The 115,343-nt window shown below is 43.8% G+C and carries 117 protein-coding genes, 1 pseudogene and 1 riboswitch (1 of these 119 running past the window's edge); of the genes and pseudogenes, 42 read left to right on the forward strand and 76 right to left on the reverse strand.

Annotated elements, in window-relative coordinates:
- Positions 1 to 91: 91 nt before the first annotated feature.
- The 7 genes from NIE88_RS08375 to mutY all read right to left on the reverse strand — a co-directional run bounded on the left by NIE88_RS08375 (position 92) and on the right by mutY (position 7,301).
- Positions 92 to 1,693 carry an ABC transporter substrate-binding protein gene (locus tag NIE88_RS08375; RefSeq protein WP_253061109.1) on the reverse strand — a complete coding sequence of 534 codons (1,602 nt, stop codon included), beginning with the start codon at positions 1,691 to 1,693 and terminating at the stop codon, positions 92 to 94.
- 125 nt (positions 1,694 to 1,818) lie between these two features.
- Positions 1,819 to 2,718, reverse strand: a complete 900-nt coding sequence (locus NIE88_RS08380) for an ABC transporter permease (RefSeq protein ID WP_253061111.1) — start codon at positions 2,716 to 2,718, stop codon at positions 1,819 to 1,821.
- 86 nt (positions 2,719 to 2,804) lie between these two features.
- Positions 2,805 to 3,809, reverse strand: a complete 1,005-nt coding sequence (locus NIE88_RS08385) for an ABC transporter permease (protein ID WP_253061113.1) — start codon at positions 3,807 to 3,809, stop codon at positions 2,805 to 2,807.
- An 81-nt stretch (positions 3,810 to 3,890) separates the two neighbouring features.
- Positions 3,891 to 4,859: an ABC transporter ATP-binding protein gene (locus NIE88_RS08390; protein WP_253061115.1), complete on the reverse strand. Its 969-nt coding sequence runs from the start codon at positions 4,857 to 4,859 to the stop codon at positions 3,891 to 3,893.
- Positions 4,856 to 5,845, reverse strand: coding sequence for an ABC transporter ATP-binding protein (locus NIE88_RS08395; protein WP_253061117.1), 990 nt, complete (start codon positions 5,843 to 5,845; stop codon positions 4,856 to 4,858). Before NIE88_RS08395 ends, NIE88_RS08390 begins: the two co-directional genes overlap by 4 nt.
- Positions 5,846 to 6,020: 175 nt before the next feature.
- Positions 6,021 to 6,176, reverse strand: coding sequence for a gamma-type small acid-soluble spore protein (locus NIE88_RS08400; protein WP_253061119.1), 156 nt, complete (start codon positions 6,174 to 6,176; stop codon positions 6,021 to 6,023).
- Between the two features lie 45 nt (positions 6,177 to 6,221).
- Complete coding sequence (gene mutY, locus NIE88_RS08405; protein ID WP_253061120.1) at positions 6,222 to 7,301, reverse strand: A/G-specific adenine glycosylase; 1,080 nt, start codon at positions 7,299 to 7,301, stop codon at positions 6,222 to 6,224.
- Positions 7,302 to 7,456: 155 nt separating this feature from the next.
- Here mutY and NIE88_RS08410 point away from each other — a divergent pair, with 155 nt between their 5' ends.
- Complete coding sequence (locus NIE88_RS08410) at positions 7,457 to 8,446, forward strand: metal-dependent hydrolase (RefSeq protein ID WP_253061122.1); 990 nt, start codon at positions 7,457 to 7,459, stop codon at positions 8,444 to 8,446.
- A 251-nt stretch (positions 8,447 to 8,697) separates the two neighbouring features.
- On the opposite strand, the gene NIE88_RS08415 is transcribed toward NIE88_RS08410, so the two are convergent.
- The 10 genes from NIE88_RS08415 to NIE88_RS08460 all read right to left on the reverse strand — a co-directional run bounded on the left by NIE88_RS08415 (position 8,698) and on the right by NIE88_RS08460 (position 17,773).
- Positions 8,698 to 9,519, reverse strand: coding sequence for a RecX family transcriptional regulator (locus NIE88_RS08415; RefSeq protein WP_253061124.1), 822 nt, complete (start codon positions 9,517 to 9,519; stop codon positions 8,698 to 8,700).
- A 163-nt stretch (positions 9,520 to 9,682) separates the two neighbouring features.
- Complete coding sequence (locus NIE88_RS08420; RefSeq protein WP_253061126.1) at positions 9,683 to 10,753, reverse strand: ABC transporter substrate-binding protein; 1,071 nt, start codon at positions 10,751 to 10,753, stop codon at positions 9,683 to 9,685.
- Entirely contained in the window at positions 10,750 to 11,559 is an 810-nt protein-coding gene (locus NIE88_RS08425) for an ABC transporter permease (RefSeq protein WP_253061128.1), read from the reverse strand. The genes NIE88_RS08420 and NIE88_RS08425 overlap by 4 nt, the downstream gene beginning before the upstream one ends.
- Positions 11,553 to 12,356: an ABC transporter permease gene (locus NIE88_RS08430; RefSeq protein ID WP_253061130.1), complete on the reverse strand. Its 804-nt coding sequence runs from the start codon at positions 12,354 to 12,356 to the stop codon at positions 11,553 to 11,555. The genes NIE88_RS08425 and NIE88_RS08430 overlap by 7 nt, the downstream gene beginning before the upstream one ends.
- Positions 12,349 to 13,449, reverse strand: a complete 1,101-nt coding sequence (locus NIE88_RS08435; RefSeq protein ID WP_253061132.1) for an ABC transporter ATP-binding protein — start codon at positions 13,447 to 13,449, stop codon at positions 12,349 to 12,351. Before NIE88_RS08435 ends, NIE88_RS08430 begins: the two co-directional genes overlap by 8 nt.
- Positions 13,450 to 13,613: 164 nt before the next feature.
- A complete protein-coding gene (locus tag NIE88_RS08440; protein WP_253061134.1) occupies positions 13,614 to 14,156 on the reverse strand; it encodes a helix-turn-helix domain-containing protein in 543 nt (180 codons plus the stop codon).
- A gap of 434 nt (positions 14,157 to 14,590) precedes the next feature.
- A complete protein-coding gene (pdaA, locus tag NIE88_RS08445) occupies positions 14,591 to 15,370 on the reverse strand; it encodes a delta-lactam-biosynthetic de-N-acetylase (protein ID WP_373689420.1) in 780 nt (259 codons plus the stop codon).
- A 52-nt stretch (positions 15,371 to 15,422) separates the two neighbouring features.
- The gene (locus NIE88_RS08450; protein WP_253061368.1) at positions 15,423 to 15,635 is read right to left on the reverse strand and encodes an SE1561 family protein; all 213 of its coding nucleotides are present in this window, start codon (positions 15,633 to 15,635) and stop codon (positions 15,423 to 15,425) included.
- A gap of 61 nt (positions 15,636 to 15,696) precedes the next feature.
- Complete coding sequence (locus NIE88_RS08455) at positions 15,697 to 16,476, reverse strand: YfkD family protein (protein ID WP_253061136.1); 780 nt, start codon at positions 16,474 to 16,476, stop codon at positions 15,697 to 15,699.
- 121 nt (positions 16,477 to 16,597) lie between these two features.
- The gene (locus tag NIE88_RS08460; RefSeq protein ID WP_253061138.1) at positions 16,598 to 17,773 is read right to left on the reverse strand and encodes a pyridoxal phosphate-dependent aminotransferase; all 1,176 of its coding nucleotides are present in this window, start codon (positions 17,771 to 17,773) and stop codon (positions 16,598 to 16,600) included.
- 313 nt (positions 17,774 to 18,086) lie between these two features.
- On the opposite strand from NIE88_RS08460, the gene NIE88_RS08465 reads away from it, so the two are divergent.
- Positions 18,087 to 19,304 (forward strand): MFS transporter, encoded by a 1,218-nt coding sequence (locus NIE88_RS08465; protein ID WP_253061140.1) that lies wholly within the window; start codon positions 18,087 to 18,089, stop codon positions 19,302 to 19,304.
- A 125-nt stretch (positions 19,305 to 19,429) separates the two neighbouring features.
- Positions 19,430 to 19,867 carry a TlpA family protein disulfide reductase gene (locus tag NIE88_RS08470; RefSeq protein ID WP_253061142.1) on the forward strand — a complete coding sequence of 146 codons (438 nt, stop codon included), beginning with the start codon at positions 19,430 to 19,432 and terminating at the stop codon, positions 19,865 to 19,867.
- A gap of 58 nt (positions 19,868 to 19,925) precedes the next feature.
- Here NIE88_RS08470 and NIE88_RS08475 read toward each other — a convergent pair whose 3' ends face one another.
- Entirely contained in the window at positions 19,926 to 20,375 is a 450-nt protein-coding gene (locus NIE88_RS08475; RefSeq protein ID WP_253061144.1) for a VanZ family protein, read from the reverse strand.
- Between the two features lie 347 nt (positions 20,376 to 20,722).
- On the opposite strand from NIE88_RS08475, the gene NIE88_RS08480 reads away from it, so the two are divergent.
- Positions 20,723 to 22,648 carry a heavy metal translocating P-type ATPase gene (locus tag NIE88_RS08480; protein WP_253061146.1) on the forward strand — a complete coding sequence of 642 codons (1,926 nt, stop codon included), beginning with the start codon at positions 20,723 to 20,725 and terminating at the stop codon, positions 22,646 to 22,648.
- Between the two features lie 50 nt (positions 22,649 to 22,698).
- On the opposite strand, the gene NIE88_RS08485 is transcribed toward NIE88_RS08480, so the two are convergent.
- The 3 genes from NIE88_RS08485 to NIE88_RS08495 form a co-directional block, all read right to left on the reverse strand.
- On the reverse strand, positions 22,699 to 23,550 hold the full coding sequence (locus NIE88_RS08485; RefSeq protein WP_253061148.1) for a YihY/virulence factor BrkB family protein: 852 nt from the start codon (positions 23,548 to 23,550) through the stop codon (positions 22,699 to 22,701).
- A 43-nt stretch (positions 23,551 to 23,593) separates the two neighbouring features.
- Positions 23,594 to 24,139, reverse strand: coding sequence for a hypothetical protein (locus NIE88_RS08490; RefSeq protein ID WP_253061150.1), 546 nt, complete (start codon positions 24,137 to 24,139; stop codon positions 23,594 to 23,596).
- A 115-nt stretch (positions 24,140 to 24,254) separates the two neighbouring features.
- Complete coding sequence (locus NIE88_RS08495; RefSeq protein WP_253061152.1) at positions 24,255 to 24,719, reverse strand: low molecular weight protein-tyrosine-phosphatase; 465 nt, start codon at positions 24,717 to 24,719, stop codon at positions 24,255 to 24,257.
- Positions 24,720 to 24,837: 118 nt separating this feature from the next.
- Between NIE88_RS08495 and NIE88_RS08500 the strand changes: the two genes are divergently transcribed.
- From NIE88_RS08500 to NIE88_RS08515, 4 genes are all read left to right on the forward strand, one after another.
- On the forward strand, positions 24,838 to 26,613 hold the full coding sequence (locus NIE88_RS08500) for a M3 family oligoendopeptidase (RefSeq protein ID WP_253061154.1): 1,776 nt from the start codon (positions 24,838 to 24,840) through the stop codon (positions 26,611 to 26,613).
- Between the two features lie 224 nt (positions 26,614 to 26,837).
- Positions 26,838 to 28,529: an adenine deaminase gene (gene ade, locus NIE88_RS08505; protein ID WP_309247027.1), complete on the forward strand. Its 1,692-nt coding sequence runs from the start codon at positions 26,838 to 26,840 to the stop codon at positions 28,527 to 28,529.
- A 75-nt stretch (positions 28,530 to 28,604) separates the two neighbouring features.
- The gene (locus tag NIE88_RS08510) at positions 28,605 to 29,984 is read left to right on the forward strand and encodes an RsmF rRNA methyltransferase first C-terminal domain-containing protein (protein ID WP_253061370.1); all 1,380 of its coding nucleotides are present in this window, start codon (positions 28,605 to 28,607) and stop codon (positions 29,982 to 29,984) included.
- Positions 29,985 to 30,009: 25 nt separating this feature from the next.
- Positions 30,010 to 30,882: a S66 family peptidase gene (locus NIE88_RS08515; protein WP_253061156.1), complete on the forward strand. Its 873-nt coding sequence runs from the start codon at positions 30,010 to 30,012 to the stop codon at positions 30,880 to 30,882.
- A 495-nt stretch (positions 30,883 to 31,377) separates the two neighbouring features.
- On the opposite strand, the gene NIE88_RS08520 is transcribed toward NIE88_RS08515, so the two are convergent.
- On the reverse strand, positions 31,378 to 31,917 hold the full coding sequence (locus NIE88_RS08520; protein WP_253061158.1) for an isochorismatase family protein: 540 nt from the start codon (positions 31,915 to 31,917) through the stop codon (positions 31,378 to 31,380).
- Positions 31,918 to 32,059: 142 nt separating this feature from the next.
- Between NIE88_RS08520 and NIE88_RS08525 the strand changes: the two genes are divergently transcribed.
- The gene (locus NIE88_RS08525) at positions 32,060 to 32,857 is read left to right on the forward strand and encodes an arginase family protein (RefSeq protein WP_253061160.1); all 798 of its coding nucleotides are present in this window, start codon (positions 32,060 to 32,062) and stop codon (positions 32,855 to 32,857) included.
- A 157-nt stretch (positions 32,858 to 33,014) separates the two neighbouring features.
- On the opposite strand, the gene NIE88_RS08530 is transcribed toward NIE88_RS08525, so the two are convergent.
- The 5 genes from NIE88_RS08530 to NIE88_RS08550 all read right to left on the reverse strand — a co-directional run bounded on the left by NIE88_RS08530 (position 33,015) and on the right by NIE88_RS08550 (position 37,269).
- Positions 33,015 to 33,356, reverse strand: coding sequence for a hypothetical protein (locus NIE88_RS08530; RefSeq protein ID WP_253061162.1), 342 nt, complete (start codon positions 33,354 to 33,356; stop codon positions 33,015 to 33,017).
- 218 nt (positions 33,357 to 33,574) lie between these two features.
- A complete protein-coding gene (locus tag NIE88_RS08535) occupies positions 33,575 to 34,246 on the reverse strand; it encodes a cell surface protein (RefSeq protein ID WP_253061164.1) in 672 nt (223 codons plus the stop codon).
- A gap of 619 nt (positions 34,247 to 34,865) precedes the next feature.
- A complete protein-coding gene (locus NIE88_RS08540) occupies positions 34,866 to 35,375 on the reverse strand; it encodes a type 1 glutamine amidotransferase domain-containing protein (RefSeq protein WP_253061166.1) in 510 nt (169 codons plus the stop codon).
- A gap of 128 nt (positions 35,376 to 35,503) precedes the next feature.
- On the reverse strand, positions 35,504 to 36,352 hold the full coding sequence (locus NIE88_RS08545; RefSeq protein ID WP_253061168.1) for a TIGR03943 family putative permease subunit: 849 nt from the start codon (positions 36,350 to 36,352) through the stop codon (positions 35,504 to 35,506).
- An 11-nt stretch (positions 36,353 to 36,363) separates the two neighbouring features.
- A complete protein-coding gene (locus tag NIE88_RS08550; RefSeq protein ID WP_253061170.1) occupies positions 36,364 to 37,269 on the reverse strand; it encodes a permease in 906 nt (301 codons plus the stop codon).
- A gap of 390 nt (positions 37,270 to 37,659) precedes the next feature.
- On the opposite strand from NIE88_RS08550, the gene NIE88_RS08555 reads away from it, so the two are divergent.
- The gene (locus NIE88_RS08555; RefSeq protein WP_253061172.1) at positions 37,660 to 38,430 is read left to right on the forward strand and encodes a MerR family transcriptional regulator; all 771 of its coding nucleotides are present in this window, start codon (positions 37,660 to 37,662) and stop codon (positions 38,428 to 38,430) included.
- 71 nt (positions 38,431 to 38,501) lie between these two features.
- On the opposite strand, the gene NIE88_RS08560 is transcribed toward NIE88_RS08555, so the two are convergent.
- On the reverse strand, positions 38,502 to 39,317 hold the full coding sequence (locus NIE88_RS08560) for a CAP domain-containing protein (protein ID WP_253061174.1): 816 nt from the start codon (positions 39,315 to 39,317) through the stop codon (positions 38,502 to 38,504).
- Positions 39,318 to 39,355: 38 nt separating this feature from the next.
- Positions 39,356 to 39,442, reverse strand: a riboswitch (cyclic di-GMP riboswitch).
- A 295-nt stretch (positions 39,443 to 39,737) separates the two neighbouring features.
- Here NIE88_RS08560 and NIE88_RS08565 point away from each other — a divergent pair.
- The gene (locus NIE88_RS08565) at positions 39,738 to 40,376 is read left to right on the forward strand and encodes a cupin domain-containing protein (RefSeq protein ID WP_253061176.1); all 639 of its coding nucleotides are present in this window, start codon (positions 39,738 to 39,740) and stop codon (positions 40,374 to 40,376) included.
- Between the two features lie 5 nt (positions 40,377 to 40,381).
- Here NIE88_RS08565 and NIE88_RS08570 read toward each other — a convergent pair whose 3' ends face one another.
- The 8 genes from NIE88_RS08570 to NIE88_RS08605 form a co-directional block, all read right to left on the reverse strand.
- Complete coding sequence (locus tag NIE88_RS08570) at positions 40,382 to 40,759, reverse strand: DnaJ family domain-containing protein (protein WP_253061178.1); 378 nt, start codon at positions 40,757 to 40,759, stop codon at positions 40,382 to 40,384.
- 17 nt (positions 40,760 to 40,776) lie between these two features.
- Positions 40,777 to 42,339: an FAD-dependent oxidoreductase gene (locus tag NIE88_RS08575; RefSeq protein WP_253061180.1), complete on the reverse strand. Its 1,563-nt coding sequence runs from the start codon at positions 42,337 to 42,339 to the stop codon at positions 40,777 to 40,779.
- Between the two features lie 152 nt (positions 42,340 to 42,491).
- A complete protein-coding gene (locus NIE88_RS08580) occupies positions 42,492 to 43,436 on the reverse strand; it encodes a DUF4097 family beta strand repeat-containing protein (protein WP_253061182.1) in 945 nt (314 codons plus the stop codon).
- The gene (locus NIE88_RS08585) at positions 43,433 to 43,990 is read right to left on the reverse strand and encodes a DUF1700 domain-containing protein (RefSeq protein WP_253061184.1); all 558 of its coding nucleotides are present in this window, start codon (positions 43,988 to 43,990) and stop codon (positions 43,433 to 43,435) included. The genes NIE88_RS08580 and NIE88_RS08585 overlap by 4 nt, the downstream gene beginning before the upstream one ends.
- Positions 43,977 to 44,306, reverse strand: a complete 330-nt coding sequence (locus NIE88_RS08590) for a PadR family transcriptional regulator (protein WP_253061186.1) — start codon at positions 44,304 to 44,306, stop codon at positions 43,977 to 43,979. The genes NIE88_RS08585 and NIE88_RS08590 overlap by 14 nt, the downstream gene beginning before the upstream one ends.
- 206 nt (positions 44,307 to 44,512) lie before the next feature.
- A complete protein-coding gene (locus NIE88_RS08595) occupies positions 44,513 to 44,977 on the reverse strand; it encodes a DUF4097 family beta strand repeat-containing protein (RefSeq protein WP_253061188.1) in 465 nt (154 codons plus the stop codon).
- Between the two features lie 52 nt (positions 44,978 to 45,029).
- Positions 45,030 to 45,374, reverse strand: a complete 345-nt coding sequence (locus NIE88_RS08600; RefSeq protein WP_253061190.1) for a DUF4097 family beta strand repeat-containing protein — start codon at positions 45,372 to 45,374, stop codon at positions 45,030 to 45,032.
- A 112-nt stretch (positions 45,375 to 45,486) separates the two neighbouring features.
- Positions 45,487 to 46,482, reverse strand: coding sequence for a Gfo/Idh/MocA family protein (locus tag NIE88_RS08605; protein WP_253061192.1), 996 nt, complete (start codon positions 46,480 to 46,482; stop codon positions 45,487 to 45,489).
- A 183-nt stretch (positions 46,483 to 46,665) separates the two neighbouring features.
- Here NIE88_RS08605 and NIE88_RS08610 point away from each other — a divergent pair, with 183 nt between their 5' ends.
- From NIE88_RS08610 to NIE88_RS08620, 3 genes are all read left to right on the forward strand, one after another.
- Complete coding sequence (locus NIE88_RS08610) at positions 46,666 to 47,955, forward strand: O-antigen ligase family protein (RefSeq protein ID WP_253061194.1); 1,290 nt, start codon at positions 46,666 to 46,668, stop codon at positions 47,953 to 47,955.
- A gap of 87 nt (positions 47,956 to 48,042) precedes the next feature.
- A complete protein-coding gene (proC, locus tag NIE88_RS08615; protein ID WP_253061196.1) occupies positions 48,043 to 48,864 on the forward strand; it encodes a pyrroline-5-carboxylate reductase in 822 nt (273 codons plus the stop codon).
- A gap of 549 nt (positions 48,865 to 49,413) precedes the next feature.
- Entirely contained in the window at positions 49,414 to 53,061 is a 3,648-nt protein-coding gene (locus tag NIE88_RS08620) for a GH92 family glycosyl hydrolase (RefSeq protein ID WP_253061198.1), read from the forward strand.
- Between the two features lie 652 nt (positions 53,062 to 53,713).
- Here NIE88_RS08620 and murB read toward each other — a convergent pair.
- The 6 genes from murB to NIE88_RS08650 all read right to left on the reverse strand — a co-directional run bounded on the left by murB (position 53,714) and on the right by NIE88_RS08650 (position 57,776).
- Positions 53,714 to 54,637, reverse strand: a complete 924-nt coding sequence (gene murB / locus NIE88_RS08625) for a UDP-N-acetylmuramate dehydrogenase (protein ID WP_253061200.1) — start codon at positions 54,635 to 54,637, stop codon at positions 53,714 to 53,716.
- Between the two features lie 194 nt (positions 54,638 to 54,831).
- Entirely contained in the window at positions 54,832 to 55,770 is a 939-nt protein-coding gene (locus NIE88_RS08630; protein ID WP_290446383.1) for a sensor domain-containing diguanylate cyclase, read from the reverse strand.
- 6 nt (positions 55,771 to 55,776) lie between these two features.
- A complete protein-coding gene (locus tag NIE88_RS08635) occupies positions 55,777 to 56,406 on the reverse strand; it encodes a chemotaxis protein CheC (RefSeq protein ID WP_253061204.1) in 630 nt (209 codons plus the stop codon).
- Positions 56,396 to 56,773: a response regulator transcription factor gene (locus NIE88_RS08640; protein WP_253061206.1), complete on the reverse strand. Its 378-nt coding sequence runs from the start codon at positions 56,771 to 56,773 to the stop codon at positions 56,396 to 56,398. The genes NIE88_RS08635 and NIE88_RS08640 overlap by 11 nt, the downstream gene beginning before the upstream one ends.
- A gap of 289 nt (positions 56,774 to 57,062) precedes the next feature.
- Positions 57,063 to 57,353: an MmcQ/YjbR family DNA-binding protein gene (locus tag NIE88_RS08645; protein WP_253061208.1), complete on the reverse strand. Its 291-nt coding sequence runs from the start codon at positions 57,351 to 57,353 to the stop codon at positions 57,063 to 57,065.
- A gap of 219 nt (positions 57,354 to 57,572) precedes the next feature.
- On the reverse strand, positions 57,573 to 57,776 hold the full coding sequence (locus NIE88_RS08650; protein WP_253061210.1) for a hypothetical protein: 204 nt from the start codon (positions 57,774 to 57,776) through the stop codon (positions 57,573 to 57,575).
- Between the two features lie 267 nt (positions 57,777 to 58,043).
- Between NIE88_RS08650 and NIE88_RS08655 the strand changes: the two genes are divergently transcribed.
- The 4 genes from NIE88_RS08655 to NIE88_RS08670 all read left to right on the forward strand — a co-directional run bounded on the left by NIE88_RS08655 (position 58,044) and on the right by NIE88_RS08670 (position 61,872).
- Entirely contained in the window at positions 58,044 to 58,214 is a 171-nt protein-coding gene (locus tag NIE88_RS08655; RefSeq protein ID WP_253061212.1) for a hypothetical protein, read from the forward strand.
- A 53-nt stretch (positions 58,215 to 58,267) separates the two neighbouring features.
- Positions 58,268 to 59,185, forward strand: a complete 918-nt coding sequence (locus NIE88_RS08660; RefSeq protein WP_253061214.1) for a polyprenyl synthetase family protein — start codon at positions 58,268 to 58,270, stop codon at positions 59,183 to 59,185.
- A gap of 742 nt (positions 59,186 to 59,927) precedes the next feature.
- Positions 59,928 to 61,298: a sensor histidine kinase gene (locus NIE88_RS08665; protein WP_253061216.1), complete on the forward strand. Its 1,371-nt coding sequence runs from the start codon at positions 59,928 to 59,930 to the stop codon at positions 61,296 to 61,298.
- A complete protein-coding gene (locus tag NIE88_RS08670) occupies positions 61,270 to 61,872 on the forward strand; it encodes a response regulator transcription factor (RefSeq protein WP_253061218.1) in 603 nt (200 codons plus the stop codon). Before NIE88_RS08665 ends, NIE88_RS08670 begins: the two co-directional genes overlap by 29 nt.
- Before the next feature lie 25 nt (positions 61,873 to 61,897).
- On the opposite strand, the gene NIE88_RS08675 is transcribed toward NIE88_RS08670, so the two are convergent.
- The 3 genes from NIE88_RS08675 to NIE88_RS08685 are packed head-to-tail and all read right to left on the reverse strand — an operon-like array spanning position 61,898 to position 64,597.
- Entirely contained in the window at positions 61,898 to 62,632 is a 735-nt protein-coding gene (locus NIE88_RS08675; protein WP_253061220.1) for an AAA family ATPase, read from the reverse strand.
- Positions 62,633 to 62,669: 37 nt separating this feature from the next.
- Complete coding sequence (aguB, locus tag NIE88_RS08680; RefSeq protein WP_253061222.1) at positions 62,670 to 63,545, reverse strand: N-carbamoylputrescine amidase; 876 nt, start codon at positions 63,543 to 63,545, stop codon at positions 62,670 to 62,672.
- Complete coding sequence (locus tag NIE88_RS08685) at positions 63,542 to 64,597, reverse strand: agmatine deiminase family protein (RefSeq protein ID WP_253061224.1); 1,056 nt, start codon at positions 64,595 to 64,597, stop codon at positions 63,542 to 63,544. The genes aguB and NIE88_RS08685 overlap by 4 nt, the downstream gene beginning before the upstream one ends.
- Before the next feature lie 198 nt (positions 64,598 to 64,795).
- Here NIE88_RS08685 and NIE88_RS08690 point away from each other — a divergent pair, with 198 nt between their 5' ends.
- Complete coding sequence (locus NIE88_RS08690) at positions 64,796 to 65,398, forward strand: DedA family protein (protein ID WP_253061226.1); 603 nt, start codon at positions 64,796 to 64,798, stop codon at positions 65,396 to 65,398.
- Here NIE88_RS08690 and NIE88_RS08695 read toward each other — a convergent pair.
- The 3 genes from NIE88_RS08695 to NIE88_RS08705 form a co-directional block, all read right to left on the reverse strand.
- Complete coding sequence (locus NIE88_RS08695; protein ID WP_253061228.1) at positions 65,393 to 65,893, reverse strand: hypothetical protein; 501 nt, start codon at positions 65,891 to 65,893, stop codon at positions 65,393 to 65,395. The genes NIE88_RS08690 and NIE88_RS08695 overlap by 6 nt on opposite strands.
- Positions 65,894 to 65,974: 81 nt before the next feature.
- Entirely contained in the window at positions 65,975 to 67,159 is a 1,185-nt protein-coding gene (locus NIE88_RS08700) for a GGDEF domain-containing protein (RefSeq protein ID WP_253061230.1), read from the reverse strand.
- Between the two features lie 320 nt (positions 67,160 to 67,479).
- Entirely contained in the window at positions 67,480 to 69,771 is a 2,292-nt protein-coding gene (locus NIE88_RS08705) for a tetratricopeptide repeat protein (RefSeq protein WP_253061232.1), read from the reverse strand.
- A gap of 483 nt (positions 69,772 to 70,254) precedes the next feature.
- Here NIE88_RS08705 and NIE88_RS08710 point away from each other — a divergent pair, with 483 nt between their 5' ends.
- On the forward strand, positions 70,255 to 71,184 hold the full coding sequence (locus NIE88_RS08710) for a VanW family protein (RefSeq protein ID WP_253061234.1): 930 nt from the start codon (positions 70,255 to 70,257) through the stop codon (positions 71,182 to 71,184).
- Positions 71,185 to 71,229: 45 nt separating this feature from the next.
- Here NIE88_RS08710 and NIE88_RS08715 read toward each other — a convergent pair whose 3' ends face one another.
- From NIE88_RS08715 to NIE88_RS08725, 3 genes are all read right to left on the reverse strand, one after another.
- Complete coding sequence (locus NIE88_RS08715; RefSeq protein WP_253061236.1) at positions 71,230 to 72,054, reverse strand: hypothetical protein; 825 nt, start codon at positions 72,052 to 72,054, stop codon at positions 71,230 to 71,232.
- A complete protein-coding gene (locus NIE88_RS08720; protein WP_253061238.1) occupies positions 72,054 to 72,524 on the reverse strand; it encodes a MarR family winged helix-turn-helix transcriptional regulator in 471 nt (156 codons plus the stop codon). The genes NIE88_RS08715 and NIE88_RS08720 overlap by 1 nt, the downstream gene beginning before the upstream one ends.
- A gap of 63 nt (positions 72,525 to 72,587) precedes the next feature.
- Complete coding sequence (locus NIE88_RS08725; protein WP_309247029.1) at positions 72,588 to 72,905, reverse strand: DEAD/DEAH box helicase family protein; 318 nt, start codon at positions 72,903 to 72,905, stop codon at positions 72,588 to 72,590.
- Between the two features lie 789 nt (positions 72,906 to 73,694).
- Here NIE88_RS08725 and NIE88_RS08730 point away from each other — a divergent pair.
- The 7 genes from NIE88_RS08730 (at position 73,695) to NIE88_RS08760 (ending at position 82,671) form a co-directional block, all read left to right on the forward strand.
- On the forward strand, positions 73,695 to 75,170 hold the full coding sequence (locus tag NIE88_RS08730; RefSeq protein WP_253061242.1) for an MFS transporter: 1,476 nt from the start codon (positions 73,695 to 73,697) through the stop codon (positions 75,168 to 75,170).
- Entirely contained in the window at positions 75,167 to 76,333 is a 1,167-nt protein-coding gene (gene aroC, locus NIE88_RS08735) for a chorismate synthase (protein WP_253061244.1), read from the forward strand. Before NIE88_RS08730 ends, aroC begins: the two co-directional genes overlap by 4 nt.
- 13 nt (positions 76,334 to 76,346) lie before the next feature.
- Complete coding sequence (locus tag NIE88_RS08740) at positions 76,347 to 76,895, forward strand: hypothetical protein (protein ID WP_253061246.1); 549 nt, start codon at positions 76,347 to 76,349, stop codon at positions 76,893 to 76,895.
- Positions 76,896 to 76,899: 4 nt separating this feature from the next.
- Positions 76,900 to 78,210, forward strand: coding sequence for a 3-phosphoshikimate 1-carboxyvinyltransferase (gene aroA, locus NIE88_RS08745; RefSeq protein WP_253061248.1), 1,311 nt, complete (start codon positions 76,900 to 76,902; stop codon positions 78,208 to 78,210).
- Complete coding sequence (locus tag NIE88_RS08750) at positions 78,207 to 79,319, forward strand: prephenate dehydrogenase (protein ID WP_253061250.1); 1,113 nt, start codon at positions 78,207 to 78,209, stop codon at positions 79,317 to 79,319. Before aroA ends, NIE88_RS08750 begins: the two co-directional genes overlap by 4 nt.
- Positions 79,320 to 79,835 carry a shikimate kinase gene (locus NIE88_RS08755; RefSeq protein ID WP_253061252.1) on the forward strand — a complete coding sequence of 172 codons (516 nt, stop codon included), beginning with the start codon at positions 79,320 to 79,322 and terminating at the stop codon, positions 79,833 to 79,835.
- Between the two features lie 1,078 nt (positions 79,836 to 80,913).
- Positions 80,914 to 82,671, forward strand: a complete 1,758-nt coding sequence (locus NIE88_RS08760; protein WP_253061254.1) for a GGDEF domain-containing protein — start codon at positions 80,914 to 80,916, stop codon at positions 82,669 to 82,671.
- A gap of 341 nt (positions 82,672 to 83,012) precedes the next feature.
- Here the strand turns inward: NIE88_RS08760 and NIE88_RS08765 are convergent, their stop codons facing one another.
- Complete coding sequence (locus tag NIE88_RS08765; RefSeq protein WP_253061256.1) at positions 83,013 to 83,360, reverse strand: PadR family transcriptional regulator; 348 nt, start codon at positions 83,358 to 83,360, stop codon at positions 83,013 to 83,015.
- Positions 83,361 to 83,531: 171 nt separating this feature from the next.
- Here NIE88_RS08765 and NIE88_RS08770 point away from each other — a divergent pair, with 171 nt between their 5' ends.
- On the forward strand, positions 83,532 to 84,467 hold the full coding sequence (locus tag NIE88_RS08770; RefSeq protein WP_373689421.1) for an aldo/keto reductase: 936 nt from the start codon (positions 83,532 to 83,534) through the stop codon (positions 84,465 to 84,467).
- A gap of 481 nt (positions 84,468 to 84,948) precedes the next feature.
- Here the strand turns inward: NIE88_RS08770 and NIE88_RS08775 are convergent, their stop codons facing one another.
- From NIE88_RS08775 to pplA, 7 genes are all read right to left on the reverse strand, one after another.
- Positions 84,949 to 86,244, reverse strand: a complete 1,296-nt coding sequence (locus NIE88_RS08775; protein WP_253061258.1) for a DedA family protein — start codon at positions 86,242 to 86,244, stop codon at positions 84,949 to 84,951.
- Between the two features lie 126 nt (positions 86,245 to 86,370).
- On the reverse strand, positions 86,371 to 87,171 hold the full coding sequence (locus NIE88_RS08780) for an energy-coupling factor transporter transmembrane component T family protein (RefSeq protein ID WP_253061260.1): 801 nt from the start codon (positions 87,169 to 87,171) through the stop codon (positions 86,371 to 86,373).
- Complete coding sequence (locus NIE88_RS08785; RefSeq protein WP_253061374.1) at positions 87,168 to 88,025, reverse strand: energy-coupling factor transporter ATPase; 858 nt, start codon at positions 88,023 to 88,025, stop codon at positions 87,168 to 87,170. The genes NIE88_RS08780 and NIE88_RS08785 overlap by 4 nt, the downstream gene beginning before the upstream one ends.
- Positions 88,016 to 88,828, reverse strand: coding sequence for an energy-coupling factor transporter ATPase (locus tag NIE88_RS08790; RefSeq protein ID WP_253061262.1), 813 nt, complete (start codon positions 88,826 to 88,828; stop codon positions 88,016 to 88,018). The genes NIE88_RS08785 and NIE88_RS08790 overlap by 10 nt, the downstream gene beginning before the upstream one ends.
- 15 nt (positions 88,829 to 88,843) lie before the next feature.
- Positions 88,844 to 89,782, reverse strand: a complete 939-nt coding sequence (gene menA, locus NIE88_RS08795) for a 1,4-dihydroxy-2-naphthoate polyprenyltransferase (RefSeq protein WP_253061376.1) — start codon at positions 89,780 to 89,782, stop codon at positions 88,844 to 88,846.
- A gap of 56 nt (positions 89,783 to 89,838) precedes the next feature.
- Positions 89,839 to 90,891, reverse strand: a complete 1,053-nt coding sequence (locus NIE88_RS08800; RefSeq protein WP_253061264.1) for an FAD:protein FMN transferase — start codon at positions 90,889 to 90,891, stop codon at positions 89,839 to 89,841.
- Between the two features lie 97 nt (positions 90,892 to 90,988).
- Positions 90,989 to 91,894 (reverse strand): extracellular electron transfer flavoprotein PplA, encoded by a 906-nt coding sequence (gene pplA / locus NIE88_RS08805; RefSeq protein ID WP_253061266.1) that lies wholly within the window; start codon positions 91,892 to 91,894, stop codon positions 90,989 to 90,991.
- A 260-nt stretch (positions 91,895 to 92,154) separates the two neighbouring features.
- Between pplA and NIE88_RS08810 the strand changes: the two genes are divergently transcribed.
- From NIE88_RS08810 to NIE88_RS08840, 7 genes are all read left to right on the forward strand, one after another.
- The gene (locus NIE88_RS08810) at positions 92,155 to 94,095 is read left to right on the forward strand and encodes an NAD(P)/FAD-dependent oxidoreductase (RefSeq protein WP_253061268.1); all 1,941 of its coding nucleotides are present in this window, start codon (positions 92,155 to 92,157) and stop codon (positions 94,093 to 94,095) included.
- A gap of 23 nt (positions 94,096 to 94,118) precedes the next feature.
- Complete coding sequence (locus NIE88_RS08815) at positions 94,119 to 94,538, forward strand: NusG domain II-containing protein (RefSeq protein ID WP_253061270.1); 420 nt, start codon at positions 94,119 to 94,121, stop codon at positions 94,536 to 94,538.
- Positions 94,539 to 94,561: 23 nt separating this feature from the next.
- The gene (locus tag NIE88_RS08820) at positions 94,562 to 95,095 is read left to right on the forward strand and encodes a Gx transporter family protein (protein ID WP_253061272.1); all 534 of its coding nucleotides are present in this window, start codon (positions 94,562 to 94,564) and stop codon (positions 95,093 to 95,095) included.
- Between the two features lie 24 nt (positions 95,096 to 95,119).
- Positions 95,120 to 96,100: a polyprenyl synthetase family protein gene (locus tag NIE88_RS08825; protein WP_253061274.1), complete on the forward strand. Its 981-nt coding sequence runs from the start codon at positions 95,120 to 95,122 to the stop codon at positions 96,098 to 96,100.
- Between the two features lie 83 nt (positions 96,101 to 96,183).
- On the forward strand, positions 96,184 to 96,702 hold the full coding sequence (locus NIE88_RS08830; RefSeq protein WP_253061276.1) for an O-acetyl-ADP-ribose deacetylase: 519 nt from the start codon (positions 96,184 to 96,186) through the stop codon (positions 96,700 to 96,702).
- Between the two features lie 259 nt (positions 96,703 to 96,961).
- Positions 96,962 to 97,588, forward strand: a complete 627-nt coding sequence (locus NIE88_RS08835; RefSeq protein ID WP_253061278.1) for a TetR/AcrR family transcriptional regulator — start codon at positions 96,962 to 96,964, stop codon at positions 97,586 to 97,588.
- 6 nt (positions 97,589 to 97,594) lie between these two features.
- Entirely contained in the window at positions 97,595 to 98,578 is a 984-nt protein-coding gene (locus NIE88_RS08840; RefSeq protein WP_253061280.1) for a ketopantoate reductase family protein, read from the forward strand.
- A gap of 5 nt (positions 98,579 to 98,583) precedes the next feature.
- Here the strand turns inward: NIE88_RS08840 and NIE88_RS08845 are convergent, their stop codons facing one another.
- Together NIE88_RS08845 and NIE88_RS08850 are read right to left on the reverse strand one after the other, a co-directional pair.
- Complete coding sequence (locus tag NIE88_RS08845) at positions 98,584 to 99,060, reverse strand: GNAT family N-acetyltransferase (RefSeq protein WP_253061282.1); 477 nt, start codon at positions 99,058 to 99,060, stop codon at positions 98,584 to 98,586.
- Between the two features lie 21 nt (positions 99,061 to 99,081).
- Entirely contained in the window at positions 99,082 to 99,609 is a 528-nt protein-coding gene (locus NIE88_RS08850) for an HAD-IIIA family hydrolase (RefSeq protein WP_253061284.1), read from the reverse strand.
- A gap of 118 nt (positions 99,610 to 99,727) precedes the next feature.
- On the opposite strand from NIE88_RS08850, the gene NIE88_RS08855 reads away from it, so the two are divergent.
- Positions 99,728 to 100,147 carry a hypothetical protein gene (locus tag NIE88_RS08855; RefSeq protein ID WP_253061286.1) on the forward strand — a complete coding sequence of 140 codons (420 nt, stop codon included), beginning with the start codon at positions 99,728 to 99,730 and terminating at the stop codon, positions 100,145 to 100,147.
- A gap of 79 nt (positions 100,148 to 100,226) precedes the next feature.
- Here the strand turns inward: NIE88_RS08855 and NIE88_RS08860 are convergent, their stop codons facing one another.
- Positions 100,227 to 101,444: an MFS transporter gene (locus NIE88_RS08860; protein WP_253061288.1), complete on the reverse strand. Its 1,218-nt coding sequence runs from the start codon at positions 101,442 to 101,444 to the stop codon at positions 100,227 to 100,229.
- Positions 101,445 to 101,578: 134 nt separating this feature from the next.
- Between NIE88_RS08860 and NIE88_RS08865 the strand changes: the two genes are divergently transcribed.
- Positions 101,579 to 102,460, forward strand: coding sequence for an AraC family transcriptional regulator (locus tag NIE88_RS08865; RefSeq protein WP_253061290.1), 882 nt, complete (start codon positions 101,579 to 101,581; stop codon positions 102,458 to 102,460).
- Positions 102,461 to 102,467: 7 nt separating this feature from the next.
- Here NIE88_RS08865 and NIE88_RS08870 read toward each other — a convergent pair whose 3' ends face one another.
- The 7 genes and pseudogenes from NIE88_RS08870 to NIE88_RS08900 form a co-directional block, all read right to left on the reverse strand.
- Positions 102,468 to 102,971 carry a YbhB/YbcL family Raf kinase inhibitor-like protein gene (locus NIE88_RS08870; protein WP_253061292.1) on the reverse strand — a complete coding sequence of 168 codons (504 nt, stop codon included), beginning with the start codon at positions 102,969 to 102,971 and terminating at the stop codon, positions 102,468 to 102,470.
- Positions 102,972 to 103,087: 116 nt separating this feature from the next.
- The gene (locus NIE88_RS08875; RefSeq protein WP_253061294.1) at positions 103,088 to 103,450 is read right to left on the reverse strand and encodes a winged helix-turn-helix transcriptional regulator; all 363 of its coding nucleotides are present in this window, start codon (positions 103,448 to 103,450) and stop codon (positions 103,088 to 103,090) included.
- A gap of 19 nt (positions 103,451 to 103,469) precedes the next feature.
- The gene (locus NIE88_RS08880) at positions 103,470 to 104,018 is read right to left on the reverse strand and encodes a metallophosphoesterase family protein (RefSeq protein ID WP_253061296.1); all 549 of its coding nucleotides are present in this window, start codon (positions 104,016 to 104,018) and stop codon (positions 103,470 to 103,472) included.
- Positions 103,981 to 104,268 (reverse strand): hypothetical protein, encoded by a 288-nt coding sequence (locus NIE88_RS08885; RefSeq protein ID WP_253061298.1) that lies wholly within the window; start codon positions 104,266 to 104,268, stop codon positions 103,981 to 103,983. The genes NIE88_RS08880 and NIE88_RS08885 overlap by 38 nt, the downstream gene beginning before the upstream one ends.
- 30 nt (positions 104,269 to 104,298) lie before the next feature.
- Positions 104,299 to 104,670: pseudogene (locus NIE88_RS08890) on the reverse strand (HAD family hydrolase); the annotation flags it as partial.
- Positions 104,671 to 104,715: 45 nt separating this feature from the next.
- Positions 104,716 to 105,159 carry a GNAT family N-acetyltransferase gene (locus NIE88_RS08895; protein WP_253061302.1) on the reverse strand — a complete coding sequence of 148 codons (444 nt, stop codon included), beginning with the start codon at positions 105,157 to 105,159 and terminating at the stop codon, positions 104,716 to 104,718.
- Between the two features lie 67 nt (positions 105,160 to 105,226).
- Positions 105,227 to 106,492: an APC family permease gene (locus NIE88_RS08900; RefSeq protein WP_253061304.1), complete on the reverse strand. Its 1,266-nt coding sequence runs from the start codon at positions 106,490 to 106,492 to the stop codon at positions 105,227 to 105,229.
- Between the two features lie 145 nt (positions 106,493 to 106,637).
- Here NIE88_RS08900 and NIE88_RS08905 point away from each other — a divergent pair, with 145 nt between their 5' ends.
- Complete coding sequence (locus NIE88_RS08905; protein WP_253061306.1) at positions 106,638 to 107,078, forward strand: Lrp/AsnC family transcriptional regulator; 441 nt, start codon at positions 106,638 to 106,640, stop codon at positions 107,076 to 107,078.
- A 39-nt stretch (positions 107,079 to 107,117) separates the two neighbouring features.
- On the opposite strand, the gene NIE88_RS08910 is transcribed toward NIE88_RS08905, so the two are convergent.
- The 4 genes from NIE88_RS08910 to NIE88_RS08925 all read right to left on the reverse strand — a co-directional run bounded on the left by NIE88_RS08910 (position 107,118) and on the right by NIE88_RS08925 (position 110,012).
- Positions 107,118 to 108,029, reverse strand: a complete 912-nt coding sequence (locus tag NIE88_RS08910; protein WP_253061308.1) for an aminoglycoside phosphotransferase family protein — start codon at positions 108,027 to 108,029, stop codon at positions 107,118 to 107,120.
- Complete coding sequence (locus tag NIE88_RS08915; RefSeq protein WP_253061310.1) at positions 108,029 to 108,559, reverse strand: GNAT family N-acetyltransferase; 531 nt, start codon at positions 108,557 to 108,559, stop codon at positions 108,029 to 108,031. The genes NIE88_RS08910 and NIE88_RS08915 overlap by 1 nt, the downstream gene beginning before the upstream one ends.
- 242 nt (positions 108,560 to 108,801) lie before the next feature.
- Complete coding sequence (locus NIE88_RS08920) at positions 108,802 to 109,170, reverse strand: RNA-guided endonuclease InsQ/TnpB family protein (protein ID WP_253061312.1); 369 nt, start codon at positions 109,168 to 109,170, stop codon at positions 108,802 to 108,804.
- A 68-nt stretch (positions 109,171 to 109,238) separates the two neighbouring features.
- Positions 109,239 to 110,012, reverse strand: a complete 774-nt coding sequence (locus tag NIE88_RS08925; protein ID WP_253061380.1) for a hypothetical protein — start codon at positions 110,010 to 110,012, stop codon at positions 109,239 to 109,241.
- Positions 110,013 to 110,624: 612 nt separating this feature from the next.
- On the opposite strand from NIE88_RS08925, the gene NIE88_RS22600 reads away from it, so the two are divergent.
- The 4 genes from NIE88_RS22600 (at position 110,625) to NIE88_RS08945 (ending at position 112,589) form a co-directional block, all read left to right on the forward strand.
- Positions 110,625 to 111,152, forward strand: coding sequence for a T7SS effector LXG polymorphic toxin (locus NIE88_RS22600; protein ID WP_253061314.1), 528 nt, complete (start codon positions 110,625 to 110,627; stop codon positions 111,150 to 111,152).
- Positions 111,044 to 111,748 carry a T7SS effector LXG polymorphic toxin gene (locus tag NIE88_RS08935; protein WP_253061378.1) on the forward strand — a complete coding sequence of 235 codons (705 nt, stop codon included), beginning with the start codon at positions 111,044 to 111,046 and terminating at the stop codon, positions 111,746 to 111,748. The genes NIE88_RS22600 and NIE88_RS08935 overlap by 109 nt, the downstream gene beginning before the upstream one ends.
- A gap of 66 nt (positions 111,749 to 111,814) precedes the next feature.
- The gene (locus tag NIE88_RS08940; RefSeq protein ID WP_253061316.1) at positions 111,815 to 112,366 is read left to right on the forward strand and encodes a hypothetical protein; all 552 of its coding nucleotides are present in this window, start codon (positions 111,815 to 111,817) and stop codon (positions 112,364 to 112,366) included.
- A gap of 34 nt (positions 112,367 to 112,400) precedes the next feature.
- Entirely contained in the window at positions 112,401 to 112,589 is a 189-nt protein-coding gene (locus NIE88_RS08945; RefSeq protein WP_253061318.1) for a hypothetical protein, read from the forward strand.
- A gap of 609 nt (positions 112,590 to 113,198) precedes the next feature.
- On the opposite strand, the gene NIE88_RS08950 is transcribed toward NIE88_RS08945, so the two are convergent.
- From NIE88_RS08950 to NIE88_RS08960, 3 genes are all read right to left on the reverse strand, one after another.
- Entirely contained in the window at positions 113,199 to 114,233 is a 1,035-nt protein-coding gene (locus NIE88_RS08950) for a threonine aldolase family protein (protein WP_253061320.1), read from the reverse strand.
- A gap of 85 nt (positions 114,234 to 114,318) precedes the next feature.
- Positions 114,319 to 114,795, reverse strand: a complete 477-nt coding sequence (locus NIE88_RS08955; RefSeq protein ID WP_253061322.1) for a flavin reductase family protein — start codon at positions 114,793 to 114,795, stop codon at positions 114,319 to 114,321.
- 270 nt (positions 114,796 to 115,065) lie between these two features.
- Positions 115,066 to 115,343 carry the 3' portion of a DUF2812 domain-containing protein gene (locus NIE88_RS08960; protein WP_253061324.1) on the reverse strand. It continues 208 nt past the right edge of the window, so 278 of the gene's 486 nt are visible here — the last part of the coding sequence; the start codon falls outside the window, past its right edge; the stop codon is at positions 115,066 to 115,068.

Here is a 115,343-nt window from a genome sequence, read left to right on the forward strand (position 1 = left end):
GTCATCTTCTCAAAGTAGCATAAGTCTTTTTTTATTGTCCTTGACAAAGGGTACAGTTCAAAAAAAGGTATCAGGGGGCATTTTTTCCTTCTTATTTAATTGTTACGTCTTCCATTGGTTCACTGCCGGTCGGGCTTGGCGCATAACCGGAAATCGTGCTCTTGCCTACAAGTGCTGCTTTTGCATATTCAAGCGGAACCCAAGGAGCATCTTCGTGAATGATCTGCTGTGCTTTTTCATAAAGAGCCGCACGTTTTGTCGTGTCTGTTTCTGTCTGTGCCTCAATAAAAATCTTGTGAAGCTTATCATTCTTGTAGAAGGACAGGTTGTTGGAACCTATGCTGTCTTTATCAAGAAGTGTGTAAAGGAAGTTGTCCGGGTCGCCGTTATCGCCGATCCAGCCCATCAGGTACATTGGCGCGCCGCCTTTTTGCAGCTTCTCAATGTATGAGGACCACTCAACATTTTCAATTTTTACCTTCACACCGATCTTTCCAAAGCTTGCTTGAATTGCTTCGGCAGTCTTTGCCGGTTGCGGCATATAGTCACGCGGATTGGACATTGTGTAAAGTGTTGTTGTGAAGCCGTTAGGATAGCCTGCTTCAGCAAGGAGCTTCTTCGCTGCCTTCAGATCATAAGGATAATCTTTGAGATCCTTGGCAAATCCAAGCAGTACCGGCGGCATCGGGTTCTTGGCCGGCTGAGCTTGTCCATTGTAGAATGCCTTGTTCAATGCTTCTTTATCAACAGCCATGTTCAATGCTTGGCGAACCTTCTTGTTATTAAAAGGTTTCATCGTGACATTAAATCCGAGGTAAGCAACGTTCATCGGCGGACGATAGTAAACATGAAAATCCTTGTTGTTTTGGATGCCGCTGATATCACTTGGATTCAAGCCATCCATCAGATCAATTTCGCCGTTCTTCAGTGCGTTTAAACGTGAACTGTTATCGGGAATAACTTTAAAGACAATGGAATCCAGCTTAGGAAGACCTTTTTTCCAATAATGTTTATTTTTTTCCAATGTAATTGTGTTATTCTTTTTCCAGTTCTTAAATACATAGGCCCCGGTGCCGACCGCAGCTGACGAACCGAACTTGCTGCCGTATTTTTTAATAGCAGCCGGACTGGCAATGGCAAATGGTGACATGGCCAAGTTCTGAAGGAATGGTGCGGAAGATCTTTTCAGTGTAAATACAACGGTGCTTTCATCCGATGCGGTAACACTTTTAATAACTAATCCGTCATCGCCCTTGTATCCGCCGAACATCGACGGGAAGTAAGCAAATTTACCGGATTTCTTGCCGTTCATCCAACGATCAAAGTTGTAGACAACAGCATCTGCATTAAAAGCAGTTCCGTCGGAGAATTTAACACCCTTGCGTAGCTTGAAGGTGTACGTTTTGCCGTCTTTGCTGATGTCCCAACTCGTTGCAAGACTTGGCTTTACTTCAGTTGATTGATTTTTGTAATCATAGGCAACCAAAGTATCGTAAATGTTTTGTGTAACACGGAACGATTCCCCGTCTGTTACAACAGCCGGATCAAGAGACGTCGTATCGGCACCGCGGCCAAAGACGAGCGTCTTGTTACTGCCTGATGATTGACTTGACGAACTATTGCCGCAACCCGTGAGTGCCATAGCGAGAGCCAGCACGAGAGCAACCGTCAAGCCGAAATACTTCTTCTTCATAATTATCCCCCTTAAAATCTATCTATTATCTAAATCTTTCACATTGTACCTCTATTCTTTCATTGACACAACAAAAGATTAAGAAGTTGTTAAGATGGTGTTAGAAGTTTTAGAATACTTGATTTTCAATTTTTCATGCGTGGATCAAGTGCGTCGCGCAATCCGTCGCCAATTAAGTTAAACCCTACGACAACAAGTACAATGGCAAGTCCGGGAAAGAGAACCGTCCAAGGTGCAGTCTGGATATATTCACGCGAATCCGACAGCATCTTTCCCCATTCCGGCAACGGTGCCTGAGCTCCCATTCCGAGAAAGCCTAATCCCGCCGCATCAAGAATCGCTGTCGCAATATTTAATGTTCCCTGAACAATGATCGGCGCAACACTATTTGGGAGAACATGCTGGAAAATGATACGCGCATCGCCCATACCGATCGAGCGTGCGGCCATTACGTACTCCTCTTCCTTTACCGTAAGTACCCGCGACCTTACCAACCGTCCGAATACCGGAACATTGACGATTGCGATAGCAACAAGCGCATTATTCAGTGACGGTCCCAGAATGGCGACAATCGCAATAGACAATAGAATACTTGGAAAAGCAAGTAAAATATCGAAAATACGTGAAATAACGACATCCAGAATCTTGCCGAAATAACCGGCAACGGTTCCGAGCAGTGTTCCGACAATGATTGAGCCGATGACGGACAAAAATCCGACACGCAGCGACAATCTGGCGCCGAATAAAATTCGGCTGAAAATATCCCGGCCGAAATCATCGGTGCCGAACCAATGAGCGGCCGAGGGCGGCAGAAGCTTATGCCCGATGTTTTGATCATTGATTCCTTGCGGTGCAATGAAATCCGCAAAAACAGCCAACAGAATAAAGAACAGAACGATGACTGTTCCCACAATCGCCGGCTTGTTTTTCCGATAGGATTTCCAAAACTCGCCAATCGCAATCGCCAAAGGACTTTTTACGTTTCGCACGGGCTGTTCGGGCTGCACCTGTAAACCTTGTGGCATCCTTTATCCCTTCTTTCTTAATTATGATGCGCAGGATGCACCGATTAAGGCTGCCTGCTCATTTCCTGCTGCCTGAGTAGCTCCTGTCAACGATATTTAATCCGCGGATCAAACAATCCATAAAGGAGATCAACAATAAAGTTGACCATGACAAAAATGAAGGCAATGACAAGAATACCGGACTGAATGACAGGATAATCACGATATTGAATCGCGTTGTAAATATACAGCCCGACTCCTGGCCATCCGAAAATCGTTTCGGTAAGAATTGCGCCGCCAAGGAGCAGCCCCGTTTGCAGTCCGATTACGGTTAAAATCGGTATGAATGCATTCTTTAATGCATATTTGTACACGATCCAAATCATCCGCTGCCCCTTCGCTTTCGCCGTGCGAATATAATCAGACTTTAAAACCTCAAGCATACTTGAGCGAGTCATTCGGGCGATGATTGCTGTTGGTATCGTTGCAAGTGCGATTGCAGGAAGAATCAGATGCCGAAGAACCATCCAAAACTGATCCAATCGTCCGCGCAGCAAAGTGTCAATTAAATAGAGGTTGGTTATGGGATCTACGCTGTTTCGAATATCATCGCGGCCGATTGACGGCAGCCACTGCAATTTAATTGAAAAGCCCCATTGTTCGAGCAAACCAAGCCAGAACACCGGCATCGATACGCCGATCAGTGCAAGAATCATCGCTGTATAATCCAGAAATGAATTTTGTTTCCATGCACTGATAATTCCGGCATTGATTCCAACAAAAACCGCAAAAATCATTGCGACAAACGAGAGTTCAATTGTTGCGGCCAGATGAGGCCAGATTTCACTTGCAATCGGTGAATTCGTCTGAATGGACGTACCCAAATTGCCGGTCAGAATCCCTTTTAAATAGGAAAAATATTGAACATACCACGGATTATCCAATCCAAGGGAACGATTCAGGCTGTGAATCGCTTCAGGCGTCGCCTTTGTTCCAAGAATAGTCAGCGCCGGGTTGCCTGGAATGGCATGAATGATTGCAAAAACGATTAACGTCATTCCGAGAAGAACAGGTATGAGCATAAGCAATCGTTTTATCGTGTAATGGAACACGAGATTTCACCTCTCTTGTGACACACATATAGACGGTGTGCATAGTACTGCTCTTATACGTAAAATTGAATTTTGTGTTAATTAATCATATAAGTGGCAGGAGATCATTCTTCCATCATCTAAGACCTTGAAATTCGGTCTTTCCTTTGAGCAGATATCCATTGCAACCGGACAGCGGTCATGGAATGTACACCCTGCCGGTGGATGAGCAGGGCTCGGAACATCGCCTTCAAGAATGATGCGGTTTGTTTTTATATCCGGATCAGGAACGGGAACGGCTGATAGCAATGCCTTCGTGTACGGATGTTTGGGATCAGTGTATAAAATCTCACTCTCCGAGAGCTCGACAAGCTTCCCAAGATACATCACTCCGACACGGTCACTGATATGGCGGACAACACTCAGATCATGTGCGATAAAAATATACGTCAGGTTAAACTTCTTTTGCAGATCCTTGAGAAGATTCAAGACCTGTGATTGAACGGAAACATCCAGCGCGGATACCGGTTCATCAGCAATGATGACTTTGGGCTGAACGGCGAGTGCGCGGGCAATACCAATTCTTTGACGCTGTCCGCCGCTGAATTGATGTGGGTACCGCTTTGCATGATACGCACTCAAGCCGACAAGTTCCAAAAGTTCTTCCACTCGTGCCTCACGCTGTTTTCGATTGCCCATTTTATGGACAATCATTGGTTCCTCAATGATGTGACCGACCGTATGACGAGGATTGAGCGAAGCAAACGGATCTTGGAAAATCATCTGGATATCTTTCCGCGCTTTCCGCATGTCGTGCTTTGACAGTTCCATAATGTTGCGATTCTGAAAAATGATTTTTCCTTCCGTCGGTTCAATCAATCGCATGATCATTCGGCCGGTTGTGGATTTTCCGCATCCCGATTCTCCGACAATGCCTAACGTCTCGCCTTCTCGAACAGAGAAGCTCACACCGTCCACGGCACGAACAATTTCAGATACTTTTCCGAATTTTCCACCCTTGATCGGATAGTATTTTTTTAGATTTTCAACTTGTAAAAGTGCTTCGCTCATTTGCGGACTTCCTTTCTACCCTGCCCCTGATGGAGAAAGCAGCGTGATTTGTGACCGTCGCCTAATAATTCAGGCCTATTAACTTGGCATTTGTCCATAACGAATTCACATCGAGGTGCAAACAGACAGCCCTTAGTAATAGATCCCGGCTTAGGTACGCTGCCTTTAATCGTATAGAGACTGTCTTTCTTTCCATAAAGATCAGGGATGGATTTAATCAGCCCTTCCGTGTACGGATGCTCCGGATGGTTGAAAATATCCTTTACCGTTCCCTCTTCAACGATTTTACCCGCATACATAACAGCCACACGATTGCACATCTGGGCGACAACACCTAAATCATGCGTGATCATGATAATCGCCGTATGTGTTTCTTTATTCAGCTTAACCATAAGATCAAGAATTTGCGCCTGAATCGTCACATCAAGTGCAGTGGTGGGTTCATCGGCAATCAGAACTTTTGGGTTGCAGGACATGGCCATGGCAATCATGACACGCTGTCTCATTCCCCCGGACAATTCATGCGGATATTCATCTAATAGCTCTGCTGCTCTTGGAAGTCCAACTAATTTTAATAACTCTACTGAACGCTCAATCAGCTCTTTTTTGGAAAGATGATTATGTAGTCTGATCGCTTCCATTAATTGTTCACCAATTGTGAATACCGGATTAAGCGAGGTCATAGGCTCTTGAAAAATCATGGCAATATCATTCCCACGAAGTTTTCTCATTCTGGACTCTTTCGCATGACTGATGTCTTCACCCTTATAATAAATATGGCCGCCCACAATCTTTCCCGGAGGCGCGGGGAGCAGACCCATTATTGAAAGGGATGTTACGCTTTTTCCACAGCCAGATTCACCGACAATTCCAAGAATTTCTCCTTCGTTAACCGAGAAATCGATTCCATCAACTGCGGGTACTTCTCCGTCATCCGTGAAAAAAGAAGTTTTTAATCCTTCTACTTTCAAAATCGCTTCACTCATTTGATCACCTCCTTGCACTTGGTTATTATACCATCTATTAAATTAATTGTAGTTTTTTTTCATGATAATGTGAGCATTTTTTACAAATAAAGTGTACTGTACGTTGTATGTGTCTAAACATAAGCAAAACGCCCTGTCCATGATTTGGACAAGGCGTTTTCCGTACTTAAGGTGATTACTGCTTATTTTGCTGCGACTTCTGGTTTTGCTGGCGAACTTCCTGCGCATTGGTTTCACTGCCGTATTCGCCGCTGAACTGTCCGTTTTGAGATTGGGCATTTTGTTTCTTTACTTGTTCCACATCTGTGCCCGCATTCGTCTTCTTAGCCATTGAGTATCACCTCCACCACACTACTGTAACCAAAAAGGTTAACTATTATGTATGATTATGTCGATTATTTTTTATCCACTCAGTCACTTTCTGATGAGAAACCGGAAACGGGTAATTTTCGAGTTCGCTCAAAGCTGACCAACGCTGCCGCTCCTTCAACTTTTTACGTACGGGGCCCTGTCCTTCACGAATCGTCAATTTCCAGATTAGATGCGAGAAACGATGGGTGTATGAAAAAGACTGCTCGACTGGCGATACCATGCAGCCATATCGATCCTGAACATAGCTTTCCTGCCGCGGCCCGGTTTCATATTCGTCAATCGCCATCATCGGGAATTGCCATAAACCGGCCAGCAATCCTTTATCAGGGCGGCGTTCAATCAGATAACGTCCCTGCTCATCCTGAATCAGCAGAACCGCATAATGCAGCAATCTTGGCTTAGATTTCCCGCTTTTCACCGGATATTCGAGCTGCGCGCCTTCATCATAGGCAAGACAATAGCGTTGAATCGGGCATTCGGAACAATCGGTATTTTTGGGTCGGCAGATCGTTGCGCCGATATCCATAAGTGCCTGATTAAATGCCGCAGGCTCCGTTTCAATAATTAAATCACTTGCCAGTTTTTCGAACTTCTTTCTTGTCTTTTGTTTCGCAATGTCATCGTCAATCAGAAAAACACGTGAAAGAACGCGCATCAAATTTCCGTCGATTGCCGGTTCAGGTTCATTGTACGCAATGCTCAGCAGAGCCGCGGCTGTGTAGGGACCGATACCGGTAATTGACAATAGTTCATCTTTTTGTTTCGGAAGCCTGCCGTCATATTTTTCCACCACCTCGCGAACACCATGCTGAAGATTGCGCGCACGCGAATAATAGCCCAGCCCTTCCCAGCACTTCAGTACCTCTTGTTCCGGTGCCTCAGCAAGCGCATCCGGTGTCGGAAAACGACTGATAAATTGGTTATAATAAGGAATGACCGTATTCACTTGTGTTTGTTGAAGCATTACTTCGGAAATCCAAATATAATAAGGATTGGTTGTTTCCCGCCAAGGCAATCTGCGGCCGCGAGTGTGAAACCAATCCAGCAAGTCATGATTGAATTGCCTGATTTGTTGTGCATTCATTATTGTTCAACCTTTCATAGATCATTTTTCATCTAAATTGACATAAATATCCCTTTCATTATCCTTGATTTTGTGTGACAATGAAAGAAGATTAACTTGATCTAAGTTGCCATTGAAAAAAGAAGCTTTGTTCAAAAGGGAGGACAATCTTTTTCATGGATACAGCGACACATATTGTTATGGGATTCGGGTTAGCAGGATTGGCAACACTCGATCCGATCGTCGCGCAAAATCCGCTGACTTACCAGGCGGTAGTGATCGGCGCTGTTGCGGGTTCAGTAATTCCTGACATTGACACGGTTTTGAAGTTAAAGAACAATGCTGCGTATATTCGCAATCATCGCGGCATGACACACTCACTTCCGGCAACATTGCTTTGGCCGTTTCTTTTGACCGCAATTATCCTTGCACTTGTTCCCGGTTCAAACGTGAGTCATCTGCTGATGTGGACACTTGCAGCCGTTTCCATTCACGTCTTTGTCGACATTTTCAATGCGTATGGAACTCAGGCCGCACGTCCATTTACAGAAAAGTGGGTTGCATTAGGGACCATCAATATTTTTGATCCGTTCATTTTTATGATGCATCTTATCGGTTTCGCCATTTGGCTGACTCTTGGGCATGCGGGGATTACGTTCATTATGGTTTATGCAACGATTTCCATTTATTATGTCCTGCGCGGCTTCTACCACAGACACATTATTAAGTATGTAAAGACCCAATTGCCCGGACTGTCTAAGGTTTATTTGTCGCCAACCATGCGCTGGTCTCATTACCATTTGGCGGCGGAAAGCGAAAATTACTTTTATGTCGGCAAAGTGAACGGCAAAAAACTGCATTTGATTGATCGCTTTGAACGAACACCGATTGACTTTAACAATCAAATGATTAAGGCAGCGGCTGAAGACAAAAATGTGCGTGCCTTCCTCTCTTTCTCACCAATTTATCATTGGTCAATCGCACAGAGAAACGGCAGATACGTCATTCAATTTACTGATCTGAGATATTACTCAAAAGGTACTTATCCGTTTACCGCAACGGTTTGGCTCGATAAAAACTTATTTGTGCAAAGTTCCTATACAGGCTGGGTATTCAGCGAACAAAAATTGCGTAAGAAACTCGTGTTAGCGCGTATGAATTCATAATCTGAATACCTGCTGCAGAATGAAATAACAAGGGCACCTCAATAACAGGTGCCCTTGTTTGACAGAAAACAAGTATAAAGATTAGCAAGAGCAGCATCAGTGATCCGGCGAATAAAGGAGCTTTCGTTAATTGTAAAAGGAAGCTTCTTTCTGCACTTTACCGGACACGCCAAGCTATCTATGAACGTCGTGACAGCGACTTTGGCTTCGCATTATGTAAAGGCGGAGCCAAATTTTCTAAAAATTGAAGCTCATTCCTCATTAATGCCATGAATTCGTTCGCTTAAGAACGAATCAATGGCATCAAGTGGAAATCCTTTATGATAGAGATAATTCTTTACTTTCTGCGCAAATGCTCTTCCGGAGAATTTCTTGTATTTCCGCATTGCTTTTTCTGCCTGATGAGCCAGAGCATTCTTTTCATTTTCCTCAAGAAATTCTGTGATTTCACTGAGAACCTCTTCGCTGATCTCTCGAGCATAGCCTCTTTGCATGAGCAGTCTGGCAAGCACCAGACGTGCTTCTGCTTTCGACTTCTTATTTTTAACCGAGGATGTCTGTTTTGCCAAGTATTTTCGCGCATGCTCAATCTGATCTTCAAGTGGAAAAAGATTTTCGGCATGTGAGGCGATCTCTTGCGGAACTCCTGACTGCAGCAGTTCACGATAAATGAGCTGCGGTCCTTTTGTCGAAGTCTGAATGCGTGTGCGCACAAATGAGGCAGCAAAAACCTCATCGTCAAGCAGCTTCTCTTTTTTCAAGCGCTGAATTGCATAGGAAATCTGCTGCGCACCAAATTGCTTTTTCTCCAAATATTGCTTCATCTCGGACACACTGTGCATGCGATAAGAAAGATAGCGCAGCGCTGCATGATAGGCAAGAACACCTGATGCCTCGCGTTGAAGACGTCCAAGCTGCTCCGGCGTTAATTCCAGCCCCTTGCGCAGCTCTTCGCGTACGAGTATATCTTCATGAATGGTAAAACTTTTCTCGACTCCGTCTGTTTCCGCAATTTCCACAGAAAAAAAGCCGCGGTCTTGTTCGTTCGTCCGTATCCTGGTGATAATCGCCATCGATCAATCCTCCAGCACTTTTATCAATATAATAGCATAAACAAATGCCTGCGCATTAAAAAATATGATCCTTCATTAAAAAAATCGCAGATTATTTCGATTATAAGATAAGCTGGACAAAGGAGCCTCGCATTGTGCATCGCTCGGTAAAGCCAGATTTTTGCTAATGATTCATCTTAAATTCAAGAAATAATTCGTTGAAACGCGCGTTGACCGGCTTGCTAAAGTTATCATACACTTCAAGTCGATCCGTCAGCTTCTTATCAGGGTAGAACCGTTTGTCATTCTTTATTTTTTTAGGAAGATAACGTATGGCTTCTCGATTTGGTGTCGCATAGCCGACATATTCCGCATTTTTAGCAGCGTTTTTCGGATCGAGCATGAAGTTAATAAACTGCTCGGCCCCCTTCTTGTTCGTTGCACCTTTCGGAATGGCCATGTTGTCGAACCATACATTAGACCCTTCCTTCGGAATCACATAAGTTAATTCAGGATTTTCATCCATAATCTCCACGGCATCACCGGACCAAAGAACACCGATGGCTGCTTCACGTCTCGGCAAAAGTAATTTATTCTCATCGCCGACTATTGCTTTAATATTCGGTGTTAGCTTTTTCAGCTTTTGCAGTGTCTGTTTCAAATGCTTTTTATTGGTATCATTCACAGAATAGTGCAAGCTGTTCAGGCCCATTCCGACAATTTCACGCGCGCTGTCAACGAGCAGAATTTGATTTCTATACTTCTTATTCCACAGATCGTTCCAGCTAGTGATCTTGCTGCCGCCAAGCATTTTCGGATTGTAAACAATGCCCACCGTACCCCAAAAATAAGGAACCGAATAGTGATTGGCCGGATCAAAGGACAGATTTAAAAAACGCGAATCAATATTTTTTAAATTTGGCACCTTTTTGGAATTAATCGGCAAGAGCAGATGCTCATCACGCATTTTGCTGATCATGTAATCCGACGGAACGACGAGATCAAAGGAAGTACCGCCTTGTTGAATTTTCGTCAGCATTGCTTCATTAGAATCAAAGGTCTGGTAGACCACGCGATAGCCGTACTGTTTTTCAAATTTTGCAATCAGCGCCGGATCAATATAATCGCCCCAGTTATAGATCGTCAGGGTCTTGGCACCTGCTTTCGTTGTCGACCCGGTCAATTTAGCAGAAACAAGCGACAGAGCAAGGACAATGACGAGAACAGCGATCAGCATAATCATCAGCTTTTTCATGCATCCTCACCTCCGGAAAGCTGCTTCACTTTTCCCATCCCGCGGGTTGAGAAATAATAAACCAGCACAATAGCAAGTGTAATCAAAAAAATGAGTGTCGAGAGCGCATTGACCGACATCGAAATACCTTGTCGCGCCCGTGAATAGATTTCAACGGATAACGTTGAAAATCCGTTGCCGGTGACAAAAAAGGTGACCGCAAAATCATCGAGAGAATAGGTGAGTGCCATAAAAAATCCGGCAAAAATTCCCGGTGTAATGAACGGAATTACAACCTTCAACAGCACATCTAATCTTTTCGCGCCGAGATCCCGCGCAGCATCAATCAGTGTCGGGCTCATTTCTTGGAGCTTAGGAAGAACCATCAGCACAACGATGGGAACACTGAAGGCAATATGCGCGAGCAGCACCGAAATGAATCCGAGCTTAATCCCGAGCAAGGTGAACAGAATGAGAAAAGAGGCACCGATGATAACGTCTGGACTCACCATCAGAATATTGTTTAATGAGAGCAGCATGTTCTTGTAGTGGCGTCCTTTAGTCAAATAGATCGCCAGGGCGCCAAAGACACCAAGCACTGTCGACAGTAGCGACGACAGCAGCGCCACGATCACTGTATCAACGACAATCGCAATTAAACGCTTATCGGAGAACACTTCTTTATACCAATCAAAAGTGAATCCTGTAAAATGCGTCATGTTCCCGGCTTTGTTAAACGAGTAGAACATGAGATAGAAAATAGGCAGATAAAGCACGACGAAAACACAAAGCAGGAAAAGAGTCGATCCTATTCTCTTTTTTACCATCGCTTCAGCCACCCCTTTCCCATCAGCGCCATAACGACGACCATGGCCAGAATCAAGAAGACAGCAATTGTCGAGCCCATTCCCCAGTCCTGCGTGACAAGAAAATGTTCTTCAATCGCCGTTCCGAGTGTGATTACCCGATTTCCAGCGATCAGGCGTGTCAGCATAAACAAAGACAGCGCGGGGATAAATACGGCCTGACAGCCGGATTTGACGCCTTCAAGTGTAAGCGGAAAAATCACACGCCGAAAGGTCGCCCAAGCAGATGCGCCTAGATCATAAGCGGCCTCGACAAAACTGCTGTTCAGCTTTTCAAGGCTATTGTAGATGGGCAGAATCATAAAAGGAATAAATAAATAGACCGAGACAAAAACGAAACTTGAGCCTGTAAACAGAATCTGCCGACGTCCGGCACCCGACATGGCAAGCAGCGTATCCACAGGACCATAGGTACCGAGCAATCCAATAAAGGCATAGGCTTTCAAAAGTATATTGATCCAGGTAGGCAGGATGATGAGCATAAGCCACAGCCTGCGATTTTTCATTCTTGTTAACAAATAAGCAGTCGGATAGGCAACAAGCAAAGTAAAGAAAGTAATGAAAAATGCATAACCAATTGAACTGATTGCCATCTTTAAATAAATCGGCGTAAAGAACCGCAGATAATTTTCAAAAGAAAAATGTCCCTGTATGTCAAAAAAGGAATAGTATAAGACCATCGCTAAAGGCGCGACAACAAAAAGGCCGATCCACAGAACATAAGGAATAAGATAGGTGTTCGTCCATTTCTTAGTCATGGCCCGCGCCCTCATAACTTTCCAAACGCCGATCAAAGGCTTCTTCGGTTTCGCCGTGACGCATGACATGAATCGCTTCAGGCTCAAAAAACAGACCGATCTCCTCACCGATCCGAGCGCTCTTCGTCGAGTGAATCATCCACGAATTTCCATCCTCGTCCTTGCCAATCATTTCATAATGTACGCCTCGGAACAATTGGGACTCTATGCGTACCTGCAGCAGTCCTTCTCCGTGCGGCTTGATCTCCAGGTCTTCAGGACGGATAACAATTTCTACAGCTTCCCTTTCATCAAAGCCTTGATCGACGCAATCAAAGGTTTTACCGGCAAAGGAAACGACACGATCCTTCAGCATCGTACCGGGAATGATGTTGGATTCACCGATAAAATCGGCGACAAAACGGTTAATCGGCTCATCATAAATCGAGCGTGGCGAACCGCTCTGCTCAATTTTTCCTTGATTTAGAACAAAGATCTCATCTGACATAGCAAGTGCTTCCTCTTGATCATGTGTTACGAAAATAAACGTAATGCCGAGCCGGCGCTGCAGCTGACGGAGTTCAACCTGCATCGCGGTCCGCAGCTTAAGATCCAAAGCAGACAGCGGTTCGTCAAGCAGGAGCACCTGCGGTTGGTTGACAATCGCACGCGCGATCGCAACCCGTTGTTTCTGTCCGCCGGACAGTTCGGCAATCTCGCGATTCTGGTAACCGTCCAGGTTGACAAAGTGCAGTGCCTGTTTCACCCTCGGTTCAATTTCTTTATTTGTCAATTTATTAATTCGCAAGCCAAACGCCACATTTTCAAAAACATTCAAATGCGGAAACAGTGCATAGTCCTGAAACACAGTGTTGACTTGCCGCTTATTCGGTGGAATTTTATTGACCATGCGCCCGTCAAAGGTTATCGTTCCTTCGCTTGGCTCCAAGAATCCGGCAATCAAACGCAAAATGGTTGTTTTTCCGCATCCCGACGGACCAAGAAGTGTATAGAATTTGCCGCGTTCAATTGCAAAACTGATGTCTTTTAAAATAATTTCTCCATCAAACCGTTTGGCAACATGGTCAAATTGAATGATTGTCTTTTTTGTCATTGAAATTCCGGCATTGTACCGACTGGCGACACTCCGCCCTGCCACATCCTTTCATTGTCTACTGGTGATGTTAAGCCTCAGCAGCGTTCATTGGCTTTTTTGCTACCGGCTGGACAAACGTCCCAAATTGTCATAATCAACATGACCCTCAAACATGACTTTTCTTATAAATAGGATTCGGTCGCGACCAAAAGTACTTTCGCAGGCACATCGCTTTCATTGATCAGCTGATGCTCCTCAGCAGCATGATAATAAACCGAATCGCCTGATTTGGCGTGGTAACGTTTCTTTCCAAGACGGACGGTAATCGACCCGGACAGTACATAGAGAAAGGTCTCCGAGGAAGACGGCTCAAAGGTTTTGAATGCCCCGTGACGTTTCAAGCTCAAAAAGATCGGCTCCATCTCCTTCTCATTCGATTCAGGAACAAGCCAGCGAAGCTGATAGCCCAGTTGATCATCGGAAAATTTGGTTTGATCCTGCTGCCAATAAATGACTTTTTGCACAAAAGTCTGATCATCGAAAAAGGATTTCGGATCACAGCCCAGCACCTCCAGAAGGACAAAAAAGGTTTCAATGGAAGGTGAGCTTATGTCATTTTCAATTTGCGATATGTAGCCCTTCGTCAGATCTGTCCGCTCCGCAAGTTCTTCCTGCGTCAAACCACTCTTAAGGCGCAGGTTTTTGATTTTCCTGCCGATCAGCACCCACAGCTCCCCACTTTCATATGTTTACTATTTTTATACATTCGGTTTACTAAAACAAATTAATTATAAAGGTTTCTTAAAAAAAAACAATATTTTTCTTAATGATCGTAATTTGTCGCAGTGAGGGCAATTTAAGTTTTATTTTTCAGACTTTATGAGAACGCAGGATGTGAAAATGTCAATAACTTTGTGGATATGTGGATAACCTCTGTTTTTTCTTTATTAACGCCAAGTAAAAATGTGCATGATTTTGTTAATATTTATCCTCTTTTTTGTGGATTATGTGGACAGATGTACTTAACCGCTTATTTTTATTGTTTTTTCATTGTCAAGTCTGTGGATAAATCTGTGGATACTGTTCCTAACTTTTTTTCAAGTTTTTTCTCAAAAAAAATACCTCAGATTCCCTAATAGGATTGAGGTACGTCTTAAGATCACCAAAATTTGGACGGCAGGACGCGTTCGGCCATTAGATCATCCAAGCTGCGGAATTGATAACCTTGCTTCTTTAAATCATGAATTACACGTGGCAGCGCTTGAGCGTTATCCTTGGATACCGTATGAAGCAGAATTACCGCACCAGGGTGAACACGTTTCATAATGTGATCGTAGGCATAATCGGCACCGTGCTGATCATCGCGAAGCCAATCACGATAAGCTGCCGACCAGAATACATTGATGTATCCCGAGTCATGTCCCAGCTTTAACGATCGTTCGCTGAATGTTCCTCTCGGCGGCCGCAGATAGGTCATTTGCTTATCACCGGTTATTTTCGTATATCTTCCCTTAAGCTTAGCCAGTTCTTTTTTATACTTTGCATCACTTATTTTCGATAGATCCGGATGACTCCACGAATGATTTCCGACAATGTGGCCTTCTTTAACCATCCTTTTAACGAGTTTCGGCTGATCCGAAATATAGTGGCCGGTGATGAAAAATGTTGCGGGAACCTTTTCCTTTTTTAATGTATCAAGGATTCCCGAAGTATATCCTGCCTCATATCCGTTATCAAAGGTCAAATACAATTCTTTTCTTGACGTATTTCCGATAAAAATACCGTCATATTTCTTAAGCAATGCTTCATATTCAGGTTCTGTCGTCGCCGGTCGGTTATTCTTTGCGGGTTTAAAGTACCAATCCTTTCCGTATGAAGAAAAGGGGTGGACAAAAGTTCCGCACATGGCGATTAAAAGCACCAACACTATTTTTTTCACACGATCACCCTCCGGTTTTAGGGTTGACCGTTTCTGTTCGATTTATGTTTCCTTATTTTTCTACAAGCCCTTCTGCCCAGTCATCGCGAAATCTGCGGATTTTCACCTCAAGATTCTCCATCATAGCCAGGATGTTCTCCAGATCTTCATGTTCTGCAGTCTCTTCGTTAAGTGCGCCAACAACCTGAGCGAGCAGTTTAAATCGATTCTTCAAATAAATAACTTGATCTTCTTTCGAATTCGTCGCTCTTCCCATTTCCAGCACCTCCAATACAGCTTCTCCTTCCACTTTAGCACAGATATACGCGAAAGGCGGAGCAATGGAATTACTGGGCAATGTAACGAAGCGAGAGGTGATCAGTAATCGGCATCCATGCACCGATACCCTGCTGCATCACATTTTTAACATCTAAATGTGCTTTACCGCCTCTTAGAACGAGAAATACTTCACCGTAGGTAATTTTCCCACGTTCATTAACCGCTGGTACATAGCCATATAAATGACCGACTTGTTTAGAAGGTACTTGATACGGCCGGTCAATTTTTGTACCTGCGCCGACAATTGTTGAAAAGGATATTGGTAGATGCGTTTTTTCCATTGTTTTTGCCAAAATTAACTGACTTGCTTCTTCTTTCTTTGGAACCTCGGAGGTCAATCCTCCTTTGACCGTCACTTGAATCTTCTGTAGGTAGCCGATTTCCTGCCCGCTCTTGCTGCCACGGGCATCGGCCGCATTATCATTAATTCGTTTATATTCCCAGTTTACAGATGTCTCTTTCGATTTGTAATTAAGCGGCCATTCACCCAGATAAATGCGCGCCGAGTAGCCAATCGACCATTTTGACGGATGAATGGACGACTCATTAAGCAATTTGATTAATACCGGATTTTCCACCGGAACGTTTGCTGTCTTAAGCAACGCCTTGGTGTGGGCGCTCGGCACGAGTTCAGAGGCATCATGTGTCGGATTCGGATACGTATTTTCTTTAGAGATGTCAATTACTGATTTTGGCAGTGCATTGGGCACCGCGTTTTTTGCCCCCACCTCAGAGGATAGGCAGAAAAGAAATGCAGCACATAAGATTAAAGATATGATTTTTTTCAAGGCAGAAAACTCCTTTTTTCCTTATCTTCTGCCGGGCACTGCAAAATTATCCAAAATGAAGCATAGAAAAACCAGATGCGGCATAACGCACCGCATCCGGCTTCCCTCAATAATTAGGTTGTTAATCAAATAAGTGAAGTTTCCCGATGCGTTCTACCGCTTCGGTCAAACGTTCCGGTTCGGTCAGGAGGCCGATGCGCACATACTTTTCACCACCGGTTCCGAATCCAATTCCCGGTGCGAGCACAACATGTGCTTTATCCAAAACATAGTCAAAGAATGATTCGGAGGTATAACCATCAGGAACCGGGAGCCAGCCGAAAAAAGATCCTTTGGAAGGTGTTGCATTCCAGCCGATTCGTCGTGCCGCATTAAAAAAAGCGTTACGCCGTGTTTCGTAGCGCCGCACAAGATCGCGGACACAGTCTTGCGGGCCGAGCAGTGCTTTCGCGCTTGCTTCCTGAATCCCGCCAAAAAGACTGACAAAATAGTGATCCTGAAATAATTCGATGGCTTCAATAACACTCCTGTTCCCCAGCGCGAAGCCGACGCGCCAACCCGCCATATTGTAGGTTTTTGATAACGTATAGGTTTCGATGCCGACTTCTTTTGCCCCGGGCGTCTGCAGGAAACTGCGCGGTTTCTCACTATCGAAACCAAGCGCGCCGTAGGCAAAGTCGTGCAGAACACAAATATTATGTTTTCCCGCAACCCTCACCGTCTCCTCGAAGAAATCCGCAGATGCAGTTGCGGATGTCGGGTTGTTCGGGTAATTTAAAAACATCAATTTTGCCTGATCAAGAAGACCATCCGGCAGTGCTGCATAATCAGGGAGAAAGGCATTCTCTTCAAGGAGAGGCATCGTTTCCATCTTTAGATTGGCAAGCGCAAAACCGGACAAATAATCCGGATAACCGGGATCCGGCATAAGCACCGTATCGCCGCTGTTCAGCAGGCATTCACCGATCTCAACCAGTCCGGTCTTCGATCCGAACAAAATAGCAACTTCAGTCTTCGGATCAAGATCGACATCATATTCACGTTTGTAAAAAGTCGCGATCGCTTCCTTAAGAAAATCATAGCCTCTGAACGGCGAATACTTATGGTAAAGCGGGTTGGCCGCTGCTTCCTGCAGCGCTTTGACAATATGCGGCGGAGTCGGCTGATCCGGATTGCCCTGACCTAAATTAATGACATCGTGCCCTTTGGCAATTTCCGCGTTTGTTTTGACAACGAGATCAGCGAAAAACTGTTTCGGCAAACGTTTAAGCGCATCTGATTTTGCAAAGTTAACCATCCATTTCACTTCCAACTCTATAAGTTAATTTGTATTTATCGTGACAGTATCTCTATTTTCGTGGATAAGTGCTCGTTTGTAAAGGAATCCTAGCATGAATTCTGAATCTTTATGAATAAATCAGGTTTGTATCCGCCGTATGGATATCACAAAAAATCAGAAGCTCATTGATAACCAAGGATATTCACTATTTGGACAAAAAACGAATAAAAATTGCTAAGGACGAACCAGCAGAAAACAGGTATACTTGTTCTTGCTGAGCTCTCTATTTCAAAGCTGCATTAAAGCGAGTTGCGCAGAAAGGACACAAGACATGAATACTGAAACATACCGTCGGTTCCAATTTTCATTATTAATCGGATCTGTTTTTATTTGCGGTGCGGCAGAAGGAATGCTGCTTCCATTGATCGCTTTACTTCTCGAAAAAAACGGTGTCTCGGCTCTTTTGAATGGGCTGGGATCTACATCACTTTACATAGGTATGCTGATCTCTGTTCCGCTTCTGGAGAAACCCATGCGTAAGCTCGGTTATAAACTTTTTCTCATCATCGGACTTGGTTTAATCACAGTGCCCCTGTTTCTTTTTCCCATTTCGATGAATCTATGGTTTTGGTTTGTACTTAGACTGTGTGTCGGTTTTGGAGACAGCATTCTGCATCTAGCAGCACAAACCTGGATTACCATCGACAGCCCGATGAACAAGCGGGGACGAAACATTGCTTTCTACGGATTGTCCTTCGGTCTCGGCTTTGCCGCCGGACCGATGCTTGTCCGATTGATCGCATTCGGTACGGAGGTCCCGTTCATTACCAGCGGTTTCTTTTGCCTTGCGGTTCTTCTGCTTCTATTTCTTCTTAAAAATGAATATCCTGAATTGAGTGACTCCTCCGGCTCTTCCGTTCGGCAAGTCCTTATTCGCTATAAAAAAGTTATTGCCGCGACATGGTCAGGCTTAGCGGTGACGCTCGCTTTCGGTTATCTGGAAACCTCCTTGAATAACAGCTTCCCGATTTTCGCCGTGCGTCATGGGTACAATCTGACCCAAATTTCGATTCTGCTCCCGGCCTTCGTCATCGGTGCTTTAGTGACACAGGTTCCGCTTGGAATGCTTGGCGATCGCTTTGGCCGTAAACGTCTGCTACCGCTTATTTGCTTGTTTGGATCCATGTTCATCGCATGTACCGGCCTGCTCTCCGCTTATTTTTATGGTATCTATTTCACGCTCCTTGGCGCAGGCATGTTGATCGGTTCGCTTTATTCGATGAGCATGGGCTACGTCAGTGATTTACTCGATAAAGAACAGATTCCGCTCGGCAACATTCTGATGACCGTATGTTACAGTGCCGGATGCATGGTCGGTCCGGTAGCCGGGAGCACGCTGATCAATTGGATTCCGAAGGGCGGGCTATTTTATGGAATAGCGATTTTCGTCTTCGTTTCTTCGATGAGCTGCTTTATTCATCAATTTTTCATCGCGCGAAAATCTTCGCTCAATCATTCAACCACACAGCAAAGAGTCTCAAGTCATTGAGACTCTTTTTTCATTTCATCCAACCTTTTCTTTTTAGTGAACCACTTGCAGCAGCGCAGCATAACATAACAATGCATCAGGACCTTCAATGGCTTTGGAGGCCCTCTTAATAGGGGGAATCGCTTGTGAAGAAAAAATTAATTATGCCCGATCTAAGCACCGCAACCCATTGGATGAATCAAAAAGTCACACGCGAGCGTCTTCTTGGCGCGCCAACACTGATCCATTTCTGGTCGATAAGCTGCTCCAAATGCAAAGCTGCAATGCCAATCGTACAATCCATTCGTGAAAAATATAGAGGAGTTCTCAATGTTGTGGCTGTCCATATGCCCTTATCTGAAGCTGACCTGGATGTTAATGAGGTTGCGCGAGTTGCTGCCATGCACTCAGTTACGGAGCCGATTCTTATCGACAATACCCATCGGCTGGCAGATGCTTTTGGGAATCGTTTTGTTCCCGCATATTATTTATTTAATGCCGGCGGCGAATTGATCGAATATCATATGGGCGAGCGTGGTGCGATGCGCATTCATAAAGCAGCCGATCGTCTTCTCTTTCATTAATGCCACTCAGATTTCGCGCCGTTTAACCCTGCTAAAAGCAGGACGAATTTGCGAAGATTCACTTTGTATAAAAGACGATCAATTTATGTCTGCAAAACCGAATGAGAACATAGCAGCCCCAACCGATCATCGCGCCAATCGTATTTAATAAAACATCATCAATATCAAAAATCCGTTCGGCAAAAAAATACTGACATAATTCAATGAACAAACTGATGCAGAATCCGAGAATCAGCTGCCGGATAACAAGCCTCCGTTTAACTTGAATTAGCATTGGCAATAAAAAACCGAGCGGAAGAAAAAGCATCACATTTCCACCGATATTCTTCATGATGAGCATGCTGTCTCCGCTTCGCAGCATCAGCCGTATACTGCTGAAAAGGATCAGGTTGCTAGACTTTCCGTATGTATAGTAATTATGCGTGAGAAGAGTCACAAAAACGAGAAGAGCAAGATAACCAATAAAAAAAACCGCAGCAATATGTTTTTTGTTCATTTTTTTCAACATAACTGCCCTCCTCCTTTATAGATAACTATGTGGTTCTTTCAAAAATGATGTATGCTTGGCCTCTTTTACTTACAGAACGATGACCGTTCATAGACATATTTGAAAAAGTGTATTATTATATAGCTGATTGAAATTAAAATTATTATAATCTATTTTTTCAATGCTGTCGCTTGTATTAGCGGCAGCATTGAGTACTTTTAGGGGTTTCGATGATGATTATTATTCTCAATTAATTCATCGAATTCTATTCACCAATACATTTTAGATAATATATATTAAATTATATTAATTATTGTTTACGTTTGTTTTTAAAAATATAATTCGCAAAACGAAGGGGCAGATTTTTTATGATACCGGAAGCAAAACTTGTACCATTCCCGAGCAAACCTAATTCCAATCACCCGATAAGCGCTCTGTGGAAACAACATGGTGAGCTTATTGCCGCACTTAGCGGCGGTGGCTTGACGCTGATTGCCTTTTTGCTTGAGCTCGCGAATCATCCGCGCGCCTGGCTTCTCTATCCGGCTGCCTATCTGATCGGCGGTTATTTTAAAACAAAGCAGGGAATATCGGACACAATTCGAACACGTGAATTAAACGTTGAACTATTAATGATTACTGCTGCGATCGGTGCCGCCTGTATCAACCATTGGCTCGAAGGCGCTGTATTAATTTTTATCTTTGCGCTCAGCGGCGCTTTGGAGACGTATTCCACAGCCAAGAGTACTCATGCGCTTTCTGCACTCATGAACTTGCAGCCTGAAGTTGCGCGTCTTGTCGCAAGTGGCCGTGAAACGATGATTTCAGTGAAGCAGATTACCCCCGGCGATATCATTCTTGTTAAGCCCGGAGAACGAATTCCCGCCGACGCTGTCATCACTGATGGTGAAACAACAGTTAATGAAGCGACAATGACTGGAGAATCCGTACCGGTTTTTAAAAAATCTGGTGCTGAATTGATGGCCGGTACCATGAATTTGGACGGCAGTGTCTTCGCGCGCGTCACGAAGCGATGCAACGACTCCTTATTCAGTAAAATCTTGGATCTTGTACAATCAGCTCAAAAGGAAAAAGCTCCGACTCAGTTGTTTATTGAACGTTTTGAACGCATCTATGTTAAAGTCGTTCTGATCGTCACCGCGCTGATGCTCTTTGCGCCACATGTTCTCTTAGGCTGGTCGTGGAGCGAAACCATCTACCGAGCGATGGTTCTGCTCGTCGTTGCTTCGCCTTGCGCATTGGTCGCTTCGACAACACCGGCCGTTCTTTCAGCCGTTGCCTCAGGTGCCAGGCACGGCATACTGATTAAAGGCGGCATTCATTTGGAGCAGCTTGCTATGATTAAACTCATTGCTTTTGATAAAACTGGAACGATTACAAACGGCGCTCCTGAGGTCACCGATTTTATAAATAACAGCACACTGACTGATTCGATTCTGCTCAGACGTATTGCCGCAATCGAAAATCAATCGTCGCATCCGCTTGGTAAAGCGCTTGTCGCTTATACCCAAAAAATCTGCGGTCATGTACCCTTACCCAAAGTTGGTAAAATCAAAGTCAAACCGGGCTTTGGTATCATCGGCTGCGCGGAAAATACTGAATACATGATTGGAAAAGAAGCAATGATGGATGCAGCTGCCCTAAAAGAATTCCTGCAAAAAAATAATCTCCCCCGTTCAACTAATGGCGAAACGCTGGTTTACGCCGCTTCAGAGGGAAAAATAATCGGCCGCTTTTCTTTAAAAGATCGCGTCAGAGATTCAGCCGCAGAGGCAATCCGCTCACTTAATAAGTACGGAATTAAAACGGTGATGATTACTGGCGACAATCAGCAAACTGCAGCTGCAGTGCAGAGAGAGTCCGGAATCAGCGGTTATATAGCCAACTGTCTGCCTGAGAACAAAGCCATTGAGATAAAACGATTAAATAAAAAATACGGTCATGTGGCCATGTGCGGCGATGGAATTAATGACACACCTGCCCTCGTGCAGGCTTCAGTCGGGATTGCCATGGGAGCAGGAAACGACGCGGCTCTTGAAACCGCGGATATTGTTCTCATGAAAAATGATCTGACAAAAATAGCAGAAGCGGTGCGATTGTCGAAAAAAATGAGTCGAATTGTAAAAATGAATATTATTTTTGCCATGGCAATGATTGTCTTTCTGATCGCCACCAACTTTTTACAGTTTCTAACCATGCCCTTCGGTGTCGTTGGACATGAAGGAAGCACTATTCTGGTTATTCTTAATGGGCTCCGGCTTTTGCGCGGATAATTTTCTGACACATAGATCATTATCATCACATGGCCAGAGAAAAACGAGCGCTAATCAATGCGCTCGTTCTTTTCCGGTTTCGTCAGTTCATGAATAACCGCATTGATTTGACCGCCGATAATGATTGTAATTGCAGTCAGATAAAACCAAAGCATGAGAACAATAATTCCTCCAAGTGTACCGTACGTGGACGCATAATTCCCGAAATAACGGACATAGAAGGAAAAACCATAAGAAACAACTTGCCAGCTGACTCCGGCGATCACCGCACCGATCAGCACTTGATCCATTTTCAGTTTCATATTCGGCCCGAGACGGTAGAGAAAGGCGAAAATAATGATAATGACGCAGAACGTGACCAGCGTACTGATAACCGACCACATATCGGCAAACGTATGGGAAAGACCGATATGACTGAATAGAGTTCTTGCGAGCCCCGCAGAAATAACGTTGACTGCGAGGGTCATCGCAATGGCAAAGATCATCGCTACGGTAAAACACATGGCAAGCAGCCGGATGAGGAAAAAGGAACGCGTTTCTTCAACTCGGTAAGCACGATTCAATGTACGCATGAGTGCATTAACCGCGCTTGAAGCAGGCCAAAGCGTGGCAATAACACCGACTGAAAGCAATCCGCCGCGTTTCGTAAATACGCTGTCTAAGTTTTGATGGATCAGAGACAGTACCTCTTTAGGAAGATAGGCACCAAAGAGAGAAAACAGCTGATCCTGATTAAGACCTAAATACGGTATGATGGCAAACAAAAAAATAAACAGCGGAAAAAGCGACAACAAAAAATAGTACGCCAATGTTGCCGCTAAATCCGCCGTATGATCAGCAATAAAACGTCTACCCAGAAGTTTGGCGAAGAGAAAAATATCTCTGAGCTTCACTTTTCCCACTTTTCCCCATCCCCCGGTCTCTCTGTCCTTAAAGGAACTCGGTTTACGAATGCCGTTTTGGACGCGTATTCATTCCGGCTTTGCTTTTCTGGCCGTTTTGATGAAACGAGTTATTCTGGTCTTTCAGCATCGTACCCGGATTTGGTACAGATGTCTCATTTTCCAGTCTCTGCAGCGCATCTGCCTCATTATCAATCAGCACAGGTTCTTGGTAATTGGCAATGTTTTTCCCGGATTGCTTGATTTTACCAGCCATCTCGGCAAGCTCATTTCCAACTTCCATTACATACTGATAGGTGTCGCTCGTACTCGTTCTCGCCTTCTCCACACGGTCGATCATTTGCTGGAAGTCGTCGGAAACTTCCCGTGCCAGGCCTTTAAGGCGTGTACCTGTTACCTGCATGTATTTGCCGACTTGATCCGGATGCTGATAAATGGCCCGAATCAGATTGCTTCCGCCAGTCGCCGCAGTCGATAGATGATGACCCCAGACCGATCGTGTCTCGCGGCTCATCAGTGACAAACCGCAGCCGACCAAGCCGCCGATCAGCATGAATTTGCCCATTTGGCTTTTGCCATAAACACTCATCAGATTCTGCCCCCTCAAAGTAGGTAACCCTTAAAAGGATCACGTGAATAGTCTGCACACACCTGTTCATTAATATGAGGGGCATTGCTTATTGGCCGCTGCTAAATAGTGGGGCTCATCTGATTTGCCGGGCAAGCTCTTTAATTAACTGATCTGTTCCCCGATCAATCAGCTCGTATACTTCATCAAAGCGGCCGGTATAATAAGGATCCGGAACGTCCGGATGCGGCTGATCATGGAGCAACGTCATAAATCGGCTCACCTTAGCTCTGTTTCGTGCATCAGTCATTTGAATCAGATCACGCTCATTATTTCGATCCATTGCAATGATTCGGTCAAATCGTTGAAAATCGCTTGCGTTTATTTGTCTTGCTTTCATTTGATCAAAGGGAATAGCCGCTGCCGCCAGCTGCTTTTGTGTTCCGCGATGCGGCGGATCACCGATATGCCAACTGCCGGTTCCCGCAGAATCGACCGCAATTTTCCCAGACAATCCTGCTTTGTTTACCTTCATTCGTAGTACGGCCTCAGCCATTGGCGAGCGGCAAATATTGCCAAGACAAACAAAAAGCACACGCATCGTTATTCGCTCCTTAATGGATTTCTATGTACATCATATCAATAAATCAGGAAACCACAAAATTTGAGAGCAAAGCATTATGCTACAATGGGTGCAGTACGAGAAAGAGGGGAAAAGAATGGATGAATTGAATCAAAAGTGGGAGCTTGACTCCATTATTAAAGGCAGCTCATTCTCCACCTTTTTAGATGATCTTCAGCAGGCCATCCGTTCGTTTAAAAACGAATTGGAGGCAAGAACTGCTCCATATACAGTTCAAGATGCCGAAGCATTCACTACGGTGATCAATAACTATGAGACGTTGTGCAAACAATTCAATGAAGGTTCTGCTTATGCAGAATGTTTAACTGCGCAAAATATTAAAGATGCGGATGCAGCTCTGGCAAATAATCGGATGCAAAGACTTGGCGCTGAATTAGGAGCCTCCGGCAGCCTTCTGGAAAATTTACTGCGCCAAACTTCAGACAGTAATTTTAACGGACTTGTTGAAAATAAAAGCTTAAAGGAAAGGCAATTTGCACTCCGTGAGAAACGCGAGCTCTCTCGGAAGAAATTAGGATACGATCAAGAACAGCTGATCAGCAGTCTTGCCGTTGACGGATACCACGGATGGGAAAATCTCTATTACAGTCTGATTGGGAAAATAGAAATTAAACTCAACCTTGATGGGAAAGAAAAAACAATGTCTGTCAGCCAAGCAAACAATCTGCTGGATGACCCTGACCGCTCCGTAAGGCAAACAGCATTTAACGCATTGGAATCTGCTTGGTCTGAACATGCCGATCTTTTCGCAGCCGCGTTAAATCATATTGCAGGATTCCGGATTGCCGTTTATAGAGCACGCGGCTGGGATTCCGTTCTTGATGAACCGCTCGACTACAATCGAATGCAGGCACAAACATTGACAACCATGTGGTCAGCCGTTGATCGTTATAAGCCGAAGCTTGCACAATTCATGCAACGTAAAGCCGAATTGTTTAAACTTAAGAAGCTGTCATGGTTTGATCTTAACGCACCACTTAATAAAAGCAACGAAACATTGACCTATGAGGATGCGGCTGATTTCATTATCAAACATTTTGGTTCGTTCAATCCGAACATGGCATCGTTTGCAAAAAAAGCCATGGAAAACCGCTGGGTCGAAGCGGAAAATCGAGCAAATAAGCGTCCCGGCGGCTTTTGCACGAACTTTCCAATCGCTAAACAGTCGCGCATCTTCATGACATTCAGTGGAACCGCCTCAAACCGCTTGACGCTCGCACATGAATTAGGGCACGCCTACCATCAATCCTTAATGAATGGGCTGCCCTATTTATCACAGAACTATGCGATGAACGTTGCAGAAACCGCTTCAACCTTTTCCGAAATGATCATTAGTGACGCGGAGCGGGCAACTGCCAAAACAAAAGAGGAAAGAATAGCATTCTTATCCGATAAATTAGAGCGCTGCGTCGCACTGCTCATGAATATCCATGCCCGATTTTTATTTGAAACACGATTCTATGATGAACGCAAACAAGGAACAGTCTCAGTCGATCGTTTGAATCAGCTGATGAGCGATGCGGAGCGTGAAGCCTATCACGATACATTAGAGGTTTACCATCCGAGCTTTTGGGCGTCCAAACTCCACTTTTATATCACCAACTGGCCGTTTTATAATTTTCCATACACCTTTGGCTTCCTATTCAGCACCGGAATCTATGTGCGAGCGCTCCAAGAAGGTCCTTCCTTTGTGGAAAAATATGATGCGCTTTTACGTGATACCGGACGAATGACAACAGAACAGCTCGCTGAGCGTCATCTTGGTGTTGATCTAATGAGACCGGACTTCTGGATATCTGCTTTGGATTACCTGGTTCGCGATGTTGATGAGTTTCTGGAACTGACAAAATAAAGTGTTTACCGCCATGCCGATGAATGGCGGTTCTGCTATTCAATACTGATTATCAGTTAAGCTTAATCCGCTCGTCGCTGTTAGCATTGATGATGGAGAGAGTTACAGTTAGTACATCTTCATATAAGAATTGCATCACTTAATGATTCCCCAATCTTTTTGTATTTCAGTTATAATGTTCTATATATATTGAGACGGAACGATATGAGAGGAGATTGTGGTCATTGATAGATAAAGATCAGCTCATCCATCGAATTCGTACGGCCTCGAAAAAGGAACCGGCGGATTTAGTGATAAAGAATGGCAAGGTTATTGATGTGTTCAGCGGCAAACTGCTGGAAACAGATGTCGCAATCACAGACGGAATGATTATTGGACTCGGCAGCTATGAGGGCAAAGAAACGCTCGATGCAAAGGGAAAATATGTCAGTCCGGCACTCATCGATGCTCATGTGCATATTGAGTCGTCACTGCTGACGCCTGGTGCATTTTCCGATGTTCTTGCCGCCCATGGTGTCACGGCTGCGCTCACCGATCCGCATGAAATTGCCAATGTACTCGGTGCAACCGGAATTCGATTCATGCTGGAACGGGCCAAGGAAAGCAGCATCGATCTGTACTTCATGCTGCCTTCTTCAGTACCGGCAACCTCATTTGAGCATAACGGGGCGACGCTCGAAGCTGCCGATCTTGAACCGCTTTTTCAGTATGACCGCGTGATCGGCCTTGCCGAAGTCATGGATTTTCCTGCTGTGTTGAACGCCGCTCCTAAGATGGTCGAGAAACTCACGATGACGCAAAAACACAGCTGGCGCATCGACGGTCACGCCGCGGGTCTGAACGCGCAGGACGTGAATGTGTATAAAGCCGCCGGCATACGTACGGACCATGAGTGCGTCAACGTCGATGAGGCCAAAGATCGGCTCACGCGCGGACTTTACGTAATGATCCGCCAAGGTACGGTCGCCAAGGACCTGCCGCAGCTGATCTCACTGGTCAACGAAACGAACAGCCGCCGGTTTCTTTTCTGCACGGATGACAAGTATCCGGACGATCTGATTCACGAAGGCAGTGTCGATCACAACGTGCGCCTTGCGATCGAACACGGAGTCGATCCGATCACCTGCATTAAAATGGCTTCATTGAACGCTGCAGAATGCTATGGATTCCGGGAAAAAGGCGCCGTCGCTCCAGGATATGAGGCCAATTTTCTGCTGCTTGACGACTTGGAGCATTTCTCCGTTCAACAGGTTTATGCACATGGAAGGCTGGTCGCTGAAAACGGACGTGCCGTACAGCAGCATACAAATTCTTCCATTAGCGCTGACACTCATCCATTGACCTGGCCGGAACTGACAACGAAACAATTTGCGATCCCGCTTGGCTCCGACCAAAAGGCTCATATTATTGAAATTGTCCCGAACAGTCTTGTGACGCGTGATCGGATTGAGAAAGTGCCAGCCACAAACGGCTGTTTCTCCTTCTCGCCGGACAGCGACTATTTGAAGTTAGCCGTTATTGAGCGGCACAATGGGCTCGGCACAATCGGTTTGGCAGTTGTCAAGGGATTTGAAATAAAATCCGGCGCCATGGCAACGACCGTTGCTCATGATTCACACAACCTGGTTGTCGCCGGATGCAGCGATGCGGACATGATCTTCGCCGCGGAACGACTGAGGCAAATAGACGGAGGAATGGTCGTCGTTAATGACGGAGAAGTTCTTGCCGAACTCGCACTGCCGATCGCTGGATTAATGACCGACGCGCCGGCAGAAAAAACGGCTCAAAAATTGAACCAGTTGAGAGCGGCGGCAACTTCTCTTGGCGTTTCCAAATCATTCAACCCATTTTTGACACTTTCATTTCTCAGTCTTCCTGTTATTCCGGATCTGAAGCTTACGGATACGGGAATGTGATGTACGCGCGTTTCATCACATTCCCGTATTCGCGAAATAACAGATCATCGTTTCCTATGAGGAGGATTTTTCTTGATTGATTTACCGGAAGCTTTTACTAATAAAATGAGTGCGCTTATGGAACCGGATGAATCGCACGCCTTTTTTGAAACCTATCATCACAGTCGGGCGTTAGGCTTGCGCGTCAACCCATTAAAAATAAGTTTGAATCGGCTCGCGAAATGCACACCATTTCAACTGGAACCCATCCCATTTTGCCCGGATGGTTTTTACTATAAAAAAGAATCGGATGCACCGGGAAAGCATCCCTTTCACCAAGCAGGACTTTACTACATTCAAGAACCAAGTGCCATGTTTGTCGCCCAAGCACTCAACCCGCAACCGGGAGAGCGCGTGCTTGATTTATGTGCCGCTCCGGGCGGCAAATCGACACAGCTGGCGGGAATGATGGACAATACGGGCCTGTTGATTTCAAATGAACCTTATCCAAAAAGAGCACGAATACTTTCTGAGAACATTGAACGGATGGGCATTGTCAACACCGTTGTCACAAATGAAATGCCCGAGCGTTTAGTTCATTATTTCCCGGGCTATTTTGACAAAATTCTTATTGATGCACCGTGTTCCGGTGAAGGAATGTTTCGAAAAGATCCGGAAGCCATGCAGTATTGGAGCCCGCAGCATGTGAAGGATTGTGCAAACTTGCAGGCGCAAATTTTAGAACAAGCATATGCTATGCTGCGTTCTGACGGCATTCTTGTCTATTCAACCTGCACCTTTTCGCCCGAAGAGGATGAACAAATGATTGACGCCTTTCTTGAAAAGCATCCGGATCTTGAACTATTGCCCATCGAGAAAATTGCAGGTGTTGCTAATGGGCGGCCAGAGTGGACGGACACAAAACGAGATGAACTAACCCGAGCAGCTCGATTGTGGCCGCATAAGCTGCGCGGTGAAGGCCATTTTGCCGCAAAGCTGCGCAAGCGAGGGGATGCTCCGACACGCACACAATCGACTGTGTCATCTGTTAAAGAGAACATGTTAAAAGATTACCGAGTATTTGAAAACAGCAGCCTAACAAAGAAATTAACCGGATCTTTCCATTTTATCGGCAATCAGCTCTTCTTGCTTCCGGATGGCTGTCCAAGTCTGGATAAGCTGAAAATCGTTCGCGCCGGCCTCCATTTAGGCGAACAGAAGAAAAACCGTTTTGAACCGAATCACGCGCTTGCACTTGCGTTAAGCGCCGAATCGTTTCAAAATCAAATTCCGTTAACCGTTTCTAGCAACGAATGGGATCACTACTTACGCGGTGAGACATTGCCGTTAAATGACAACCGAAAGGGTTGGACGGTTGTGACGATTGATGGATTTCCACTAGGCTGGGGAAAGGCGGCTGCGGGCACTTTGAAGAATTTTTACCCAAAAGGCTTGCGCCGCAGAGGATTGAAATAACCATTCAATAAGGGAGCTGAAAGATTTGTCTGTCTTAAAGACCGGAGATACGGTTGGCATGATTTCGTGTTCCGATGGAATGAGTCATGGTGACCACGATGCCTTAAACAAAATAGAACAGCAATTGAACCAGCTTGATCTGAAAGTAGTGATTGCGAAAACAATCTACCGAAGTGCACATTCGCCATTCAGTGGAACGCCTCAAAAACGCGCTTCCGAGCTTCTTCGCCTGTTTCGTGATCCGGAAATCAAAGCTGTATTTGATCTATCTGGGGGCGATAGTGCAAACCAGATTCTTCCTTTTCTTGATTATGATGCCATTCGTGAAACTGCTGTCCCGTTTGTCGGCATCAGCGATTTATCGGTTATCAATAACGCCATTTATGCCCGTACGGGGCGGCCGTCCTATCATTACCGGATTAAAAATCTTGCCGGCCGTTTTGCAGATGCCCAGCGCCCAATCTTTGAACAAAGTTTTTTGAACGATAAATCTGTTCCAACCTTTCACTTGCGGTGGCTGCGCGGTGAGCAGATGTCCGGAACTGTTATCGGCGGCAACATTCGCTGCTTTTTGAAGCTTGCCGGCACGCCTTTTCTTCCTGACCCTGCCGGTAAAATTATTTTTCTTGAAGCACTCGGCGGAGGTCCTGCTCGAATGGCTTCACTTCTTGCTCAGCTCGATCAACTATCTTTTTTCGCCAAATGCTCGGGCATCCTGCTTGGTACTTTCTCGGAAATGCAGGCCAAGGCAGCGGAACCGGCAATTGAACAGCTCGTACTCGAGATAACCAAGCGCTACCACTTGCCGATCGCCAAAACCGAACAGCTCGGTCATGGTGAAGATGCTCATTGCCTGCCGATTGGCCTGCCAATAACTTTGGCTAATATAAACCAATAGATTAATTGACTGAATACGGAAAATCACTGAAACAGGAGATAGTTGCTACAAGCTGCAAAATACTGACTGCACAGAACAATCAGCCTGTCTTTATCTGATGTGCCGCATCTTCCTTACGTTCACTCACAAACTTTGCCCGATTGCGGGTTTTCACTGATGAAAACGTTAATATTTTTTTTTTGCGAGCGATCCGTACCTACAGATAGACCGGTGCGCATTGGGCTGTCCGAGAATAATCCTATTTGTGAAAAAAACAGCCCTATTTCCGATCAGTATCCCAAACGGATAATCATCGGATTTAGAGACTGTCAAGAAAAACAAAAAAGAGCCGCTTGTTCCTGAACCCAGGCACAAAACGTTTTCTTGTACAGGTCTTCAAGACCTGCACCTGTCATAATAAATCAAATGGATAAAAAATGGAAGAATATCTATTGATTTGTTAATTTTTCATTAATTCTAATTTTTGCTGGCTCTAACCAGAGATGACGGCTGCCATTAATTATGTTCTGCATTCTGCTCATCTAAAAACTCCTGAAGTTCATTCACCATGACCTCGCCTGAATCGTACAGAACCGTACAAATAAACTCGGGGATATCAAGGTCATTCATTTCATAGGTTCGCCCGGTATTGACACTGGCGCACGCATCTTCAATCACACGCACTTTAAATCCATGCTCAAATGCCGCTGCCGAATTGAAGAAAATACAATATTCCGCATTGAATCCGCACAGCACCACTTCATCGACACCTGCTTGCTGCAGCTTTTCTTTTAGATCGGTGTGGTAAAATGCGCTGGGCAGACATTTTTCAATCGGCGCGGTGACATAAGAAGCCAGCCTGCCGTAGATTTTACTGCCGGGCGTACCATCCTGTATGAGGCTTTGTGGATTATCTTCTTTATGACGAATGAAAAAAATCGGCTCCTCGTTGTTTTTGAATTGCTTTATCAGGAATTCAATGCGATCGATAACCTTGTCGAAATTCCCTGAATCAACAAATCCTTGCTGTACATCAATGACCAGCAGTGCACGCATTTTTCTGCCCTCTTCTTTATATTATTTTTTATCTTTCTGAACGCAGAACGATTTTTCTCAGTTTCATTTTTTCAAAGATTACATTAGAATAGAAAATGAAAACGTTTTATATTCTATCAATTCTGGAAAGGGGTGTTCACGCATGACTTTGCTGCATCATGATATCACATTCTGCAATTTTGACAACTCATATAAATCACAGCCGCGGCTGCTTGCGGCAGCGCCGCATCATTGGATTGATTTCACTCAGCTTCGTGGTACGCATTTATATTGCTCGCCTGAAGCATTTACACATATCAGTGACAAGTTGAGCACTGTACCGGACAAAGGTTTGACCTTTTGGGGCAGCGGAAACTATCATTATGCCACATTGGCCATGTTAAAGAATATCCATCGTCCCTTTTCTCTTGTCCTCTTTGATCATCACACGGATCTTCAGGAAGGAAGCATCGGCTCCATGCTCTCATGCGGTTCCTGGGTTCGCCACGCGATTTCTCAGCTTGCAAACCTCCGGGGAATCGCCATCATCGGTCCCGAGTCAAACAAAGCGTTGATCGACCTGGTATCCGAACGTTGCCGGGCAGTGCTCTTCCCGGAAGAGCGCTTTCCTACATCGGAGGAACTGTTGAGCGTTCTCCCAACAAAGCATATTTATGTCAGTATCGACAAGGATCTTCTGTCCGAAAACGATGCGAAAACAAATTGGGATCAGGGAACAATTTCCCTAGACAAAATCGTCCCGATTCTTGACCATTTAATTGAAGAAAAATATGTCGAAGGGCTCGATGTCTGCGGCGAGTGGCCGGTTCGTCCTCATCAACAGTTAAATCAGCAAACGCGAACTTGGATCAGCAGGAACGAACGCAGCAATCAACGTATTGCCCGCGCCTTTATGCGCCAAGCGCGCCGCCGCGCAACACAATCAAAGCATGCGATTTAACCGAGAATTCACTGAATCATTACATAACTTGGTTTAATTATGGTGGTTAAAATAATGTAAGCCTTAAGAGAATTTATAAGTATGCTTTAAGTTGAAATACCAAAAAGCCATGTCCTATTGGTGAGACACGACTTTTTGATTTCTGTATATCGTTTAATTATATTTCCTTAGCATTTTTTATATAATTTTTAATTAAAGATGCAAATACATACCGAGTTAGTATAAATAAAAATAAAAACAGCACCCTACTTTCAGTTGAACCAATCATAAATAAAATTGATAAAGTTATTGTTATCAATGAATTTAATAATACTAAAGCCTTTACTTTTAACACTCTTGAAGAATTTATTTTTTCAAGATTATTCAGTGAGGCTTCAGTTAGAGCTAAAATTGCATTAGATCCAAAGTTATCCCTATATAGATGTATTAGCCCAATAACTTGTAAAATTATTATAATGCTAAAGACCGTATATACAACAAAATTAACTACAAAACTCATAATGCACCTCTCTAAATTTAGATTTCGATACTACATTATTAACTATATGTGAGCGTAAGTACTGAATGACTCAAATGTACTGACAGCTAAATTAAGCATACATATTATTAATTTATTTGTCCAATTTACATAAATGTTCAAAATACATTTCTAGGTGAAAAGAAAAAGATTCCTCATGTTTCAAGAGGAACCTGTATTACTTTAATTAACAGTTAGCATCATCTAGCAGTAATAGTTGCTGGAACATATAGAACACAATTTAAATTGACACCTTTTCCCTTATCAACTCTATGCATAGCCCAAAATACAAGAGTTCCATACAAACTGATAGGACCTAACCATTTTGAAGCTAACGTTAAACCTTTTTTCTTTAAAAACTTTTTCAGAGTGGTTCCTACACCTACTGTACCCGATATACTAGAAAAATCATAGAGATCATTCACTGCCTTATGAGAAAATTGCAGTTGTGCTCCCCACCAAGTGTAAACAATATTAATGTAAAAACTTGATTTTTTCGCTAGTGCAGTAAACTTCCCCTGTGAATTTGATGTACTTTCGGAGACAGTTTGGATGAAGGTATTTTCTTTTTGAATGGTATTTTTTGTTGGTATTAATTTATTGTTTTCAGATATAAGCTTAGTTACTTCTGAAATTTCATTTTGCGTCAGTACTGAACTTGCATTTTTATTGAGATTAAATTTCCCATCAACGATTGTAATAAAAGGATTTGCCTTTTGGATTAATTCGCTTGATATTCCCTGATCAGTTACATTCGAAACAGTTGAAGAATCAAGTGGTGGTTTTGTCGTTGCAGCATGCGCTGGAACTGAAAGTGTAGTAACAGACAAGACTAATACTAGCGCCGAAATAATAAATCTTTTAAACTTCACCGAACTTATGCATCTCATATAATCACTCCCTATAATTTATATGAAAACAATAGCATAACTTATACCGCACTAACCCGCACATTTCATGAGTGATCCCGCGTTTTTTCATGCGGTATCACGCACTATTCCGCATAAAAATTCCCAATATTCATAGGTCATAGTATCCATATGATTTTTATTTGTCATTGTTCGACAAGAAACACTCGTTTAAATGACCTATAAAGTTGCCATTAAAAAAAATCGTTCATTCATAAATTAGTCACATTTAAACAATTAACTATGTACACTTGGATACCCTAACGGTAAATTCTTATGTTATTTCTATAATTTGATCTTGAATAGGTCCAATAGTCCACGTGATTGCGTCTTTGTTTTTTGAGCTGTCGAGCTGTTCAGTAGTGCCAGTCTGAACTTTAGTTGATCAGCCATTCCGTATGAGTAACTTTTTTCCACGGTCAAAATCTAATTTTCCAACCGCCGGCGGCAGCTGCAGCACGTCACTCAGTAAACCGTCAACCATTTCCCATATTTTTTATTCGCTTACACGTTCCTTTCACCCAAAGAAAAACCGCCGCTTCCCCGAAATATCGGAGAAACAGCGGCTCATGATTTTCCGGCCTTAAGCGAGAACCTTCAAGCTTTCGCGGTTAAAGGCGGGAAGGTCATCAGGGGTCCTGCTTGTCACAAGATTGTGGCAAACGACAACTTCCTCATCTTTGTACTGCGCGCCGGCATTCTTCAAATCAACCGCAATTGATTTGTACCCGGTAATATTGCGGTCTTTAACGGCTTCAGCTGTAATCAGCAGCTGCGGGCCGTGGCAGATCGCGAAAACACCTTTATTTTCGTCCATAAACGCCTTCGTGAATGCGACAAAACGATCATCGTCGCGCAGATTATCCGGTGAATAGCCTCCGGCGATCAATAAGGCATCAAAATCGCTTGGCTTAACTTCATCAATTGAAGCATTTGCCGTAACCTTGGCACCATGTTTGCCGGTGATCACTTCACCTTTTGATTTCCCAATAACAGTGACTGTGTGACCTGCTTCCTCATACGCTTTTGCCGGTTCCGTAAATTCAATGTCTTCAAAATCATTTGCAAGTACTGCTGCAATTTTCTTTGCCATGTAAAAATCCCCCTCACTATCCTTTGGAATGACCTGTCCGAAGATGCAGTGGGAAACAGGCAATTCCGTGTTCACCGCTTTTATTATAGGTAATATGAGATGATTCATTCAAGCATTCTGCTTATAACTTAGTATTTCCGATAGGCATACGGCGATTTCGGCTTTTCAACCTGCTTCCATTTGCTCACCTTAATGACCGGAATGGTCTGTTTAAACGGTTGATAATAGGTCTCGGTGAGCGTTCCCTCAGCACGCATCCATGTGTCATCCTTATAATCAACAGAATGCGGAAATTGGACCATCAAACCGAAAACCCCGGCATCGGCGATACAATGAATGATGCCGAAGCGAAAGAGAAATAATTGATTCTTTTCTAATGAATCCCCATGATAGACGAATCCCATAATGGAAATTTTCTTATTTGAAAAATTACCAGGATAATTGTAAACTGCTTCAAGCGCACGAAGATAGTTGTCATCATCGAGATACAAACTGTCCGGTTTGCTGTATTTCTCCATATCCGATTTCAGCATCTTTTTGTAGGTGCTGCTCTCGTAATATTGACTCGTGTCCGGTTTCAGGATCTGGTGATTGGCATACTGATCTTTATCGTTGTCAATTTCCGCAAAGTGAAAGCCCTTTGCGCGGACAATCGTTGAATCCAATGTCGCGATCGGCAAAAACAAGCCTGTAATCAGCGGAAAGATGACTAAAGCATAGGTCAGTCCTTTTTTCCACCATGTATTGTTCTCATGACTGTGGTCGTGACCAAAGATCTTTTTTTCCACATCGGCATGGTTCTTGTTTCCTTCGACATTCCATTTCACTAATTGATAAACAGCCATGAAACCAATAATAAAAATCATTGAAAAAGACAGGTAGCCATAGCGCATATTAATGTATTTACTAATGTCCCCCGTAAGATGCAGATGCAGAAACAGATAGGCGAATCCGAACAAAATTAAAAAGCGAATCATGGCAGCCCCTCCTAAATGAGCAGCGCGCCGGCAAGCACACAGATAAAAATCAGCGTGATCAGCACAGCAACGAATTTCTTTTTAAATGTCGAGAGCATCATGATCAAGTTCTTAATATCAACCATTGCGCCGAAAACCAGGAATGCAGTCAGCGGTCCCGGCGGAAAGGTGCTTCGGAATGATGAAGCAACAAAAGCATCTGCCTCAGAGCACAGCGACATAATAAAAGCAAGAATCATCATCACGAGGATGGCTGTAAAGGGTGTATTGGCAAGTGTTAGCAAAATACTTTGTTTAATAAACGTTTGCATCGCTGCAGCAATAAAGGCACCGAATACAAGATATTTGCCAACAGAAAAGAATTCGTCGATGGCATGATCCATTGTGCCTTTGAATTTTTCCATGAACGTCATCTTTTCTGAAACTGCCGCCTCATCATAGTGATGATGGTACCGTTCAATTTTTTTATCCACATAGTCTCTTAATTGGTTTTCAGGGAATAAATAAGAAACAAGAATTCCCACGGCGATAGATACCGCGATGGCGAGACCAGCTCGATAGAACACCATCTGCCAGCTGCTTCCGAAGGCGATATACGTCGCAAACAGCACCACCGGGTTAATGATCGGCCCGGCGAGCATGAACGCAATTGCCGCATGCAGCGGAACCTTTTTCTTCACCAGCCGCTCCGTGATTGGCACAATCCCGCATTCGCAAGCAGGGAAAAGAGAGCCCATGCATGTGCCGAATACCACTGAACCTACCCTGTTCTTCGGAACAACACGTGCCAGGAAAGAATCGGTAACGAACATTTGAATGATTGCTGAAATAAACACCCCAATAATAATGAAAGGCACAGCTTCAATGATAATACTGATAAAAATCGTATTCAATTGAAGAAATGAATGGCTGAACACTAAGATCACTCCGTTCAAAGAAACTGATAAAGGGAGAGCAAAAAGTTGGCAATGAATTTATGTCATTCGTTCACGCAAATCCTACTAAAAACTTCTCCTAGTCTACCACTGCAATTCCATGGTGACAAAAATATGTTTTATTTTGTAAGATTTAAACCAGCATTGATTGCAAAAAATAAAATATGTTAATAAATTATATTGTTCGTTACAATTTATTGGCTCATTCGTGAAAAGTCTAGGCTTTTCACGAATGAGCCTTCTGAAAGTTTCATCAAACAAACAGCAAATGAGCCAATAAACAACATTGCGGCTTAACATCACCAAAAAATAAAAAAAATCCTTGAAATTGACGTAACGTCAAGGTGTAGAGTAGTTGTCAGGAGGGGTTCCATGAGCTATACAATCAAACAACTGAGTCAATTGGCAGGAGTAAGCGGACGTACGCTGCGTTTCTATGACAAAATCGATTTACTGAAACCGGAATCCATCAATGCCTCCGGATACCGTATTTACGGGCCAAAACAAGTAGATCGTCTGCAGCAGATTCTCTTTTTTCGTGAATTAAAATTCAGTCTTAAAGAGATCAAAGACATTTTATCCGCGACTGATTTTAATCTAGTGGAAGCCCTGACTGAGCAGCACAAGAAACTATCTGAGGAGAAGGAGCGTCTTGATCAATTGATCGCGACGGTTGAAAAAACGCTTGCTTCACAAAAAGGAGAGACCTTTATGACTGATCAAGAAAAATTTGCTGGCTTTAAAAAGAAGATGCTCGATCAGAATGAACAAACCTATGGCAAAGAGATCCGTGAAAAATACGGAGATGAGGCAGTGAAACAATTCAATCAACAATTTGCCAATATGGGTAAAGAAGACTATGAAGCAACAGTCGTTATTCAAAAGGCCATGTTCAAGAATCTGAAAAAAGCACTCGAACGGAACGATCCGGCAAGCAGCTATGCCCAGAAAGCAGCAGATCTTCACCGACAATGGCTCAGCTACTTTTGGCCAAAGGGGACCTATTCCAAAAAGGCCCACGCAGGACTTGCCCAAATGTATGTCGATGACCCGCGTTTTGCAAAATATTACGAAAAAAACGTTGCTGAAGGCGCAGCAAAAATGCTTCGTGATGCCGTACGCATCTACACTTCGCAATCATGATTGAAACGAGAAAGGAATCGAACACCCAAGCAAGGTGATCGATTCCTTTTCTTTATTTATTCGCAAATTTTTTAATCGGAGAAATCCTGTGTAAAAAAGACCCAGCCATCCGAACCGCCTTCCTTTTGTCCATAGACGACCCCGACACCGATATACTTATACTGAGGTTTTAAGATATTCGCCCGGTGTTTCGGCGAGTTCATCCAGCCGTCCATCGTCGCCTGGGCACTCCAAATCTGATCCCACCCAAAATAATTTATATCGCCTTTAGCATAAGCCACATTCTGCCCGGCTACCGTATTTCGTGAAAAGTTCATCATGCCGTGACTCATGGCGCCATGACTGAACTGCTGCTGACTCCATTGTCGGGCGAAACTTTGAAGCCCCGGCTTTACCTGAAGGGCTTGCAGCCCGTTCCGCGCACGAACATTATTTACGAGCGAGACAATCTGCTGCTCCACCGATGCATTATACTGACCTGAAGCAGTGGCCTGTGTCTTTGGTGCGGCAGCTTTAACCGGCGCTTTTTTTGCAACTGTCTTTTTTACAGCAGTCTTATGTACCGTTGTTTTCTTAACTGCTTTCTTCACCTTTTTTTTAACTGCTTTTTTCTTGACCGACTTCTTTGCTTTCTTTACCGCTTTTTTCTTAACACTTTTTTTTATACTTTTCTTAACTGTAGGCTTTTTCGCCTTTTTCTTTACATGTTTCTTAACCGTTTTTGCTTCAACACCGCTTGCAATCGACTCTCTCTGTTGAGCTGCCGGTTGCGATTGTTTCGTAGATTCGGCGGCAGATTTTGAATGATCTGCGTTTGTTATGGAAACGAGAGTCAGGGACAGAAAGATGATCAATAAACCTGCTAAAGTATGCTTAAATAAACGCATAATAAAAAATCTCCTCTCATTTACGTTTGATAATCAAATACGGCGGCCCAGCCATCCTAGCGATTATTCGCTTTAGATCCGTGACTTTGCGTCACTACTTTTCAGTAGTTTTGCCCTTTAGAAAGCAGATTTCTTTCTAAAGTATTCAGTTAATTTAACAATACAATATCTATTTTTTTAATAATAGATTTGTACTAGATTTGTCACTAAAATTATCGGCAATTAACTTAATAATGTTAAATGCTCCTGTTACTTTCTGGCTGAACGGCGTGAAAAACGAAGCTTTTCACGAATGCACAAATGATCTAAAGCAGTGACAGACAGCATAAATTTTTTTTAAGAGAAGTACCTAAGCATATTGTTATTATCAAAATATTCCGGGTGTTATACTGGTTGGTAAATTATTAGGAGGGAGTCATGATGCAGAAATGGATTCAAGTGGCCGGAATTGCCCCGATCCTGATTCTTTCCGCCTGCGGAAGCAATTCGACCTTTAACGATCATTCGGCAGACAAAACTCAAAAGCCGTCAGTATCTGGGCAGCATCAATCGCAGAGACAGAACGGCTTCGTCAAAGTGAAAACATATCTGTTTAAGGATGATGGTACGATTCCAAACAATCCTTATTTTCAAGTTTTAATTTATCCCGGTGTCTTTAAAGGAAGAGGCGGACAGATTGTGAACACATTCAAGAAAAACAATTGGGGAAATAATTGGGTCGACGGTGTTTTTCCTTATCATCATTTTCACAGTACGTCTCATGAAGTACTCGGAGTCATTTCAGGGCACGCGACATTAAAAATCGGCGAAGAAAAAGGTAAGGAACTCAAGGTATCGGCCGGTAATGTGCTTGTTCTTCCAGCGGGAACAGGGCACAAACGGCTTTCGGCAAGCAATGACTTTTCAATCGCCGGCGGATACCCGAACGGGCAAGATTACGACACACAAACAAAAGAAACGCCCGCATTTAAGAAAAATATCAGCAAAGTAGGAAAACCGGCACAGGACCCTGTATATGGAGATCGGGGATCGCTTCTTACAATCTGGAGGAACAAATAAACTTTTCAGAAGAAATGAAGCCGATTGAAAAGACGCGAACGATAGCTCTGAAAAGCGGATGTATGCGCAATCGAACGTTTTTCCATCAATTGACTGAATTTTAATTGTTTATAGCGCAGCTGCTTAGTCAAACGGTCACGTTCCTTATCATCCTCGCAGCACTGAAGCAGGTCATTGAGCGTGACCATATCCTTTTTAATTTGCAGTTCTTCAGGAAGCATACCTGCATTCTTCAGCACTTTGTATCCGGCACGCAGATCCTTCGGTACTGCCGACAGATCTTCCAGTACAAGCGGCTTTCCTTTTCCCGGAAGGTGATCGAATGCACCTGATTTTAAACCTTCCTGAATTTTTTCTTCAGCCATGATTTCGATAATGCCCATAGTGAACACGCCCCTTTTTAGGTATTCTGTGTCTTACTTTGATGATCAGACTCGGAAAAAAGCAACGATAACGATTTTTTTGCCGGACCGTCGAGCACTTCTCCATTGGCTTTGAAGCGCGAGCCGTGGCAGGGGCAATCCCATGTCCGCTCGTCTTGATTCCAGTTTACTTCGCAGCCCATGTGCGGGCAAGTCGCATCGACTACAGTTAAATTCCCGTCCTTGTCGCGATACGCACCCACTTTGCGCCCATGAAGTGAAGCGACTATCCCGCAATCCCGCTGCAAGTGACCGTCAAGCGGTTCGGGCTTGCTGAGCTTTCCTTTGATCAGCTGCCCGGCGGTTTTCATATTTTCAACGAGGAAGCTGGCAAGCATGGGTGCTGCTTCAAATCGGGAAGGGCTGAACAGTTCAGCATACGGATTTGCACGTTCCAAAACCAAATCAGTCATAAGCTGGGCAGCTAGCGTACCTGTAGTCATGCCCCATTTATGAAAACCTGCAGCAACCAAAACACGCGGATTATTCTTTGCAAGTCTTCCTATATAAGGAACCTGATCCAAGGTCGTGAAATCTTGAGCAGACCAGTGCGCTGCCGCCTTATGCAAACCAAAATGTGTGTATGCAAAATCAGCTAAGTGCTGGTAATGAGCGTCAATCGATTCACCGCGCCCTGTTTTGTGATTTTCACCACCGATTAAAAGGTAGTTCTTGTGATTAAGTCGTAAGCCGCGAATGGAACGCTTCGGAGTCCCCGCACTAATGTACATTCCTTCAGGAGGATCGCCGGCTGTCTTGCAGGCAATCAAGTAGGAGCGTTCCGGAAACATACGCGAAAAATAAAAACGGTTATCGTAAAAAGGAAAATGGGAACAGATCAGCACATGCTGACATCGAATTCTGAACCCTTGCTGAGTTATTACAAACGATTCCGATTTCTGATCTTGCACGTCTGTTGCTAATGTTTTCTCAAAAATCGACACGTTCATTTTCACAAGATCCGCGAGCAATTCGTGCAGATACATCAGCGGATGAAATTGCGCCTGTCCGGGCATGATGAGCGCGTTTTTTATTTCTATGGGCAGATCAATTGAATGCGTTATTGATCCCAAAATTCCAAGCCGTTCGTATGCTTCCTTTTCTTTCTCAACTTGTTTTTCTTCCTGCTCAGTTGTCGCGTAAACGACTGCTGGCTGAATTTCATAATTGCATTGAAGATCCTGATCATTCACGTGCTTTCCGATCCAGTGAAGCGCCTCTTTATTGGCCTGATAATAAAGAGCGGCCTTTTCCTCGCCAATTGAGTGAATGAGACGATCATAAATCAAGCCATGCTGTGCCGTAATTTTCGCAGTCGTATTGCCGCTCGTACCTCCGGAAATGCGGTCGGCATCGATCAACATGACCGAAACACCGCTTTTTGCAAGCATATACGCTGCTGTAATTCCCGTAATACCTGCACCGACAATCAGCGTGTTTGTTATCTTATTTTCTTTCAATGGGCTGAATGCTGGCAGATGAACCGTATCCCGCCACAAAGATGAGGTGCCGTCTGAAAAGTTTATGTTCTGCTGCTCCATGCGGATTATCTACCCTTCGCTCTTTCTGCTGACTATCTCAATTCTTCAAAGGACAGTGTTTCCCAAACGCAAAAAAATATGCACTATAGGCTATAAATAAAAAGCGATTCGCCGAGTGAGACTTGGACGGATCGCTTTTTATTCTTTAATATTCATTTCAGACTGAAATCTCCGGAATTTGTTCTCACTTTGATTTTATATTCGCCGTCTCCTTTTTGTCCGATGATGCGTTTTTCTGTTTTTTCTTTATAGAGAAATCCTTTCAGATCAACAGTACCTTCTCCTGATCCGCCGTAATAATTCACGGATACAGACTCTGGCTCCTCGGTAAAATGAAGAGCAACATTACCGCTTCCTGTCTGCGCGTCAATAGATCCGGAAATTTTATCGTTTCTAATCGTGATGTCTCCGGAATTTGCGTTCGCCGTCAAAGATCCTCTAAACTGCTGAACATCAATAGTTCCGGACCCGGTTTCAAGAATCAACGATTTAGTTTCCGTCTCAGACACATTAAGATCACCGCTATTTGCTTTAATCGAAGCTTCGTCCCGTGCTTGATTGTCCCGTAAATCAACATCCCCGCTCGATGTCTCAATATCAAAACGCCCACTGGACTGATTATGCTCAGCAGTAATCGTTCCGGATCTGGTAGTCAGCGACAGCTGATCCGCCTGCAGATTCTGAGCCGTTAAATCTCCGGATCGGGTGATGACAGCAATTCGATTATATTGCCGTTCCGGAACCTCGATGACCAGCTTTGACCAGCCGATCGTAAAGGTGAAAAACGATTGATTCCGCTCTGCGGTCACACGAACCGTATCGCCTTTCTTGTTAATCGCCAGTTTAACCCCCTGGATCATCTGCTTATTGCCCCAGCCCTTCACCTCGGCTGACAATTGATCACGATTTGTTTTCTTTATTTCAACATCCAGCGATGATGCTTCTACATTTATTTTCTTTATTTCATTGACCGATGCGGTTTTTGTTTGTGTATCAGCTCTATTCGTTTGGAAAAGATCCGTTGTTTTAAAAACAATCAGCCCTCCAATAGCGCCGATAAGAATGAGTGCCAAGGCAACATAAATAATTTTTTTCATGATCGCTTCCTCCCTGTAATGAGATCGATATTAAAACGGACATAACCGGCACATACATACCAAAGAAATTTTCCACTGTAGATTAATGCGATACTGAGTAGTAAGCCTATGCCGCAGCAAGCCAGCGATACGAAAAAGGTAAATAGAAAAGCATCAAACCCCGACTGAAAAAATGATAAAAAAGAAAGCAGTGGACTGATCACCATGCTGACCGCACCAAACCATAAACCAATATACCCGAAGAAAATACCGAAAGCAGGTCCCGCAACCACAACCAGATTAAAAAAAATCAGGACTATAGCGAGCAGCAGTGAACGCGTCGCAGATGGCACCGTCTCCTGTCTCACCGGGTTTGTGGCATAATAATCGGCAAGTTCCGCGCTAGCAATATCTTGAGGATCACCGAGTTCTTGAATGATTTCTTCTTCTGTTTTCCCTTTATTAAATCCAATCGTAAAATGCTCTTCAAAATCCGCTAAAATTTCGTCACGTTCTTTTTTAGGGAGTTCTCTTAGCAAGTGGTTCAGTTTATGAAAAAAGTCATTCTTCACCATGTCCCGCTCCCTCCTTAATAAATTGATCAACCGCTTTAGAAAATTGTTTCCACTCGTTAATTAATGCATTCATATACTGCTCCCCTTCTGCTGTAATGGAGTAATACTTTCTTGGCGGTCCCTCGGTTGATTCACCAAGATACGTTGACAAATAGCCTTCCTTCGTTAGACGGCGAAGCAGCGGATAAAGTGTCCCTTCAGCCACTTCAATTTTTTCTGAAATGTTCTGAGCAAGTTCGTAGCCATACTGGTCTTTACCATCGATAAGCACAAGCACACAAAGCTCCAGAACCCCTTTTTTAAATTGAACATTCAAATGATTCATCCTTTCTCCAGTAATATCTATTGTTCACTAATGGTTATTGTTCAATAGAATGGTATAAAATGGATACAGTTAAAAACATAAATACCCTGTATAGTATAATGCACACTACTGACTAATGCAACATAGTTGAAGAAAAAAATCCGGCCTCATTCATAACGGCCGGATCTTTAGTGTTACTTATTTTCCATTTTGATTGTTTATCTCAATCGGAAGTCGCCTGACCTTGTCCGAACCTTGATTTTGTATTTTCCCTCTCCTTTTTTACCAATAATGCAATGATCACTTTTTTCTTCATAAAGCATGTCTTTAAGGTGCACAGAACCATCACCTGAAGAGCCTTGGTAATAAACGGAAACAGAGTCAGGCTCGCCGCCTAATGCGATCATGACATCACCGCTGCTTGTTTCCAAGTTCAAATCACCGACCAGTTCGTCGCTAGTCAAGTCAATATCACCGGATCTCGCTGAGGCATCTAGATTGCCGCGATAATCGGTTACCGTAATGTCACCGGAATGCGTCAGCAGTCTCATCTCATCTGCAGACGATCGGATCAGGCGGACATCACCGCTCGACGTATTCGCATTCAGCTTTCCCTTTACATGTGTATCACGCATCGTTAGATCGCCGCTTGAAGTCGCAGCGCTTACCTGCTGATTTGCCACGCAATGTGTCAGCCAATATCACCGGAATGGCATGAGAGATTCATCCGGCCCGTTACAAGTTCAGACACCTTATGTCGCTTGATTGTCCGTCAATCGCAATACGGTCATAGAGTCGTGTGGGCAACTCGATCACGACTTTTACACTCGAAAATGTAAGCGCCTTGATTTGAGTCAGCCAATCGTTTCTGTTCCGGATAATACGCATCTCTAATCTTTGATCCTTTTTATTCATCACCAACGCAACGGGATTTGTTTGTTCGTCACGATCCCCCGTCCAAACCTGCGCTTTCAGAAGCGTCTCTTCCGTCTGAATCAGTTCAACATCCGTTGATGAGGTGTTGACGATCAACTCATCAATTCCATCCATAGCAACCGTTTCTTCTAATATATTCCTCATGCTGATCACGCCTTTCGATACGACTAAATCTTAGATGCCTTTACTTTAATCGTTAATCCAGGTGACGTGATCCGTCGCAGGTCGGAATTTAATACGTGCCGCAGTCCGGATCTTACACTATATCTGATTCATCATTTGGAAAAATGATGCCGCTCTGCTTCCGCGCCGAACTCATCGTTTTCACGACCATCCGGCTGAGCTTACGTAAGCGCAGATATTCATCTTTATTATCTTGCTCCAGTATATCTGCAAAATTGCGGATTTCGTAGATTTTGTCGTCATCTTCAAAGTGTTCCGCAATCGGATGTACCACCTTCTCATGAGCATCAATCCATTCGAGTCGCGCGATATCCGATGAATTATTGATCCGAAACGTTCCTTTTTCACCATGAATTTCCGATGGTGCATCAGAATGAGCGATCTTTGAACAAAGGATCGTACAGATAAATTGCGGATAGACGAGAACCAAGGTTCCTCCGCCATCGATTCCATTAGATAATTTAACTGGATAATAAACGGAATGCTCTGGTTCGCCAAATAGAGCAATGGCCACATACGTCGGATAAACACCAATATCCTGCAGAGCGCCCGCTGCAAACTTTGGAGAAAAAATATTTGTTATTTCTCCGTTCAAAAATTTATCATAGCGCGAGGAATACTGAATAAGCTGCAGAGAGGCGGAACGAAGCTGCCCCGCTCGCGGCAGTACCTGCTGCAATTTTTTAAAAACCGGTGTCTGAATATTGCGGATCGCTTCGAATAAATACACATGATGCTCGTCCGCAATTCTGACCGCTTCATCAAATTCTTTCAAATTAGCAAAAATCGGTTTTTCACAAATGACATGTTTTCCGCCCCGCAGAAGAATCACCACTTGCTGAAAATGCAAACCGTTCGGGGACGCGCAATAAATGACGTCCACATCTTTGCTTGCAGCCAGCTGTTCCAATGTTGTAAACCACAGACTTCCACCGAACGCTTCTGAAAACTGCTTCGCCTTTTCCCCCGATCTGGAATAGGCACCAATGTAATCGAACCTGCCCGTCTTTTTAACCGCTTTTACAAATTGCTGCGTAATGCTGCTTGTTCCTATAGTGGCGAGTTTCATTGTCTTCCCCCTGCCTCATCAATTTAATACACTAATTATACCGATCAATGGATCATTTTGATAGCCCTTACATTGATAATCCCACAAATATATAAATTTCCCCACAAACTTCATATGCATGTGCAAATTAAAGTATAAGTAATGATGCAGAGATAACGAAAACACAATTCGGAGGACGAATTTATGATGAACGGACTTGATCAAGTCAAACAACAGCCTTTTATTTTGGGGTTTATCTTATTATATGTACTCCCGCCTATCGGAATGGCTTGGTTTGTCGGCTGCGCCGTCCTGGAATGGCGCAGTCAGATTATGAAAAAACATGCACTGCCTACCGATTTGATCAGCCTTTTGCTTGCCTTGATGGCTATGGCGTCGATCGGTTCTGTACTGATTAACTGGCAAATTACTGATCTGCTCTCCACGCTCATTCTGATTGGATACCTTGGAATCTACGTGTATTGGCTACGTCATCCCGAACATCTTCATATAAGGCAATTTGTGTGGATCACGATTTGGGGCGGCGTTTATATTTTCTTTTCGGAACGTGTACTGAATCTGATTCCTCATGATTCCATTATAGGAACAGCAGTATCCTTCCTGACCGGGCACTTTTTATTCGGCTATAGGGGGATGCCGCGTTTATACGGATCAACATTTAATCCGAACTATGCCTGTTACCTGTTAATACTCGCACTCGCTTTTCTATCTGTTGAACTGCTGCGAGCAATACAGATAAAGAACAAGCAAATTATTATTCTGTCACTTTTGATTCTTCCGATTCTTGATCTAGGTATCTATCAAACAGGATCCAGAGCCGGATTCGTCATAATGTTTCTGATTCACCTTCTATTCATTTACAAATTAAGTATACGGTTGTTCCTGCCAATTGCTGCATTAGTTGCAATCAGTGCCCCATTTCTCTATCAATTGATGCCGCGATCAGACGGAACCGAATCATCGATGACGAAACGGATTGAAATTTGGGGGAACAGCTGGCACATTTTTACGGAAAATCCGTTTTTTGGTGCCACTACTTTTGGCTTTGGCAGAGACTATGCAGCGCTTAACGGCGAAATGATTCCGCATGCCCACGATCTGTTTTTGTCAGTTCTTTCTTCATCGGGCATATTCTGCGGCCTGTTTTTTCTCGCTGCCATTGTCATTAATACGGTCCAGCTGTTCAAGGCGCAGAGAATGAGCGCAAAAAACAATTACTCAGCAGCACTGTTTCTCTTTTCATTGCCGACCATCATTCTGTATGGTATTATGGACTTCACCTTGTCCTCGCCTCAAGTCATGATCATTGTCCTTGTGCTGCTTTCCTACTGGGTAAGATATTCAGCACGCATGAATCAATTCGCGCGCCTGCACAAGACAATGAGACTGGTTCTAGGCAATAGGGTTCGTTTTGGAGACAGGCGGCAAAAACCTGCGATACTGCAAACCTTTAAAGGAGCATCTGGCAGGTAAGAACAATTAATGATATGATAACGATGATCTTTTTTGGTGGGCACCTTGATTCGAGGTGCCCACCTTTAAAATGAAAGGGTGAAGAGATTGGTTGAAAAAATAGCATTTATCGGTTCCGGTGAATTAGCGGAATCTTTATTAAAAGGCTTTCTGAATAAAAAATTCGTTGCAGCAGATCAGGTCTGGATGAACAATCACTCAAACAAGGATCGTCTTGCGGTACTTGAACACGCGTTTCACGTCCACACGACTCAGAATAAAGAATTGGCGCTGAAAAATGCAGAGATTATTATCTTTGCATTCAGACCCGCAGACACAAAGAGCGCAGTGGAGGAAATGAAATCCTATTTGCGTCCGGAACAGCTGGTTATTTCATTAATGGTGGGCGTCCCAACCGCATTCATTCAATCAGCGTCTGGCATTGATCTCCCAATTGTTCGAGCAATGCCGAATACATCCGCATCCATAGGACTGTCGGCAACCGGAATAGCTGCCGGCTCTTTTGTAACAGACGCGCAGCTCAAGCTTGCCAAGCAGCTGTTCGAAACCGTCGGTACCGTTACCGTCGTCAAGGAAAGCCAGATCGATGTCATCGCCGGGCTGGCAGGAAGCGGTCCAGCTTATTTATACTACCTCGCTCAGGCAATGCAGGAGGCGGGCGCGCGTGAAGGAGTCCCTGAAGCATCCTCGGCACAGCTTGTCATGCAGACATTGCTCGGCGCATCACATTTGCTGAATCAATCCGGAAAATCAGCCTCTGATCTGTTGAAGGCTGTTGCAACTCCCGGAGGAACAACTCAAGCAGGTATCGACACGCTGGACAAACAAGCAGTCAGACAAGCTGTCATTGACTGCATTCATCAGGCAATTGTACGTGCCAAAGAAATGAGCACACCTTTTACGAAATAATTTCTGTCAGATCTTGCAACACGGATGTATTGAAGAATGATTAAAGCAAAAAAGAATGTCAGATTTAATGACATATATTATTGAATGATGGTCAAATGGTGCTATTATGTTCTTGTAAGCTTTAACACACCTTCTGTTGCAGTTAACCTTAAGTTAAGATGTTTGATCTTGATTTAGGAAACCATCATTTACTCGTTTTGCGATGAGATGCTGACCGGCATTCTTGTCGCATATTTTTTTGTCTTCAGCTTTGAATGACACGAAATCCGCTCGTTTTCTGTGGATGATCTGCCATTTTAACTTTGCAGATTATAGATTTTGTCTGGTCAGCATCAACACGTCACAAATCATGACACGTCTAAGCATTCTTTATCGCTTAGCAATATTCCGTTATAATAAAATGATTAAATCATTCAATAACAGACTGCTGTTTTGCCATGAAATTTTTTACATACCGCATCGAATCATTGATCGGCCGGCACGGCAATCCATTCGACTGCGAATAATGAATTACAGGGAACGCCGTATAAAAAGAAGAGGGGCAGTATCATGGATTTAAGTACTGGATTCAAGATTTTCATCAGCTGTATTTGTGTGGGCTTGACTGCTTTATTATTACCTGATTACAAAGCAAGCGCCCAGACCGAACAGCAGCTCTTTTATACTTCCTTCGAGAACGGCAATCCGGTATTGGCATGGAAGAATATGCCTGAAAACGAGAAAAACGGCAAACAATTAACCCATGGCGTCAAAGCGCCGGGCGGCAACGGCAAAACAATGGCTACCTACACCTCGCGCGGACCGAGCGATTTATACAATGCTCCCAAAAGGTTAGGGTGGACAGGCCGTAACGTTCTTACTTATGCAGGAAAAACGGCTAATACACGAAACAGCTACGCTTACAATAAGCTGTACCGCGTACATATTCCGGTCGCAAAGGATACGCAACTTTCTTATCTCGTTGCTCCCGAAGCAACAAAGAAGGATCCTACCGCGCAGACAGCCGGTTATGTATCCATCGATCTTAAGTTTTCGGATGGAAGCTATCTTCATCAACTGAACGCAGTGGATCAGAATGGCGTACGAATAACGCCAGAGGCACAGGGAAAATCCGGAACGCTGCTCATGAATCAATGGAATCAAAAATCAATTTTGCTCGGTAAAGCGGCAAAAGGAAAAACGATTGTCCGCATACTGCTCGCTTTTAAAGCGTCTCAGGCAAACAGCACCTTCCAAGGAGCAATCGACGACCTTCTCATAAGCAACAGCTCTGCGATATCTGCTGCTAAAGTGCAGCCGGTTGATCAAGTAAACATACTCCGCGGCACGGCCTCTGGGGCACAGTTTGTCCGCGGTGATACGGTGCCGGCGATTGGCGTACCCAATGGATTCAACTATTGGTCACCGGCACTGAACAGCAGTGCAAAGAAACAGATTTATCCATATAGTAAAAACAACGACCCGGACAATTTGCCTGAACTTCAGTCCTTTTCGCTCAGCCAATCTGCAAATGATCAGAACGGCATTCGGCAAACTCTGCAAGTGATGCCTTCAAGCTTTTCCGGTACGCCCAGCGCCAGTCGGCTCGGCAGAGGCAAAGCGTTCAAGCGATCGGACGAATCGGCAAGTCCCTATCGGTATGCGGTCACATTCACTGACGGCATGCGTGCCGAACTTGCCGCGACCAGCCGCGCAGCAATCATGCGCTACACCTTTACCGGCAAACAGGGCAGCCTGATCTTTGACAACTTAGACCGTTACGGCAACCTGACACTTCATCCAAAGACCCAATCGCTTGAAGGCTACTCTGACATCAAAAACAAGAAAACCGGCAGTATGAACAGAATGTTCTTTTATGCAACTGTGGATCGACCGGTGGTCAATGCACAGCATTTATCCGGGGAAGATCGCGATCGCGTGACCGCATACTTCAGATTTGATACGTCAAAGAAGCGAACAGTTACATTAAAAGTGGGTAGTTCTTTAATCAGCACGGAGCAAGCGAAGAAAAACCTGAATCAGGAAATCAGCAAGAAGGCCTCCATCAAAGACATTGCGGACAAGGCAAAAAAAGAATGGAATGAACGACTCAGCCGCATTACCGTTGAGGGTGCGGTAAACGATCAGCAATCGACACTATACTCGAATCTTTACCGCCTTTATCAATCACCCAATGAGAAATCTGAGAATGTCGGCACAAAGAAAAAACCTAAGTATCGCTATGCAGACTTGAGTGTGCCTGCTTCCGCTGCAAACACAGCTAATCACACGGGTGCGCCAATTAAAAAAGGACGTATTTATGGAAACAGTGCGTTCGCCTATAGCACGCAGACCGTCTGGCCGGCCTATGCACTTCTTGAACCTAAGCTGACCGGTCGTTTCATTAACGGTTTTTTAACGGTTTATAAAAACGGTGGCCGTTTCGACACCGACGCAGGCACCGCCTTTGCTGATGCCATAGCAAAAGGAGTTCCCGGAGTTAATACATCGCTCCTGTACACAGCCATGCTGCATGCCGCTTCCGTACCTCAGGATGAGCAAGAGCAATTGTTGATTGGCTATACCCCGTCCGTTCAAAAAAACAGTGTCGGTCAGACATTGAACCGATCAATCAACAATTTTGCCTTAGGTAATCTGGGAAGAACTTTAGCAGAAAAGAAGGCTGATAGTTCTTCTCTTTCAGATGACAGCCGCTACTACTTGAGTCAGTCACAAAATTATCTTCAGCTCTTCAATCGTTCAGCGAATTCCTTCACACCGCGAAAAGCAAACGGAAAATGGGACACCGGAGCATCGGGGAGCAGCAAGTTACGTAATAAAACTGCAGAGGACTTGGCAAACGCTTTTAACGTTTCCCAGGATGGTCAAGGTTTAATTAATTTGTATGGGGGAAAGGCTGAATTGATCGAAGGGCTTGATCGATACCTCAGCACGGAACCTGCTGCCCAATCGATCAAGAAGCAGGCAGAAGCCCGGCTCGCATTGAGCGGACACTTGGGCCTGTTCACACTGGACAAGAATTCATCACCTTCACTGCCTTACATGTATCTATTCGCTTCGGCTCCTTGGAAGACCCAGAACATGACCCGAACACTCTTGAACCGTTTCTACACCGGTGGCGCGATTGGCCAAGGCTATCTAGGCTCCGATGCCGGAGCGATGCTCTCAGGTTATTATTTCTTTGGGGCGGCAGGAATCTATCCACTTCAGAAAGGATCAGCAAATTATGTGATTGGTGCCCCCTATTTCAAGAAAATGACGCTGCACCTGGAAAGCGGAAAGGACCTGATTATCAGCGCCCCCAACGTCAGCAATAAAAACCAATATGTCCAAAGTGTCTCACTCAATGGCAAGCCGCTGCAAAAAACGACGCTATCGGCAAACGATTTGGCTAATGGCGGAACTCTGAATTTTGACATGGGCAGCGAACCATCCAGCTGGGGAACATCTACAGATGCTGCTCCGGAATCGCTCACCGCACAATCGACGAATGGTTCGTCTCTCTTTCCGAAGCCGTTGATTGATCTTACGGACAAGGCATCCATCAATCGGCAAAGTGAAGAGGGCAGTCTGACCAGTTTGGTTGACAGCAACTTGCAGACTTCCGTTAAATTTAATAAGGAGCATCCATCTGTTATTTTCCATTTTAAAACAGAGAATCGCAGGATTAAAATGTATACCTTAACTTCTTCGAACGGCCGGGATTCAAGCGATCCGGAAAACTGGACAATGTGGGGGTCAAATGATGGAACAACCTGGGATCTTCTTGATACAAGAACGAACCAGAAATTTAAGTGGCGTTCCATGACACGTGCATTCTCGATTAAAAATCCAAAGGCCTACTCTTATTATAGAATAAATGTAACGAAAAACAGCAATAGTCACCCGCTGTCGATCAGTGAACTTCAGCTGCTCGGCTATTCGGAGATACCTGATGGTTTTGAAACGATGCGCCGTGATATCATTCATCAGTTCGAATTGAAAAATCTGACCGAATCGGAAACGGCATCGCTTTCTAACGCGTTGAATGAGGCGCAGATGGCCTATATGGACGGAAATCTCTCATCATCCGTCTATTACATGCAAACCTATGTCCGGCTGATCAATTCATTTATTTATAAGGTTACCGCTCCTGAAAAAGTGCGCAGCAGCCTTTCAGCCGATGCACATGCAATGGTCAATTTATTATCCGATTGACCGCATAAGGCTCAGTAAAATGAAAGAATGCAGGGATATGATGTTCCGATCAATCAAAGTCCGAGATGTCATTGAAGCAGATCTGGCAATGCTTGTGTCAATTTACAATAGCATCATCCGGTCCGCAACACGTTTGGAATTAAAATTATACTTACTTTTATTTTTAGTCAAAACATACTGAATTTTCACCTTTTTGAACATTTCGGTTTTGAATATTGGAAAAAATTTTCAAAGATCATCGAATTGAACAGCATCAAATCATTGTGGGCAAGCGAATTATAGATTAAAGCGCCAATTAAAATGGAGTCGAACTTAAAGAAACCACAGTCCGCTATTTCTGATAGCCGGCTGCAAGTAAAAATTTCATAAAGTGGAACTGCACCGCTGACAGAAGATGCGTATCCATCATGTTAAAGAGAGTGCAGCTGAGCAGACTAAATTCGAATCAATGAGGGAACCGTGATGAACGGGAGTTAGACCGAGCTTATAACGATAGAACTCAAAGCCTAATGAAAAAACCGAACCGTGTAACGAATCAGCAAAACCGCTAAGGATGTTCGCTCTTTTTGAGCAATAAATCCAGATACTCCAACAGTATCGACTTTGTCACAGAGCAATGGCAGACTGCGTCTCGCACCGTCTGCCATTACTTTCAGCTTTTCGGTTCTTCACCGATGATTTTTACCTCTGTTTCCAAATTCACACCGAATTTCTTCTTGACGGTCTCCTGTACATGCCTAATAAGATGTATATAATCCGAAGCGGTACCATGATCAACATTAACCATGAATCCGGCATGCTTCGTCGACACTTCAACGCCGCCGATTCTTGTTCCTTGCAGACCACTGTCTTGAATCAGTTTTCCGGCAAAATAACCGGTCGGCCGTTTAAATACACTCCCGCATGACGGATACTCAAGCGGCTGCTTTAATTCACGTAATTCAGTCAATCGATCCATCTCTTGTTTTATTTCAACTGGATCTGCCTTTTTGAGCACAAAGGTTCCTTCAAGCGCCAAATAACCTTTTTGAGAAAATGCACTGTGCCGATAACCCATCTCAAGTTCGTTATCTTCCAGCCTTAAAATAGATCCACTTGCGTCGACAACAACTGCCGCATGCAGCACATCTGCGGTCTCTCCACCATAGGCACCGGCGTTCATATACAATGCACCTCCGACTGATCCTGGGATGCCGCAGGCAAATTCCAGGCCCGTAAGTGCATGTGCCAAAGCGAAACGAGAAACGTCAATAATCGACGCACCGCTTTGCGCAATAATTGTCTCACCTTCGCATTTCATTTGGTTCAGACATCCGCAGTAAACAACAATTCCTCTGATTCCGCCGTCCCGTATAATCAGATTGGATCCCCTTCCGAGGATCGTCAGCGGCACTTGATGCCTATTGGCATAAGCAACAATCTTTCCTACTTCTTCGTACGTTTGCGGAGTTACAAAAAGATCAGCCTTCCCGCCGGTGTGAGTAAACGTATAGGTACTTAACTTCTCATCTATTTTTACATGCTCTTCTTTTAACATCATATTCAGCAAATCAGAACGCACTTCTTGTTTATTCATCGCAATGACCATTCCTTCTCGGCTTTTTCGCCAGTTTCCTGCCTTATTATTTATGCCATTGCCCGGCAGGTATGTCAACCATCATTTGATTTTTGTGCGGCGAATTGCTACTAAAAAGCGGCATACGATCTGCGGTGAATCAGCGAGGGAGTCAAACAGAAGTCGGGCGAACTTATGATTCATCCGCCCGACGTTTAATCGGATAACATATTTTTTTGCTGCGTTCGCATCTGATGTTTGTTGAGATACATGTATTCATCAGCTTTCTCAATCAAATCCCCAATCGTTATGCCGTCATCAGGATAAAAGCTGATTCCGATGCTCAGTGACAGCCAAATATCATAACCGTCCTGAACAATATGTCTTTTTTTATTTACTTCAATACGTTCGGCAATCGCCTGATAATCGCGAACGGTTCGAATGTCAGGGAGCAGAACCAAAAATTCATCGCCGCCATATCTGCAGACGATATCATTTTTACGTGTTGATTCCGTCAGCAGACTTGCCACGCGCGTCATGACTTTATCACCTGTGTTATGGCCATAGGTATCATTAATTAGTTTGAATTCATTAACATCGACAAACATCAGACCGAGCATTGTACCATGATCTCGCGCCATACTTAGATATTTGTCTGCGAACTTGTCGAACAATGCCCGATTGGCCACACCCGTCAGTTTGTCATAATAGGCGAGTTTTTCAATAACCTTCTCTTTTTGCTTCAACTGATTGTTTAAATGGGAAAGTTGACTGACGTAATCCCTTAATTGACTGATTCTCTGAAACTGATTCGTGACATCAATAAATTCAAGGAGAAGATTGCTTCGGCCTTCCAGCAACACACGATTCATTTTCAGATTTACCCGATGATCCGGATTGACTAATTTCCGATGCATAGCCGCCGAAAAAAAGATCGGATTGCCCCTGGATATCAAACGCTCCACGGCACTATAAAAGAACGGACGTTCAAGTGCAGGAAGCACCTGATTTACTTTTTTCCCGAGAACCTCACTGCTTTTCTTACCTGACAATCGCTCCATAAAGGGATTCCAGTAGGTAATCTCGAGGTCCTCTGTAATCATGATGATTCCCTCATTTATGCAGTTAAGAATACCAGGAATAATAGAATCCATAATCACTCATCTTCCGTTATACAATTTATCGATCTTATTCAGAATATCGTCAAGAGAATTCAACGTCATATTAATAACAATCGCTCCGCCAATTTCAGTCCCTTCGATGTCAAAAGCTAGAAACATCATAAGTACAAGCCGATAATCTTCGCAATCAACAAAATGCTCCGCATTTGCATCATTTAATACATCGATGTCGGGCAAGGTATACTCAACCGGTATGTTTACCGCATTGCTCAGCTCGCCGATAATTGAGTTAATGACAATATTGCCGATTTCTTTGATTGTATCAAAATCAATATCCGTGAATTCCAGACTATCCTCAAATTCATCACGCGTTTCATGAAGGCAGAGATCAATAAAATGATGCATTTTATCCGCTGGAAAGAGCAGGCTGACTTTGCCTTCCAGCTGGCTGTTAAACGAAATGGAGGAAACCATGACCGCCCCCTCCGCGACATTCTGCAAATACTTGTTAAGTTCAATCTTCCCCTTAGCAGCGTCCAAAATACGGACATTGGGAATTGTCAATCCGATTCGTTTATCAATGATATCCGAAAGTGTACTCGCCGCTTGACCCACGCCGACATTAAATAATTCAGTTAGGATATCTTCTCTGCTTATATTATCGGCCACGGCTACCCGTCCCTATGATGTCGCAGATCTCTTTCGCCTTTTTTTCATCTAAAGGTTTATTAATAAAAGAGAGCACACCCATTTTTTCGACAACATCACGCACTCGATTCTGAACATCAGCAGACAAAACAATGACATTGGCCTCACGATCAATTTGCTTTGCTTTTTCAATCAAATCCTGTCCACGCAATTTCGGCATTAACAGATCGACAATCATGAAATCAGGATGAACCTCCGAAAATTTCTCAAGACCTTCCTGCCCGTCATTTGCAAAAAGAAACTCTATATTTTCTAGGTATTGGTTTAAAAGGGAATATGTAATTTTCTGTGAAAATTTCGAGTCATCTACAATAAGTACTTTTGTCAAAAATACCCACCCTCTCTCTGTTGATCACTGATTACCGCATCAATAAAAGAACTGTGCAAACAACCCATCATTTTAATAAGCAATAATAACCAGGTCTTTTTACCTTTGAAAATGTCAAAAAAAATATGCCTTTATTTTTATTATAAGTAGATACAGAGAAAAGACAAGAATAATAATGCTCAAAAATCTGTTCATTTTTTCTTTTAATCAACTCAAAACGCAAATCATTCAATAAAAAGATGTGTCTTTAGTCTTCAATAACTCACATGCCAAAAATCAATTTTGCAGTCTATTCCTTGTCATATGCATCTTCCTTTTCTAGCTCCTGGCGCGCTTTCCTGCTAAGCGAAGACAATACAAGCATATGCGCCTGATCTAGCATCGTTTTCAGTACATGCTCAGGAACATCCGCTTCAAGATACAGTGAATTCCAATGCGCCTTGTTCATATAATACCCTGGAACGATTGCATCATATTCTTCCCGCAGATGTGCACCAAACTGAGGTAACAATTTAACCGTAATTATTGGGCGGCCGTTTTTATCCCCGCCGCGCATCGCAAACAATTTCCCGCGAATCATATATCTAGTCGCCTTGCCATTCTCCTTTATAATCACATTCTGCTCCGATTTTTGCTAAACAATAATCATCGATCCATCCGATATTCATTATTCCCCCCCCTTTCAGTAAATAAAGTACTGTTCTTTGTTATATCAATTGGTCACTATGCGTTTCATAAAACTCCGCATCGTAAAAAGGTGACAGTCATACGACTGCCACCTACTAATATTTAAATTCACTTATTTTTGATTACACGCCTGATGGTAAGTTTGCAGCACTCGTTTATTTTCAAGGATCATAACACCCTGCTTATTTACTGCCTCAGCGATGAGTGCCAGTTCCTGTCGCATTGCACTTGAAAGGAAACCGGTTTCAATGTTCTTTTTGATCACATAATATAATTCTGTTAAATAAGTCGTTGAATACTGATCATATGAACTCATATTATTTCCCCCACTTATTATCATTACCCATTACGTGACGCCCAATTCCGAATAAGCAATTCTTTTTCTTTTACCAAATTGTTCTTTTTCTCTGCGTACTGACCTACTCTTATATTTCTCCCCTAAAAACAATATACCCAATTCATTTTATTTTTGAATCCGTATTTTCCGCAATTATTTCAAATTATTTTTTTATTTTTTGAAGGAGATCAGTTTCAAAAGTCGAATTAACAATTATGTAAGGACAAAATTTGGAGGTGTATGACAGTGAATGAAAAATTGTGGGCGTTGGTACAGGAATTTGTCAATAAGTCGCAGGTAGGGAATGCAGAGTTGGCAGTTGCAGGCGCGAATCTGGATCCGGACGTGACCTCCGTTTTTACGAAGCATATGTACGAACTTGCTGAAACAAATAATCATCCGATTCAATGGGTTTAAGCAAGATGTCAGACTCAGACCGAGAATATAATAGAGATAAGATTAAAACTTTCTTGAAAGAATATTTATCCGAAGCAAAAACGAACAATAAAACACAAGTTCTTATTACTTCTCTTTTGCACCTAAAAGGGAAGATTTTTAATGTTAAATCAAGTTTCACTTGGGCAGAGTTCTATTATTGTACTGCCTCGCTTTTTGGTTCGACTGATAAACATAATGAATCCAAAATTGCCTGCTCTGCTGCCATTGAACTGCTCGTTCTGGCAACGGATATTCTTGATGATTTGGCAGATCAGGATTTCAATGGCGAGATTTTAACAAAACTCTCCGTTCCTCAGGCTGTAAGTCTATCCAGCCTGCTTTTGATGGAAGGATTACATATTATCACCCTCCATAAAAATTCTCATTTGCTAATAAATGTGATTGAGCAATTACGCGAAGCAGCGCAAGGACAGACCAAGGATTTATCCTTCTGCATCAGCAGAAATCATCTGCCTACTGAGAAAGAATATTTTGCACAGATCAGCCGTAAATCGGTATCACTGACCCGCTTAGTCTTTCATTTAAATGCTTCGTCTGAAGAGCTTCCATTTTGGAACAACGTTGCGGACTGCATTGGATTTTCCGGACAAATCAGTAATGACGCGCGCGATCTTTTCGACGACACGAAAAATGATCTTATCGATAAAAAAGCTACATTGCCTCTAATTAAAGCGATTGAGGCCGGCCAATCAAAGAATGACGATTGGCTTTTAAAGATACTGACAACAAAAAATTTAAGAGAAAACAGGGACTTACTGCCAGCCATTCGCGCATATGTCCAAAAAACCGGAGCAATTAAATATTGTGAGATTCTTACTGAAGTCTATTTAAACAAAGCCATTAAGCTATTAAAGAAAAAACAAGAGGCAAGTAGCAATAAAATTCAATATACAAACCTGATAAGATTCCTCGGAGATGATGATCATTAAATCAAAGCTAATTCCCTATTCATTATTTATGTTGTTTGTTTTACTCACTGCGTACTACTCATATTCATTCCTATTCCAAACGGATTTTAATAAAATTGAAGCGGACCCAGTTCCTCGTTTGGATCAACTCGTCATTCTTTTTTCAGTTGGTTTCTGTTTTGTTTGTAACGGTATCTATTGCTATAGATTAAAACCTCACTCAATTATTACCAAGCATTATTTCTATCTTATGTTTATAGCCGGCATAGCCATTATCTCTGCCATTCCTTCTGGCCTAAATAATGTGGTTGCGAATCGAATAGAGGTTGTCTCCGCATTGTTTACGCCAATTTTTCTTTTAAATTTTTTTCTTTTTTTCCCACCAACAGCAAAGCCACAAATTTTTCATTTTTTATATAATGTTTTAAGAAATATACTCTTTGTTTTTTCGTTAATCTACGTCATTATAACATTTTTTTTTCGTGAATTTCATAGTACAATTACTGATTTATCTCGATATTTAATTATTATATTTATTGTTGTATCACTAATTATTTGCTTCTTAATAATTGAATTACTGCTTAAATCAAATTCTGATAAAGTCAAAAATCAGCTCTATATTCTGATTGGATCTTTCTGTCTTTCTTTTCTTCCATTTCTTTTCTTGAATCTTATTCCTTATATTTTATTCAATATCCGTAACCAAATTCCTTTCTATTATAGTCTGATCAGTGTCATCGTTTTTCCAATTTCAGTGACCTATATGCTGACGCGCCAGGAGATCATTGATGTACGCATCAAATTCATGACCCTTCTTTCGAAAACGGGCATCATTCTTCTGTCCTTGATTTTAACAAATAATCTACTATTTCTATTTTTTCAGGATCACTTGGATCTATTTTTTCGCATCAATCTGTTAATATCTGCTGCTATCATCGTTTTCATTGGATTTAACCATTTTTTCGGTTCACGTTCCTATCGCCGCAGATTTGACAAAGCTCAGGAAATTAAAAGAGAAACGCACCGGATCATGCAGCAGGTTTTAAATGGACAGCATCTGACCTCCTGCGCGCGACTTATTGTTAATCTCATTCAGCAAACAGTCGATATCAATGGTGCCTGCCTCGTGTGGAAGCAAAATCGAATTCCAAGAATTTACTATCAAACCGGAATCTTTTCAGACGGATCGTTGGCACTTGAAATCTTGAACAGTCTAAACTCAGATACCAAAGAGACGATCCAAAAAAAGAGGGAGGTAACCGTTCTTGCGCTATCGGATCAGGAAAAAATTAAAGGATGGGTCTTCCTTGGTCAGAAAAAGAATGGAACACGATTTGAAAAAAATGAATATACGCTGATTGACGCTATTTGTTCCGATGCCCTTGACCTGTTAAACAGCTCCGAAGTACTTTCACAGATGGACACCGAACTGGAGAAAACAAGAAGTCAGTCATATTCCCATGAGCATTTTAATCAATTGCTTATGAATTCTATTGACGAAAGCAGACGAGATTTATCGATTTTTCTGCACGACGAGATTCTTCAAAATGTTATACTATTAGAAAATAGAATTGATGGCTTACATCATTCACACAAAATCGATCAGTCCGCTTACAGCGTCATCAAAGAATCACTCTTGAACACCATTTATGAAATCAGAGAAAAGTCGCGTGAATTACATCCTTTCATTGTTGAAGATCTCGGGTTGCAGCAGAGTGTTCAATCGCTGAAAAAGAAATTGCAAAACAACTATAATGTCATTGTTGATACGAGTTTTGATCTCGGAATGAAAATTATTCCGAGGCAGATTGAGCTTGCGGCCTTCCGCATGATTAAAGAACTGCTCAATAACTCGATCAAATACGCGTCAGTTCCTGTTGTTTCAGTTTCCTTAAAGTGCGCCGATCATTACCTGCTGATCAGGGTGAGCGATCAGGGCAGAGGATTCGATTTGAACGACACATTAAGTACGGCCTCCGGTCATATCGGACTGCTCTCGGTGCAAAAAAGTGTCGATTTGCTGCACGGACTTTTCGACATTCAGACATCACTTGGAAATGGTACAACAATCAACATTACACTGCCCCTAGATTGGAATGATGAACGTGACAATCAACATCATCTTAGTGGATGACCATCTGCTTATGCTTATGGGTCTCAAGGAACTTCTTGAGAAGGAGCCGGATTTTCACGTAGTTGACACGCTGTCTGATCCGATCAACCTAGAAGCAATTATTAACACAAAACCCACTGATGTTCTTGTACTTGATGTACGTCTTAAGAACACGAATGGTATTGAAATTACCAGACATATAAGAAAGGGGCACGCTTCGATTAAGATCGTTATTCTCTCCGGCTATCAGTATGACGAGTATATTGAAGCGGCAAAACAGGCAGGTGCCGATGCCTATGTCACAAAAGAAGAATCGAATTCACGACTTGCAAAGGTCATTCGTCAGGTATGCAACGGAGAAAAGGTGTTTCCCATCCTAAAGCCGGAGGTTCCGGGCGAATCCTTAACTCCTAAAGAGCTTGATATTTTAAAATTAATTGCTGAAGATATGACAACAAATGAGATCAGTCAAAAATTATCAATCAGCAAGCGAACCGTTGAATACCATATCTCATCCATTATCCAAAAATTAGGCGCTGATTCTCGTGTTGGCGCCGTTGTTAATGCGATTAAAAAAGGACTGCTCAACCTTTAAGCAGTCCCCTCAATTTAAATTCCGATCACGTATCCAGTAAATAGTGCAGCATCTTCTGCGGATTCGCCAAGAAATGGCTCATCACAATATAGTGTTCCGTATCCTCGTAACGAGTCTTCTTAATGCCTCCGTCTGACATGACGTAAATATCCGCATTGGGAAAAGCCATCAACATAGGTGAATGAGTGGCAATGATGAGTTGTGATTGCTGATTCACTAACTCCTTCATTCTTACCAGCATCGTCATCAGCTTTGTTGGAGATAAAGCCGCTTCAGGCTCATCGAGAATATAGACGCCGTCTCCGCGAAACCGATGCAGCATGAGTGACAGAAAGCTTTCTCCATGCGATTGCTTATGTAACGATTGCCCACCATATTGTTGCAAGAAAACCGGATCACCTATTTCATCAATATTCGATGCAAGATTGTAAAAACTCTCTGCTCTCAGAAAAAAACCGTCCTTAGGATGATCCGCGCCTCTTATGACACGCATGGCTTTAAATAAATCCGAGTGTGTATCGCTGGTTGAAAACGAGAAATTCCTCGATCCGCCCTCAGGATTAAAACCAAAATTAACAGCCAATGCTTCCAAGACCGTCGACTTTCCCGACCCGTTTTCCCCCACAAAAAAGGTAACCGGGCAATGCAACGTAAAATCATAAAGATGACGCAGAGCTGAAATAGTCGAAAGGTAGCTTTCCTCATATTCCGGCGCATGATGGTCGATACGAAATCCTCTGATATAAAGTCTGCCAGCCATTCGATCCCTTCTCCCCAAGCTTATTTCTTTATCTCCATTACAGTCTCTGTTCCCCGTCATTTGAGGTTAAAATTCGGTACAGCTCCGGTCTGCGATCACGGAAAATGCCCCATTCAAATCGCTGCTCCTGAAGCTTGTCTAAATCAAATTCAGCGACTAAGGTCGTTTCGTTTGTACGATCTGCTTCACAAATCTTATTACCCTGTGGTCCGGCAATAAAAGAAGAACCGTAAAAAGTAATTTTGGAATCTTCATCTGTTTCCGTGCCAATTCGATTTGACGCGATGACCGGAATCAGATTTGACGCTGCATGACCGAGCATGCATGCCTGCCAATGATCTTTAGAATCAATCGCTGCGTCATACGGCTCTGTTCCAATCGCCGTCGGATAAAAAAGCAGCTCCGCACCCATTAACGTCATACACCTTGCGGCTTCTGGAAACCACTGATCCCAACAAACCCCCACGCCGATTTTCCCATAACGTGTCTCCCATACCTTGAATCCGCTGTCTCCGGGATTAAAATAAAATTTTTCCTCATAGCCTGGTCCGTCGGGAATATGGCTTTTTCGATAAGTACCAAGCACCGTTCCATCCGCGTCGATCAATGCCAGCGCATTGTATAATGCGTTGTTCTTTCGTTCATAGAAACTGATCGGGAGTACAACACCGAGTTCGCGCGCTACATCCTTGAAATGAGCTACAGCACGGCTTTCATCACGTGTTTTCGCCAATGCATAATACTCAGTCTTCTCTTTTTGGCAGAAGTATGGGGTTTCAAAAAGCTCCTGAAGCAGAATGATTTGTGCACCCTTAGCTGCTGCTTGGTGCACTAACGCCTCGGCCTTACAAAGGTTTTCCTCAATCGTCCAAGAGCAGCTCATCTGCGTTGCCGCAACTTTAATTTTTCTCATGACTTCGCTTCACCTGCTTCTTTCATTTTCGGCATTTGCTGCGTTGCGCAGTGGACATTGCCGCCTTCACGAATGATTGCCATTCCGTCAACCGTCCGGATGGTTCGATCAGGAAATGTCTCGGCAAGGATAGCGGCTGCCTGTTTATCGTCTTTTTTCGCATCCTCTCCGAAGACGGGTAGAATGATGCCCTGATTTACAAAATAAAAGTTCAAATAACTCAGTGTTAATCGTGTCCCTTGATAAAAACGAGGCGGCGGTTGCGGGATGCGAATAATCTCAAGCGACCTCCCCTGCGCATCAATCGCTTTTTCTAGGCGCGCAATATTTTCCTGTGTAATTAGATAATTGTCATCTTCCGGATCATCACAGCATTGGATCAGAACCTTCCCCGGCGCTGCAAAACAAGCAATGTTATCCACATGCCCATCTGTTTCATCTCCGGACAAACCGTTTTTCAGCCAGATGACCTTGCTTATACTTAAATAGTCTTGCAGATTCTGCTCAATCTGATCACGATTCATGGCAGGATTGCGGTTCTTGCTGAGCAGACATTGCTCCGTTGTTAGCAGACTGCCCTCTCCATCCACATGAAAGGATCCACCTTCCATGACGAGCGGTGCGTCAAATCGATAAATCCGCAAATTATCAAGGAGTACAGACGCCACCTCATCGTCCAAATTCCAAGGCCGATACTTCTCCCCCCATGCGTTAAAATGCCAATTAATTCCGGCCAAATAACCCCGTTCGTTTCGAACAAAGGTTGGACCGTTATCACGCAGCCATGAATCATTATGAGGCAAAACAAGGGTATCAACAGGATAATGAGTTTGTCTGACAAATGTACTTACAAAATTATGTTCATTGGGATTGACCAGTACCGTTACCGGCTCAAATTCCGAAATCACTTTGATGAAGCCCGCATAGCCCTGGCAGACACGTGTATAGTCATCAGGAAAACACATCGATTCCTGTACCGGCCAGGAAAGAAAGGTGCGTTCATGATTCTGCCACTCCGCAGGCATTTGATAATTCAACTTTTTCGGATTCATGATTACCTCACACGATTAATGATGACCTTACCAAGTATGTTATCATAAGAATACTGCTGATTAACAGCAGTTTCTTGTATTCAGGCGACCTTGCTGAAACGTCGCAAAAAGTATAGTGCGAAAGATTTTAGGGTATTGTGTTGATTGAAATCATTATCCCTATATTCCCCCAGCCATCAACGGAAATGAGGAACATTCATGCAAGATTGGATTGTGCAATTTATGGAACAGCATGGCTACGCAGGAATCTTTTTTATAATTTTTTTGGAAAATATTTTCCCTCCGATCCCTTCGGAGGTCATCCTTACGTTTGGCGGTTTTATGACCACCCACTCACGCTTGACTGCACCTCTTGTCATTTTTTTTGCTACCTTCGGTTCCGTTGCCGGTGCGGCAGTGCTTTATGCCATTGGACGTTTCTTAAGCATTGAGCGTTTAGAACGATTCGTTGCACGCTGGGGACATGTATTGCGCCTGAAACCGGGGGATCTCACAAAAGCGAGCGGCTGGTTTGAACGTCACGGATACCCCGCGGTGTTCTTTTGCCGGATGATTCCTTTAATCCGCAGCCTGATCTCCATTCCTGCCGGTATGGCAAAAATGAATCCGCTGTATTTCCTGCTGACCACGGCAGCCGGCACGCTCATTTGGAATACCGTCCTCGTCCTGCTTGGTGCTTCACTCGGCAAATCATGGGACAAGGTTCTTGAGTGGATGGATCTGTATTCGCACGTGACGTATGCATTGATTATCATCGCTGCCGCAGCATTGATTATTTATTGGCTGAAAAGAAAATCATAATTGACGGCGCGAAGAAAACCCGGACGCAATCACACGTTTATGCAGCGGGAGCAGACAGCCATAAATAAAGAGATAAATGAACACTGAATAAAATAACTCCCAATTTATAAGATGAAAGTATTTGACCTGAATTGAAGCGAACTCAATTCCAAATGACAGAACGGTAAACAGAATCAGCATCAACCATTTATTTGATTGTGACCGGTAATTGAGATAGATAATCGCGAGACCCGCGGGAATGAATGTGATCGATAGTAAATCGGCAATGCCGATACCGTGATCGGTTCCGTAACGGAAGGCATCAAAATAGATTGCCGATGAAATGTCGGCGATCCAGGATAAGGAACATACCATACCAAATGTCGCATAGATCTGCCGCCAAGTTAAATGCCTTTTTTTCATGAACACGACAAACAGAATAACAAAAGCTGAAAATAGAAGCGGATACCAAATCCCCCTGGCCTCTAGATCCAATCTTCCCAAAATTAAGGCCATAATCAAAACACTCCTTCAACTCACTTTTACGATTAGTATCAGGAGTGCAGCACTATTTCATTCGAAAAAAGTAAAATTCCATTAAAGTTCATCCTGGTACTGCCCCCGGTGCACACTGTTCTTTCCATTTTTCTTAGCATCATACAAGGCATTGTCACAGAAAATATAAAGATTTTCAACATCCACATAACGATTTGGGGAAACGGTCAGCAACCCGATGCTGATTGTGTAGTTCAGCGATTTGTCAGGAAGATTAATTTCAGCGCTTGCAATTTCTGACCTGATCCGTTCAGCTGCAACTGCAGACTGTTCTTCATCCATCCCTGGCATCAGTATCGCAAATTCATCGCCCCCAAACCGACTGAACAGATGTTCCGCGTCAATTTGGCTATACACGCGCCGCGACAGATCGCGAAGTACACGATCCCCAACATCATGCCCATAAGTATCATTGATGCATTTGAATTGGTCAACATCAAACAGGACGAAGGAAAGCTTCTGCTGTTTCTTCGAACACTGTTCAAGAAACCGCTTTGTCCGCTCAAAAAAAGCCCGGCGATTCAACGTCTTCGTCAAGTCGTCATAATTAGCCAGCCGCACAAGTTCGCGATCCGTCATTTCCTTTAACAGCAAAATGAATCCGGTACTGCCTAAAATCATTGCTAAATTAACTGTAATTAAAGTATATCCATAAATAAATGAAGAACCTATGCTGCTTGACTCAATCGCATGATAGAAAAATAGGGCCAGAGCAGCTCTCCCAAGGAAAGAAATCATAAGCGCCAGATACAGACAGCCCATCAAATGCATCAGCAACGAGTGATTCTTGCCTTGAATCATTCGAAATATCGGGAGAACAAGTAGCGCCGCCAAACTCAAAGAAGCAGAAACAACTCGAACGTTAAAATGATTGTCGAAAATGAGGACAAGATTAAATCCGAGAATACTTAACAATGTAACCCAAAGACAGAAACGGTAGGCCGCCTTATCGTAAGTTCGCGTTAACTTAAGCAGGGCAACAGTCTCCAATGCATAACCGACAAATAAAAGGCTGTTTGCCAGCGAAATGGCGGCAATACCAAAGGGGCCATTGCGAATAAGAGCAATAGCCCATGCTGCAGTCTGGATACACTTACCACAAAAAAATATATTTAACGTCGCATCATCCCGATGATGCCACAAATAAGCAGCGATCAGCAAAACGGTGACTAAATTACAACTTATGATAAAAGCTAAAAAAGTCCTCACATCAAGCAATATATTCACGACTGATCATCCTCATCCGTTGCAGCAGTGTTGTCCACCTATTTTATCAAATCCTGCCAGGTTATTACATAAATTGTTAGGATTTTTAGAAAAGGAGTACATCATTGATCCTAAAGAATTTTTTCATCAACTACCTGATCCTTTTTTCTTATCAATTTTGTGCCAAATCGTCTTCGTTTAACCAGACGAATCCGCCTGCTTCTCAGAATAAGTGTGAGTCAGCCCTTCATTTACTGCTACTGCAAAAAAAAATACAGGCTCCCGTGTAGGAAACCTGTTCGACCACTATCCTTATTTTTTCACGTCAAAATCGTGCTCTTTCAATTTGCACTGGCAGCCTCCTGCTTCACCAGAGGTGATACCTGCTCATCCAAAGCAAGCCCGGCATCAATCGCTGCTTTAACAATCTGCCTGACCCACAGTTCGGATTCATTAGGAAGCAGTCCTTTCGCATACCATTCTCCCACTTGTTTGCAAGCGAGAGGGTAGCCAAGTTCTGCCGATAATAAAAGCAAATGCAACCCCTCGTTTTCGTCCTTTGCTACTTCTTGTCCGCCGAACGATCCGCGCAGACGAATCTGTGCAAGTTCATAGACTGCTTCCGGATGATGAAGGGCCGCGGCCTCTTCAATGAGAGACAGACCTCGCTCTGGATTCGTTTCAATACCGGAACCGGAACCAAACGCCATCCCAACCTGAAAGAGAGCTGGACTGTACTTTTGTGCAGCACTGCGGAAGAGATACTCGACTGCACGTTTATCTGTGATGATCCAATCTGCTGCGTTATCCTGTTTGCTGAGCTTCCATAATTCATATTGAGCGGAAGGCAATGTTCTTGCAGCTTTCAGCAGCCATTGATAAGCACGCTCCTTATTGACATGATCATGATGCAATGACTTATATCCGGAAAAATAGTAGTGATAAAGCGCAAACTGTGCTTCAGGATAATTAAGCGCCGCCGATGTTTCAATTAAATGCTTTGCTTCAGCCAAATCAGCAGAAACGTAAAATCCATCGAGCAGCACATTGGCATATCGGTACATTGCTAATGCGTCGCCACTCTTCGCAGCAGATCGCAAATAGCCTACCGCTTCACGATGATCCATCATCATCTCATTGTCACGCTCATATTTATCCATAATCAGAACGCATGCCCTTGGATTGCCGGACTGAGCAAAGGACTTTAACAGTTTAAGCGCCTTTGTACGATTTTTTTCCCACAGAATATCTTTATAGCGTCCTTCATAATAGCCTTCATACTGCTTCATCTGAGCTTCCCAATCCTTCTGCTCAGATGCCTCCTTCAGATAGGCAAGTCCTTTGCGATCATCCTTGTCCAAATAGTGTCCGTCTATGTAAAGATCTCCAAGCCGCGTCTTCGCCTTTGCAAGCCCGTGGTCTGCTGCAAAAATTAACCACTTCAGTGCTTTTTCCTGTTCCATTAGAAATTCATTTCCTTGCTCAAAATAGTGCCACAGATCATAGGCAGCATCAATGCCGCCATGCTCGGCGGAGGAAAGCAGCCATGCGTAGGCTTCTTTTCTGTTTCCATTCACCGGTTGTCCTAAGCAAGAGCCCTCGTAGGAAATATGGAAAAGTAAATATTCCGCAAGTGCCTGTTTTTTCTTTGCGGCCGTTTTCAGAATGCCTATATACTCTTGCGCATTTTCAATCGAAATAAAAACGAGATTCTTCTTATAGGCACCTGCCAACGCTCGGACTGCCTTTGTTAATCCGCTTTCCGCTGCCGCTTTCACATAGGCAAAAGCACGGCTGTCTTCGTATGAAGATCCTTCCGGCAGACAGCTATAAGCGTAAATCATAAACTGAGCTTCATTGTCGCCGCTTTCCGCCAATTCTTCACATGTTTTTAACGAAGCCTCGTCACTGATCTGAGCAGGCAATTTCTTATTCTTTTCCGACTGCACATGGGTGTCGGGCTTCTTAGGCATTTTTTTCGCTAAATGATGCTTCCACTTTTCGGCTTCATTTTTATTATGGATCGTAAAACGGTTGTCACTGTATACATCTGCCAGCTTTTCTGCGGCTTCAGACGAACCATTCATTGCCAGCTCCTTAAGAAGCTCAATTCCCATGCGCACCACTTGATCCTTATCAGCATTCCTGCTCAACCAATAGTCAATTTTAGCCAATCGCACTTCTGTCTGCTGCTCGGTTTTGAGATAGTCACGCATGCGCTGATGCGAAAAGAAATCAGGCAAACCGTTTTTCTTCACGAGAAAGTCTACAGATTCATAACTGAGTACTTCCCCAGTTACCGTGTCTTCCAAACTGACTCTGAGATTAATCAGATCGCCATACGTGAAGGACGGCATCGCTGTATAAGGAATACTTATAGATTGCTTTTCTTGGCGAAGCGGCAGGGAGAAATCCAATTCCCCGTCGTCATTTCGAAACGTCGAACTTTCCGGCTGGTCAGCCGCATGTAAAGGCAGATTACCCGGATTTTGAAAAAACTGAACACTGATCACTCGGTGACGCCTGTGCCTCCAGCTTGTTAAGCTGCTTGCAATTTGCAATGAAACCGTCAGCTTTGATTCGTCATCAATCGCAACATCCACTGCCATAGAACTTTCAGAACTGTTTTCCATAAATGTCTCCTCTTCCTTATTTAATTTGAGCAAACCGCTCGTTCGCCCCTCACAAAAGTTTACAAATACCGTTCTTATTCAGAGCATAAAAGTACGATTACTATCATTTTAGTGGAAAGATGTGGGAGAAACTATCGGACCAACCACCTGATCCGTTCGTGGCTAGTTGCCATGATGGGCATAAGCAGTACTTCTAATTGCGTATATTGAGTGTTTTTTTGAAATCGAAAACAGTTTGTTTTCGTAACATTTTCGCATTAAAATTTATTTCGTGTATGAAAAAGCATTGTCAATCGTCACCCAAACAAATAAAACACCCGAAATGCACAAAGCACGGGTGAAAAAAATCGTTCGATCGGACTATTCTGACCTGATCCCTACATAAAAAAATATATTTGGATCATGGGACTCAATGTACGGTCAAATGATTAAGGCTAAAAAGCGGAAAAGCGTTCATACTAACGTCGGGAGGTGTACATCACCATGCGACTACTGATGCTGGCAGGCATTCTGCTTCTGGCACAGCCACAAAACAATGCAAACGCTCTGAAGATCATGTACCACAAAGACACAATTGCAACCGTTCATCGAACAGAATTTACCCATCCTTTTGCTTCACTTCTCAATCAAGATCAATACGATCAATTAGTCGATCACATCGCTCAAAAGGTCGATCGGGCACCGTTGAACGCAAAAATTGATGACCAAGGTGCCATTATTCCAGGGAAAAACGGGCACAAGCTGTATCGTTCCGCATTCAAAAACCATTTTTATCGCTATTATTACAGCCATGGCAGCGCAAAAATGCGCGTGCCGTTAATTAAAGATTATCCAAAGGTCGATGCAGAATTGCTTGCCCATATTTGCGTGCAACGGATCAGCAGCTATGCCACCTTTTTTAATGCGGGAAATGAAAGCCGGGCGCACAATATTGATTTGGCGGCGAAGGCTCTCGACAGTCATGTCGTCTTTCCTAACGAGACCTTTTCATTCAATCAGACGGTCGGAATGCGGACGAAAAAAAAGGGCTACCGCTCCGCCCCGATCATCGTCCGCGGTGAATTCTCTGAGGGCGTGGGCGGCGGAATCTGCCAAGTATCCTCCACCCTTTTCAATGCTGCTGATCGAGCGGGACTCAAGATCGTGGAACGCTATTCCCACAGCCGCCGCGTCCCTTACGTTCCATCCGGACGCGATGCGACAGTCAGTTGGTATGGCCCTGATTTCCGCTTTAAAAATACATACAATCAGCCGATCCTGATCCGCGCACATAAATACGGCGGCAGTATCTCCTTTGCGCTGTATTCATCCGACATGATCAATGTCGCGCCGCGCAAAGTGCCTGGTGCCTCCACACATCTTCCAAAAGAAATTCACAGGAAAAAAGAAAGCCTGCATTCCAGCCAGCCTTGATTCAAAGAGGTGATACCTGCACCTAGACAGAACCTTTGACCGCAATTAGATCGTGTGCTTTTCTTCGTTCTTTAGTTGTCTCAGCATCAGAGCAAAGAAGAAGAAACAGATCCATGCAACAGTAGAGAAAATAATCATTTGCGGCCACGTATTCTCCCTTAAAATCCACATGGAAGCGGCCATAAGCGCTATGATATTCATTGCTGTCATCCCGGCAAAAAGAATCATCGGCGGAGCCAGGATGTATCCAATTGATCGCTTCTTCATAAGAAATACACCGCTCAGAACCATGAACGGCAGATAAAAAGAAAAATCAAGTACGTGCACCGGATTCGATAAAAGTCCTGCTTCTGTAATGCTTTCTGGGGTCTTATTCGTTACTATTTCCGGCAATGAATCCGACAGCCACAGCAGCGCAAATACCGAAGCAATCACAATAAGAAAAGAACTAACGGATTTTACAGGGGCATGATTTTTGAACCAAGACTTAAACGAGACCTTTTTATTTCTGTAGAAGAAATACAAGACAGAGTAGATGGACAAACCAAGGATCGCACAATAAAAAAGAAACAGGAAATTAAAATGAATTGCAAAACAGTAAATGACAAACGAATATATATTTGTAATCATTGTCCCAAGCCAGACAAAGATACCGACTTTGTTCCCTTTTGAAGCAAAAAAAGAGGAGAAGAGCAACAAGGGAACAACAACAAGCAGATTTGAAAGATCCTGGCCAATTGTCTGCGCATACCAGGAAATAGTCTCTTTCGCATAAACATCCGAACATAAAATGCCAAAGCATGACGTAGTCACCATTAAAACAGCAACAGGCACCGTGAAGAATAAAATGCCCTTGTCCGTTTGTTTCATTATTGTTCCTCCTGATCCATCTCACTTATATTCTTGATTACTTGTCTCATGACCCTTCTTGCAACGTGCAAATCTTCATCACTTACTCCTTTGAACAACGCTTGGGTAAATACAAACCCTTTATTTCTCAGTTCACCCCAGAAATCGATACTGCGCTTTGTCAACTTAAGACGTGTTACACGCGCATCGTATGGATCTTTTTCAAGAACAAGCAGTCCCTTTTCCTCCAGCTTTAAAGCGATCTGCTTCACATTCTGATGTGAACTTCCCATCTCTTGTGCCGCCGCTTTCATGGTTGGCGGATCGTCAAACAGATTGTCAATGACGATGGATAAAAACCATTGCTTTGTCGTTACATCAAAACGTTTCAATTCACGTTGAAGCAGTGTATCAATTCGATTTGCGGCGACAAAAATGAACCCAAACAAAAACTGCTGATCCGGCATCAAATCAATTTTTTTTAGCTGCATTTTTCTTCACCTGTTTTTCCAAAAAAGGTAATGTATTATCTATATAGATAATACATTACCTTTTTATTTTTTACAAGTGATCAAGCACACATAAGCCGCTGATACCTCAGATAATTCATCGTTATCGAAATTGCCCGTCAACTGTTTATACGCACTGCACAGTGCCTGATAAGTCACTGCTGTAACCGGCTTTAGCGTTTTCATACTGCGGGATACCCAATTTAGCGGATCCTCACCCTCAGGCAGAAACCCGGAACAGAAGCGTTCCACCCACTGCCCGCGAATCGTAATGCTTGGCATCAGGATCGGGCACGGGTGATCCAAACGTCGAATGATTTCAAGTCCGACCATCGTCTTTCCTGACCCAGAGGCCGCTATAATATGTACTTTTTATGACTGCAGATTCTCCAGAACGCGCCTTTGGTATCGCCTCCATTCACCTTTGAATTTGATTGTTTCAGAGAATGTTCGCGTGACAACCGCCTCTTGTTCCTCTTATCCTTTAATCATTATCTTAAAGATTGAAAACGGGGGCAAGAGAAACGTGTACGAATTTGATTTAAAGTGATTTGCGTTACGCCAGACTTATCTGAACGCAAACTTCCAAAAGAAACAATGTGCGTGATCATTAGGCTAAAGAAAATTAATTCGTCATCAGGATTACAATTCCACCTATTGATTTGAACGCTTTTAGATGCAATCCCGTTGAAGGATTCCCAATAGCTCATGAACATCCCCAGCTCATAAGGGGCTGAGATGCCTCGATTCAAAAGGAACACCTGCGGACGTTGAACAGTTGAACTACGGAACAACGTTTAAAAGAGACAAGTAAATTTTCTATTGACAAAAGAGGGTGACAGTGATTAAATGATACGTAACCTAATCGAGAGGAAAAATAAAATGAAAAAGTGGCAAATGGCTCAATCATACTTTAATGGCTTCTATTACTACTTTAGATAGTTCGTATCCGCTCCGGATACGAACGCAGGGCGCGTAAGTATCTAGAGTTGGGAAGCTGTTTTGGTTTGACCAACTAGATGCGTAAGATTAAATCTAATTGGTTGCCATTTCAATCCGGATCTTCTTATTTTCCTAACGGAACACGTAACCAGTTAGATGAATCATCTGACTGGTTATTTTTTTCACTTTTTTTTTGGGAGGAAACGATGTATGAACGCAATGACGAAATCAAACAAAATCAGATTAAGTTTGTCTTTGTACCTGAATTACTTTGTCCATGGCATTGGGCTGTTAATTTTGACACAAAATATGAGGCCGCTCAGCAGCGAATGGGGGACATCGATCGCAACAGTCTCCTATGTCATTTCCGGAGTCGGAATCGGCCGGCTGCTCGCCTACTATCTTCTCGGCAGCTTCTCAGATCGCTTTGGCCGCAAAAAGATTATTCTCTTCGGGATGATCAGCTACTCCATCTTTTTCATCGGAATCCTTTTTACCAAAGATTTCAAAGTCGCTTACCTGCTCGCAATTCTTGCCGGTGTGGCGAACTCGGCCCTCGATTCGGGAACCTACCCGACTTTTTTAGAAATGAATCGCAATAATGGAGCGGCGAGCATTCTTATTAAGGCCGCGATGTCGATCGGCGAGTTTGTCCTGCCTCTATACATCGGCCTGAATGAAAATCTGGGCGGCTGGTACGGACTAAGCTTCATCTTCGCGGCCGCGTTCTTGTTGATCAATGCTCTACTGATCAGCTATTCACAATTTCCATTGCAGGCAAGAACTGAAAAGGTCGTGGAACATGGTTTATCTTCGAGAGGAAAAATGTCCAAGTCGAAGATTGGGCTGGTCACCATCCTTTCTTTATATGGCTACACCTCGATGGCCGTGATGATTCTCTTTACTCAATGGATCACACTCTACGGTGTTGATGTCCTTCAGATGAGCAATATGCAGGCACATTTTCTTCTGTCACTCTACAGCATTGGATCCATTGTCGGTGTCCTGCTGATTTTTACTCTCTTAAAAAGCGCGTTGATCAGAGATAGTACATTGATGGTTGTGATGAACAGTCTTTCACTTGGATTTCTTTTAATCGTCTGCTTCTCAACCTACCATCCAGCGGTTACCATTGCTTCTTTTTTCTTTGGTATCACGGCGGCGGGAGGCGTGATGCAGATCGGTTTGACTATTTTCTGTTCCATGTTTCCTCACGCTAAAGGACGTGTTACCGCAATCTTTTTTTCTTTCGGAAGCATCGCATCATTCACCGTTCCAATTTTTACCGGCATGCTGTCTAATAGCGGAACGGCCTACGCCTTGCGCAGTGACCTGGTGATCGCATCGTTCTCGTTTGTCTTATGGATCATCGGTCATCGGCTGCTGTCTCTTTCAAATGACCGGACAAATTATGAGACGGAACGCAGCCAAATCAACTTTATCGATTACTGGATCCTTAAATTGCTCCAATGGCGATTCAAGCTTGCCAAGTCAATCGGCATCAAGAAGATGAATCAAGGCAGGCCGATTTTTGATCCTTTTCGGGAAAAGAAAATTGTTTCACGGATTGACCGACTTGTAAAAGATCATGAAAACCGTGACCATTATCATGAAATTTTCCAAACCATTTTAACGAATTCAAAGCAGTGTCAAACAAATATACAGGAGAAAGGGAGAGTTAAATGATTTACTTTACAGCAGGAGAATCGCACGGCCCGCAATTAACCGGAATCATCGAAGGTTTCCCGGCCGGACTTCACTTGTCCATTGATAGAATTAATCAGAAACTAAGCGAACGACAAAAAGGCTACGGACGCGGCTACCGCCAGAAGATCGAAAAAGACCAAGTCAAGATCACTTCCGGCGTGCGCCACGGCATCACCCTAGGTTCACCGATCACATTAACCATTGCCAACATTGATCACAAGCACTGGAGTAAAATCATGAATCCGATCCATAGGCCCAATCCGGATACGAATCTGCGTGAAGTGAAAAACCCGCGTCCCGGCCATGCGGATCTGGTTGGCGGCATGAAATACGGACATCGTGATCTGCGTAATGTACTTGAGCGTTCTTCTGCCCGTGAAACAGCAATGCGCGTTGCCATTGGTGCGATCTGCACGCAGCTCCTGAATGAACTGGGTATCCGAATCGCCGGTTATGTACGACAAATCGGTTCCATCGAAGCAGATAGTGACCAGCTATTAACACCTGATCAAATTGAACGCGCAATCAACTGCAATGATCTTCGTATCGTCAATCAGGACAAGGTTGAGGCGATTCATGAATTTATTGATCAAACCAAAAAGGCAGGAGACACACTGGGTGGGATCGTCCGTGTCATTGCCGAAAATGTCCCCGCCGGATTGGGAAGCTATACTTCCTGGAACGAGAAACTGGACAGCAAAATTGCGGCGGCGGTTATCGGTATTAATGCTTTCAAGGGCGTGAGCTTTGGCGACGGCTTTGACTTGGGGACAAAACCAGGCAGTCAAGTAATGGATCCCATCTATTGGGATCAAGATCAAGGCTGGTACCGAAGCAGCGATCATCTCGGCGGATTTGAAGGCGGCATGACGAACGGAATGCCGCTGATTATCAACGCAGCCATGAAGCCGATCCCTACTCTTTACAAGCCTCTTCACAGCGTTGCTATTGATACAAAAGAAGAACATAAAGCCAGTATCGAACGCTCTGATGTTACGGCGATTGTTCCGGCATCGCTTGTTATTGAGGCCGTCGTTGCAATCGAGCTGTGCAAAGCCATTTTAGGCACCTTTGATTGTGCAAGCATGGATCGCCTGAAAAAACAGTATCACGATTATTGTGATGAGTTGAAAAATTATTAAGGAGACTACACCAGTGATCATTCATACTCTGGGACCCGAAGCGACCGACAGCTGCCGCGCAGCGCAGCATTATGAACGCACACAACCTGGCGACATCCGGATTGAGCTTCATGATTGCTTTGAAAATATCATTGAGCATTTTAATGACTATCAGGGCGATTGCTTTTTGATCCCTACCGCATTTAAGTCCTGTCATACACATCTTGATTGGGCGGACATTCACTACACCCACCTGGATCAATTGAAGCTCGTCACTTGCTTTTGCTATGCACTTGATCCGCTTGTGCTGATTCGGCGCCTGAGACTTGCCGCCAACGCCGCTTACACGCACCCGTCAACCGCAGCCTTAATGAAGGACTATTTGCATTCAATTCAAGATGACGCTGTAATTCATTATACCGACAGCAAATATTTGGCATACCAGAACTATAGGCGTGTCCGGGCGCGCTATGTCATTACCAATCAAAAAAACGTTCAATTGAGCGACAATGAAAAAATTGAGCGGACCTACACGCCGGACATGGTCTGGTGTCTCTATCAAATTTTGAAAAAAAACAGGTGATCAAATGAAAACCCTAAGAACGAAACAGCAACAGGGACTTCAAGGCACGCTTGAGGTACTAGGAGATAAAAGTATTTCCCATCGAAGTATCATTTTCGGCGCGATCAGCAGCGGCGACACGGAGATCACTCATTTTCTTCCTTCGGAGGATTGTCTGAGAACCATGCAAGCGTTTAAAGATATGGGTGTATCGATTGAACGGGCGAAAGATCACGTTCTCGTGCATGGTGTCGGACTAAATGGGCTTCGCCAGCCAAAACACTCTTTGAATATGGGCAACTCAGGAACCACAACACGGCTAATGCTTGGATTATTGAGCGGACAGCCCTTCACCACAGAATTATTCGGTGACCAGTCACTAAGCAGACGGCCGATGAAACGGGTCACCGAACCGCTCAGCCAATTAGGCTCGCGGTTCAAAGTGACCGGGGACGGACGCCTGCCGATCACGGTTTACGGTTCGACGAATCTCAATCCTGTCGACTACCGCCTGCCGGTGGCCAGCGCTCAGGTCAAAAGTGCACTGATTTTAGCCGGACTATGCGCAAACGGAACTTCAACCATCATTGAAAAACAGCAAACCCGTGATCATACCGAACTTATGCTGCGCGCGTTCGGCGGAGAAATTGAGAAGCAAGGACTGACACTAAAGGTAGCTGGAAAACCAAGGCTTATCGGGCAACTGATTCGGGTACCCGGAGATCTGTCATCGGCCGCCTTTTTCATCGCCGCTGCCACACTTGTTCCGGGCAGTGCCATTACACTCCATAATGTCGGACTGAATCCGACCCGTACTGGTTTTCTTCAAACTTTAAGACAAATGGGAGCCAACATCACCGTTCAGAGCCGTTCCGCTTATGCTGAGCCGTCAGGTGACTTGCTCATACAGAACGCGCCACTCCATGCGATTGTGCTTACAAGCGACGACATTCCGAGTGTCATTGATGAACTGCCTTTGATCGCTCTCTTGGCGACTCAGGCTGAGGGAACAACGAAAATTACCGGAGCCGAAGAGCTGCGGGTTAAAGAAACAGATCGGATCACCGTTGTGGCCGCCGAACTACGAAAACTTGGCGCAGAAATTACGGAGCTTCCAGATGGAATGATCATTCAAGGCGGAACACGGCTCGCCCCGCAGGAAACGGATCAAGTGGACTCGCACGGAGATCATCGAATCGGTATGATGCTTGCCGTTGCCGCCCTGCTCGTCACTGGCAATCTGGCTTTAGCCAATGAATCAGCAATCAATATCTCATACCCTGATTTCTTCGCTGATCTGAATCAACTCATTCCGACAAGAAGGACTGCCCTATGATGAAAACGATTGTCATCGACGGCCTAGGACTCATTGGCGGCTCCATCGCCTTAGCGATTCGACAGCAATGGCCCCAGTATAAAATCATCGGTGTCGATATCAATCACCATTCATTGACGTACGCAAAAGAAAGAGAGATCATTGATGACGGCTTTGCACAGCTGCAAAATTGTGCCGGAAAAGCCGACATCATTCTTTTAGCCGCACCGGTTTCCGTCATCCTGAAACACATGGATCAGTTGACACAGATGCAGCTGAAACCGGGGGTAATCATTACAGATGTCGGCAGTACAAAAAAACAGATTATGGCGAAAGCATCTTTATTTATCGATCAGGGCATTCATTTTATCGGCGGTCATCCGATGGCGGGCTCGCATAAAACAACCATTACAGCATCGAGAGCCAATCTTTTTCAGAGTGCTTACTACTTTTTAATTTCCGATACGCTCAACGATCGGCCATCAAAAAAAGCAGTGGATGAACTGCAGGCCTTACTCTTCGGCCTAAATGTCAAATGGCAGCTTGTTTCGGCACGGCAGCACGACCAAATCGTCGCTCAGATCAGCCATTTGCCGCATATTCTCGCATCCGGATTAGTGAATATGGCACAAGATGAATTCAGAGGATCAACTCTATCTTTGAAGCTGGCTGCCGGTGGTTTTCGCAGTCTCACGCGGATCGCGTCGTCCGACCCGGACATGTGGACGGATATTCTCCTAAGCAATCGGCAAACATTAATTGACAAAATTGACACGTTCAACGAGCTTTTGCAACATGTCAAAGCGGCGATCCTTTCATCAGATCGAACGGCCATCCGAAACTACTTTCGGCGTGCCAAAATTACTCGAGACAGCATCAATGCTCAGGCTTCCAGCCATTCGCCTAATTTCTATGACTTGTTTGTCAACATTCCCGATCGTGTTGGTTCAGTCGCCGAAGTGACGCGCATTTTGACAGAAGCAGAAATTAACTTAATCAATATTCATATTTTGGAAATCAGAGAAGAAATTAACGGCGTTCTTCAATTATCCTTTTCCAACCAAAATGATCTTGCGGATGCAGCCTGTGCACTCAAGCAGCATGGACTGTCCGTAATACGAGGTGAATAAATGATGGTACACAGCATACTCGTCGGTTTTATGGGCAGCGGCAAAACAACTGTTGGACGACTCCTGGCAGCGCATCTGAACTGCACCCATCTCGATTTAGACGCGGTCATTGTCGCACGTGAAAGAAAATCGATTAAACAAATTTTTGCAGATCATGGCGAAGCATACTTTCGTTCATTGGAGTCGAAAATGCTTGCCGAAGCGCTTAAACGTGACGGCATTCTGTCGACCGGCGGAGGAACGCCGATACGCCCCGCCAACCGCCAATTATTGATAAACTCCGACATCCCGGTCGTGTATTTAAAAGCATCTCCGGAAGTGATTATCAATCGGCTGAATGGAGATCAGAGCAGACCGCTTTTTCAATCAATGGACAAGCAGAAACTAATTCATCTCTATCATGAACGGGAAAGCGTCTATGAGCAATCGGCAACAATCAGAATGGACACCGATCATAAAGAACCGTCAGAAATTGTCCGCATGATCTTAAAGAGCATCGGTGCATCTGTCCGATGAGAGATGCTTCTTGCCAGCGATGCCGTAACTTTTTGCTGCATCCTTCATATTCATGGTTAAAAGGAGAGAATCTGGATTCATTGAAATGGACTCGGCAGATGTTGAAACGATGACCGACTTGTAAAAGGAGACATGTAATAAAGACAGGAAGTACGTAAATAAAACCGCCTGATATGAGGCAATAACATTTGACGGGTTGAGCGAGACAATATCCGCATTAAGCGGAATCCGTACATGAAAAATGAATCAATTGATATGACCCGTTTCAGCTATCGTGGGGAGACGGATCATTTTTTTATTAAAACAGGCCTAGCAAGTAAGCAAAGTTCGTTGTTTCATTTCTAAAAATGAAATGGATACAATTTTAGTTGCCTCAATCAATGACGAACCTCTGTTTTTGTAAAATATTTAGACCGAGCAGACCGGCGTGATTTCTTGGAAGCATTCCAAAACTTTTTACCTGCGCTGTTGCCGGCATTGCATGAAACATCCGCCGCAAAGCGCAACTTGTTATGCGTAGAATAGAGATTAGATACCCTCACACCTGCAGGAGGCGAACCGATGAATCGACATACTTTCCTTGAGACTCAATCTTTTCAGCTGTCTGTACGGATTTCTGCTATTTGTCCTGACAATGATGGTGTTCCGTCCGTACCAAGTCGCAGCAATCACACATCTTAAGCTGTCACAAATCTCCAATGGATTCTTTTGGGTCGCTATTGTGGCTGCGATAATTTACATGACGTTTATGAATCGCTTTGCTCGACTTAGACCGGAAAATTGGAAAGAGGGATTAGGCATCGCTTTATATGCAGTGCTCTGGTTCCCCTACTGGCTTCTTTTTGTCATCATTGCGTTTCTCGTAAAGTTCTGATTGATGAACCCGTCCTCAAAAAGTTCTCCTAAATGAAATGTACATTTTTCATGGATTAATAGAATCAAAATCGTGCGGACACTCGTTTTCTAACTCAATGAACAACAAATTTTACAAAATCTTTACCTTTATGACCTACGCATCGTTTTGCTGCTTCGTTATAATTATTTTGAAGATTATGGGAAAGATTGGGTAGGATGATCTATGATCAATACAGTGGTAGCTGATTTGGACAAAATTATCAATGAGCAGCAAATAAAAACTGTTTTTCAGCCTATTGTCTCCCTGCGCAATGGCGAGATTCACGGCTACGAGGCATTAAGCCGCGTAACATGTGAAACAGAATTGGCGAATCCGGAAAAACTGTTTTTAGCGGCGGCAGAGCACAATCGGCTGCACGTGCTCGATTCCTTGTGCCGAGCCATATCTCTGAGCTCTTTTTATGATCAATGCGAAAGCTCTCCCGTAATGAAACTGTTTCTGAATGTCAGTCCCGTTATTCTGCAAGACGCAAGGTTCATTCAGATATTTAGTTCTCAATATGTGAAAATTTATCCTTTCGAACCAGGCCAAATTGTTTTTGAGATTACTGAGCGGAATTCCATTAATCATCCGGATCAATTCGCTGCCTCACTACAGGATCTTAAATCACATCACTTTCAGGTTGCCATTGATGATGCCGGGGCAATGTATTCCGGACTAAATCTGATTACCGACACCCACCCGCACTATGTCAAACTTGATCGGCGATTGATTGAGAACATCGATCTTGGCCGTATCAATTTTGCACTTGTCAAAGGACTCGTTGAATTTTGCAGAATTTCCAACATTCATTTAGTTGCCGAAGGTATTGAGACATTGTCCGAATTAACGAGCCTGATTGATCTCGGTGTCCCGTACGGACAAGGATTCTTTCTTCAAAGGCCGGCCGAACAACTGATGGAAATTGACGAATCCATTAAAAGCATAATTATTGATCACCATAAGATGCGGAATAACGTATTCGGGCAACCTAATGCAAGCGGCTACATTTTAAATATCTGCAATCCTACCGAGACGATCACCATGCAAATGAAGATTGAACATGTGCTCGAAAAAATTAAAAAGGATGGAACGATCCCCGGTCTCTGCGTTCTTGATCATCACAAGGTGATCGGCATTATTACCCGATCTCAATTAACCATGCAGGTAAGCGGGCGCTTTGGATTCAGTCTCTATCAAAACCAGCCGATTTCAATTCTCATGGATCGGGATTTCATTTCGGTTGACTATCGAACGCCAATTAACGAAGTGTCCAAGCTGGCCATGTCGCGTCCTCAGGACAAGCTCTATGATTTCATTGTGGTGACAAAAGATGGTCACTATTTTGGTATTGTTACCATTAAGAATCTGTTGCTTAAATCAACAGAACTGGAAGTCATAAAAGCTAAATATGAGAATCCGCTGACCGGGCTTCCTGGAAATCTGGTCATCGAACAAAAGATGAAACAAACACTTGAAAAAAAAGATACGTTCAGCGTCCTCTATATCGATATTAATCACTTCAAGGAATACAATGACGTCTATGGCTTTGAGAACGGTGATTATATCATTAAATTACTCGCGGACATTCTCATTCTCTACTTACCTCACGGACAGTTCGTCGGACATGTTGGCGGTGATGATTTTATCGCCATCATGAACAAAGACGACATTGACGATTACTGCCAAAAAATCAGTGACCGGTTTCAACAAAAAGTCCTGTACCATTATAATGAACAGGACAGAGAGCGGGGCTATATTGTTACTGAAAATCGTTTAGGTGTCATGGAGGAATTTTCTGTGGTTTCTATATCCATAGCGGGCACCTCCGTCCAATCCGATCATTATTTGAATTTAACTGACCTGACAAAGAAGCTGGCCAAGTTAAAAAAGAAATCAAAAAGGCAAAAAGATCATCACTATCTGTATATTGATTCATAATACGCATGCATGTACAAGGGAACAGATGTGTAACAGGTGCGTTCATTTGGCAATCCTTACATTATTTATTAACGAAATCCTTTGTAGCACTGTCCAATACTTATCAATTAATCCGGGACCAATTAAAGAACGGCTGAATCCGCAATAACGTTCTGCCAACACTTTTGGATCTCCGAGTTCACTTAAGACCTCCTCTACATCTTTTCCCGTTGCTTCCTTTCCTTATGTCCTTTGGTCAAGCATATCCTCAATCAGACTGCGCACCTCTGTTTCTATTTCTTCTCTTTGTTTCACTGGGATTTTCCGGTTAAGCGCATCGATATAGCGATTGATTAGCTCCATTAGTCTTCCTCCCGATCTTTCACTAATTGTTCCATACTCGCAGCAATTCGTCGCCATTCTTTCGTTAAACGTTCATAAATCTCCGCACCGCTCGCGCTGACTTTATAGTATTTTCTTGGACGTGAATCGGCTGTATCCCAATGACTTTCCAGCAGTCCCTGCTTCTCAAGTCGCCGTAAGAGCGGGTACAATGTATTGGCGTCAACGGGCACACCTTTTTCTTCCAGTATCGCTACAAGTGAATAGCCATACCGGGGCTTAAAGAGCTGACTCAGCGCACTGAGTACAATTGTGCCGCGGCGCAGCTCCTGCGTTAAACTTTTTATGATTTCGGAACGATCCTGCATTTTATCAACTCCACTTTTTCAATATACTGTGTGGTGCACATTATTGTCAATATAAATTATTGTAGATTATTTACTCATTCAGCAAGTCCAATTGCTTTAAATTCTCGCTCATCCGTTTTATGATTAAAAGCGAAAGGGTTTTCAATAATCGGTATCGTGGAGGGAATAATCTTGAAACAAATCGCAATTGGACCTGAAAAGAAATTGGGATCGGCAGTTGTTCAAGGATGCATGCGCATTGCGGAAATGTCTGAGGAAGCGGTGGATCGGCTGATCAAAACCGACCTGGAGAACGGGGTCACATTCTTCGATCATGCGGATGTTTACACAGACGGTGCGTGTGAATCATTGTTTGGCAAAGTGCTGGCAAAACAGCCGGGCCTGCGCGACAAGATTACTTTGCAGACGAAATGCGGCATCGTGCGCGGCAATGGTGATCATAATAAAGCATTTGATTTCTCAAAGGAACATCTGCTTGAAACGGTGAACGACAGTCTCCGGCGGTTGCAGACGGATCATGTAGATTACTTGCTGCTGCACCGTCCGGACGCCTTAGTTGAACCTGAGGAAGTCGCCGCTGCATTTGATCAGCTGTACACTGAAGGCAAGGTGCTGCATTTTGGTGTCAGCAACCAAAATCCGTATCAAATCGAATTGTTGAAAAAGTCGGTGCGGCAGCCGCTGGAAATCAATCAGTTGCAGCTCAGCATTAAGTTCACCGGAATGATTGACGCAGGCATCAATGTGAACATGACCGTTGATGATGCATCTGATCGTGACGGAAGCATTCTCGATTATTGTCGGCTGAACGATATAACCATTCAGGCATGGTCTCCGTTCCAATACGGATTCTTCGAAGGCGTGTTCCTCGACAATCCGAAATTTCCTGAATTGAACAAAGAAATTGATAAGGTCGCGGCGAAATATGGGGTCACCAACAACGCAATTGCGGTTGCATGGATCCTGCGCCATCCCGCTGAAATGCAGGTTATTCTTGGCACAACCAATGTGTCGCGCATTGCTGCATCGGCAAAAGGCGCAGACATCACGCTCACCCGTCAAGAATGGTACGATATCTATCAGGCGGCAGGTAACAAGCTGCCTTGATATAAAGGAACTTTCGCACATTCAGTGGATGGAACTTTCGCTAAATACGCATACGTCCGTCCTGTACGCATCGCGAAAGCCATTACGTCCTGCGGAAAGTAAGGACCGGACGTTTTTTGCCCGGTTTTTTTAAGGTAAGGAACATTTATCGTTTTGCCTTGCTGATACGACGATCAGCGTCATAAGATTCGGTTGGGCGATCAGTTAGGCACCCAATCTGGAAAATAGACAGAAAAATTCCGCTTAAAATAGGAAATGAATGAGAAAATTGCCTAAATAGACGGAGATTCCGCTTATCGAATCGAAAAACGTGAAAATGGAGGGTTTTGCTTTGCATAAGCGGAAAAATTACCCTTATTTACCTGTGAAACAAGGGCTATGATACCTATAACCGGAAAATTTGCGGGGCAACACGAAAACCATCACGTCCTGCGGAAATAGGGGCGGGCAATGTGCCCGGCCTTTTTGGTTAGAGGTCATGTCACATTTCACTGGGCAGACTTTTCTTAATGATCGTCAGAAATCGAAACAATTCCAGAGACAGAATGAGTCCGCTGAGCCATACCGCACCGAAAACATAGCCTGCTGCCAGATCACTAGGCGTAATTTGGTAATTACTTACCCCGCTGATCGAATAAACGAACAACAGGATAAAAAATAGAGTGAATTCAATTATGCTGATCAAATAATTGTTTTGATGGCGGATCAGCATCATCAGAAAATAGCCGTAAGAAATCAGAAACATCATTGATTGCGCATTAGGAAAATCAGAACTTATGTAGCTCCCCTCCAGCATAAAGCGGAACAACCAGCGAATGCTCTTGGAGAAAAGAATCCCGCCGCTTAATGTAAGTCCCAGAAAGAGCAGCTCCAGCCATTTTTCTTTGTTGTTGACGACAATCATGACTGCTGTAAAAAGGACAAGTACGGAAAGCGCCGGCCATGATGATAAAACAAAAATATGCTGCAGCACCTGCGGTGGCCATGAATCAGTAATGAATGAAAAAATGGTTGTGACGATTTTATCAAAGGGCACAAACTCATTAGCAATCAAATGCTGAACCATGCCAATCATCAAGGTAACAAGCAGCAGAAACACAGTCAGAACCAAAAAGATAAATAATTTGATCTTAAGAAAACTTCGATAGCGTTTAAACGTTGCCTGAAAAAGGAGCAGCAGGGATTCCTTAATATACTCCCGTTTTGCGCGAATCACAATATAAATCAGCAGGACAATACCTAAGAAAATACTCGTTAAAACCAGCCATTTGCTTATATCATCCTGATATCTGTCCCACTCCGGTCCTAATACATACCCGAGCGTAATAAACGTGCCAGTCCAGAGAAAGACACCGATATAGGCAAACATACAGAAAGACTTAATCGGTAATCGGATCACTCCGGATATGATGCTTGCAATATGCCTGATCCCAGGAATAAAGAACGAGAATACGAGCAACACCTTGCCATATTTGCGATACCATTTTGCTACACGCTCCATCTTTTCCGGTCCCATATGAATGTAGCGGCCGTATTTGCGAAAAAAAGGGACGCCAAGCTTAAAACCGATCCAATAGGAAATCGTCGCGCCGACAACACCCCCTGCTCCCGCAGAACACAGCGAAAGAACAAGATCCATCTGCTGATGAAAGGACAAGATGCCCACATAACTCAGCAAGGCTTCATTTGGAATGGGAACACAAACCAACTCAAGCATTAATGCAAAAAAGAGAGTGAAATACCCGTATTCATTTAATAATTGACTGAGAACACTCATTCACGGTTCCTCCGCACAGCAGCCCGATAGTTATTCACACCTAATAGTATTCGGGCTTCATCTGCATTACGGTACCTTTTACGCGAAAAAATAGCGCTACCGTGAACAAGAAAGGATCAACGTTAATCAAGAAACAAGATCAAGAATCGCGAAAGCAGCGATAAGCAGCACCATAATCAGCATACAGATGGTTTCTTTTACGCCCCAATTCAATTGACGAAAAGAAGAACGCGGCAGTTCGGAACGGTAACCACGCACGTCCATGACATTGGCAAGCTCCTCCCCACGATTCAATGAACCGGAAAACAAAGGCAAAAAAATCGGCACCAGTGCTTTCATCTGGTGAAAAAGAGAGCCTTCGCCAAATACTGCGCCTCTTGCTTTTTGTGCATCCATAATCCGCTGTGTTTCATCAAGCAGATTCGGAATAAACCGCAGCGCGATGGAGAGCATGACCGATAATTCATCAACTGGAACATGAAGAAAGCGAAGCGGACGCATAAGGAAGTTCAGACCGTCCGTAAGCTCCATCGGCTTTGTCGTCAAGGTAACAGCAGTTGTAACGAAAATAATCGTCACAAAACGTGAGAAAATAAACAGTGCGTTAATGAGGCCGAATTCAGAGATTTTGAACGGCCCCCAGGTAAAATAAATAGTCCCGCCGGCAGTAAAAAGGATCTGGAGGAATAACGTGAATAAAATCAGCCAGATTAATGGTCGGACGCCGCGAAAGAACGCGCGAAAACCGATTTTCGTCACGCTCATCACAAGAAAAGTGAACAGCCACAATAAAATGAGCCCTTGCCCGTTTTTTGCCATAAATGAGATAAAAATAAAAGCAATCCCGGCAATCAGTTTAGCACGCGGATCAACTTGATGAATCAGTGAGTCGCCTGGGAAATAACGTCCGAGAATCAGTTTATTCATACACGCCCCACCTCAATCAATGCGGCAGCAAGTTCTTCTTCTGTCAGACAGACATTCGGGAGTCGAATGCCTGAGACAGCCTCAAATTTCAACTGAAACCGTCTCGCCTCAGGGACATCTAACTGCCACCGATTTAATTTTTCGCTGTCCGCAAACAAGCTGCGTACACTGCCATGATAGACAACTTTTCCGCGATCCATGACGACCGCATCATCTGCGTAGCGCGCTGCTGTCTCCATATCATGAGTAACAAGAATGACGGTCAATCGCTTCGATTTGTTCCATTGCTTAAGCAGCGACAGAAGCTCCCTTTTTCCTGAAGGATCAAGACCGGCTGTTGGTTCGTCCAGAGCGAGCACTTCAGGTCCCTGAGCGAGAACGCCGGCGATCGCTACTCTCCTTTTCTGTCCGCCGGAAAGTGAGAATGGCGACTGTTGAAGAATGGATTCGTCCAACCCTACCCGGCGGATCATCTTAATTGCCAGGTCATGTGCCGCTTCCCGACTCGCACCAAAGTTCAGCGGACCGAAACTGATGTCTTGCTCCACTGTTTCGGCAAACAGCTGCGATTCGGGAAATTGGAACACCATTCCAACGATTTTCCGGACCGCTTTCAGCGATTTTCTGCTTGTCTTGCTGTTAATCTTAATATCACCGATCTCTGCCCAACCGGATTTCGGAAGCAGCAATCCGTTCAACACTTTCAGCAGACTTGACTTCCCGGCACCAGTCGAACCAACCACTGCCGTAAACGTTCCGGGAGCGATTTGCAGACTTACATCCTGAAGAACGCGGGGACTACGCACCGAGCCAAGCTGATAATCCGCAGTCACATGATTGAGTTTTATTTGCATAGCCATTGAATCCATTCACTTTCTGTCAGATAGGACTCTGGAACGCGCCGTTTTTTGCTTAAAAGCAAGCGCCGCAATCGTTCGCCGAACGGGGCCTCTACATCCATTTCCGCACTAAAAATTTCAGCCGGCGACCCGCTACGGGTGACATACCCGTTTTTTAATACAAGAATGCGATCACTTGCTGCCGCCTCATTCATATCATGGGTAATCGACAAAATGGTAAGCTCCTGTTCAGCCTTGAGCCGCTTCAGTGTCTGCAGTAAGTCGCATCTGCTTCGAGGATCAAGCATGACAAAGGCTTCATCCAAAATGAGCAGATCCGGATGGAGAGCGAGCACCCCGGCAATCGCAACGCGCTGCTTTTGCCCGCCGGACAAACGGGACGGATCCGCTTCGCGAACATTCAGCAAATCGACAAGCTTCAATGCCTCGATCACACGTCGTCGCATTTCTTCTACCGGCATGTTAAGGTTTTCCATGCCAAATGCAACATCATCCTGTACTGTCGCACCAATAAACTGATTATCAGGATTTTGAAAAACGATACCCGCCCGGCGGCGAATCACCCATTTCGTCTCCTCGTTCAACGGAATGCCGCACACAAAAATGGATCCACTCTGTGGCTTGAGCAATCCGATCAGCAGAGCCGCCAAGGTAGACTTGCCCGCACCGTTATTTCCGATGACGGACAGCCACTCCCCTTTATCAACGGAAAAAGAAACAGAAGACAACGTATTGCTTTCTTTAAGACGATTGTATTTAAAGGTTAAATTTTCAACCTGAATCATTGGCTCATTCATAAGACATAACTCCTCTTACAAGACAACGGCAACGAACAACAAGAACGCCATGGTTCCATTTACGAAAACCAGATTTTTCACGGCAACGACAAATGTTTTCGATTTGACTTGCATCCGATTAAATTGTTTCACCTGCTTATATACGGGAATAATGGCCAGCAGTGCAAATAACATGATCACCGGAAGTATTTTAAACAGGACACACGCAATAATGGCGGCAAAGGTTGCCGCATAGAGCCCATTGAAAAGCCAGATCGCGTAACGTTTGCCAATGTAATAAGGAAGTGTGTAGCGATGATTCTTAATATCATCGTCCAGATCGCATATGTTATTTGCCAACATAATATTTGCTATGGTGAACATACATGGCAGCGATACAATCACGATTTCAAAGAGCAGGAGCAGATCTGCCTGTACCGTTATTGTACGCCCTTCCCATACTAAATTGACAATCCCTTGATCCGTTGCGTTAACATAGACGGTTAAAAATAAGACACCTAGTCCCTCTGTAATCCCTGAAAAAATTTCACCGATCGGCATTCTAGATAACGGGATCGGCCCGAATGAATAAAGAATGCCGATTCCGAAGCAGGCCATGCCTACGAGTAAAACAATTAAATCAGTACGTGCAACAAGCAGCAGACCCAGCGCTGTCGCGATTGCCAAAAGAAGAATAATCGTCAAACCAACTAATGCTTCCGAAATATGCTCCTGACCAATGATATTTTCTCTCCTGCGGTACTCCTCACTTGCTGCTTTTCGATAATCCATGTAATTATTTATTGCAGTGGCCGTCATATCAAAAAAAAGCATAGAGGCAAAGAAAATCGTTGTATTGATCGGGTCCAGCACATGAAAACGGTATGAGACAAAGAGACAGCCGACAATAAAAGGGAACAGGCTGGCTAATTTGGTCTGAATTTCAACGAGTTTAAGAAACACGCCAAGCGACATTTTCCTCACCCCTTCCTGCTTCATTTCATCTTTCTCATGAATAAACATGTTATTTTTCATTCAATAAGTTTAAATGCCTTATTTGTCAGCACAAAATTATTTTTTAGATTAGGCGTTATATAGACTTTCTTATCACGTGTCACAAATACGGCCTTAATGCCCCATTTCTTCGCATCCCTCATTCCGCCTTTAAGTCCGCCCGCAAACAGGACGGTCGAAAGCGCATCTCCGTCGGTTGAAGCATCTGTAATTACGGATACCCCGGCAATGTCATTCATAAACGGATAGCCGTTGAACGAATTTAACAGATGATGATAGGTCTTCCCATCCACCTTTATAAACCGTTCATAGATACCTGAGGTGACAATGGACTGATTGGTCTCCTTAATTTTTCCAACAATAGCGCCTCGCGGTTCAAAAGGATTCTGAATTCCGACATTCCATTTTTCATCTGAAGCATTCTTACCCAGTACATAAATATTTCCGCCAAGATCGACAATTGCGGACTGAACGCGGTTTTTCTTCAGTACAGCAACCACTTCATCAGTAATAAAACCTTTAGCGATGGCCCCCAAGTCCAGACGCATGCCTTTATCTCTGAGAAAAACCGTGTGCTTTGAATCATTAAGAATCATTTGTTTATACCCGATCAACGGAAGCACATGGTCAATCTCGTCCTGCTTCGGTTTTCTTGCGTCGGAGTAGCCGATATGCCACAGCTTCGACAGCGGTCCGATGGTCAGATCGAATCCACCGTTTGAGCGCTCGCTGAATTTCTTGCCGATCCTGATCATACGGTAAATATCATCAGACACTTTGACCGGCTTGATTCCTGCCTGATCATTCACGTGATCAATCTCCGATGAGTCACCTTTATCTTCGACAGTCGTCGCATCAGCCAAATCTTCAATCCGTTTAAAAACCGGTTTGAGTACATCTGCTTTTCCTTTATCAAAAATTTTCACAGTAACAACGGTACCCATTAAAAATTCGGTTTTGCTGTATGGACTGCTGAGAATCTCCGCTTTAACAGACTTCGTTTTATGCGCGCATCCTGTCGCGGTCAGCAAACAAAAGATTAAAAGAATACTCATGCCGATTTTCTTCATCGGACTCATTCCTTCCCACTGATTAACTGCTCCTTAGAGGAAAAAGACTTTAGAGCAATCCGCGCTCTAAAGCCTTTAATGGCACTGCTTCCATTCATTATTTCTCTTGAAAAACAAGATTATTGACTTCAATTGGCACTGTATCACCTTTTTGCGCCGCATTAATCAATTGTGCCGCATAAATACGGAACGAGTGGCTGGAGTGTGTCGCGCCGGAGACAACGTCCACTTTTTCAGCATCCTGTTTATCAACTAATGCTTTGCTGAGTGCCGGAATATATTCTTTAGGGCCAGTGCCGGATTTTGCTTTCATCGCCTTTTCATAGGCGGCATTTTCTGATTTCAGCTTGCCGTTTTTATCTAGAAAATCATAATTAACTTTCGTGATTTTACCGCCCTTAACCGTCATGTCGATAAACGTTTTCCAGCCGGTTGTGCCTAAATTTTTTTCTGCCAGTTTATAGACACCGTCCTTCAGTTTCGCTTGTGCGTCAATAACAATTGGTGTGGTGTCGCCTTTCTGAGCTGCCTGAATTAATTGCTGTGCATAATTAGTGAAATGGTCGGATGACTCTGTTGCGCCGGATACGGCTTCAACCTGCTGTGCATCTTGACTTGCCACAAGTGCTTGATTCAGCTTAGGGATGTATTCCTTAGGCCCGATACCGTTCTTCGCCTTCATTGCTTTTTCATATGCCGCATTTTCTGATTTTAATTCGCCATTTTTATTTACATAGTTATAATTGGATTTCGTAATTTTTCCGTCTTTTACCGTTATGGACATCGTAGCCTTCCATCCGTGGCTGTCTAATTCTTTCTCTTTTAATGAATAAGTACCATCTTTCAAAGCTGCGCCGGCGATCAATTTCGCAGTTGCAGGCTCACTTGATCCGGATGCCTTTTTCTCCGAATTAGATTTGGTAGCGCTTTCATTTGATCCGCAGGCAGCAAGCATTATGATCAGTAACAAACCTAACGGTAACAGTAATTTTTTAACGCGCATCGTTAACTTTCCCCCTTAAATCGACAATTTGTGAATTCTATCACATTACCTTGCTCTTCCATCATATCATGTCAGCACTTTATTGACTACGTTTAAATTGTGAACGTTTTCATGAAAAGTTTTGTTGTTCATTTCCTCTCTCTGGACATATAGATATTATCGTGTAAAATTTAATTTAGGTAATTGTTCTTTATTTCACAAATCATTCCACACATTTATGACAGCGCTTTAATATTGCTTTTTTGAAGGGGGAAAGACTAATGGGGATTAAGAACATTGTCATTATTGGAGCCGGATACGCCGGTGTTCATGCTGCAAAAAAACTAGCAAAAAAGTATAAGAAAGATACTTCTGTCACGATTACATTGATTGACCAGCACTCTTATCATACGATGATGACAGAGCTTCATGAGGTTGCTGCGCACCGCGTGGAACCTGAAGCTATTAAGTTTGATCTGCGCAAACTCTTCAAACATACGAAAGTGAATCTGGTCACCGACAAGGTCACACATGTAGATCATGCGAAAAAGACGGTGACTACTGAGCATGCAGCGTATACCTATGATTATTTAATTCTCGGTATGGGCGGCGAGTCCAATGATTTCGGCACTCCAGGTGTACGCGAGCATGGTTTTACCCTCATGTCCTGGGAAGACGCAGTAAAGCTGCGCGCACACATCGAACAGATTGTCCGCGACGCGGCGACAGAACATAACGCAGAAAAACGGCGTGCCATGCTAACCTTCGCCATCTGCGGTTCAGGATTTACAGGTGTTGAAATGATCGGTGAACTGATTGAATGGAGGGCGCGGCTCGCCAGGGTCAATAAGCTGGCAGAAAATGATCTTTCTTTGTATTTAGTGGAAGCGGTTCCAACAATTTTGAATATGCTTGAGCGAAAAGATGCAGGCAAGGCGGAAAATTATATGCGCAAAAAAGGCGTCACAATCTTGACCGGTTCGCCGATTGTAGAAGTAAAAGCAGATCATATTGTCCTGAAATCAGGTGATGAACTGCCTACGTGTACCTTGATTTGGACGGCCGGAGTAAAAGCAAATGCTCAAGCAGGCAGCTTCGGTATGAAGTCAGCTCGGGCGGGACGTTTAACAGTTAATAAATATATGGAAGCGGAGGGTCTCGAAAATGTTTATGTCGTTGGCGATCTCTCCTATCATGAAGATGGCGGAAGGCCAATCCCGCAAATTGTAGAAGCAGCTGAGCAAACAGCCGGAACAGCAGTTAAAAACATTATTGCTGCGATCAGCGGGGACGAAAAATCAGCATTTAAAGGCAATTATCATGGTGTGATGGTTTCGATCGGCGCCAGATACGGGGTTGCCCATTTAGGAAGCATTCATCTAAGCGGCTTCTTTGCTATTTTGATGAAACATATGGTTAACCTGTACTACTTCTTCGGCCTGCGTAGCGCGCATTATATGTTCCATTACATCATGCACGAGTTTTTCCAGACGAAGGATAAGCGAAATATCTTCCGTAACTTTACCACTCGTTATGGCAATGTACTCTGGAGCCTGCCGCTTCGTGTTTTTGTCGGTGGCTTCTGGCTTAACGAAGCATTTGGAAAGATATGGGGTGAAAGTGTTTGGAACAAGGTCACGTCACACTGGTCAAATTTTCATCTGCTGTTTAACGGGCTTGGCAAGGATTCCTGGCTTGTCGGCTCCTCTGTGAAAATGCCGTTTGACTGGCTGCAGACAGCAACAACCGGTGCGAGTCAGTCAGCAGGCAGCGGCGCTGGCGACGCAGCGAGCCAATACGCCACACCTATTCTGAGCAAAATGCCCTTCTGGTTTGAATGGATCATGAAGCTTATGCTTCCGAATGCCGATGTGGCCGTATTCATGCAGAAAAGCATGGTGTTTATCGAACTCGCCATTGGTCTGGCCCTTCTTGCAGGCCTGCTCACATGGATCAGCAGCGCAGCAAGTGCAGGATTTATCGTTATGTTTACGCTCAGTGCCATGCTCGGCTGGAATAATCTATGGGCACTGCCTGCTTCAATTGCATTAATGAACGGCTCAGGTCGATCCGTCGGATTTGATTATTGGGTTGTCCCTTTCCTTCAAAAGACATTGAGCAGATGGTGGTATGGTAAAGAACAGGCGATTTATAATGATGCCTTGGACAACGAAAGTCCCGCTCTCATTAAGCCATCGAATACAAATCAATTGAATCAATAAACCAAAAGAAGGGAAGATCAGCGATGGGTAACTGTTTAAAAATGATTAAACGCTGGGATATAATCATTGTAACGATACTTGTCCTGATCTCTTTTCTTCCCTTCACCATTTTCAGCGCCGTCCAGGCAAAAAATGATCGTGATCCGGACCGTGTCAATATTGCGGTCATATCTGTGAATAACAAAGTCGTCAAACGTATTGTACTTACAGGCAGCGTAAAAACACGGCAATTTGATGTTCACATGCTTGGCGGCGATTGTAATACGATCGAGGTAAAAAATGATCAAATCAGGGTTAAAAGTGCCGATTGCCCCGACCAAAACTGTGTGCTGACGGGTTTTATCTCCAAACCCGGTCAGACCATTGTCTGTCTTCCTCATCGACTCGTCATTGAAATAAAGAGCAATCACGCACCGTCACAGGAGATTATTGTCAGCTCATAAAACGGCAAAGGGATTCGGTACTTATGACAAAAAATCAGCTGAATGCTTATATCGCACTTCTCGCCGCCCAGGCAGTGGTCATCAGTTTGTTCGAAAACGCCATCCCTTTTCCCTTTGCCGCAGCGCCCGGCGCTAAGCTCGGGCTTGCAAATATCATTACCTGTATGGCGCTCTATACCCTTTCAACGAAGGATACACTTAAAGTACTCACGATTCGGCTGATTCTGGCAACATTGCTCGGCGGCACAATTTCCACATTCATGTACAGCTCAGCCGGTATCGTGCTAAGCTTCATAGGAATGTGGCTTGTCAAAAAGCTTGGTCCTGACCGTGTCAGCTTAATCGGGGTGAGCGCGACCGGCGCGATTTTGCATAACATCGGACAACTCATTGTCGCAAGCTGGATCGCGCAAACATGGACAGTACTTCTTTATCTGCCGATGTTATCTTTTGTCGGTATTTTAGCAGGAATCGCGATCGGTGTTATGGCTAATTACTTGTTAAATCACGTAGAGAAATTACACAATTACCGTGCTTTGCGGGAATTGAATGAATAAACGGCAAGATTGGTGGTGATAACGATGGGCATTCATCGGATGTGGGAATCGTATCCAGAGCTTAAGGAAGAGCTTGCGGATGTGCTTAAACTGATCGAATCATATATTCGTGTACGGGACACAGCCATACAGGATAAAATACTCGCCATGATTCATTCGGGCGGAAAAATGCTTCGCCCTGCTTATTCACTTTTATGCGCACATATCGGCCCGGAATCAGAACGCGCGCGGCCGAAAGCGGTGGCGGCAGCACTCGAATGTCTGCACATGGCGACCCTGGTTCACGACGATGTCATCGATAAAGCAGACACACGGCACGGCCAGACAACCGTTCATGTGGACTATGGAAATAAAATCGCCGTTTATACCGGAGACTACTTGCTTGCGCTCGCCTTTTCGATTCTCTCCAAATACGCGGATTCTGCCCCTCAGATTAATGTCCGTGGATTTCATGCGGATAAGATTCTTGCCGGCGAGCTGGCTCAATTACACGGACAATTCCACACATCCGTTTCTGTCAAGCGGTATTTTTCTCAGATTTCCGGAAAAACGGCACAATTATTTGCAGTCAGCTGCTATGCAGGTGCATTAGCAGGCAAAGCCGATCAAAAAGATGCTGCGCAAGCCTGGCGGATAGGGTATCATATCGGTATGGCCTTTCAGATTATTGACGACCTGCTGGACTATCAAGGAAGCAGACAGACACTTGGAAAACCGGTAATGAGTGATATCCGGCAGGGCATTTATACGCTCCCGCTCATTTATGCCGTCAAAGCAGATCCTGATTCGCTTCGTCCTTATCTGAATAAAGACAAAAAACTGGATGAAGTGGATATTCAGGTGATCTTAACCATGATCAAACAGCACGACGGTATCGCAAAATCCATGCTTATCGCTGAGAAATTCACACAAAAAGCATTGAATGAACTTCGGCAGCTTCCTGACGGAAGGTACAAAATAACCCTTGAGAGGCTGACAAAATCGCTGTTAGCCCGGAAAATGTAAGATCAGGATAACCTTCAACGTTGTGATCAATGCTCGTATTCGCGTTATAATAGAGACATTGATCTGGGACTGGAGGTTTTTTTATGAACAAAATTACAATTATGCTTGGAGACATTACACAAGTGAGCGCAGACGCAATTGTCAATGCGGCAAACACTTCCCTGCTTGGCGGCGAAGGCGTGGACGGCGCGATTCATCGCGTCGCGGGTCCTCAGCTTTTAGACGAATGCAGAACGCTGAACGGCTGTCGAACCGGTGAAGCAAAAATAACCAGTGGCTACCGGCTGCCAGCCAAGTATGTCATTCACACCCCCGGCCCCATCTGGCAAGGTGGCACTCATCATGAACGGGAATTATTGAAAAGCAGCTATGTGAACAGCCTTAAGCTTGCGGAAACCCATGACTGCCGGACAGTTGCCTTTCCATCGATCAGCACCGGCGTCTACCATTTTCCGCTGGAATTGGCCGCCCCGACTGCGATCCAAGCCATTCAGGATTTTTTACGAACGTCAAAGATTGTGTCGCACGTACAAATGGTGTGCTTCGACGAGAGGACAAAACATGCCTATGATCAGGCATTGTCCACTGTTAATGAGCGTTGAACAATGATTTGTTTAAACGAAACGAGCAACTCGTCTTGGTAAAGATCATTATTTTTTTAAACATTCTTCATGAACTCCCCATATCTGTTCGCTACCTTCTTGCGTGCAGACTAATATTTTGCTGATTACATACAATCTGCCCGAAATACCTTACACCCCCAAATAGTTAAGCAGCCGTTTACAATCATTATCTTGACTTAAGCTAAAAAAGGATTATATTTAAACCATCGGTCTAATTATAAACAGCAAGGAGCATGTCATGCGCACTAAAGTTCATTTTGAAGGCAGACGCAAGGAACTGCTGTTAAAGATATGGGATCTTTTTATAAAAAACGGATATGAAAATACGACTCTTTCCGTAATTTTGCAAAGACTATCTCTATCCAAAGGTGTCTTCTATCACTATTTTAGTTCTAAAGAAGAATGTGCGGATTCCGCTATAGAATTAATGGTCAATCAATGTATTGCCGAACTGTTAAAAGAAGATCTTCATGACGCCGAGGCCGACAGAAAACTGGTACATATGATTCTGGGAACGATTCATTTTTTTCACGGCAGCCGGAAACAGGAAGAACTGATTGATGCACCCGAAAACATGATTTTCCATCACAAATTAATGGTCGCATTAACGAAACAAATGGCTCCAGTCTATGCGGAAACGATTGATCAAGGAATCTCCGAGGGACGATTTCATTTGCCGCGCCCATTGGAAACCGCCGAGATGCTTTTGACACTGGCAAATTTCTATTTAGATATTCATTTATTTAAATGGGATCCTAAAACAATGCCAGCTAAAGTGCAGGCTTTTGAAGAAAATATGGAACTACTGTTAGGGGCTCAAAAAGGAATGTTTAGCTTCTTGCACTCAATCAGTGGAGAGGAATAATAATTTATGAAAATTATGATTGTTGGATTGGGCGTAATCGGAACAACATATGCCTATGCTTTTCAAAAAGCAGGATTTGATACGGAACATTTCATAAGAGTGGAAAAAAGACAAAGCTGTCCGAAAAAAATATCGGTTAAGCTACTTGATGGTCGGGAAAATGGTAAAGGAAAAATAATACACGACACATACACCGTCCACCAGGCACACACCGGTGCGAACTATGACTTGATCCTGTTAAGTGTATCAGGCGATAAGTGGCGAGCAGCCATCAAAACGCTTGATGATAATCGACTATATGGCCCGATTCTTATGTTCAATGGAATCAGTGACACCAAACGTTCAGTGGATGCTGCGTGTAAAGGTCGAAACTATATTCTAGGCTATCCGGTCGCTGGAGGAAAAATGGACATAGAAAAGGGCGAGTTGGATTGTGTTTTATTCGATCACGTCATGTTAGAACACAAGAACAAGGCCAACATTGATAACTATGCCGACATTACTCACTTGTTTCATCAATCAAAAATAAAACTGGAATGTCCCTTTGATATGCAGGAATGGATATGGCTGCATATGGCCATTAACGCGGGGGTTATTACAACCGCAGCAAGTCTGGCAAGCATCAAAGATACAGTTTCAGCCGCGCGACAACTGATGAATCGTACAGCCGGATTAAGTCAGGCAATCCTTACCATTCGTGAATGTATCAAAATAGTGCAGGCAACAGGCGTTACGATGAGTCATTATAGAAATGAAATCATCCCCTACAAGCTGCCATCTAAATTAGGAGCCTTTATAATGAAGCGCATGTTTAAAACCAATCAATTGACCAGAAGAATTATGGAGATCCATGCCAACATCAATGATCTACTTTATGTATGTAAGAGCGTGCATGACAAAGGAAAAGAACTCCATGTTAAGACCCCGTACTTCGATAAATACTTCCAGCAGATGATGCAGCAGATTGCGGAATTTGAAAACGGAAAGTAATGTTTTTATTTGCGCCCATCAACAGATCGCATCATGTTATAAAAAGAGTAAACGCCGTCATTAGACTTTTGCGTCACTTGATCCATAATTTTAAATCCTATGCGCTTATACAGCTTCAGTGCTCTTTCGTTGAAAATGGCTACCGACAATGAAAATATAGATGGGTTGAATTTTTCTTCAGCAAAGTTTAAACCTGCTTGGATAAACGCTTGACCCAATCTCTTCCCTGTTAAATCCGGTCGCATCCCCAGACCAACCTCAACGGTCTCTTCTTTTTTTTCGAAACAAAAAAATCCGATTAAGCTATTTTGAGTGTCATAAACGGAATAATAGATTCCCTGTCTCGCTTTTGAATCCAGCAGTTCTCCCAGATCCTCTTCATCATTTCTGAAATCGTAGAAAGAATAGGGGGCTTCATAGTGCCAATCCGCAATGGCACGCGCTTCTTGATCACTCATTGGTTTGAACGTGTAATTTGTCATACTAATTCCTCCACTTTTTCGTTACAGCCGCGACACAGTCCATTGCGCCGCTGTAAGCAAGTTGTCGGCGATATAATCAGGTTCAACTTCAGCCCATGTGTGCCGGTATTCGTTGAGTGAACTCTCACCCCATCCGGTCCGAACCAAAATTTTCTTTGCTCCGACCGCGCCTGCCGCCTGCATATCCGTACCCGTATCCCCTATACACATGGTTTTTGATAAATCCAGATGGTATTTTTTTGCAGCCGCGAGCAGCAAACCCGGCTTCGGTTTCCGGCATGTGCATCCGTCATCAGGACCATGCGGACAGATGAAGGCACCATCAAGATCATAGGATCTGAACTCCTCACAAAAGTCGTCCATTGCTGCCTGACTTTTACTGATCCTCCACTGATTCGTGCAGGCAAAAAGCGGGATTCCATGAGCCTTCAGCAGATGAATCGCGTCCTTGCTGTACGTATACGGCTTAAAATCATGAGGATGAATAAAGTGGCCCGTCCCGCCAATCGTTCCGTCACGATCAATAAATACGGCCTGAATTTCTGTCATCAGTATAAAACCCCCTGCCATAATTTTTTCCTCTTCCTCCATATTAAGCTTTTCTTAAGAAAATAGCTTTACATTAGATGTACCGAATTTCGAGCAACCTGTGAAGGAGAATAAGTCTATGGAACGTATCAACAAATTCAATTATTGGTTAGGTATTGTTGTCACTGCCGCACTGCTTCTGGAATCAGCGTTTGGTATCTACAGTTTTGTTCACAGTAAGCAGCAGGCGCGATCCTTTCAGAGTAATTTTTTGCAAAACAGGCCGAATTTCAATGGAGGAAACGGATCGGAAAGTGCTTCAAACGGGTCAAACGGCGCTCCGCAGTTCGGCGGTGGTACGAGCTCGCAAAATAGCGGACAGCGTCCATCCGGAATACGCGCACGCTCAGGAGCGCAAGCAAGTCCCATACAATTAGTCATTCATATCGTTTCATTAATTTTGGCAGCCGCCTCACTGGTCATGACCGCAATAATTGGCAAGAACAACGCACGAAAAAGGAAAGAATTGATGGAACAGGAAAAAGGAACACAAGAGTAAGAAACACAACAGCCCCCTGCAGACATGCAGGGGGCCTTTATGCGACACTCATTTCAATGGAGCGATACGAATCCTTCATTCACGCACTTTCGTTACTGCTGCTGAGAAGACTCCGTTCACTGGGCAGCAGCAATGAGAGCAAAGCGGCCGCAAGCGGCAACAATGAGAGAAACGCAAAAATAACGGTGACACCGTAAAGATCGGCCAGCCATCCGATCATCGTCGCACCAATCCCACCGGCACCAATTCCGAATCCGACCATCAGTCCGGAAACCAGACCAATGTTCTTCGGAAACATCATTTGCCCGTAAACAACCGTAACGGCAAAGGATGAGAGAACAAAGAAACCGAAAAGGAAAAGAACAATGATTGATATGATGCCATGAACATGCGGCAACAGCCATGCGAAGGGAACCGTTACCGCCATTGAATAAAACAGCAGCCATTTACGACTGATCCGGTCTGAAACGCGACCGCCGATAAAGGTTCCGAGCGCGCCGGCGCCAAGAAACAGAAAGGTCAGCAAATCACCATATTTAAGCGCAATTCCCTGATGCAAATAAAGAAACGGCAAAAATCCGGCGACACCGATCTGTGTCCACGACCGAAGAATGACCACAGCGGTCAGCAGGCAGAGACCGACAACATGATTGCGTCCCTTGATGTTTTTCTGTCGCGCTTTATTTTCTGCCAGACTGCGCCTGTACCATGGCATGACGGAAAGTACTAATGCGAAACCGGCAACTGTAGCCAACGCAAACCAACCAAGCCCATGAAGCCCTGTCGCAATCAGGAATAAAGGAAGAAGCAGCGGTCCCACTGCCTGACCAAAATTGCCGCCGACCTGAATGATCGCTTGCGCCGTTCCTCTCGCCGTACCCGCTGCCATATAGGCGCCTCGCATCGCTTCCGGATGAAAAATGCCTGAACCGATTCCGGATAATCCGACGAGAAAAAGAAGCACCCAATAAGCAGGAGCGTAACCTGAAGCCGTGAGACCAAAACCCGTCAGACAGATTCCCACCGGTATAAACCACGTTTTCGGATTCCTATCAGTGATGATGCCGAATATAGGCTGAGCCACGGATGATGTCAGCATTGATACGAACAGAATAATGCCGGCTTGAAAATAGTTCAGATTAAAAGCATCTTTGTATAAAGGCAAAAGTGCGGGTACAAGTCCGGTCGTCATTAGATCATTGATAAAATGAACACCGCTGAGACTGAACAGTTCCCGCTTCGCCGCCAGCTTAGGTTTGACGGCAGCCTGATTCTCATTCTTTAATGCAAGATTCATTGCATTCATCCTCCTTGCCAGCGCATCATCGTTTACATTTTTTTCGAACACTCTTAGACTAACAAGTAAACGACAATAAATCTTGCAGTATCCTGCTCACCTTTAGCACAATTTTGATCGAAAGGGTTTTCCAAATGAAAAATGAAACGAATTATTCACCAAAGCGAAACGCTGATCGGCATGCCTACTTAGACATAAACTTAAAAGAAGGATTAGGCTACGGTTGGAGATATCAAGAGAACTGGCATGAGGAAATGCAATTCTACTATGTGGTGAGCGGGTTAGGACGCATCCGCTGTGAATCGGACGTATTTGATTTGCGTGCAGGCGAAACGCTTCTCATCAACTGCAATGAACTGCACGTGATCGAGAGTCTCTGTGATCAATTAACCTTCTGTTCCATTCGCATTGATCTTGCGGCCATGTTCCAAGATATGCCTGATCTCATCCACCTGAACTATGCTGAACAGCTGATGCAGCAGCGCATCGTCTTCGATCATATCATTGACGAGAAAGAACAGCTTGTCCCCTTGCTGCACAAACTAATCGCCGAACATGAATCACATCTGCCAGGCTGCGAGCTTGCGCTGAAATCAGTTGTGCTTCAGATCTTAGTCATCCTGATCCGCAATTATATTCAAAAAATATACACGAAGAAACGATTTGACTTGAGGATCAGTAGCCTAAACCAATTAAAATCGGTAATTGCATTTATTCATGAACAGTACACCGAGTCCATTACGGTTCATGATCTTGCCGAACGTGCGCTCATGAGTGAATCACATTTCTGCCGAACCTTTAAGAAATTGTATGGCAAAACCGTTGTCGCTTATGTCAACACACTCCGAATAGAACAGGCGGAAAAACTATTGCAGAACAGTCCATTGACCATCACCGAAATCGCTATGAACGTCGGATTTAACGACGCCAACTATTTCAGTCGTGTATTCAAACAGCTAAAAGGAACCCCCCCACAAACTGAACGCAATAGAATCCGACAGACGATGGACCATTAATTCTGTATTAATTGTCATAGACAGCTTTTAAGGTATATTCTGCTAATACATGCGTCTCCATTTTCTTATACAGTTCATTCATTAAAAATCCATTTTCCAAATCAAGCAGCGTATCTAACGCATAAACATGAAGCTCGTACACATGGGGCGCATCAGGCGGCGCCATACCGCCGTAAAAGCTAGAAAGCGTTTTACTTTGCTTTCCGCCTAAGGGACTCATCCAGCTATTTGCTCCCTGCACAAAATCTTCAGCATGCTTACTTTCATTATCCAAAAGTTCATTTTTCGTAATATTGGTGGCAAGCCAGTGAATCCATGAGAACCCGCCTGTCACCGGATAGGCATCCTTGTCCTCTAATACAAGAGAAAAAGAGACTGTACTTAAGGGAGCCTCCTCAATTTTAAACGGTATGGAGTATGAAGGTATTCCATTTTCATTGAATTCTGTCCCCCGTTTACCATATTTGTCTTGAAATTTCTCATTTGTTATACCCGAACTTGTGACAAACATTCTCTTAACCTCCTTATTCATTCAAGAAGCTGCGCAACCTCTTACCACATAAGTTCATTGTACCGGCATGTGTTAATTCTGTATATTACTTACTTTTTTGTTGGTACTGCACCATTTTAAGAAATGATTCCTCTTTTTCTTAAGTCTTCTTCTTGATTATGCTCAAGTAGATAGTCTATGCCTATTTGCTGCATTATTGTAAGTGCTTCTAAAATTCGTTCCCCATGCGGCTGAGTTAGAAAATAATCAACACGCAAAGGGTAGCCTTCGTAAGGCTGCTTCTCAACAAAGCCAAACTCAATCAGTTCTTTTAAATGCTCCAGTAACATTTTTTGGCTAATTCCCTCAATATCCCTCTCTAATTTTGATAAGGAGGTATTTCCCAGTCTAAGTCTCCATAGAATAATCGGCTTCCATTTTCCTCTAATCATGTCATGAACTAATTCTAAGGGACACGTAAATTGATGACGCAGTTTCATTTGAGATTACCTCCGGATTTCATGAGTCAAAAGTGATTAGTGATTTGGATGAAACACCTGTCCCATTTAACAAAGACTGATTTCTATGAAATGCTTTGATCAGAAGTTCTCTGTCCGGCACATCCAGACGCACGTAGGAGCGAAGAAAGTCATGATTATCGTAGGCTGCTTTGTGCAGCGAAACGTCAAAGTGCTCGGATGTCAATGTCACAATCGCATACCGTGCATACGGCCCTTGCGCACATCCAAGCGAACCGGGATTAAGATAGGTTACGCGTTCCGGCTTAAAAAAATGGGTTGAGTGATGGTATCCAAAGCAGATCAATTCCTGATGGCAGTCTCTAAAAAGATTGTTCATATTGTCAAGTGTCGACTGAACAATCGAGCTGAACGGAGCATCAACAGAAGGTGCGGACAGCTTTCCTTGCTCGATATGATAGTGCGTAAAAAGAACAGAATGTCCCATAATCGTTGTGTCGATCACGCGTGGAAGCAAATCGAGCCGTTTGACGTAAAAAGGATCAAGCCGCTCAACAATCCATTGATGATGGCTCCCGTGTATCTCCATGACTTTTCGGATAAGGCTGTCTATGAATCAGCGCAAGCACACCCTCGTCGTGATTGCCGGTAATCATTGACAGATTCTTCCGATTAAAAAGGGTGTCAAGCACCTCATTCGATTCAGGTCCGATCGTGATCGTATCGCCAAGGCAATAAATATGGGATACATGCGCCTGATCAATTTCAGCAAGCGGGTGCGCAAAGCCGCAGCGTTGCCGTGAATATCCGTGATGACAGCTATTTTCATTGATACTCACTCCCCATAAACCAACTGATCTTAACGGTTGTTAACAGATATGAGCCTCGAGCCACCGCGCGACACCGTCATCTTCATTTTTCTCGCAGACAAAGTCGGCCGTCTTTCTAACCTTCTCAATCCCATTGGATACGACCATACCTATGCCGCATTTTTTCAGCATCTCAAGATCATTATGATCGTCACCGAAGGCAACAATGTTCGCAGCATTTAATTTTAATCGCCCGGCAACGAACGAAATGCCGCCCAACTTCGTTGCATTCTTGTGCATGATCTGATACCAATTTTCTCCGCTGTTCGCATAAAAATTAAGGCCGGGATACTTTTTCATCATTGGCTTCAGTGCCGTGGCATCTGCACATGCTACAGAGAGCTTGGACGTGTCAACGGTCAAGTTTTTCCTGAAATCCGTGTATACTGCGTTCCATGATCCTCATCTTCGCTGAGATTACCTTTTTTCCATGCGTATATGTGGAATACCGTCGAGCATGAAAATTTCAGAAGCCGGTTCAAAGCCGAAAGGAAGATACAATGACTGAACATATTCTTGAGCCTCAATGGCGATCGGCATGCCTGCAAAACGTTTCTTAATCACACGCAGCACTTTGGCGACGAGCAGGCTGGCCAGACCCTTGCCGCGGCAATCTTTGCGGACAAGTACCCGGCCGAACGACATTCCGTCATCAATCTCAAAAATACGCGCATAAGCTGTGATTACGCCGTCCTCATCCGTTGTGAAGACATGCAGACTGACTAAGTCGTAAGGATCGACTTCATGGTAAAGGCATTCCTGCTCAACCACAAAGACATCGACCCGCGCTTTCATAATCTCGTAAACTTCCTTCCCGGTCAATTGATTAAATGATTTAACTGTCCATTGCAGACGCTCCATGGTTTCACTTCCTTATAAGCTACCTTTTTTCAATAGTGTAGCACACGCGCAACTCAATCGTGCAGTTTCAATCATTTGTTCGTTTTGTTTTTTTTAAATGAAGAAATACCGCACCAACTACGGCTAGAGCAACGGGATATACGATTGCCCACCCACTGAAAAAGAGAACGATGACAGTGATTAAGAGTGAAAGCAGCGCCATAAACCAGCCAATCGTCAACGACTTTAGCATTTTTAAAGCAGCAAGCATTGTGAAAATGTAGGACGTGATAAAAACGACACTGGGGCCTTTCAAAAGATTTTCTAAATCCAGGGCAATCGTGCCATAGAGCAATAAAATGAAAGCGAATGCCCCTCCAAGTGCTGCTAAAACATGTACCGGCGTTTGAAATTTAGGATGCAAACGTGCTAATTTTGCTGGAAAACAACCCGCTCTTGCCTGCGCATAAACCATTCTAGAGAAACCCGCTATATTGGCGTGCACCGTACTGAATGTAATGAACAGAGCCAATACCGTAGTGATGATAATTCCCGAATGTCCCCATCCCTTGGCAACTAACATGCTGAGCGATGCCATCCCGTTACTTGTTCCGTAAGCATGCGTGCCAATCGTTACAAACGATACAAGGAGATATAAAACAGAAATACATCCGGCACCGAGAACGAGACTGATCGCAATGTCTCTGCCCGGTCTTTTAAATTCCTCTGCCAGCGGCGTGATCATCTCCCATCCGACAAAGGAAAAGAAGATGACCACAGAGGCCGAACCCACCGGAAACCAGCCATGCGGTGCAAATGGGGTAAATGAAGATATCTTGACGTATGGAAAAGCAACGATAACAGCCATAACAAGCAAGAACAAAATGAGACAAATTGCCAAAACACTCACTTTGGCCGAGAGATCGATTCCCTTTACATGGAAAAGCAGCGAAGTAAGCAGGATCAAAGCTGCGATACAAACGACACCCCATCGATTTGTCGGCAGCAAATCGTTGACATAATAGGCTCCGGTAAGCGCAATCGTTGGCAGGCCTACTGGTATGGAGCCAAGCATGACCCAGCTGAGCAACGCACTTGTTTTCGCGCCGAAAGCATGGGCAATATACGCCATGATTCCTCCGGCACTCGGTATTTTTTTCGCAAGTTGAGCAATTGTCAGCACAATCGGAAAAGCGAGTAAAGACATAAGTGTCCAGGATAATAAAGAAACAGGACCGGCGTTGCTCGCTGTGATTGATGGCAGGACAAGTATCCCGCATCCGAGTACCGCGCCAATAGTCAACGTGGTTCCCTGCACCCAAGTGATTGATCTTTTTAATGATGACTCGCTCAAAATCGTCTACCCCCACATGAATTTTTCCTAATTATATATAGTGATAGAAATAATTCACATGGTATAATTTATTTAAAAACATCATTCACCAATATATAGCAACGAATTAATGATCATATACTTAAATAATTAAGGCGGGATTTTTATGGATGAGATTGACTACAGTATTGTCGCACATTTACAGGAAAATTCACGTTTAACGATGATTGAATTAGGCAAAAAAGTGGGGCTGACGTCTCCGTCCGTAACCGAGCGTGTCAAGAGATTGGAAGAACAAGGCGTCATAAAAAAATATATAGCAATGGTTTCAGCGGAAAAACTAAACAAACAGGTCACTGCCTTTATATTAATGGAACCGAAGGACTGCATGAGGTACGTTCAATTTACAAAAGAGCAGTCTGACGTTGTGGAATGCCATCGGATTGCCGGGATGTACAGCTATCTCACAAAGGTAGTGACTGAATCCGTCCACACACTTGAGGATCATATCAACGCCTGTCTCGCCTATGGCAAACCAACGACTTTAATTGTTCTTTCATCACCAATCGACCATAAAGCAATTACCGCGTTATCAAAAGAAATCTAAGGTTAAAGATCAGGGGCTCAATGAATTGTCCCCATGTTCTCATTCATGTCTGTACCATTTGGGAATCGGCGTATGAAAACGGTCGTAGGCCGTCAAGGTTTGCTTCATTTCCCTTTTCATGACGCTGATTTGCTGCCCTCCATAGTCGATTGCCCATGGAATTGAACTGATCATATTGGTCGCAATATACAGTGCCATTAATGAAAAAAATGTATCCGGGACTTTATTTTCAAAATATCCGTTAATTTGTCCGGTGGCAAATGCGGCGCTTACATTGGCGCACCAGGTGATCCGGTTAAACTCTTCCCATGGATCGCCGTAATCCATTCGATCGAAATCGATCACACCGATTTCATGCGTCTTTGAAATCACCATATTCCCGCAATGATAGTCGCCATGCTGAAAGGTCTGCGGCCGATCCTTTAAAAGTGCTCTGTTGGCTTCGATAACATGGATCATTGACGCCTCATCATCAACTCGAATTCCGCAGGACTTGTAAGCGGCAAGTTTGCGATCAATTTTATGATTATAAAGATCAGACCATGCTGGCCGTGTAGCGGGAGCGGCAAGTCTATGAATCTTTCTCATGATTTGTCCCGCAGAATAGCCAAGCTTATATTGTTCTTCAGGGTTCAGCTTCGGCAAAACAATTGCCGCCTGTTCACCGCCCAGCCAAGTCATGATCGTATAGCATTTTCTTCGTTCATCGCACCAGCCAAAAGCGACTGGCTTCGTCACGTTGCATGGTAATTTGTTTAACCCGTTTAAAGCTTCGAATTCTTTCTTTCTGCGTTCATAGAGTACCCCTTCAGAAAGACGCAGCAAATACCTTTGATTTTGTGATTGAAACGTATACTTTTGATCATGCGACCAGCCTGATCGGATCGGTTTCAGCTGCCTCCAGTCCGAAGATCCGGGTATGCCAAGAAAAGAAGTCCTGTGTTCCCCCATTATTTCTGCCCATCAATGAAAAGTCCCATATGAATTGAATCATAGAACGTGCCGTCAATCAGAAAATCGCGTTTGATTATACCTTCTTCCTCAAATCCAAAAGAATTGTATAGATTAACGGCACGCGGATTATCCGAACAGACGCGTAGATTAATTTTACGGATCACGCCCGTTTCTTTGCTCCATTCAATCATTCTAGTAATTAATGCTCGGCCAATGCCTTTGTCCCAGTAATCCTTGCGCACGCAGATCCCGAACTCGCCGGCATGCGCCGTTCGTTTCTTCGTCCCGCCGTCAAAATTGAGTGTTCCGGCAATTTTTCCGTCATATTCGGCAACCAAATACAGAGCGTTCTCCAGTTTCGCATACTTCTCAAAAGTCGCTTCTTCTTTTTCAATGGTCAGATGCAGTTCTTCCACAGAACCAAAGGTCAAAAAATCGGATTCATCGGCAATTTGCTTAAGAAAAGCGAGAATCGGCGCAGCATCGGATTTTCTCGCTTCCCGAATGATTAATTTATTCTCATCCATATGGCATCTCCTCTTTTTTTGTCTCAATAACATACCACTAGCTAAGAAAAAATTCAGTAAATAATCATGAAGAAGCGTGAACTACATCGGGATTAAAATCCCGGGCTTCTAGGAACATCTCATACCTGCTTGGAAAATTCAAGTAGAGGTTAAGACTTTTTTACTAAGACTCGTACTAAGCCGTTATTTATTTTGTGGCGATTGCCTTATTTAGAACATTTTTCGCTGCGTTGCTATCTCGATCATGGCGCGCCACAATCGGGACATGTCCATTCACGGACACTGAGTTCATGTTTCCCATCATCATGTCCGCAATGGAAACAGATTTGTGAGGTCTTATACGGATGAACGATCACGAGTTCTTTGCCATACCATGCACATTTGTAGGTGAGCATTCGGCGAATTTCTCCCCATGCTTGGTTGGCAATCGCCCGTGCCAGTTTATGATTGTGCAACAGGTTTTTGGTTTTCAGATCTTCAATGGCGATCAGATCATAACTTTTCACCAGTTTTGTGGTGATCTGATGCAAATAATTCTGACGCTGATTCATCTCAGCAATGAATGGCCGAGTTTTCTCAGGCTGGTCTCCTGTATAAATTAAAAATCCCATTCCTATTAATCATAGAAAAGAGATTTTCCAAATGGAGATATAACTCATTAAGGTCTTGAGTGATCACTTTAAGTCAGCCGATGAATGGACCATGTAATGCCTGCTGCTGTGCCGCCTAATTGAATCGCTATTGACAATCCGTCTGCATCATAGAATAAACCAATGACATCTCCGGCGTTCAACTCGACTTCACCAGTCAAAGTGACAGCACTGCTTCCTAGTATTGCTCTTAAAGAAAGAATAAATAGAATATCCACATTTAAAATGGGGAAGAATCCACTGATTAAATCTGTTGATATAGGCGCAGTTCTCCTTACAACGAATGCCGGATTCGTGTTGGGACCAATGTCTGCGCCGATCGCTGCCATTGTTGAATAATTGATTGTCGCCTTAATTGAATAGACGCCGCTGGCCGGTACTGTGTAATTACCTGTCAATTCGTTAAAATTAGCACTGTAAAAATATGGTGAAGCAACAGACCAGTTACTTAGCTGGGAGTCCGTGTTAACGGACAATGAAGGAAGGAAGGCTGAAAATCCTTCTTCAGCCAAATTAGGTCCTGTTGGGCCGGTGGCTCCCGCATCTCCGGTCGTTCCAGTGGGCCCAGTAGCCCCGGTTGGACCGACCGGGCCTATTGCTCCCGATTCACCCGTGGCTCCGGTTGCGCCAGTAGCTCCGGTGGACCCAGTAGCTCCCGTAGCCCCTGTGGCTCCGGTTGCTCCGGTTGCACCGACCATCCAAGGATAATTGGGAGGGCAATAGATATCTGGACAACAGCGGCAATTTCTTGAATGCCTGTGTCGATATGGATTTTCAAAAAAATCGGATGCATCACTCGACATTATTTTTACTCCTCTTTTTAAAATATTGTATGTTCTCCGATTTTTTTTGAAAGGAGCATCTAACTAATAAAAAATAAACCTGTTTGATCACTGAACTGCCCCAGAAATTAGATAGCAATATCCAACTTTTGGGGACATACATTGCACTCGTTATGTCAAACAGATGATTTCTTCCCTTTTATCATGCATATATAAGCCACTTGCTCTATTCGAAGTAAGATGTGTATGCAGTAATCCGTTAAATCTTAGCGCGTATACGTTAAGGTATCATTCTATTCTTACTTCTGACCTTGGCAACCATTAAGAAAGAATTGAAAAACATAAATGATTGGTAAAAAATTGGACCGGAAGCCTGATTCGGTCGATTTTTTTTATGTGTTGAGCCTCTAGTCCCAACGGCAGGGAATTTTATGTCGAATATCGTCGACAAATCACTGATCAGCAAAATCTCCATTCTTTTTTAGGCGTTTCGGCCGTGTTCATCAATTGATCACATTTTGTATACTAGAAACAAACCAAAAGACTTTCCCCTGTTCTTCCAGAAACACATCCTATTTCTGTGTTCCCTGATCATCCATTCCATTGAATTGTTTCTATCCTGAAGGTGATAAAATGAGAGTAAACATGGGCGGCTCCGGTTCCGCAAGTGATACACAAACCTATGATGCTAAAGAACTGATCACAGCCGCTAAGGCACATGCCAAACATTATCAAACGTTGCGGGATCAATTTCATCGTTTGCGCGCGGCATTCCAGCAAATCGCCGGACTTGGCTCCGATTTTCAAGGGCATGGAGCCCAAGCAATCAAACAATTTTATACTGCGCAAGTGAATGTCACAGATAGCTGGCTGCGGCTGATTGACAAAAAGATCGCCTATTTTCAAGATGTTGCAGGTACGATTGATGACAAGAACCTCGGTGGGGATACACAGGTTCGCGTCCCCTTTTTGAATGAGGACCTGTCCTGGGTTACGCGCGTTCCAAGAAAATGGTGCGCGAGCGGGATGACATTGCCAAGATTCTCAGCAGTATTTCCGATCTTGTCCCCATCAATGTGTTTTCCAACCATGACGTCGATCAGGAGCTTGATGCCGCAGATAAAAAACGTGCGAAAATGGTTCTTGATGTTCAAGATCTAGATCAATCCTTGACGAATGAATACCGCCAAATCACTGAAGATTTGCCAAACATCAAGGCATTATACGAAGGACTGATCAACGCTACCCGTCAAGGTGCCGATGTTCAACCGATGCATTTCAACGCAACCGCCTATCATGACAGTAAAATCTATCAGATTCAAGATAAAATGCGGAAGGAAACCCAGAACTATTTGGCAATCAAAAAGCAGCAGGAACAGACGCGAGTAATGAATACTGAGGCCAGTCTGCCAACCGATTTTCGTATGCGCCTTTTAAAGGATCAAATGAACCATGGAATGACGCAAGGCTTCATTGATACGGGCAAAGATATCGTCTATGGATTTATTGATATGGCTCAAGACCCTAGAAAAGCTGCGACAAACACAATGATCGCACTATGGAATTGGAAGCAAACTTCGGCACTCATTGCCCAAGCAATCCTTAAATCCTATGACAAAGATATGGTACATGGAGACCCATACACACGGTCAAGGTGGGTTGCCCATGCCCTGGGCACGATAGTCACCGCAATTGTTACTACCAAAGGCGCCAGCCAAGTGAGCAAAGTGGCTAACCTAGAAAAACTGGGCACATAAGCAAGGAAAGTAGGTACGCTGGCAAAAACAAAAGCAGTTAAGTATGCAAACAAAGCAGCAGAAAAAATGAACAGACGGAATAACCCATTTCCGCCAAAATTTCAATACGTCGGGGACGTCCCGTATAATACAATTAACTCGTCTGGTTTAAGAAGCAAACTTTCAAGGATTGCTGAAAGCGCCGGAAAAAGTAACTTTATTGATCATATTAATAACGTCAGGAGTATCATCCAGCAAGCGTCAATTAAAAAAGTTGATAAGAGTCTTATTAAACAAACAGGAAACAATGTTATGAATCGCAACAAAGTAAAAATTCCGAAAGCAGACTTTCCGCAAAATAAGCCTCAAATGAGACATATTTTTCGAAATGCTGAAGGTCATTTACCGGATAATCAAACAAGCAGACAATTGTTACAAGATACAGCCAATGATATAAATTGTTATTTAGGCGAAGATAAATATGGGAATACATGGTATGGAAAGCTGTTATCTGATAAGACGCAAGTGTGGGTTCAAGTGAGAAATGGCATAATTCAAAACGGGGGCGTAAATAATCCACCTAGAAAATTCACTACTGGTACTGGTTTTTCTAAGCCATCCAATGTAACGAAAAAATGACATTTCAAATACTTAATTATGAGGAGAAATTACTATGAAATTAAATGAAAAAGAAGCACTGAAGGTAATGATAAACTTTTTAGATAATTATTATAATCAAACAAAAGCTGATGATATTGCAGTTTTATTAGGTAGCCTTACACTTTTAGATGATGGAAAACCTACCGATGTAGCAATGTGGGGAGAATGGCTAGATGCCCTGCATAAAGTAAAAGAAAAATGAATCGCATAAGAATCTTAATAACTAAAACTTGAAAGGGGAAAGCATTCCAGCCTTTTTTGGTTTTAATCTCTCCCCTTTCCCCTAAATGGATACGGGCAGATTAGGAAACTTGATCACTACATTTTTCTTTGCGAATTACTTTTTTGCTTAGATTTTAATCAACTTTATAAAAAAAGAACTAAAAATAGTATCCTTTGTGCCTAGCATTGAGTTAACAAAACAAAGATACATGGGAAGGTACTTTCCTTTTTAGAAAAGTAGTCAAGAAAGGGTGTATTCTCTGGAGTTGAACACATTCGAAAACCAACAAACCTGCATTCGAATCGGTTTCCCGGATGTCTGTTGACAACGATGGGAAAATTGTCGCTCTATGGTTAAAACCTAAATTCAAATAATTTATCTCTCTTTTTCTAAGGATGATAAAGAAAACATTGATCAGAACCAAACACTCATTATTATTGAACCGCCTCCTAAAAGGAGGATTTTGTTGTTCAGTTTTTAGGGATCCGTTCAAAACAAAATGAAACCCTCAAAATTGGACTTTAATTTATCCAGCTTCGAGGGTTCAAATGACTGCGTTTCGTTTTTCACGTCGTAACTTGTTTCTTCTTATTTGGTAACTTTCTCTTTCAGGCTAGCAGTGAAAGCATCGACCGCTTCTTCCTTGGTCGCCCAAGATGTGACAAGACGAGCGGCAGAATGATGATCATCAACCTTTTCCCAATCAAAAAATTGAAAATTCCGGTGAAGTACGCTGAGCAATTCATCAGGCAAAATCGGAAAAATTTGATTGGAAATCGGCGGTGTCAAGAATTCATAGCCGGCGGCTTTAATCGTTTCGGCGAGCTTCAGCGCCATCGCATTGGCATGAGCGGCGAGATCAAAGAACAGGTTGTCCCGAAATAATTCGAGAAACTGAATCCCGGTTACTCTTCCCTTCGCAAGCATGGCGCCACGCTGCTTCATCATATATCGAAAATCTGCTTTAAGCACATCATTACAGATGACGAGCGCTTCGCCAAGCAGCGCGCCGTTTTTTGTACCACCTACATAAAACGCGTCAACTAATTTTGGCAGATCGCTGAGTTCAAGATCGTTTGCCTTCGAAGTGAGTGCCGATCCAAGGCGCGCCCCATCCAAATAAAGAAGAAGCTGCTGGCTTTTGCAAAACGCGCTGATCGCTTCCAATTCGCCTTTCGTATATACAGCCCCATTTTCGGTCGTATCGGATAGGTACACCAATTTCGGCTTAACCATATGCTCATCGGGATGCGCGTCGATCATCGATTGAATCCCTTCAGGAGTCAGTTTACCGTCTTTTGCGCATGGAACCGCCAGAACTTTATGCCCAGTCGCTTCAATCGCACCCGTTTCATGGACATTGATGTGTCCGGTTGCAGCGGCAACAGCCGCCTCGTATGGACGCAAGAATGCGGCAATTGCTGCCATATTGGTCTGCGTGCCGCCGGTTAGAAAATGAACGGCAGCGTCTGCACTGTTCATTCGTTCCTTAAGCAATTCGGCAGCTTTCAACGAATACTGATCTTCACCGTAGCCCTCTTCCTGAACAAGATTCGTTTCTAGCAGTGCGTTCAGGATCTGCGGATGCGCGCCCTCACTATAATCGTTTTTAAAGCTGTACATTGCAATGAATCACCTCAGCTGTCTAATTTTTCAACTTATTAATTGGACTATAGCACAGTCGCGCGAGCAGCGGAACCCATTTCCACTAACCGCCATAATAAAAACCGGTTTCCTTCATTGTGAGCGGATCACCTTCACGATGAACACCGGCGTTGATTACTTCGCCGACATAAATAAAATGGTCGCCGATTTCCAGACGATCAATGACCTTACATTCAAAAAAGCTCAACGCATCTTTGAAAATCGGACAGCCGGTCTCTTCCGTAGTAAACGCATAACCGGCGAGCATGTCTCCGTCAACTTCGAGCGGACGAAAGAAAGCAGTGACCATATCTTTTTGTCCGCTTTCCAATAAATTAACACTGAACACACCGCTTGAGGCAATTTGCTTTTGAGAACGTGTCCCCGCCTTTGCCGCCAAGGTTACAAACGGCGGTTCAAACGATGTCTGCGTCAGAAAGTTTCCAGCAAACGCGTTCACGCCGCTTTCATCTTTTGTTCCAATGAGGTATAAACCATAAGTGATACCGCGAAGTGCTGTTTTTTTCGCTTTCGGATCCATTTTTCATGCTTCCTCTCTCAGTTCACATATTTGCCATATATTCATTATAGGACAAATTTATAAAAAGTAGTTATCTGTTGAACACGAGTAACCAATTGGATTTTACCGTTTCTTATCTTCTCGCTTTTCCCTTTTGAATCCATATACGTTAAGATAATAGCTACTGCAATGCCCAAAGCAACCCACGGAAATGCAGCATTAAAAAGTCCCCCACCCCATTTGCCTCCTTCTGATCTATCACATCGATTTCACTTTACCTCTTAATACGAACTATTCACGTATGATCCTTTCTGATTCCAACCGTTTTATTTTTCTGGATAAATCAATGCTGAGCCAAGCAAACACCCCTGTGAGTATAAAGAGCAGGACACACCCCGACAAATTAATCCATTTAATACGCGGAACATTAAGATTAATACCAATCATTAAATTGAAAACAGCCACTGCAAATTCAGCAAACATCAACGCGATCCATATGCCCATCACTCTTTTGTAGTGAGCTATTTTTGAATCAATGCCTGAATATAAGTTAAAAGGACCGTCTTTCA

It is taken from the genome of Sporolactobacillus shoreicorticis (genome assembly GCF_024125445.1).
Classification (GTDB): domain Bacteria; phylum Bacillota; class Bacilli; order Bacillales; family Sporolactobacillaceae; genus Sporolactobacillus; species Sporolactobacillus shoreicorticis.

Coding starts and splice junctions, on each gene's coding strand:
- NIE88_RS08375 (WP_253061109.1), bottom strand. CDS start 1,693: ATGAAGAAGAAGTATTTCGGCTTGACGGTTGCTCTCGTGCTGGCTCTC.
- NIE88_RS08380 (WP_253061111.1), bottom strand. CDS start 2,718: ATGCCACAAGGTTTACAGGTGCAGCCCGAACAGCCCGTGCGAAACGTA.
- NIE88_RS08390 (WP_253061115.1), bottom strand. CDS start 4,859: ATGAGCGAAGCACTTTTACAAGTTGAAAATCTAAAAAAATACTATCCG.
- NIE88_RS08395 (WP_253061117.1), bottom strand. CDS start 5,845: ATGAGTGAAGCGATTTTGAAAGTAGAAGGATTAAAAACTTCTTTTTTC.
- NIE88_RS08400 (WP_253061119.1), bottom strand. CDS start 6,176: ATGGCTAAGAAGACGAATGCGGGCACAGATGTGGAACAAGTAAAGAAA.
- mutY (WP_253061120.1), bottom strand. CDS start 7,301: ATGAATGCACAACAAATCAGGCAATTCAATCATGACTTGCTGGATTGG.
- NIE88_RS08410 (WP_253061122.1), top strand. CDS start 7,457: ATGGATACAGCGACACATATTGTTATGGGATTCGGGTTAGCAGGATTG.
- NIE88_RS08415 (WP_253061124.1), bottom strand. CDS start 9,519: ATGGCGATTATCACCAGGATACGGACGAACGAACAAGACCGCGGCTTT.
- NIE88_RS08420 (WP_253061126.1), bottom strand. CDS start 10,753: ATGAAAAAGCTGATGATTATGCTGATCGCTGTTCTCGTCATTGTCCTT.
- NIE88_RS08425 (WP_253061128.1), bottom strand. CDS start 11,559: ATGGTAAAAAAGAGAATAGGATCGACTCTTTTCCTGCTTTGTGTTTTC.
- NIE88_RS08430 (WP_253061130.1), bottom strand. CDS start 12,356: ATGACTAAGAAATGGACGAACACCTATCTTATTCCTTATGTTCTGTGG.
- NIE88_RS08435 (WP_253061132.1), bottom strand. CDS start 13,449: ATGACAAAAAAGACAATCATTCAATTTGACCATGTTGCCAAACGGTTT.
- NIE88_RS08460 (WP_253061138.1), bottom strand. CDS start 17,773: ATGGTTAACTTTGCAAAATCAGATGCGCTTAAACGTTTGCCGAAACAG.
- NIE88_RS08465 (WP_253061140.1), top strand. CDS start 18,087: ATGAATACTGAAACATACCGTCGGTTCCAATTTTCATTATTAATCGGA.
- NIE88_RS08475 (WP_253061144.1), bottom strand. CDS start 20,375: ATGTTGAAAAAAATGAACAAAAAACATATTGCTGCGGTTTTTTTTATT.
- NIE88_RS08480 (WP_253061146.1), top strand. CDS start 20,723: ATGATACCGGAAGCAAAACTTGTACCATTCCCGAGCAAACCTAATTCC.
- NIE88_RS08490 (WP_253061150.1), bottom strand. CDS start 24,139: ATGAGTGTTTATGGCAAAAGCCAAATGGGCAAATTCATGCTGATCGGC.
- NIE88_RS08495 (WP_253061152.1), bottom strand. CDS start 24,719: ATGCGTGTGCTTTTTGTTTGTCTTGGCAATATTTGCCGCTCGCCAATG.
- NIE88_RS08500 (WP_253061154.1), top strand. CDS start 24,838: ATGGATGAATTGAATCAAAAGTGGGAGCTTGACTCCATTATTAAAGGC.
- NIE88_RS08520 (WP_253061158.1), bottom strand. CDS start 31,917: ATGCGTGCACTGCTGGTCATTGATGTACAGCAAGGATTTGTTGATTCA.
- NIE88_RS08525 (WP_253061160.1), top strand. CDS start 32,060: ATGACTTTGCTGCATCATGATATCACATTCTGCAATTTTGACAACTCA.
- NIE88_RS08530 (WP_253061162.1), bottom strand. CDS start 33,356: ATGAGTTTTGTAGTTAATTTTGTTGTATATACGGTCTTTAGCATTATA.
- NIE88_RS08540 (WP_253061166.1), bottom strand. CDS start 35,375: ATGGCAAAGAAAATTGCAGCAGTACTTGCAAATGATTTTGAAGACATT.
- NIE88_RS08545 (WP_253061168.1), bottom strand. CDS start 36,352: ATGATTCGCTTTTTAATTTTGTTCGGATTCGCCTATCTGTTTCTGCAT.
- NIE88_RS08555 (WP_253061172.1), top strand. CDS start 37,660: ATGAGCTATACAATCAAACAACTGAGTCAATTGGCAGGAGTAAGCGGA.
- NIE88_RS08560 (WP_253061174.1), bottom strand. CDS start 39,317: ATGCGTTTATTTAAGCATACTTTAGCAGGTTTATTGATCATCTTTCTG.
- NIE88_RS08565 (WP_253061176.1), top strand. CDS start 39,738: ATGCAGAAATGGATTCAAGTGGCCGGAATTGCCCCGATCCTGATTCTT.
- NIE88_RS08570 (WP_253061178.1), bottom strand. CDS start 40,759: ATGGGCATTATCGAAATCATGGCTGAAGAAAAAATTCAGGAAGGTTTA.
- NIE88_RS08575 (WP_253061180.1), bottom strand. CDS start 42,339: ATGGAGCAGCAGAACATAAACTTTTCAGACGGCACCTCATCTTTGTGG.
- NIE88_RS08580 (WP_253061182.1), bottom strand. CDS start 43,436: ATGAAAAAAATTATTTATGTTGCCTTGGCACTCATTCTTATCGGCGCT.
- NIE88_RS08585 (WP_253061184.1), bottom strand. CDS start 43,990: ATGGTGAAGAATGACTTTTTTCATAAACTGAACCACTTGCTAAGAGAA.
- NIE88_RS08600 (WP_253061190.1), bottom strand. CDS start 45,374: ATGAGGAATATATTAGAAGAAACGGTTGCTATGGATGGAATTGATGAG.
- NIE88_RS08605 (WP_253061192.1), bottom strand. CDS start 46,482: ATGAAACTCGCCACTATAGGAACAAGCAGCATTACGCAGCAATTTGTA.
- NIE88_RS08610 (WP_253061194.1), top strand. CDS start 46,666: ATGATGAACGGACTTGATCAAGTCAAACAACAGCCTTTTATTTTGGGG.
- NIE88_RS08620 (WP_253061198.1), top strand. CDS start 49,414: ATGGATTTAAGTACTGGATTCAAGATTTTCATCAGCTGTATTTGTGTG.
- murB (WP_253061200.1), bottom strand. CDS start 54,637: ATGAATAAACAAGAAGTGCGTTCTGATTTGCTGAATATGATGTTAAAA.
- NIE88_RS08630 (WP_290446383.1), bottom strand. CDS start 55,770: ATGGATTCTATTATTCCTGGTATTCTTAACTGCATAAATGAGGGAATC.
- NIE88_RS08645 (WP_253061208.1), bottom strand. CDS start 57,353: ATGATTCGCGGGAAATTGTTTGCGATGCGCGGCGGGGATAAAAACGGC.
- NIE88_RS08650 (WP_253061210.1), bottom strand. CDS start 57,776: ATGAGTTCATATGATCAGTATTCAACGACTTATTTAACAGAATTATAT.
- NIE88_RS08665 (WP_253061216.1), top strand. CDS start 59,928: ATGCTGACGCGCCAGGAGATCATTGATGTACGCATCAAATTCATGACC.
- NIE88_RS08675 (WP_253061220.1), bottom strand. CDS start 62,632: ATGGCTGGCAGACTTTATATCAGAGGATTTCGTATCGACCATCATGCG.
- aguB (WP_253061222.1), bottom strand. CDS start 63,545: ATGAGAAAAATTAAAGTTGCGGCAACGCAGATGAGCTGCTCTTGGACG.
- NIE88_RS08685 (WP_253061224.1), bottom strand. CDS start 64,597: ATGAATCCGAAAAAGTTGAATTATCAAATGCCTGCGGAGTGGCAGAAT.
- NIE88_RS08690 (WP_253061226.1), top strand. CDS start 64,796: ATGCAAGATTGGATTGTGCAATTTATGGAACAGCATGGCTACGCAGGA.
- NIE88_RS08695 (WP_253061228.1), bottom strand. CDS start 65,893: ATGGCCTTAATTTTGGGAAGATTGGATCTAGAGGCCAGGGGGATTTGG.
- NIE88_RS08705 (WP_253061232.1), bottom strand. CDS start 69,771: ATGGAAAACAGTTCTGAAAGTTCTATGGCAGTGGATGTTGCGATTGAT.
- NIE88_RS08710 (WP_253061234.1), top strand. CDS start 70,255: ATGCGACTACTGATGCTGGCAGGCATTCTGCTTCTGGCACAGCCACAA.
- NIE88_RS08715 (WP_253061236.1), bottom strand. CDS start 72,054: ATGAAACAAACGGACAAGGGCATTTTATTCTTCACGGTGCCTGTTGCT.
- NIE88_RS08720 (WP_253061238.1), bottom strand. CDS start 72,524: ATGCAGCTAAAAAAAATTGATTTGATGCCGGATCAGCAGTTTTTGTTT.
- NIE88_RS08730 (WP_253061242.1), top strand. CDS start 73,695: ATGAACGCAATGACGAAATCAAACAAAATCAGATTAAGTTTGTCTTTG.
- aroC (WP_253061244.1), top strand. CDS start 75,167: ATGATTTACTTTACAGCAGGAGAATCGCACGGCCCGCAATTAACCGGA.
- aroA (WP_253061248.1), top strand. CDS start 76,900: ATGAAAACCCTAAGAACGAAACAGCAACAGGGACTTCAAGGCACGCTT.
- NIE88_RS08750 (WP_253061250.1), top strand. CDS start 78,207: ATGATGAAAACGATTGTCATCGACGGCCTAGGACTCATTGGCGGCTCC.
- NIE88_RS08755 (WP_253061252.1), top strand. CDS start 79,320: ATGATGGTACACAGCATACTCGTCGGTTTTATGGGCAGCGGCAAAACA.
- NIE88_RS08760 (WP_253061254.1), top strand. CDS start 80,914: ATGATCAATACAGTGGTAGCTGATTTGGACAAAATTATCAATGAGCAG.
- NIE88_RS08765 (WP_253061256.1), bottom strand. CDS start 83,360: ATGCAGGATCGTTCCGAAATCATAAAAAGTTTAACGCAGGAGCTGCGC.
- NIE88_RS08775 (WP_253061258.1), bottom strand. CDS start 86,244: ATGAGTGTTCTCAGTCAATTATTAAATGAATACGGGTATTTCACTCTC.
- NIE88_RS08780 (WP_253061260.1), bottom strand. CDS start 87,171: ATGAATAAACTGATTCTCGGACGTTATTTCCCAGGCGACTCACTGATT.
- NIE88_RS08785 (WP_253061374.1), bottom strand. CDS start 88,025: ATGCAAATAAAACTCAATCATGTGACTGCGGATTATCAGCTTGGCTCG.
- NIE88_RS08790 (WP_253061262.1), bottom strand. CDS start 88,828: ATGAATGAGCCAATGATTCAGGTTGAAAATTTAACCTTTAAATACAAT.
- menA (WP_253061376.1), bottom strand. CDS start 89,782: ATGTCGCTTGGCGTGTTTCTTAAACTCGTTGAAATTCAGACCAAATTA.
- NIE88_RS08800 (WP_253061264.1), bottom strand. CDS start 90,891: ATGAAGAAAATCGGCATGAGTATTCTTTTAATCTTTTGTTTGCTGACC.
- pplA (WP_253061266.1), bottom strand. CDS start 91,894: ATGCGCGTTAAAAAATTACTGTTACCGTTAGGTTTGTTACTGATCATA.
- NIE88_RS08810 (WP_253061268.1), top strand. CDS start 92,155: ATGGGGATTAAGAACATTGTCATTATTGGAGCCGGATACGCCGGTGTT.
- NIE88_RS08815 (WP_253061270.1), top strand. CDS start 94,119: ATGGGTAACTGTTTAAAAATGATTAAACGCTGGGATATAATCATTGTA.
- NIE88_RS08820 (WP_253061272.1), top strand. CDS start 94,562: ATGACAAAAAATCAGCTGAATGCTTATATCGCACTTCTCGCCGCCCAG.
- NIE88_RS08825 (WP_253061274.1), top strand. CDS start 95,120: ATGGGCATTCATCGGATGTGGGAATCGTATCCAGAGCTTAAGGAAGAG.
- NIE88_RS08830 (WP_253061276.1), top strand. CDS start 96,184: ATGAACAAAATTACAATTATGCTTGGAGACATTACACAAGTGAGCGCA.
- NIE88_RS08835 (WP_253061278.1), top strand. CDS start 96,962: ATGCGCACTAAAGTTCATTTTGAAGGCAGACGCAAGGAACTGCTGTTA.
- NIE88_RS08840 (WP_253061280.1), top strand. CDS start 97,595: ATGAAAATTATGATTGTTGGATTGGGCGTAATCGGAACAACATATGCC.
- NIE88_RS08845 (WP_253061282.1), bottom strand. CDS start 99,060: ATGACAAATTACACGTTCAAACCAATGAGTGATCAAGAAGCGCGTGCC.
- NIE88_RS08850 (WP_253061284.1), bottom strand. CDS start 99,609: ATGACAGAAATTCAGGCCGTATTTATTGATCGTGACGGAACGATTGGC.
- NIE88_RS08855 (WP_253061286.1), top strand. CDS start 99,728: ATGGAACGTATCAACAAATTCAATTATTGGTTAGGTATTGTTGTCACT.
- NIE88_RS08860 (WP_253061288.1), bottom strand. CDS start 101,444: ATGAATCTTGCATTAAAGAATGAGAATCAGGCTGCCGTCAAACCTAAG.
- NIE88_RS08865 (WP_253061290.1), top strand. CDS start 101,579: ATGAAAAATGAAACGAATTATTCACCAAAGCGAAACGCTGATCGGCAT.
- NIE88_RS08870 (WP_253061292.1), bottom strand. CDS start 102,971: ATGTTTGTCACAAGTTCGGGTATAACAAATGAGAAATTTCAAGACAAA.
- NIE88_RS08875 (WP_253061294.1), bottom strand. CDS start 103,450: ATGAAACTGCGTCATCAATTTACGTGTCCCTTAGAATTAGTTCATGAC.
- NIE88_RS08880 (WP_253061296.1), bottom strand. CDS start 104,018: ATGGAGATACACGGGAGCCATCATCAATGGATTGTTGAGCGGCTTGAT.
- NIE88_RS08895 (WP_253061302.1), bottom strand. CDS start 105,159: ATGGAGCGTCTGCAATGGACAGTTAAATCATTTAATCAATTGACCGGG.
- NIE88_RS08905 (WP_253061306.1), top strand. CDS start 106,638: ATGGATGAGATTGACTACAGTATTGTCGCACATTTACAGGAAAATTCA.
- NIE88_RS08910 (WP_253061308.1), bottom strand. CDS start 108,029: ATGGGGGAACACAGGACTTCTTTTCTTGGCATACCCGGATCTTCGGAC.
- NIE88_RS08915 (WP_253061310.1), bottom strand. CDS start 108,559: ATGGATGAGAATAAATTAATCATTCGGGAAGCGAGAAAATCCGATGCT.
- NIE88_RS08920 (WP_253061312.1), bottom strand. CDS start 109,170: ATGGGATTTTTAATTTATACAGGAGACCAGCCTGAGAAAACTCGGCCA.
- NIE88_RS08925 (WP_253061380.1), bottom strand. CDS start 110,012: ATGTCGAGTGATGCATCCGATTTTTTTGAAAATCCATATCGACACAGG.
- NIE88_RS22600 (WP_253061314.1), top strand. CDS start 110,625: ATGAGAGTAAACATGGGCGGCTCCGGTTCCGCAAGTGATACACAAACC.
- NIE88_RS08940 (WP_253061316.1), top strand. CDS start 111,815: ATGAACAGACGGAATAACCCATTTCCGCCAAAATTTCAATACGTCGGG.
- NIE88_RS08945 (WP_253061318.1), top strand. CDS start 112,401: ATGAAATTAAATGAAAAAGAAGCACTGAAGGTAATGATAAACTTTTTA.
- NIE88_RS08950 (WP_253061320.1), bottom strand. CDS start 114,233: ATGTACAGCTTTAAAAACGATTATAGTGAGGGCGCGCATCCGCAGATC.
- NIE88_RS08955 (WP_253061322.1), bottom strand. CDS start 114,795: ATGGATCCGAAAGCGAAAAAAACAGCACTTCGCGGTATCACTTATGGT.